The 111212-nt window shown below is 60.9% G+C and carries 106 protein-coding genes and 2 pseudogenes (1 of these 108 only partly in view); 58 read left to right on the top strand and 50 right to left on the bottom strand.

Annotated elements, in window-relative coordinates; all coding sequences use genetic code 11:
• Positions 1-249: 249 nt before the first annotated feature.
• A complete protein-coding gene (locus tag ACM6HV_RS20840) occupies positions 250-1140 on the bottom strand; it encodes a LysR family transcriptional regulator (protein WP_041073375.1) in 891 nt (296 codons plus the stop codon).
• Between the two features lie 133 nt (positions 1141-1273).
• On the opposite strand from ACM6HV_RS20840, the gene ACM6HV_RS20835 reads away from it, so the two are divergent.
• Positions 1274-2935 (top strand): GMC family oxidoreductase, encoded by a 1662-nt coding sequence (locus ACM6HV_RS20835; RefSeq protein WP_414905190.1) that lies wholly within the window; start codon positions 1274-1276, stop codon positions 2933-2935.
• Positions 2936-3069: 134 nt separating this feature from the next.
• Positions 3070-4692 carry an MFS transporter gene (locus ACM6HV_RS20830; protein WP_047293563.1) on the top strand — a complete coding sequence of 541 codons (1623 nt, stop codon included), beginning with the start codon at positions 3070-3072 and terminating at the stop codon, positions 4690-4692.
• Positions 4693-4840: 148 nt separating this feature from the next.
• Here the strand turns inward: ACM6HV_RS20830 and ACM6HV_RS20825 are convergent, their stop codons facing one another.
• Positions 4841-5209, bottom strand: coding sequence for a DUF427 domain-containing protein (locus ACM6HV_RS20825; protein WP_121186046.1), 369 nt, complete (start codon positions 5207-5209; stop codon positions 4841-4843).
• Positions 5210-5493: 284 nt separating this feature from the next.
• On the bottom strand, positions 5494-6900 hold the full coding sequence (locus ACM6HV_RS20820; protein WP_414905189.1) for a serralysin family metalloprotease: 1407 nt from the start codon (positions 6898-6900) through the stop codon (positions 5494-5496).
• Between the two features lie 279 nt (positions 6901-7179).
• On the opposite strand from ACM6HV_RS20820, the gene ACM6HV_RS20815 reads away from it, so the two are divergent.
• The 3 genes from ACM6HV_RS20815 to ACM6HV_RS20805 all read left to right on the top strand — a co-directional run bounded on the left by ACM6HV_RS20815 (position 7180) and on the right by ACM6HV_RS20805 (position 10634).
• A complete protein-coding gene (locus ACM6HV_RS20815; protein WP_414905188.1) occupies positions 7180-9111 on the top strand; it encodes a DNA topoisomerase III in 1932 nt (643 codons plus the stop codon).
• Between the two features lie 178 nt (positions 9112-9289).
• Complete coding sequence (locus ACM6HV_RS20810) at positions 9290-9793, top strand: GNAT family N-acetyltransferase (protein WP_145595406.1); 504 nt, start codon at positions 9290-9292, stop codon at positions 9791-9793.
• 511 nt (positions 9794-10304) lie between these two features.
• Positions 10305-10634, top strand: coding sequence for a hypothetical protein (locus tag ACM6HV_RS20805; protein ID WP_047293552.1), 330 nt, complete (start codon positions 10305-10307; stop codon positions 10632-10634).
• 155 nt (positions 10635-10789) lie between these two features.
• On the opposite strand, the gene cynR is transcribed toward ACM6HV_RS20805, so the two are convergent.
• Positions 10790-11674, bottom strand: coding sequence for a transcriptional regulator CynR (gene cynR, locus ACM6HV_RS20800; RefSeq protein ID WP_145595403.1), 885 nt, complete (start codon positions 11672-11674; stop codon positions 10790-10792).
• A 120-nt stretch (positions 11675-11794) separates the two neighbouring features.
• Here cynR and cynS point away from each other — a divergent pair, with 120 nt between their 5' ends.
• The 3 genes from cynS (at position 11795) to ACM6HV_RS20785 (ending at position 13244) form a co-directional block, all read left to right on the top strand.
• Positions 11795-12262 carry a cyanase gene (cynS, locus tag ACM6HV_RS20795; protein ID WP_041073392.1) on the top strand — a complete coding sequence of 156 codons (468 nt, stop codon included), beginning with the start codon at positions 11795-11797 and terminating at the stop codon, positions 12260-12262.
• An 82-nt stretch (positions 12263-12344) separates the two neighbouring features.
• Positions 12345-12581 carry a DUF2790 domain-containing protein gene (locus ACM6HV_RS20790; RefSeq protein ID WP_047293546.1) on the top strand — a complete coding sequence of 79 codons (237 nt, stop codon included), beginning with the start codon at positions 12345-12347 and terminating at the stop codon, positions 12579-12581.
• A gap of 12 nt (positions 12582-12593) precedes the next feature.
• Positions 12594-13244, top strand: a complete 651-nt coding sequence (locus ACM6HV_RS20785; RefSeq protein WP_414905187.1) for a carbonic anhydrase — start codon at positions 12594-12596, stop codon at positions 13242-13244.
• 121 nt (positions 13245-13365) lie between these two features.
• On the opposite strand, the gene ACM6HV_RS20780 is transcribed toward ACM6HV_RS20785, so the two are convergent.
• The 3 genes from ACM6HV_RS20780 to ACM6HV_RS20770 form a co-directional block, all read right to left on the bottom strand.
• Entirely contained in the window at positions 13366-14868 is a 1503-nt protein-coding gene (locus tag ACM6HV_RS20780) for an aldehyde dehydrogenase family protein (protein ID WP_414905186.1), read from the bottom strand.
• A gap of 190 nt (positions 14869-15058) precedes the next feature.
• Complete coding sequence (glsB, locus tag ACM6HV_RS20775; RefSeq protein ID WP_027611723.1) at positions 15059-15967, bottom strand: glutaminase B; 909 nt, start codon at positions 15965-15967, stop codon at positions 15059-15061.
• 177 nt (positions 15968-16144) lie between these two features.
• Positions 16145-17761 (bottom strand): L,D-transpeptidase family protein, encoded by a 1617-nt coding sequence (locus tag ACM6HV_RS20770; protein ID WP_414905185.1) that lies wholly within the window; start codon positions 17759-17761, stop codon positions 16145-16147.
• Positions 17762-17911: 150 nt separating this feature from the next.
• Between ACM6HV_RS20770 and ACM6HV_RS20765 the strand changes: the two genes are divergently transcribed.
• Entirely contained in the window at positions 17912-18625 is a 714-nt protein-coding gene (locus tag ACM6HV_RS20765; protein WP_145595391.1) for a murein L,D-transpeptidase catalytic domain family protein, read from the top strand.
• Here the strand turns inward: ACM6HV_RS20765 and ACM6HV_RS20760 are convergent.
• On the bottom strand, positions 18573-19961 hold the full coding sequence (locus tag ACM6HV_RS20760) for an MFS transporter (protein ID WP_414905184.1): 1389 nt from the start codon (positions 19959-19961) through the stop codon (positions 18573-18575). The two genes, ACM6HV_RS20765 and ACM6HV_RS20760, sit on opposite strands and share 53 nt — an antisense overlap.
• A gap of 103 nt (positions 19962-20064) precedes the next feature.
• Between ACM6HV_RS20760 and ACM6HV_RS20755 the strand changes: the two genes are divergently transcribed.
• Positions 20065-20952, top strand: a complete 888-nt coding sequence (locus ACM6HV_RS20755; RefSeq protein ID WP_414905183.1) for a LysR family transcriptional regulator — start codon at positions 20065-20067, stop codon at positions 20950-20952.
• Here ACM6HV_RS20755 and ACM6HV_RS20750 read toward each other — a convergent pair.
• A complete protein-coding gene (locus tag ACM6HV_RS20750; protein WP_414905182.1) occupies positions 20949-21569 on the bottom strand; it encodes a cell wall hydrolase in 621 nt (206 codons plus the stop codon). The two genes, ACM6HV_RS20755 and ACM6HV_RS20750, sit on opposite strands and share 4 nt — an antisense overlap.
• 199 nt (positions 21570-21768) lie before the next feature.
• On the opposite strand from ACM6HV_RS20750, the gene ACM6HV_RS20745 reads away from it, so the two are divergent.
• Entirely contained in the window at positions 21769-22620 is an 852-nt protein-coding gene (locus tag ACM6HV_RS20745) for a CAP domain-containing protein (RefSeq protein WP_414905181.1), read from the top strand.
• Positions 22621-23192: 572 nt separating this feature from the next.
• Here the strand turns inward: ACM6HV_RS20745 and ACM6HV_RS20740 are convergent.
• The 5 genes from ACM6HV_RS20740 to ACM6HV_RS20720 form a co-directional block, all read right to left on the bottom strand.
• Entirely contained in the window at positions 23193-23651 is a 459-nt protein-coding gene (locus ACM6HV_RS20740) for an REP-associated tyrosine transposase (protein ID WP_145595383.1), read from the bottom strand.
• A 308-nt stretch (positions 23652-23959) separates the two neighbouring features.
• Complete coding sequence (locus ACM6HV_RS20735; protein WP_081730198.1) at positions 23960-24115, bottom strand: DUF2474 family protein; 156 nt, start codon at positions 24113-24115, stop codon at positions 23960-23962.
• Positions 24102-25118 (bottom strand): cytochrome d ubiquinol oxidase subunit II, encoded by a 1017-nt coding sequence (gene cydB, locus ACM6HV_RS20730; RefSeq protein ID WP_145595381.1) that lies wholly within the window; start codon positions 25116-25118, stop codon positions 24102-24104. Before cydB ends, ACM6HV_RS20735 begins: the two co-directional genes overlap by 14 nt.
• A 3-nt stretch (positions 25119-25121) precedes the next feature.
• Entirely contained in the window at positions 25122-26525 is a 1404-nt protein-coding gene (locus ACM6HV_RS20725; RefSeq protein ID WP_097090370.1) for a cytochrome ubiquinol oxidase subunit I, read from the bottom strand.
• Positions 26526-26631: 106 nt separating this feature from the next.
• Positions 26632-28956, bottom strand: coding sequence for an FdhF/YdeP family oxidoreductase (locus ACM6HV_RS20720; protein WP_145595378.1), 2325 nt, complete (start codon positions 28954-28956; stop codon positions 26632-26634).
• 357 nt (positions 28957-29313) lie between these two features.
• On the opposite strand from ACM6HV_RS20720, the gene moaA reads away from it, so the two are divergent.
• Both moaA and ACM6HV_RS20710 read left to right on the top strand, forming a co-directional pair.
• Entirely contained in the window at positions 29314-30312 is a 999-nt protein-coding gene (moaA, locus tag ACM6HV_RS20715; protein WP_145595375.1) for a GTP 3',8-cyclase MoaA, read from the top strand.
• 35 nt (positions 30313-30347) lie between these two features.
• Entirely contained in the window at positions 30348-31247 is a 900-nt protein-coding gene (locus tag ACM6HV_RS20710; RefSeq protein WP_145595373.1) for a bestrophin family protein, read from the top strand.
• 168 nt (positions 31248-31415) lie between these two features.
• On the opposite strand, the gene glp is transcribed toward ACM6HV_RS20710, so the two are convergent.
• Complete coding sequence (gene glp / locus ACM6HV_RS20705; RefSeq protein ID WP_145595371.1) at positions 31416-32621, bottom strand: gephyrin-like molybdotransferase Glp; 1206 nt, start codon at positions 32619-32621, stop codon at positions 31416-31418.
• Positions 32618-33157: a molybdenum cofactor biosynthesis protein B gene (gene moaB, locus ACM6HV_RS20700; protein WP_145595369.1), complete on the bottom strand. Its 540-nt coding sequence runs from the start codon at positions 33155-33157 to the stop codon at positions 32618-32620. The genes glp and moaB overlap by 4 nt, the downstream gene beginning before the upstream one ends.
• Positions 33158-33442: 285 nt before the next feature.
• On the opposite strand from moaB, the gene ACM6HV_RS20695 reads away from it, so the two are divergent.
• The 8 genes from ACM6HV_RS20695 to ACM6HV_RS20660 all read left to right on the top strand — a co-directional run bounded on the left by ACM6HV_RS20695 (position 33443) and on the right by ACM6HV_RS20660 (position 41431).
• A complete protein-coding gene (locus ACM6HV_RS20695; RefSeq protein ID WP_095136550.1) occupies positions 33443-34342 on the top strand; it encodes a LysR family transcriptional regulator in 900 nt (299 codons plus the stop codon).
• A 245-nt stretch (positions 34343-34587) separates the two neighbouring features.
• Complete coding sequence (gene fdhD, locus ACM6HV_RS20690; protein ID WP_145595367.1) at positions 34588-35433, top strand: formate dehydrogenase accessory sulfurtransferase FdhD; 846 nt, start codon at positions 34588-34590, stop codon at positions 35431-35433.
• Positions 35430-35915, top strand: coding sequence for a cyclic pyranopterin monophosphate synthase MoaC (gene moaC, locus ACM6HV_RS20685; protein ID WP_145595365.1), 486 nt, complete (start codon positions 35430-35432; stop codon positions 35913-35915). The genes fdhD and moaC overlap by 4 nt, the downstream gene beginning before the upstream one ends.
• Positions 35912-36163 carry a MoaD/ThiS family protein gene (locus tag ACM6HV_RS20680; RefSeq protein WP_095136553.1) on the top strand — a complete coding sequence of 84 codons (252 nt, stop codon included), beginning with the start codon at positions 35912-35914 and terminating at the stop codon, positions 36161-36163. Before moaC ends, ACM6HV_RS20680 begins: the two co-directional genes overlap by 4 nt.
• A gap of 2 nt (positions 36164-36165) precedes the next feature.
• Entirely contained in the window at positions 36166-36627 is a 462-nt protein-coding gene (gene moaE, locus ACM6HV_RS20675) for a molybdopterin synthase catalytic subunit MoaE (RefSeq protein ID WP_414905180.1), read from the top strand.
• A 189-nt stretch (positions 36628-36816) separates the two neighbouring features.
• Positions 36817-38160: a chromate efflux transporter gene (gene chrA, locus ACM6HV_RS20670; RefSeq protein WP_145595361.1), complete on the top strand. Its 1344-nt coding sequence runs from the start codon at positions 36817-36819 to the stop codon at positions 38158-38160.
• Positions 38161-38638: 478 nt separating this feature from the next.
• Positions 38639-40003, top strand: a complete 1365-nt coding sequence (locus tag ACM6HV_RS20665) for a glutamine synthetase family protein (RefSeq protein ID WP_414905179.1) — start codon at positions 38639-38641, stop codon at positions 40001-40003.
• A gap of 144 nt (positions 40004-40147) precedes the next feature.
• Positions 40148-41431: an NAD(P)/FAD-dependent oxidoreductase gene (locus ACM6HV_RS20660; RefSeq protein WP_414905178.1), complete on the top strand. Its 1284-nt coding sequence runs from the start codon at positions 40148-40150 to the stop codon at positions 41429-41431.
• A 188-nt stretch (positions 41432-41619) separates the two neighbouring features.
• On the opposite strand, the gene ACM6HV_RS20655 is transcribed toward ACM6HV_RS20660, so the two are convergent.
• Entirely contained in the window at positions 41620-42405 is a 786-nt protein-coding gene (locus ACM6HV_RS20655; RefSeq protein WP_414905177.1) for a DeoR/GlpR family DNA-binding transcription regulator, read from the bottom strand.
• A gap of 252 nt (positions 42406-42657) precedes the next feature.
• Positions 42658-43551, bottom strand: coding sequence for a LysR family transcriptional regulator (locus ACM6HV_RS20650; RefSeq protein WP_414905176.1), 894 nt, complete (start codon positions 43549-43551; stop codon positions 42658-42660).
• Between the two features lie 84 nt (positions 43552-43635).
• Between ACM6HV_RS20650 and ACM6HV_RS20645 the strand changes: the two genes are divergently transcribed.
• The gene (locus ACM6HV_RS20645; protein ID WP_401275053.1) at positions 43636-44412 is read left to right on the top strand and encodes an NAD(P)H-dependent oxidoreductase; all 777 of its coding nucleotides are present in this window, start codon (positions 43636-43638) and stop codon (positions 44410-44412) included.
• 131 nt (positions 44413-44543) lie between these two features.
• Here ACM6HV_RS20645 and ACM6HV_RS20640 read toward each other — a convergent pair whose 3' ends face one another.
• The 3 genes from ACM6HV_RS20640 to ACM6HV_RS20630 all read right to left on the bottom strand — a co-directional run bounded on the left by ACM6HV_RS20640 (position 44544) and on the right by ACM6HV_RS20630 (position 46525).
• Positions 44544-45563, bottom strand: coding sequence for an AbrB family transcriptional regulator (locus ACM6HV_RS20640; RefSeq protein WP_414905175.1), 1020 nt, complete (start codon positions 45561-45563; stop codon positions 44544-44546).
• A gap of 144 nt (positions 45564-45707) precedes the next feature.
• Entirely contained in the window at positions 45708-46130 is a 423-nt protein-coding gene (locus tag ACM6HV_RS20635; protein ID WP_145595347.1) for an HD domain-containing protein, read from the bottom strand.
• A gap of 14 nt (positions 46131-46144) precedes the next feature.
• Positions 46145-46525 (bottom strand): hypothetical protein, encoded by a 381-nt coding sequence (locus ACM6HV_RS20630; RefSeq protein ID WP_145595346.1) that lies wholly within the window; start codon positions 46523-46525, stop codon positions 46145-46147.
• A 264-nt stretch (positions 46526-46789) separates the two neighbouring features.
• Here ACM6HV_RS20630 and ACM6HV_RS20625 point away from each other — a divergent pair, with 264 nt between their 5' ends.
• Positions 46790-47410, top strand: coding sequence for a hypothetical protein (locus tag ACM6HV_RS20625; RefSeq protein ID WP_414905174.1), 621 nt, complete (start codon positions 46790-46792; stop codon positions 47408-47410).
• A 125-nt stretch (positions 47411-47535) separates the two neighbouring features.
• The gene (locus ACM6HV_RS20620) at positions 47536-47967 is read left to right on the top strand and encodes a hypothetical protein (protein WP_414905173.1); all 432 of its coding nucleotides are present in this window, start codon (positions 47536-47538) and stop codon (positions 47965-47967) included.
• Between the two features lie 69 nt (positions 47968-48036).
• On the opposite strand, the gene ACM6HV_RS20615 is transcribed toward ACM6HV_RS20620, so the two are convergent.
• Entirely contained in the window at positions 48037-48450 is a 414-nt protein-coding gene (locus ACM6HV_RS20615; RefSeq protein ID WP_086792617.1) for a hypothetical protein, read from the bottom strand.
• Positions 48451-48552: 102 nt separating this feature from the next.
• Here ACM6HV_RS20615 and ACM6HV_RS20610 point away from each other — a divergent pair.
• A pseudogene (locus ACM6HV_RS20610) lies at positions 48553-48639 on the top strand (fructose-bisphosphate aldolase); the annotation flags it as partial.
• A 62-nt stretch (positions 48640-48701) separates the two neighbouring features.
• Here the strand turns inward: ACM6HV_RS20610 and ACM6HV_RS20605 are convergent.
• From ACM6HV_RS20605 to ACM6HV_RS20585, 5 genes are all read right to left on the bottom strand, one after another.
• Positions 48702-49259: a hypothetical protein gene (locus ACM6HV_RS20605; RefSeq protein ID WP_414905172.1), complete on the bottom strand. Its 558-nt coding sequence runs from the start codon at positions 49257-49259 to the stop codon at positions 48702-48704.
• A 41-nt stretch (positions 49260-49300) separates the two neighbouring features.
• Positions 49301-49849, bottom strand: a complete 549-nt coding sequence (locus ACM6HV_RS20600; RefSeq protein ID WP_011333561.1) for a cupin domain-containing protein — start codon at positions 49847-49849, stop codon at positions 49301-49303.
• Between the two features lie 486 nt (positions 49850-50335).
• A complete protein-coding gene (locus tag ACM6HV_RS20595; protein WP_414905171.1) occupies positions 50336-51619 on the bottom strand; it encodes an NAD(P)/FAD-dependent oxidoreductase in 1284 nt (427 codons plus the stop codon).
• Between the two features lie 51 nt (positions 51620-51670).
• Positions 51671-53161 carry an aldehyde dehydrogenase gene (locus ACM6HV_RS20590; RefSeq protein ID WP_414905170.1) on the bottom strand — a complete coding sequence of 497 codons (1491 nt, stop codon included), beginning with the start codon at positions 53159-53161 and terminating at the stop codon, positions 51671-51673.
• A 194-nt stretch (positions 53162-53355) separates the two neighbouring features.
• Complete coding sequence (locus ACM6HV_RS20585; RefSeq protein WP_041073455.1) at positions 53356-54732, bottom strand: glutamine synthetase family protein; 1377 nt, start codon at positions 54730-54732, stop codon at positions 53356-53358.
• A 282-nt stretch (positions 54733-55014) separates the two neighbouring features.
• On the opposite strand from ACM6HV_RS20585, the gene ACM6HV_RS20580 reads away from it, so the two are divergent.
• From ACM6HV_RS20580 to ACM6HV_RS20560, 5 genes are all read left to right on the top strand, one after another.
• Positions 55015-55776, top strand: coding sequence for a gamma-glutamyl-gamma-aminobutyrate hydrolase family protein (locus tag ACM6HV_RS20580; RefSeq protein WP_414905169.1), 762 nt, complete (start codon positions 55015-55017; stop codon positions 55774-55776).
• A gap of 370 nt (positions 55777-56146) precedes the next feature.
• Positions 56147-57289 (top strand): polyamine ABC transporter ATP-binding protein, encoded by a 1143-nt coding sequence (potA, locus tag ACM6HV_RS20575; protein ID WP_041073459.1) that lies wholly within the window; start codon positions 56147-56149, stop codon positions 57287-57289.
• 29 nt (positions 57290-57318) lie between these two features.
• On the top strand, positions 57319-58200 hold the full coding sequence (locus ACM6HV_RS20570; RefSeq protein ID WP_371260449.1) for an ABC transporter permease subunit: 882 nt from the start codon (positions 57319-57321) through the stop codon (positions 58198-58200).
• Positions 58197-59075 carry an ABC transporter permease subunit gene (locus tag ACM6HV_RS20565; protein ID WP_047293492.1) on the top strand — a complete coding sequence of 293 codons (879 nt, stop codon included), beginning with the start codon at positions 58197-58199 and terminating at the stop codon, positions 59073-59075. The genes ACM6HV_RS20570 and ACM6HV_RS20565 overlap by 4 nt, the downstream gene beginning before the upstream one ends.
• 153 nt (positions 59076-59228) lie before the next feature.
• Positions 59229-60326, top strand: a complete 1098-nt coding sequence (locus ACM6HV_RS20560) for a polyamine ABC transporter substrate-binding protein (RefSeq protein WP_041073464.1) — start codon at positions 59229-59231, stop codon at positions 60324-60326.
• 228 nt (positions 60327-60554) lie between these two features.
• On the opposite strand, the gene thpR is transcribed toward ACM6HV_RS20560, so the two are convergent.
• Positions 60555-61094 (bottom strand): RNA 2',3'-cyclic phosphodiesterase, encoded by a 540-nt coding sequence (gene thpR, locus ACM6HV_RS20555; RefSeq protein ID WP_145595332.1) that lies wholly within the window; start codon positions 61092-61094, stop codon positions 60555-60557.
• A 105-nt stretch (positions 61095-61199) separates the two neighbouring features.
• On the opposite strand from thpR, the gene ACM6HV_RS20550 reads away from it, so the two are divergent.
• Positions 61200-61394 carry a hypothetical protein gene (locus ACM6HV_RS20550; protein ID WP_247268818.1) on the top strand — a complete coding sequence of 65 codons (195 nt, stop codon included), beginning with the start codon at positions 61200-61202 and terminating at the stop codon, positions 61392-61394.
• Between the two features lie 118 nt (positions 61395-61512).
• Here the strand turns inward: ACM6HV_RS20550 and ACM6HV_RS20545 are convergent, their stop codons facing one another.
• Together ACM6HV_RS20545 and ACM6HV_RS20540 are read right to left on the bottom strand one after the other, a co-directional pair.
• Positions 61513-61866 carry a DUF1428 domain-containing protein gene (locus ACM6HV_RS20545; RefSeq protein WP_414905168.1) on the bottom strand — a complete coding sequence of 118 codons (354 nt, stop codon included), beginning with the start codon at positions 61864-61866 and terminating at the stop codon, positions 61513-61515.
• Between the two features lie 2 nt (positions 61867-61868).
• Positions 61869-62948: a hypothetical protein gene (locus tag ACM6HV_RS20540; RefSeq protein WP_414905167.1), complete on the bottom strand. Its 1080-nt coding sequence runs from the start codon at positions 62946-62948 to the stop codon at positions 61869-61871.
• 333 nt (positions 62949-63281) lie between these two features.
• Here ACM6HV_RS20540 and ACM6HV_RS20535 point away from each other — a divergent pair, with 333 nt between their 5' ends.
• On the top strand, positions 63282-63554 hold the full coding sequence (locus tag ACM6HV_RS20535; protein WP_414905166.1) for a hypothetical protein: 273 nt from the start codon (positions 63282-63284) through the stop codon (positions 63552-63554).
• Between the two features lie 45 nt (positions 63555-63599).
• Here ACM6HV_RS20535 and ACM6HV_RS20530 read toward each other — a convergent pair whose 3' ends face one another.
• Entirely contained in the window at positions 63600-63806 is a 207-nt protein-coding gene (locus ACM6HV_RS20530; protein ID WP_041073476.1) for a hypothetical protein, read from the bottom strand.
• Positions 63807-64050: 244 nt separating this feature from the next.
• Here ACM6HV_RS20530 and ACM6HV_RS20525 point away from each other — a divergent pair, with 244 nt between their 5' ends.
• The 4 genes from ACM6HV_RS20525 (at position 64051) to paoC (ending at position 69919) form a co-directional block, all read left to right on the top strand.
• Positions 64051-65805, top strand: coding sequence for an L-lactate permease (locus ACM6HV_RS20525; protein WP_414905165.1), 1755 nt, complete (start codon positions 64051-64053; stop codon positions 65803-65805).
• Positions 65806-66150: 345 nt separating this feature from the next.
• The gene (gene paoA / locus ACM6HV_RS20520; RefSeq protein ID WP_095668892.1) at positions 66151-66774 is read left to right on the top strand and encodes an aldehyde dehydrogenase iron-sulfur subunit PaoA; all 624 of its coding nucleotides are present in this window, start codon (positions 66151-66153) and stop codon (positions 66772-66774) included.
• A complete protein-coding gene (locus ACM6HV_RS20515; protein WP_414905164.1) occupies positions 66771-67727 on the top strand; it encodes an FAD binding domain-containing protein in 957 nt (318 codons plus the stop codon). The genes paoA and ACM6HV_RS20515 overlap by 4 nt, the downstream gene beginning before the upstream one ends.
• Positions 67724-69919, top strand: a complete 2196-nt coding sequence (gene paoC / locus ACM6HV_RS20510) for an aldehyde oxidoreductase molybdenum-binding subunit PaoC (protein WP_414905163.1) — start codon at positions 67724-67726, stop codon at positions 69917-69919. The genes ACM6HV_RS20515 and paoC overlap by 4 nt, the downstream gene beginning before the upstream one ends.
• Positions 69920-69999: 80 nt before the next feature.
• On the opposite strand, the gene ACM6HV_RS20505 is transcribed toward paoC, so the two are convergent.
• Positions 70000-70416 (bottom strand): cupin domain-containing protein, encoded by a 417-nt coding sequence (locus ACM6HV_RS20505; RefSeq protein ID WP_414905162.1) that lies wholly within the window; start codon positions 70414-70416, stop codon positions 70000-70002.
• A gap of 199 nt (positions 70417-70615) precedes the next feature.
• On the opposite strand from ACM6HV_RS20505, the gene ACM6HV_RS20500 reads away from it, so the two are divergent.
• Positions 70616-71557, top strand: coding sequence for a LysR family transcriptional regulator (locus tag ACM6HV_RS20500; RefSeq protein ID WP_222018999.1), 942 nt, complete (start codon positions 70616-70618; stop codon positions 71555-71557).
• On the opposite strand, the gene ACM6HV_RS20495 is transcribed toward ACM6HV_RS20500, so the two are convergent.
• Positions 71514-72473, bottom strand: coding sequence for an aldo/keto reductase (locus ACM6HV_RS20495; RefSeq protein ID WP_414905161.1), 960 nt, complete (start codon positions 72471-72473; stop codon positions 71514-71516). The genes ACM6HV_RS20500 and ACM6HV_RS20495 overlap by 44 nt on opposite strands.
• A gap of 112 nt (positions 72474-72585) precedes the next feature.
• On the opposite strand from ACM6HV_RS20495, the gene ACM6HV_RS20490 reads away from it, so the two are divergent.
• Positions 72586-73359, top strand: coding sequence for an alpha/beta hydrolase (locus ACM6HV_RS20490; protein WP_414905160.1), 774 nt, complete (start codon positions 72586-72588; stop codon positions 73357-73359).
• A 251-nt stretch (positions 73360-73610) separates the two neighbouring features.
• Positions 73611-74477 (top strand): CAP domain-containing protein, encoded by an 867-nt coding sequence (locus ACM6HV_RS20485; protein ID WP_041073492.1) that lies wholly within the window; start codon positions 73611-73613, stop codon positions 74475-74477.
• A gap of 125 nt (positions 74478-74602) precedes the next feature.
• Here the strand turns inward: ACM6HV_RS20485 and ACM6HV_RS20480 are convergent, their stop codons facing one another.
• Positions 74603-75235 (bottom strand): PQQ-binding-like beta-propeller repeat protein, encoded by a 633-nt coding sequence (locus ACM6HV_RS20480; RefSeq protein ID WP_414905159.1) that lies wholly within the window; start codon positions 75233-75235, stop codon positions 74603-74605.
• Positions 75236-75266: 31 nt separating this feature from the next.
• Positions 75267-76478: a helix-turn-helix domain-containing protein gene (locus ACM6HV_RS20475; RefSeq protein ID WP_414905158.1), complete on the bottom strand. Its 1212-nt coding sequence runs from the start codon at positions 76476-76478 to the stop codon at positions 75267-75269.
• Positions 76479-76995: 517 nt separating this feature from the next.
• Between ACM6HV_RS20475 and ACM6HV_RS20470 the strand changes: the two genes are divergently transcribed.
• Positions 76996-77427 carry a nuclear transport factor 2 family protein gene (locus ACM6HV_RS20470; protein WP_198760140.1) on the top strand — a complete coding sequence of 144 codons (432 nt, stop codon included), beginning with the start codon at positions 76996-76998 and terminating at the stop codon, positions 77425-77427.
• A 70-nt stretch (positions 77428-77497) separates the two neighbouring features.
• On the opposite strand, the gene mqo is transcribed toward ACM6HV_RS20470, so the two are convergent.
• A complete protein-coding gene (mqo, locus tag ACM6HV_RS20465) occupies positions 77498-79141 on the bottom strand; it encodes a malate dehydrogenase (quinone) (RefSeq protein ID WP_041073501.1) in 1644 nt (547 codons plus the stop codon).
• A 430-nt stretch (positions 79142-79571) separates the two neighbouring features.
• Here mqo and ACM6HV_RS20460 point away from each other — a divergent pair, with 430 nt between their 5' ends.
• The 3 genes from ACM6HV_RS20460 to ACM6HV_RS20450 all read left to right on the top strand — a co-directional run bounded on the left by ACM6HV_RS20460 (position 79572) and on the right by ACM6HV_RS20450 (position 81897).
• Entirely contained in the window at positions 79572-79997 is a 426-nt protein-coding gene (locus ACM6HV_RS20460; protein ID WP_414905157.1) for a nuclear transport factor 2 family protein, read from the top strand.
• Between the two features lie 158 nt (positions 79998-80155).
• Positions 80156-81394 (top strand): AAA family ATPase, encoded by a 1239-nt coding sequence (locus ACM6HV_RS20455; RefSeq protein WP_414905156.1) that lies wholly within the window; start codon positions 80156-80158, stop codon positions 81392-81394.
• Positions 81395-81567: 173 nt separating this feature from the next.
• A complete protein-coding gene (locus ACM6HV_RS20450; RefSeq protein WP_414905155.1) occupies positions 81568-81897 on the top strand; it encodes a hypothetical protein in 330 nt (109 codons plus the stop codon).
• Between the two features lie 42 nt (positions 81898-81939).
• Here ACM6HV_RS20450 and ACM6HV_RS20445 read toward each other — a convergent pair whose 3' ends face one another.
• Positions 81940-82665, bottom strand: coding sequence for a methyl-accepting chemotaxis protein (locus ACM6HV_RS20445; protein WP_371917806.1), 726 nt, complete (start codon positions 82663-82665; stop codon positions 81940-81942).
• Between the two features lie 129 nt (positions 82666-82794).
• Positions 82795-83553: pseudogene (locus ACM6HV_RS20440) on the bottom strand (MCP four helix bundle domain-containing protein); the annotation flags it as partial.
• Between the two features lie 186 nt (positions 83554-83739).
• Here ACM6HV_RS20440 and ACM6HV_RS20435 point away from each other — a divergent pair.
• Positions 83740-84054: a DUF2388 domain-containing protein gene (locus ACM6HV_RS20435; RefSeq protein WP_025111286.1), complete on the top strand. Its 315-nt coding sequence runs from the start codon at positions 83740-83742 to the stop codon at positions 84052-84054.
• 68 nt (positions 84055-84122) lie between these two features.
• Entirely contained in the window at positions 84123-84545 is a 423-nt protein-coding gene (locus ACM6HV_RS20430; RefSeq protein ID WP_041073505.1) for a hypothetical protein, read from the top strand.
• On the opposite strand, the gene ligD is transcribed toward ACM6HV_RS20430, so the two are convergent.
• From ligD to ACM6HV_RS20415, 3 genes are read right to left on the bottom strand one after another with little or no spacing between them, the layout of a single operon-like run.
• The gene (gene ligD, locus ACM6HV_RS20425; protein WP_414905154.1) at positions 84546-87131 is read right to left on the bottom strand and encodes a DNA ligase D; all 2586 of its coding nucleotides are present in this window, start codon (positions 87129-87131) and stop codon (positions 84546-84548) included.
• Positions 87132-87148: 17 nt separating this feature from the next.
• On the bottom strand, positions 87149-88102 hold the full coding sequence (locus ACM6HV_RS20420) for a methyltransferase (RefSeq protein ID WP_414905153.1): 954 nt from the start codon (positions 88100-88102) through the stop codon (positions 87149-87151).
• Between the two features lie 10 nt (positions 88103-88112).
• Positions 88113-89492, bottom strand: a complete 1380-nt coding sequence (locus ACM6HV_RS20415; protein ID WP_414905152.1) for an iron-containing redox enzyme family protein — start codon at positions 89490-89492, stop codon at positions 88113-88115.
• A 336-nt stretch (positions 89493-89828) separates the two neighbouring features.
• Here ACM6HV_RS20415 and ACM6HV_RS20410 point away from each other — a divergent pair, with 336 nt between their 5' ends.
• Positions 89829-90287, top strand: a complete 459-nt coding sequence (locus ACM6HV_RS20410; RefSeq protein WP_414905151.1) for an REP-associated tyrosine transposase — start codon at positions 89829-89831, stop codon at positions 90285-90287.
• A gap of 93 nt (positions 90288-90380) precedes the next feature.
• Here the strand turns inward: ACM6HV_RS20410 and ACM6HV_RS20405 are convergent, their stop codons facing one another.
• Complete coding sequence (locus ACM6HV_RS20405; RefSeq protein WP_414905150.1) at positions 90381-91139, bottom strand: tellurite resistance TerB family protein; 759 nt, start codon at positions 91137-91139, stop codon at positions 90381-90383.
• A gap of 250 nt (positions 91140-91389) precedes the next feature.
• On the opposite strand from ACM6HV_RS20405, the gene pcsA reads away from it, so the two are divergent.
• Positions 91390-92112: a phosphatidylcholine synthase gene (gene pcsA, locus ACM6HV_RS20400; RefSeq protein WP_041073513.1), complete on the top strand. Its 723-nt coding sequence runs from the start codon at positions 91390-91392 to the stop codon at positions 92110-92112.
• 111 nt (positions 92113-92223) lie between these two features.
• Here the strand turns inward: pcsA and ACM6HV_RS20395 are convergent, their stop codons facing one another.
• From ACM6HV_RS20395 to ACM6HV_RS20385, 3 genes are all read right to left on the bottom strand, one after another.
• On the bottom strand, positions 92224-93036 hold the full coding sequence (locus ACM6HV_RS20395) for a class I SAM-dependent methyltransferase (protein ID WP_414905149.1): 813 nt from the start codon (positions 93034-93036) through the stop codon (positions 92224-92226).
• Between the two features lie 30 nt (positions 93037-93066).
• Entirely contained in the window at positions 93067-93339 is a 273-nt protein-coding gene (locus ACM6HV_RS20390; RefSeq protein WP_041073516.1) for a DUF4242 domain-containing protein, read from the bottom strand.
• Positions 93340-93530: 191 nt separating this feature from the next.
• The gene (locus ACM6HV_RS20385; protein ID WP_041073518.1) at positions 93531-93794 is read right to left on the bottom strand and encodes a DUF2790 domain-containing protein; all 264 of its coding nucleotides are present in this window, start codon (positions 93792-93794) and stop codon (positions 93531-93533) included.
• Between the two features lie 296 nt (positions 93795-94090).
• Here ACM6HV_RS20385 and ACM6HV_RS20380 point away from each other — a divergent pair, with 296 nt between their 5' ends.
• The 6 genes from ACM6HV_RS20380 (at position 94091) to ACM6HV_RS20355 (ending at position 101897) form a co-directional block, all read left to right on the top strand.
• Complete coding sequence (locus ACM6HV_RS20380; RefSeq protein WP_047293435.1) at positions 94091-94831, top strand: response regulator; 741 nt, start codon at positions 94091-94093, stop codon at positions 94829-94831.
• Positions 94828-96141: a sensor histidine kinase gene (locus tag ACM6HV_RS20375; protein ID WP_414905148.1), complete on the top strand. Its 1314-nt coding sequence runs from the start codon at positions 94828-94830 to the stop codon at positions 96139-96141. The genes ACM6HV_RS20380 and ACM6HV_RS20375 overlap by 4 nt, the downstream gene beginning before the upstream one ends.
• A gap of 241 nt (positions 96142-96382) precedes the next feature.
• Positions 96383-98563: a hypothetical protein gene (locus tag ACM6HV_RS20370; RefSeq protein WP_414905147.1), complete on the top strand. Its 2181-nt coding sequence runs from the start codon at positions 96383-96385 to the stop codon at positions 98561-98563.
• A complete protein-coding gene (locus ACM6HV_RS20365; RefSeq protein WP_414905146.1) occupies positions 98550-99578 on the top strand; it encodes an NAD(P)/FAD-dependent oxidoreductase in 1029 nt (342 codons plus the stop codon). Before ACM6HV_RS20370 ends, ACM6HV_RS20365 begins: the two co-directional genes overlap by 14 nt.
• A gap of 276 nt (positions 99579-99854) precedes the next feature.
• Complete coding sequence (locus ACM6HV_RS20360) at positions 99855-100901, top strand: class I SAM-dependent methyltransferase (protein ID WP_414905145.1); 1047 nt, start codon at positions 99855-99857, stop codon at positions 100899-100901.
• A 153-nt stretch (positions 100902-101054) separates the two neighbouring features.
• Entirely contained in the window at positions 101055-101897 is an 843-nt protein-coding gene (locus tag ACM6HV_RS20355) for an NAD-dependent protein deacetylase (protein ID WP_414905144.1), read from the top strand.
• 118 nt (positions 101898-102015) lie between these two features.
• Here the strand turns inward: ACM6HV_RS20355 and ACM6HV_RS20350 are convergent, their stop codons facing one another.
• Positions 102016-102891: a LysR family transcriptional regulator gene (locus tag ACM6HV_RS20350; RefSeq protein ID WP_041073532.1), complete on the bottom strand. Its 876-nt coding sequence runs from the start codon at positions 102889-102891 to the stop codon at positions 102016-102018.
• A 266-nt stretch (positions 102892-103157) separates the two neighbouring features.
• Between ACM6HV_RS20350 and ACM6HV_RS20345 the strand changes: the two genes are divergently transcribed.
• From ACM6HV_RS20345 to ACM6HV_RS20335, 3 genes are read left to right on the top strand one after another with little or no spacing between them, the layout of a single operon-like run.
• Positions 103158-103856 carry a CoA transferase subunit A gene (locus ACM6HV_RS20345; protein ID WP_047293425.1) on the top strand — a complete coding sequence of 233 codons (699 nt, stop codon included), beginning with the start codon at positions 103158-103160 and terminating at the stop codon, positions 103854-103856.
• A 24-nt stretch (positions 103857-103880) separates the two neighbouring features.
• Positions 103881-104546: a CoA transferase subunit B gene (locus ACM6HV_RS20340; RefSeq protein ID WP_041073534.1), complete on the top strand. Its 666-nt coding sequence runs from the start codon at positions 103881-103883 to the stop codon at positions 104544-104546.
• An 11-nt stretch (positions 104547-104557) separates the two neighbouring features.
• Complete coding sequence (locus ACM6HV_RS20335; protein ID WP_041073536.1) at positions 104558-105739, top strand: acetyl-CoA C-acetyltransferase; 1182 nt, start codon at positions 104558-104560, stop codon at positions 105737-105739.
• Between the two features lie 195 nt (positions 105740-105934).
• Here ACM6HV_RS20335 and ACM6HV_RS20330 read toward each other — a convergent pair whose 3' ends face one another.
• Both ACM6HV_RS20330 and ACM6HV_RS20325 read right to left on the bottom strand, forming a co-directional pair.
• Positions 105935-107254, bottom strand: coding sequence for an Nramp family divalent metal transporter (locus tag ACM6HV_RS20330; protein WP_414905143.1), 1320 nt, complete (start codon positions 107252-107254; stop codon positions 105935-105937).
• 144 nt (positions 107255-107398) lie between these two features.
• Positions 107399-107935: a chalcone isomerase family protein gene (locus ACM6HV_RS20325; protein ID WP_041073562.1), complete on the bottom strand. Its 537-nt coding sequence runs from the start codon at positions 107933-107935 to the stop codon at positions 107399-107401.
• Between the two features lie 132 nt (positions 107936-108067).
• Between ACM6HV_RS20325 and ACM6HV_RS20320 the strand changes: the two genes are divergently transcribed.
• Both ACM6HV_RS20320 and ACM6HV_RS20315 read left to right on the top strand, forming a co-directional pair.
• A complete protein-coding gene (locus ACM6HV_RS20320; RefSeq protein WP_414905142.1) occupies positions 108068-108862 on the top strand; it encodes a hypothetical protein in 795 nt (264 codons plus the stop codon).
• Between the two features lie 75 nt (positions 108863-108937).
• Positions 108938-109504 carry a hypothetical protein gene (locus ACM6HV_RS20315; RefSeq protein WP_108183098.1) on the top strand — a complete coding sequence of 189 codons (567 nt, stop codon included), beginning with the start codon at positions 108938-108940 and terminating at the stop codon, positions 109502-109504.
• A 3-nt stretch (positions 109505-109507) separates the two neighbouring features.
• Here ACM6HV_RS20315 and ACM6HV_RS20310 read toward each other — a convergent pair whose 3' ends face one another.
• Positions 109508-110224 (bottom strand): alpha/beta hydrolase, encoded by a 717-nt coding sequence (locus ACM6HV_RS20310; protein ID WP_414905141.1) that lies wholly within the window; start codon positions 110222-110224, stop codon positions 109508-109510.
• A gap of 179 nt (positions 110225-110403) precedes the next feature.
• Positions 110404-111212 carry the 3' portion of a M14 family metallopeptidase gene (locus ACM6HV_RS20305; protein WP_414905140.1) on the bottom strand. It continues 304 nt past the right edge of the window, so 809 of the gene's 1113 nt are visible here — the last part of the coding sequence; its start codon lies beyond the right edge, outside the window — the gene reads right to left on this strand; it ends in the stop codon at positions 110404-110406.

Below are 111212 nucleotides of genomic sequence, written 5' to 3'. Positions count from 1 at the left end.
ACGATGTTCATCCGTGAAAAGTTTCAGGGGGAGTTCTACGTCAGCTCCTTGCTGCACTCTGCCTGGCGACCCGTTGTGGTTATTGGTGGGGGCTGCCGGGCTACTCCATGAGCGCAGCAAATTGCGCACCGGAGCACTGTAGTCGATACCGCAACAAGGGCCTGGATCTTTTAAGTTAGGTGATATTTCAAGGGGAAATATTGATCCAGATCGGTGAAATCTCGAGCCGGGTGAAAAACCGTTGAGGTATCAGTGTTTACCGCTGAGCAGCCCCTGCTCCGCCTCGCACAGCCCCACCACATAATCCCAGACCACCCGCAGCCGCACCGATTTGTGCAGCTCGCGCCGGGTGCTGATCCAGTAACTGCGCTCAATACGCTCCTCCGGCAGCAACAGGCGCAGATCCGGATCCGACGCCGCCATATAGCAGGGCAACACAGCAATCCCCAGGCCCGAGCGCGCCGCCTCCTGCTGGGCGATCACGCTGGTGCTGTGGAATACAACGCGCGGGCTGCGACAGAAACTGTTGAGAAACATCAGTTCCTGGCTGAACAGCAGATCATCCACGTAGCCGATCCACGCATGCCGGGCGAGGTCTTCGCGACTCTGGAGCGGCGGTGCCTTGTCGAGGTAGGCCTGACTGGCGTAGAGCGCCAACCGATAGTCCGTGAGCTTGCGCGTGACCAGCATGTCGGCGGCCGGGCGTTCGAGGTGGATGCTGATTTCCGCCTCGCGGTTGAGGATGCTGACGAACCGCGGCACAGCCACCAGCTCCACCTCCAGGCCGGGATAGCGTTCGAACAGGCCGATCATGCGGCTGGCGAGAAATTTGATACCCAGCCCTTCCGTGACACCGACGCGGATCTTGCCCAGCGGCGCGGTGGATTGGGTGATCTCTTCCTGGGCCAGCAGCGCGACGTTTTCCATGGCCTCGGCGTGCTTGAGCAGCGCCTCCCCCGCCGGGGTCATTTCGTAGCCTTGGGCATGCTGGACGAACAGTGCGGTGCCGAGGCTCCTTTCGATGGCCTCGATGTGCCTGGCGACGGTGGCGTGAGTGGTGTTCAGGCGTCGGGCGGCCGTGAGCAGGCGGCCGCTGCGTTGCAACTCCAGAAAAAACCGCAGGTCGTTCCAGTCGAACATGGGGTGTCCTTGTCAGCCAGGGTCAAGCCAGGCTGTTCGAAAACGCACAGCGGCTGGGTAAAAACTAACATTCTTTTAACGAAAGCTAACAACTAGAGTGTCGGACAATCAAAACAAAAAGCGAGGTCAGGGAATGCAGACTTCCCTTGATGAATACGACTACATCGTGGTCGGTGCCGGACCTGCCGGCTGCCTGCTGGCCAATCGATTGTCGGCAGACAAGCAGCAGCGGGTGTTGCTGCTCGAAGCCGGCGGACGCGACAACTATGCGTGGATTCACATCCCGGTCGGCTATCTGTTCTGCATTGGCAACCCACGCACCGACTGGTGCTTCAAGACCGAAGCCCAACCCGGCCTGCAGGGACGCAGCCTGAGTTACCCGCGCGGCAAAGTGCTCGGTGGCTGCTCCTCCATCAACGGCATGATCTACATGCGCGGCCAGGCCGGCGACTATGACGGCTGGGCGGCCGAGGGTAATCCGGGCTGGGCCTGGAACGACGTGCTGCCACTGTTCAAACAGAGCGAAAACCACTTTGCCGGCGCCGCTGAATTTCACGGCGCCACGGGTGAATGGCGGGTTGAGCAACAGCGGTTGTCATGGCCGATTCTCGACGCGTTTCGCAGCGCCGCCGATCAGAGCGGCATCGCCAGCATCGACGACTTCAACCAGGGCGACAACGAGGGTTGCGGCTACTTCCAGGTCAACCAGAAGGCCGGGGTGCGCTGGAACGCGGCAAAGGCATTTCTCAAACCGATTCGCGAGCGGCCCAATCTGACGGTGCTGACCGGGGTTGAAGTGGATCGGGTGCTGCTGGAAAACGGCCGTGCTTGCAAAGTCAGCGCGCGTCACGAAGGCCAGGTGAAAAGCTTCAAGGCGCGCAAGGAAATCATCCTCTGCGCCGGTGCCGTCGGTTCCCCGAGCATTCTGCAGCGCTCCGGAATCGGCCCGCGGCCGTTGCTGAAACACCTCGGCATCGGCGTGATTCATGAGCTGCCGGGGGTCGGCGGCAACCTGCAGGATCACCTGCAATTGCGCCTGATCTACAAACTGCAAAACGCCCGCACGTTGAATCAGATCGCCGGCAGCCTGTGGGGCAAGATGGGCATGGGCCTGCGTTACCTGTATGACCGCAGCGGGCCGCTGTCGATGGCGCCGAGTCAGTTGGGCGCATTTGCCCGCTCCGGGCCGGAGCAGACTTCAGCGAACCTTGAATACCACGTGCAACCGCTGTCGCTGGAGCGCTTTGGCGAGCCGCTGCACGGTTTCCCGGCGTTCACCGCGTCGGTCTGTGATCTGCGTCCGCAGAGCCGTGGGCGGATCGACATCCGTTCGACGAATCCTCAGGACGCGCCGCTGATTCAACCGAACTACCTCAGCCATCCGGAAGATTTGCGCGTGGCCGCCGATGCGATCCGCCTGACCCGCCGCATCGTCAGCGCCCCGGCCCTGCAAGCGTTCAAACCGGTGGAGTATCTGCCCGGCGACAGCCTGCAAAGCGAGGCGCAACTGCACGAAGCGGCGGCGCGCATCGGCACGACGATTTTCCACCCGGTCGGCACCTGCCGCATGGGCAATGACGCTGACGCGGTGGTTGATGCACAACTGCGCGTGCATGGCGTGCCCGGCCTGCGCATCGCCGACGCCTCGATCATGCCGCGCATCACCTCGGGCAATACCTGTTCGCCTACGCTGATGATTGCCGAGAAGGCGGCACAACTTATCCTGGCTGGACCTGTACAGATTCCCAATGTGGGAGCGAGCCTGCTCGCGAATGCGGTAGCCCATTCAACATAAAAGTTGACTGACCCATCGCTTTCGCGAGCAGGCTCGCTCCCACAGGAATCAACCGCCGATTCAAGGCATCGCGCTTCATCCGGACACGCAACACCAGTGGAACAACAAAAACAATCACTGTGAGGGATACCGATATGTCAGAACACGCTCAGCCGCTGGATGCCGCGAGCGGCGCCAGCACCAGCAATGCCACACAGAAAGTCATCTTCGCCTCGTCGCTGGGGACGGTGTTCGAGTGGTATGACTTCTTCCTCTACGGCGCCCTGGCGGCGGTGATCAGCAAGCAGTTCTTCGCCGGCGTCAACGACACCACCGCGTTCATCTTCGCGCTGATGGCCTTCGCCGCCGGGTTTATCGTGCGGCCGTTCGGAGCGCTGGTGTTCGGTCGGTTGGGGGACATGATCGGGCGCAAATACACCTTCCTCGCGACCATCGTCCTGATGGGCATCGCCACGTTCTGCGTCGGCCTGCTGCCGAACTACGCCAGCATCGGCATCGCCGCGCCGATCATTCTGGTGGTGCTGCGCATGCTCCAGGGCCTGGCGCTGGGCGGTGAGTACGGCGGCGCCGCGACCTACGTGGCGGAACACGCGCCCATCGGCAAGCGCGGTTTCCACACCAGCTGGATTCAGTCCACCGCGACCCTCGGCCTGCTGCTGTCGCTGCTGGTGGTGCTCGGTTGCCGGTACTTCACCGGTGACCAGTTCGAAGTCTGGGGCTGGCGCATTCCGTTTCTGCTGTCGATCGTGCTGCTGGGCATTTCCACCTGGATCCGCCTGAGCCTGCACGAGTCGCCGGCCTACCTGAAAATGAAAGAGCAAGGCAAAGCGTCGAAGGCGCCGATCCGCGAATCGTTCGGCCAATGGGAGAACCTCAAAGTCGTGCTGATTGCGCTGTTCAGCATCAACGCCGGGCAAGCGGTGACCTTTTACGCCGCGCAGTTCTACGTGCTGTTTTTCCTGACCCAGTTCCTGAAAATGGATCCGGCGGTGGCCAACAGCCTGCTGATCATCAGCGTGGTCATCGGTGCGCCGTTCTTCATCATTTTCGGCTGGCTGTCGGACAAGGTCGGACGCAAACCGGTGCTGATGCTCGGTTTGCTGCTGGCGACGGCGCTGTACTTCCCGATTTTCAAATCCCTCGCCCACTACGCCAATCCGGCAATCGATCAGGCCAGCCGTCAGGCGCCGATCACCGTGCTGGCGGATCCAGCAACCTGCACCTTTCAGTTCGACCCGGTGGGCAAGGCCAAATTCGACAGCCCGTGCGACAAGGTCAAGACCTTCCTGGTCAAGCAAGGCCTGCCCTACACCAGCGCCGCGGCGCCGGCCGGCAGCGGCGTGCAGGTGAGCATCGGCGACGTGAAGATCGACGGCTATGACGAATCGGCCCTGCGCGGCGCCGTCACCCTCGCCGGCTACCCGCAACAGGCCGACCTGCAGCAGATCAACAAACCGATGATCGTGGCATTGATCGTCGCACTGATCATCATCTCGGCCATGTGCTACGGCCCGCTGGCCGCGCTGATGGTCGAGCTGTTCCCGACGCGCATCCGCTACACCTCGATGTCCCTGCCGTATCACATCGGCAACGGCTGGTTCGGCGGTTTCCTGCCGACCGTGTCGTTCGCGCTGGTGGTGTACACCGGGGATATTTTCTATGGGCTGTGGTACCCGGTGCTGATTACCGGGGTGAGCCTGGTGGTGGGGATGATTTGTCTGCGTGAGACGAAGAATATCGATCTCGATAAGAACTGAATCTGAAACATGATCCTTTGGTAAAAAACCTGTGGCGAGGGGATTTATCCCCGATGGGGTGCGTAGCGCCCCCCGTGAAAAATGGGACTACTGCGTAGTCCATCGGGGATAAATCCCCTCGCCACAATTGAATCTCTTCATCCAGGAACTAAGCATCCGCCTTGATCACCTCGAACTTCACCTGATCCGGATAAAACGCCACATAGTCCTTGATCTGCTCGACCGAGATCTTCGGTTTCTCATACGTCCACACGGCATTCGCCGCCTCATGCCCCGGTATTTGCAGGCTGAAGTAATTGGCGTCGCCCTTGTACGGGCAATAACTGGTGTGGTCGGTGCGGGCGAAGTATTTTTCGTCGATGTCCTCGCGGGGCACGTAGTACACCGGCGGGTAGTTGGCCTCATGGAGCACCAGCACATGCGAGGACGCCGCGACCTGGATGCCGTGGAATTTCACCAGCAGGCAACCGGGAAGTTCTTCGAGGGTGATGACGGGGTTGAGGCCGGTGGTGCTCATTGGGGTTACTCCTGAATACGGCGCAGAGAGACCGGTTCAGGTATAGCTCATAGGTTCAGACCAGGGTGATTTTGCAGCCGAACGGCCAAAGCCCCCCGGCCCCAGCCCTCTCCCGGAGGGAGAAGGAGCCTGTCGAGGTGTCTTTCGTTCTACACCGACCTGAAAGTGCTTTATCGATTGTGGATTCAGCGAAGTGCAATCAGGTCGACGTATGTTTTCAGCATCCCCCGATCGGTTCCCTCTCCCACTGGGAGAGGGTTAGGGTGAGGGCTACTCTTCTGGCATCAAACCACGATATCAGTCGCCACCGCCTGCCCCACCACACCCACGGCAAAGTCAACCTGCCCCTGCCCAGTCAGATCGACCAGCAGCCCGGTCTGACCGTTCTGCGCGTAGTAAGTCAGGATCGCATCGCCCGCGTGGCCGGTGAAACTGCTGACGAAGTTCAGTGACGCCGCCCCCGTGGCAAACGCGGCGATGCCCGAGAGGTCGATCTTGTCCACGCCGCTTTTGAAATCCATGATCCAGTCCGGCTGGTTGTTGGTCGAATCACTGGCCGCACCGAACACGAAGGTGTCCGCACCCTCGCCGCCCCACAGCACATCCGCGCCACCACCGCCGTAAAGGATGTCGTTGCCGGCTCCGCCGAACAGATGGTTGACGGCCGAGTTACCGATCAGCAGGTCATTGCCCGAACCGCCAGCGGCGTTTTCCACGGTCACGCCATAGGCGATCGACACGTTACCGACCAGCCCGCCGACATCGGAGAACGAACCTTCATTGAGGTTGATCTTCTGGTTCTGGGTGAAGCCAGAGAAGTTCAGCGTGTCATCGCCGCCACCGTCCCACACCGAGAACACCAGCTTCGACGACGCCGAGGTGGCGCTGTAGTAATCGCGCCCGGTATTGGAGCCGAAACCGTAGGTGGTGTTATCGGCGCGAGTTTCATAGTTGGCGCCGTAGAGTTTTTGCACGGCGACGATATCGTCCAGCAGCGGTGCCGAGGCGTAGGCGCCGCTGCCGTCCTTGCTGAAGTTCTGGTCGGTGTTGGCTTCGCTCCAGTAGCTCATCAGGCTGTAGCCACGGGTGTCTTCGGCATATTTGGCGTCATTGTAGGTCGGGTTGCCGTTGCCGGCGTTGTAGGCGCCCGGGTGCGACAGGCCAAGGGTATGGCCGATCTCGTGGGTCAGGGTCTGACGCCCGTAGTTGTTGGTGTCCGGGGTCTTGTTGACCTGATACTGGTTGTTGATCAAATACCACGACTGGCCATCGTAGCTGCCACCGCTCGGCAGGTAAGCGAACGCCGCACCGCCAGTGCTGACGTCGTAGTTGCCGAAGGTCATGTGGCCGTCGCCGCCCTTGCCCTCGGTGAAGGTCACCTTGGCCACGTCGGCCCAGGATTGCATCGACAGCACGGCCTGAGCCTTTTGCTGAGCGCTGAACTGGCTGAAATTGCCGAGGTTGGGGTTATAGTTCGCCGGTTTTTCGGTCAGGAAGGTGTAGGTCAGGGAGATTTTGCCGTCGCCGTTCTTGTCGTGCCACGACAGGTTTTTGCGCAGGATTTCGTCAGCCGCCTGGTCGGCAGTGAACGATGGTTTGCCGTTCACCAGGCCGACGCCACGGTCGTACAGGTGGCTGAAGGCGTTCACTTCGTCATAGGCGCTGCTGGATTTTGCTTTGGCTTGAGCCATGGTGCGACTTCCTTGTTTCAGAGTAGTCAGTGCGTTCGGACGTTGGCGATCATCTGGCGGGATCGTCCTGTCTCTCGCGTTTCTTGAAGGCCCGACGAACCTGACATGCCCGGCAAGCGCGGCACCATTCGATTTCTCGATAGTGGTGCGCGACGTCCCGGTAATACCGGTCATTCCCGGCAACGTTTTGATCTGTATATCCATACAGATAAAAGTTGCCCCCGACGCCAACTGCGGCCATCCTGTGCACCTCCAGTGAATTGATTGACGATGGTGGTTATGCGGCTGTACCTCTGTGAAAAACCTTCCCAGGCCAAAGACATTGCGGCCGTGCTCGGCGCCAGGCGTCGGGGCGACGGCTGCTGGCTGGGAACGGACGTCACAGTGACCTGGTGCATCGGCCATCTGCTGGAAACCGCACCGCCGGATGCCTACGACGCGCGCTACAAACGCTGGGTACTGGCGGATCTGCCGATCATCCCGGACAAGTGGAAAATGACCATCAAGCCGCGCACCGCCAGCCAGTACAAGGCGGTCAAGCGCCTGCTCGGCGAGGCCAGCGAGCTGATCATCGCCACCGACGCCGACCGTGAGGGCGAGATGATTGCCCGGGAACTGGTCGAGCACTGCCGCTATCGCGGGCCGATCCGGCGCTTGTGGCTGTCGGCGCTGGACGAGGCGTCGATCCGCAAGGCCCTGGCCGCGCTGAAGCCGGGAGCGGAAACCTTCAGCCTGTATCACTCGGCGCTGGGGCGCTCGCGGGCGGACTGGCTGATCGGCATGAACATGAGCCGCCTGTTCACTCTATTGGGCCGGCAGTCCGGCTATCAGGGCGTGCTGCCGGTCGGTCGGGTCCAAACGCCGACGCTGCGACTGGTGGTGGATCGCGACCGCAGCATCGCCGATTTCGTCCCGGTGCCGTATTGGGCGATCGATGTGCAACTGCTGCACGACGGCACGCGGTTCACTGCGCAATGGCGTGCGCCCAGCGACGTTTGCGACGATCAGGATCGCTGCCTTAATCAGCCGCTTGCGCAACAAGCGGCGGCGGCAATCAGCAATGCCGCCACTGCGCGGGTGATGAAGCTGCGCACCGAACGCATGCGTGAAGTGGCACCGCTGCCTTTCGATCTGGGTACCCTGCAGGAAGTCTGCTCGAAGAAACTCGGTCTCGGCGCCCAGGAAACCCTCGACATCGCCCAGGCGCTCTACGAAACCTACAAGGTCATCACCTACCCGCGTAGCGATTGCGGCTTTCTGCCGCTGAGCCAGCACAGCGAAGCGCCGGGGATACTAGCGGCACTGCGTCAGGCCGACCCAAGCCTTGACGCGCTGAACGGTCACCTCGACCCGCAGCGCCGCTCCCGGGCATGGAACGACGCCAAGGTCAGCGCCCACCACGGCATCATCCCCACAGCGGCGGCAAAAAATCTCGAACGCCTGAGCGGCAAACACCGGGCGGTCTATACCCTGATTCGCGCGCGTTATCTGGCGCAATTCCTGCCCAACCACGAATACGATCGCACCCAGGCCGATTTCGATTGCGCCGGTGAAGCGTTGCGCGCCATCGGCAAGCAGATCATCGAACCGGGCTGGAAACGTGCCCTGCCTGAAGCCCTCGCCCCGGCCAGGGGCCGTGAAGCGCCAGCGCCGCAAACGCTTCCGGCGCTAAGCCAGGGTATCGATTGCGCCGTGGCCGGCGTGAACCTCAAGGATCTGTGGACGCAGCCGCCGAAGCCCTACAACGAGGGCGATCTGATCAAGGCGATGAAGAACGTCGCCAGACTGGTGGAGGATCCGCTGCTCAAACAGAAACTCAAGGACACCACCGGCATCGGCACCGAAGCGACCCGCGCTTCGATCATTCAGGGTCTGCTGGATCGTGGTTATCTGGTGAAGAACGGCAAGGCGCTGGCCGCGACCCCGGCGGCCTTCAGCCTGATCGACGCCGTACCCCGGGCGATTGCCGATCCCGGCACCACCGCCATCTGGGAGCAGGCGCTGGACATGGTGCAGAACGGCGAGATGAGTCTGGAAGAGTTCGTCACCAAACAGGCGGCGTGGATGAGCAAGCAGGTCAGCCGCTGTTCTTCCCTGAACCTGACCATCAGCGGCCCGCCACCGGCCGGCAAGGCTGCCGCGCCGTGGAAGAAAAAGCGTAAATCGACGCGCGGTAAAACCGCCGGGGCAGCCAAACGCACAGCGAAGTAATGATCAGTCCTGTGGTGAGGGACTCTGTGGTGAGGGGATTTATCCCCGATGGGCTGCGAAGCGGCCCCAGCTTTTACTTAAACTAGAGGACTGCTGCGCAGTCCATCGGGGATAAATCCCCTCACCACAAGGTATGAGTCGACAATACTGAAGCCGCAATCTTCAGGAGTTCCCCCCAATGCCCACCATCGAACTGCTAGCCGCCCACCGCGACGAACTGCAAACCATCGAAAACCTCATGCAGTTCTACATGTACGACTTCAGCCAATGGCTACCACTGAAACTCGGCGAACATGGCTTCTTCAGCATTCAGCAGAAAGACGATTACTGGCGCAATTCCGCTACTCAACCGTTCCTGATCCGCATCGACGGCGAACTGGCCGGGTTCGTGATCGTCGACAATGACACCCACATCGACGGCGCCGAATACAACATCGGCTACTTCTTCCTCACTCGACGCTTCCGTGGCCAAGGCGTCGCGCAGTTTGTCGTCTCTGCCCTCTTGAGCCGTTTGCCCGGTCAGTGGCAGATTTTCCATATCGACGCCAACCTGCCTGCACGGCACTTCTGGGCCAGGTTGATCCCCAAATTGAGCGGTGGTGAGTTCGTCCGCCAGCAGCGTTCGGTCGACGGTTATCCCTGTACCTTCTATGTCTTTCACAGCCCCGCTTCCGTTGCCTGAACGGAACTTTTCTCATTCCAAAACAGCTTTGTCCGACAATATGTAGTGATCAAAAATAATCACTACAAAACCGTTGACGGCGTCGTTTTGCTTTTGCATGATGAAGACGTTCCCCGATCGGGAACATCGGTAACACGCTTGAGCAAACTCGTCTGACCGCCGAGTTGTTTTTTCCGGATACACGCTGCCCACAAGGCAGATTGAAGAAGCTGACCTGGCCTGAACGTCCAGTACAAGGACGAGAAGCGCTGGCGAAAATTCTCAAGACGCTTGTGGTCGACCCTGAAAACGTCGTCAAGGAGCCTCCCGGTTTTCGCTGCTTCTCCTCGTTGTGACGCTATTGCGTAGCAGTTATTCAACACGACTACATGCAACAGACGCATGACCCCGTACTTCTCACGGGCGACCGCTGACGTCCTGGTTTCGGTGCCAGGGATCAACTAACCGATGGGCTACCTGTATTAGCGAATCAACTTTGAAAGATCACCAGACTGGTCAAGGGGCAAACATCATGAATCTGAACAATCAACCTACTATCGAAGAACTGGCTCGTATGTTCGCGGCGCAAAAAGACAGCCACGACAGCCACATTCTCTGGATCAGCAAGTCGGGTCAGGTGCATATCGACTGCCTGTCGCCCCACGCTGGTGAAGAAGAATTCGACCGCAACAACCAGAACCTGCTGGCCCGCCTGAAGATGTACCGCCGTGGCCACGGTTATGTCGGCAAGAAAGCTGCGGCCGATAAAGACTTCATCGGCAATGTGCTGCAGACGCTGAAACAGGCGTGGGATTCGATGCAGAACAAGAATGAAGTTCGGGTGATTGACCGGTTTTGCTGAGTTACAACTTCAATAAATAAAAAGGGCCTGCTTCCAAAAGAAGCAGGCCCTTTTTATTGCTCCCAAAAACAGCCCTGTAGGAGCTGCCGAAGGCTGCGATCTTTTGATCTTGTTTTTTAAGATCAAGATCAAAAGATCGCAGCCTTCGGCAGCTCCTACAGGGGGATATTGAGCTCCAGCACCATATTCATGAACGCCACTGCCGCCGCACTGTGATAATTATTGCGCCGTCGCAACAACGCCGCTCCACGCTGCGGCGCTTCGTTCTCGACGCTCAAGCGACGCAACGCGCGATCTTCGGTCGCAATCGCCTCGGGCAACATCGTCGCCATCGGCGCATGTCGCACCACCTCCAGCAACGTGCTCACCGAGTTCACCTCGATCCGCACCCGGGGCGTGATCCCCAACTGACGGAAATATTCATCGATTGATAACCGGGTAATGAAGTCCGGTGCCAGCAAGGCGAAATCCAGCTGTGCAAGGTCACTCGACGTCAGTACCCCGCTGCTGTCGTACAGCGGATGCTCGCGCCCGACCATGATCCCCAGGGTTTCGGTAAACGCCGGAATGCACTCGAGATCGGGGTGGCGCACCGGGGTAAAGGCAATCGCGATATCCAGCGAATCGTCCGCCAGACCCGCTTCGATATCGTCCATCGACAGCTCGAAAATCTGCAGATGGATACCCGGGTAGCGCGCCGCGAAATCACGCACCAACGGCCCGACCAGATACGCCATGAAGGTCGGGGTCATGGCCAGACGCAGGTTGCCACGGGACAGATCCTTCACGTCATGCAACGCCCGCTTGCCCGCCTCCAGCTCCACCAGCACCCGCCGCGCACACTCAATGTAAGCCTCGCCGGCATCGGTGGCCTTGACCGTGCGCGAAGTGCGATCGAACAGGGCCACCCCCAGAGTTTCCTCAAGTTGACGGATCTGTTGCGACAGGGTCGGCTGCGACACGTGCAACGCCTCCGCCGCCCGGGTGAATCCGCCGTGGTCGGCCACGGCCAGCAGATAACGCAAATGTCGCAACAGCATCGGGCTCACCATCTATAGGCAGGACTTATGCGAAGCATTGTATATCGGTCTTGGACGCTATGGATCAACCGGCAGAAGATGGCTCCCACACAGCAAGCCAACCTTGAAAGGAGTGACACCATGCAACAGTCCCACGCTTACAACGATGCCAGCCTGGCCCTGACCACCCGCATTCTCGACATCAAGGCCCGCAAAAATCTGTCGTGGCAGGATCTGGCCGACGACACCGGCCTGAGCCTGGCCTACGTCACCGCGGCCCTGCTCGGCCAGCACCCTTTGCCGCAAGACGCCGCGCAAGTGGTCGGCGCCAAGCTTGAACTGGACGCCGACGCCGTTGCCGCCCTGCAGATCATCCCGTTGCGCGGCAGCCTCAGCGGCGTGCCGACCGACCCGACCATCTACCGCTTCCACGAGATGATTCAGATCTACGGCACCACCCTCAAAGCCCTGGTCCACGAGCAGTTCGGTGACGGCATCATCAGCGCGATCAACTTCAAGCTCGACATCAAGAAAGTCGAAGACCCGGAAGGCGGCTCCCGCGCCGTGGTCACCCTCGACGGCAAGTTCCTGCCGCTGCGTCCGTTCTGATCCTCCCGGCCCGCACCTGAGGTGCGGGCCCATCCAAAACTTGATTGCCAAGTCGTCACCCCATCTGCCTGGAGGCTGCCCCATGCACAAAATTCTGTTGACCCTGGCCCTGCTCGCCGGCCTCGCCGCCCAGGCCCAGGCTGATGAAGAGGCCATTGCCTACCGCTACGGCATGGCGCTGGATATTGCTGAAGTCGTGAGCATCACCCCGGTCGCCGACGTCTGCGGCGTTGTACCGGTCGAGATGACCTACCTCGACAGCCACGGCGCAAAACACATTCTTCAATACAGCGAATTCGGCACCGGCTGTTCGAACTGAGAGGACAACACCATGAAAAACCTGATCGAAGGCTTCCTGAAGTTCCAGAACGAGGCGTTTCCGCAACGCACCGAACTGTTCAAACACCTGGCGACCACTCAACAACCAGGCACCTTGTTCATCACCTGTTCCGACAGCCGCGTGGTGCCGGAGCTGCTGACCCAGCAAGAACCCGGTGAACTGTTCGTGATCCGCAACGCGGGCAATATCGTGCCGTCCTACAGCCCGCATCCGGGCGGGGTGTCGGCGACGGTGGAATATGCGGTGGCGGTGCTTGGGGTGACTGACATCGTGATCTGCGGCCACTCCGATTGCGGCGCGATGACCGCGATTGCCCAGTGCAAATGCATGGATCACCTGCCCGCCGTCAGCGGCTGGCTGCAACATGCCGAGTCGGCGAAAGTGGTGAACGAGGCACGACCGCACGCCAATGACGCGGCGAAATTGAGTTCGATGGTGCGGGAAAATGTGATCGCGCAACTGGCGAACATTCAGACCCACCCGAGCGTGCGCCTGGCTCAGGAGAAAGGCCTGCTGAACCTGCATGGCTGGGTGTATGACATCAAGACCGGGTCAATCGATGCGCTGGCGGCGGATCGCCGTACGTTTGTGCCGCTGGCTGAGCACCCGGCGGCGTGTGCCATAGCCGCTAAAGCAGCCTGAAACCAGCCTGCTGTAGGAGCTGCCGAAGGCTGCGATCTTTTGATCTTGTTTTAAAGGCAAAATCAAAAGATCGCAGCCTTCGGCAGCTCCTACAAGGACAGGGTCAAGTTCAGGATCAGCGTCAGCGTTTTACACTGAGATCAACCTGCGTCATACGGCTACGCACCGTAAACACCCCATCCCCCGAAAGAATCGCACTGCGCGCAAACAAGCGCCCGCTCTCCCAGTTCGAAAGCCCCAGCTCCGGCTTGTTCAGCGCGTACTGCCCATCGACCCAACGGGTAATCCCGTTACCCACAAATGGCGCGTTCACCGCGTTGTAGAAACGCTCCTGGGCCGCCGCATCCTCGCTGATCAGCGACACCGTGAACTGCGGGCTGTAGCGATTGAACAGCGCGATCGCCTGATCGAGATCATCGACGATCATCAGACTGACTTCCGGGGTTTCTTCCCATTCCCACTCGCGGCCCAAATCGGATTCCGCCAGCGCTTCGGCCAAGGTCTCGGTCTGATACCCCTCGGCGCGATAGACCTCGACCGTCGCGTTCTGCCACTCGGCCGGCAGGTAGCTTTCACTGCCGGCGACGATGTGCAGTTTGCAGCCCTGCCCGCGTGCCGTGCCCGCTTGTTTGAGCGCATCGAGGAACAACGGCAGCAGTTCGGCGACACGGTCGCGTTGAATCAGGCAAACGTTCAGCGTGTTGCAGACTTTGCGATCCAGCGAGTTGCGCACCACGGCGGCGAAGCGTGTGGCATCGGCATCACGATCGGCAATCAGCCATGCGCCGCCAGTGCCATGCAGGCTGACCGCCGTGCCCGCCTGCTGGGCGATGCTGCCCAATTGGCTGACGGCACGCCCCGAACCCCGGGCCACCGCCAGCGACAGACGCCGGTCGGCGAACATCGCCCAACCGGCGGCGTGATTGACGCTTTCCACCAGCGACACCGCCCCCGCCGGCAGACCGGCATCGGCCAGCGCCGGGTTCAGCGCGTGAGTGACGATCGCTTGCGCGGTGCCCAATGCATCGCTGCCGATGCGCAGCACCGCGGTGTTGCCGGTGCGCAGTACGCCGGCGGCATCGGCGAACACGTTCGGCCGTCCTTCAAACACGAATGCCACAATGCCCAGCGGCGACACCACTTGTTCGACTTTCCAGCCGTCGTGTTCGACGCTGCTGATGACCTTGCCGCGCGTGGCCGGCGCATCCCGCCAGGCGCGCAGACCGGCGATCATGTCTCGGCGCATGCGCTCATCGGCGAGCAGCCGGGTGGTGGAGCGGCCACGGGCCTTGGCGCGTTCGATGTCGGCCAGGTTCGCCGCCTCGATCAGGCTCCAGCATTCCGGGGTTTCCAGACGTTGGGCGAACAGATCGAAGAAACGACTGATGGCTTGGTCGGTCACCGCCGACAAGGCAGTGAAAGCCGCTTCAGCGCGTTCGATGGCCACCGCAGCGGCCTGTTGATCGACCACCGGAATCAGCAACAGTTCGCCACTCACCTGCTCGACCAAAAGGTGGTCACCGGGCTGAAACCGCGCCGCCAGTTCGGGGCTGACCACGGTCACGCGGTTACCAGCGAAAGGGATCGGCGTGCCGGCGACTAGACGTTCGAGCGCAAGAGACATGAAGCGGATTCACCATATGAGGGGCGGCCGGAAAATGTATAGGAACAGCGCTCTCCCAGGCAACACAAAACCCTTGTGGGAGCGAGCCTGCTCGCGAATGCGGTGGGTCAGCGAGAGATGCATCGACCGGCACGACGCTTTCGCGAGCAGGCTCGCTCCCACAGGGTTTTGCAGTGTTTGAAAGATCGGGTCAGAAGACTGACCAGCCGATCCGCGAGCTGAGCATCTCCAGCGCCGCCATCCCCGCCAGCGAGTTGCCGGCAGCGTTGAGTTCCGGCGACCACACGCACACGCTGAATTGCCCCGGCACCACCGCGACAATCCCGCCGCCGACCCCGCTCTTGCCCGGCAGACCGACGCGATAGGCGAAATTGCCGGCCTCGTCGTACAAACCGCTGGTGGCCATGATCGAGTTGACCTGCTGAGTCTGGCGACGGGTGAGGATCTGTTCGCCGCTGTGTTTGCAGAACCCGTCGTTGGCGAGGAAGCAGAACGCCCGCGCCAGGTCGATACAGTTCATGCGCAACGCGCAGTGGCTGAAGTAGCTGCGCAGCACCGCTTCGACGTCGTTGTGGAAGTTGCCGAACGATTGCATCAGGTACGCCATGGCCGCGTTGCGGGCGCGGTGCTGGTATTCGGATTCGGCGACCTTGCCGTCGACGATCACCTGTGGATTGCCCGACAGGCGCCGCACGAAGTCACGCATCGACAGGGCCGGCGCGGCGAATCGCGACTGGTTGATGTCGCAGATCACCAGCGCCCCGGCGTTGATGAACGGATTGCGCGGACGCCCGCGTTCGAACTCCAGCTGCACCAGCGAGTTGAACGGCTGGCCGGACGGCTCGTGCCCCAGGCGCTCCCAAATCGCCTCGCCGGAATGCTCGATGGCCTGCACCAGGCTGAACACCTTGGAAATACTCTGCACCGAGAACGGCGTCTCGGCATCGCCGGCGCAATACATTTCGCCGTCGTTGCCGTACACGGCGATGCCCAGTTGATTGGCCGGCACAGTGCCGAGGGCGGGAATGTAGTCAGCCACTTTGCCCTGCCCGATCAGGGGCCGGACAGCGTCAAGAATCTCGTTCAACAGCGCTTGCATGCCGGGTTCCGAAGTCTCGCCCCATGGGATTGCGGGGACACTGGGGCTAGACGCTGCGCAAGCTTGCGGAATCACACAAACCCTGTAGGAGCTGCCGCAGGCTGCGATCTTTTGATCTTGATTTTGAAAGGCAAAATTAAAAGATCGCAGCCTTCGGCAGCTCCTACAGGGGGGCGGTCAGTGTGCGCCGTCGAGGCCGGCGAGCAGCGCACTGTCGCGGCTGTAGATATCCGGCGCATAACGCACTTGCCCATCCTTGCCGACCTGCGCCGTCCAGTAGGTCATCAGGATCGGCACCGGGGCCGACAGGCGGAATTCGTGGGTGCTGCCGGTGGCGAGCAAGCTGTCGGTGCGCGTACGTTCCGCCGGGGTCAACAGCAGGTCACGCAGCTGCATCGGGTGCTCGACCCGCACACAACCGGAGCTGAAGGCGCGCGGGCCTTTGTCGAACAGGGCCTTGCTCGGCGTATCGTGCAAGTACACGGCGAACGGATTGGGGAAGCGGATCACCAGTTGCCCCAGCGGATTCCGCGGCCCGGCCTCCTGGCGCAGCATGATGTTGCCGGGGTTGTCCCAGTCGATATCCGCCGCGGCCAACGGCTGGCCATGGGCGTCGAGGACTTGCAGGTTCTGCCGGCTGAGGAAGGTCTGATCCTTGCGGATCGCCGGCAGTTTGTCTTCTTTCCAGATGGTCGGCGGCACGGTCCAGGTCGGGTTCAGGGTCAGGCGCGTGACCCGTGATTTGAGCAGCGGGGTCTGCCGTTCGGCGCGACCGACCTGGGTACGGGTCTGCCAGACCGGCACACCGCCCTGATACAGGGTCAGCTCGGCGGCGGCGACGTTGACCAGCAAACCGTCGGGCTCCATGTCCTGGGCCAGCCAGCGGAAACGCTCGAGGTTGACCCGCAACTGCTCGCGGCGCGTCAGTGGGCTGATGTTGAGTTCGGCAATCGTTCCCGGCCCGACCACCCCGTCGGCCTGCAGTGAATGGTTGGCCTGAAAGCTTTTCACCGCGTCCACCAGCACGCCTTCATAGGCATTGCCGGGCGTGCCGGTGACGTGGGTCAGATAGCCTTCGTTGAACAGCCGCTGGGCCAGTTCCGGCACGCGTTTGTCCTCCATCGCCGGGCGCAGCAGCGGGCCGTTGCCCACCGACTGCCAGTGCGGCAAGGCCTGCAGCCGTTGGCTGGCGTAGAGATGACGCAGGCTTTGATACTGCGCCAGACGCGGACGCGCCAGATCGAACGCGGCTTTGATGTCGTGCAGGCCGGGTACCGCGATCGCCAGCAATTCCGCCTGACGATCACGCGGGGTGTCATCGGCATGCCACAGCGGCTCGAAATGCGACTGCAACAGACGCCCGAAATGCAGGTCTTGCAGCGCTTGCAGATAAAAGCGGCTGATGTCGATATCGGCGCACAACTCTCCGTCCTGCGGCGGATTGACGGCCACCGGATAGCGCTTGGGATTGAGGCCATCGTCGGCCAACAGCTGCAACTGCGCGCGCAACGCTGGCAAACGCCCGGACTCACTGGCCCACACCGGCAGCCAGTCCTGCTGCTGGTAGAACGCTTGCAGTTGCGCCAGCGCCGGGCCACTCAACTGTGCGGCAATCGCCGGGCATGCCTGAGGCAAACCGATCAGCACCGCTTGCAGCGGACTTTGTGGTTCGACCGGCATTTGCGCCGGCGGCGTCGGCAGGGTCTGCAACGGCGGCAAGGGTTCATCGGCACAAGCGACAAACGGCGCAGCGAGCAAACAAATGCTCAAGTAGCATGCGTACTTTTTGAACAACTGCTTTACTCCAATCCGTGGCCGTCTCATTGACGGTCAACCTTACATCAGGTGCGCTGAACAGTCAGGCTCGAAACAGGGGTCTGTCGGGTATGACTGGGAGTCAGGAGCCAAAGTGCCAAATAAGTAGCCAGTGAGGACACTGTATAAATGTTGACGTTTTTGCGCCGACTTCTGCTGACCAGCGCGACCCTCGTCGCCGTGAGCAGCCCAGCTTTCGCCGCCGGCAAGCCATCGCCGGTTCTCTTCACCAGCCTCGCGCACGCCGCGCCGGAACTCAATCCCCAAGCGCTCAAAGGCGCCTTGAACGCCATGCAATGCGCGGTCAACAATGGCGCGAGACCCTCACGCCATCTGGCGATCATCGATTATTCGCAACCCTCCACCGCGCGCCGGCTGTGGATCTTCGACCTGAGCAGACAGAAACTGGTGCTGCGCGATTTGGTCGCCCATGGTTCGAATTCCGGGGAAAACTTCGCCACTCAGTTCTCCAACCGCGAAGGCAGTTACCAGTCCAGCCTCGGGCTGTTCCGCACCCAGGAAAGCTACGAGGGGACCCATGGTTATTCGCTGCGCATGGACGGTCTGGAGCCGGGCTTCAATGATCTGGCCCGCGACCGCGCCATCGTGATCCACGCCGCCGACTACGTGAATCCGCTGTGGAGCAAGCGCCAGGGCCGTATCGGTCGCAGCCAGGGTTGCCCGGCGGTGCGTCCGCAAGTGGCAAGGCAGGTGATCGACAAACTCAAGGACGGCCAGTTCATGTTCTCCTGGTACCCGGATCAGCGCTGGCTGAAGTCCTCGCCGTACCTCAACTGCCAGCCACAACAGGTGGCGAGTATCTTGAGTAGCCACGCCAGCTGACGATCAGGGCCATGACCATCAGCGCCGCCGCAACCCCGAACGTACTGTGCAAGCCGCTGCCGATGACGTCGGCCGGGGCTTGCGTCGGGTTGCCAGTAGCGAAGGCAAACACCGCGCCCATGACCGCCGCGCCGGTGATCAGTCCGAGATTGCGCGACAGCCCGAGCAAGGCCGACACCACGCCGCGCTGATCCTGACTGACCGTCGCCATCAACCCGGTATTGTTCGCCGCCTGAAACAACGCGTAACTGCTGGCAATCACCGCCATCGGCAACAGATACCCCGGCAGGCCGAGACGCATCGGCAACAACGCCAACAAGCTGCAACCCCCGACCATCCCGAGCAACGCCCCCGGCACCACACGCCGTGCACCGAAGCGATCCACCAGACGCCCGGCCGGCACCCCGCCGCACGCGGCCAGCAGCGGCCCGACTGACAACGCCAGGCCGACCACGGTGCTGCCCAGTCCCAGGCCTCGGCTCAGGTAAAACGGCCCGACCACCAGCGTGGTCATCATCACCGTCGTCACCAGCAATGTCAGCGCAAGGCTGCTGCTCAGACGCGCATCGCTGAAGAGAGACAAACGAATCAGCGGCGCTCTGGCTTTGATCTCGACCGCAATAAACAGCCCCGCCCCGCCTACGCTCGACAGCAGCAATACCAGGGTGAATCCATCCAGCGTCATCGCCAGCGCATAGGCCGCCAGCGTCAATACCAACACTGCGCTGCCGAGATAATCAAACGCAACACCCGCCCGCACCGGCCGATCCGCCGGCAGATAACGATAAACCAGCCACGCGTTGAGCAGGCCCAAGGGCACGTTGAGGACAAAGATCGACGGCCAGCCAACATGCGCGATCAGCAGGCCACCCAGTGACGGCCCGAGGCTGGTGCCGGTGGCCGACATCGTCGCGAGCAGGCCCATCGCACTGCCCGCCCGCGCTTTGGGCACCGCATCCGCCACCAGCGCCACGGTCAAGGCGAACATGATTGCCGCGCCCAGGCCCTGCACGGCCCGGGCGCCGATCAACCAGCCCAACCCCGGCGCCAGTGCGCAACACAACGACGCACTGGTAAAAATGCCAATGCCGATCAACAGCAATCGCCGCCGCCCGAACACATCGCCCAGACGCCCGACGCTGACAATCAACGTGGTGACCGCCAGCAGATACGCCAGCACGATCCATTGCACCTGTTGAAACGTCGCATCGAACACTGCGGCCAGGGTGGGTAATCCGGCGTTGGCGATGCTGGTGTCCAGTGACGGCATCAACATCGACAGCGCCAGGCTGGTCAGCGCCCAACGGGCTTGAGGGGGCAAGGGGGATCCGGACATCGGGCGCTCCTGGTGCAAGGGTCAGACGGCATAGCCTGAGTCTCGACAAGGCAAGGCGCAAGACGCATGCTTTGCACTTGATACCTGCATGGAACGCCATGTCATGAGCGCACCGGACCTTAACCTGTTGATCACCCTTGACGTACTGTTGCGCGAAGGCAGCGTCGCCCGCGCCGCGCAAATTCTGCAGCTGAGCCCGTCGGCCATGAGCCGTGCGCTGGCCCGGCTGCGCGAGACCACCGGCGACCCGTTGCTGGTGCGTGCCGGACGTGGCCTGGTGCCGACCCCGCGTGCGCTGGAGTTACGTGAGCGAGTCAGCACGCTGGTGCAGGAAGCCGAGGCCGCTTTGCGCCCCGCCGAGATTCTCGACCCCGGCCAGCTGCAGCGCACCTTCACCCTGCGCAACACCGACGGTTTTGTTGAAACCTTCGCCGCCGCCCTGCTCGCGCGCATCGCCGAAGAAGCACCCGGCGTGCGCCTGCGGTTTGTGCAGAAGGCCGACAAGGACAGCACCCTGCTACGCGAAGGCCGGGTGGATCTGGAGACCGGTGTGATCGATGACAGCACCGACCCGACGCTGCACAGCCGTATCCTGTTTCAGGATCACTGGATTGGTGTAGTCCGTGAGGGCCATCCGTTGAGTGCGGGCAAGATCAGCAGCAAACGCTTCGCTGGCGGCCAGCACATTCTCATCTCACGTCGCGGGCGCAGCAGCGGCCCGGTGGACGAAGCGTTGCTGGCTGCAGGTCTGACGCGGGATATCGTCACTTCATTCGGCGGATTTTCGGCGGCGCTGACGCTGGTCCGCGAATCAGACCTGATCGCCACGGTTCCGGAGCGTCACACCAGCAAGCTGCGCATGGGCCTGCACAGCTTCGCCCTGCCCTTCAGGATGCCGCCGATCAGCGTGTCGATGCTCTGGCACCCGCGCATGGACGCCGACCCGGCGCACCGCTGGTTGCGCAACTGCGTACGGGACGTCTGCGTCTAACGCGCATCGCCGCCGGCCGGTTTATAGAACAGGAATTTGCCGACCGCGGCGGTCTTTTTGTACTCCTTGGCCCAGCTCGGGTGCACCTTGCGATCATGAAAGTACAGCGCGCCATGAGTGCGATCCGGCAACTGGCGGTTGAGCGCCTTGCCGGCGATTTCTTTGGCCAGGGTGTATTCGGCGTCTTCCTTGACCTGATCGGCCTTGCCATCGCACCACCAGGAAAACTGGCAGCTCTTGGTTTCCGACCCTTGTTTGACCACTGCACACACGGTGTCGGGAAAGCCATCATGGCCGAGGCGGTTCATCACCACGCTGGCCACGGCCTGCATTTCCGCAGTGTCACGACCCTTGGCTTCCCAGTAGATACTGCGTGCCAGGCAGGTGATCGGATCGTCCAGCGGCGCGGTGCCGGCGGGGTCCACGGCTTGTACTTCAGTAGGTGTGATCGCTTCGGATTTGGGTGCCGGCGCCGCGCTGACTTTGTCAGCGGCTTTCTCTTCCAGCACCTGGGCTTTTTCTTCGGCCTTGGCCTTGATCGGGGCCTGATCGGTGGCCATCACCACACCGGCCATCAGGGTTACTGCGAAACAGCCAGCCAACCATTTCAATCCCATGTCAGTTCTTCCGGCAGCGCCCGTTCCGGGCAAGGTGTTTCGTGGGGGAGACGCCCGGTTCCCGGGGCCTTCGGAGAGTGTAGACGGCAAAGGCCGGCGTAACGTTCCGCAGAAAAATCGGCTCGATGAAGAAAAAAGACATTGCACGGACCGGGGGCCTTTCGCGCATCATGAGCGCATTCCGCTCAAGGAGATTTCCATGCGTTTCATGCCATCCGTTTTGCGCTTTGCCGCGCTGTCCTTTGGGCTGGCCGTGACCGTCTCGGCCATGGCTGCCGACGAGTCGCAACTGATCGAGTCGATCAATGCCTACCGCAGCCAACCGCAGCGTTGCGGCAGCCAGGCGTCCAATGAACTGCCACCGCTGTCGGCCGACCCACGGCTGAGACTGCCGGCCGCCGGTGCGGTCGATCTGCAACAGGCCATGGCCAGCCCCAGCTACCCGATGGTCAACGTGCAGGCGATCACCCTCAACGGCCCACGGGATGCGGCGTCGGCGATGAAGGCGATTCAGGAGAGCTTCTGTCAGGTGGTGCTGGATCCGCAGTTCGTCGATGTCGGTGTCAGCCGCGCCGATCGTGACTGGCGAATTGTGCTGGCGCGACCGTTGCTCTCGGCGAAGCTCGGCGATGCGCAGAGCGAAGGCCAGAAGTTGCTCGAACAACTCAACGCGGCCCGCGCCCAGCCACGTCAATGCGGCGGCCAGCCCTTCGCCGCCGCCGGACCTCTGACCTGGAACGCCACATTGGGCAGCATTTCCCAGGATCACAGCCGCGACATGGCCAACAACAACTACTTGGACCACAAGGACCGCGACGGCCGCACCCCCGGTGACCGCGCCGAACTGGCCGGCTACAGCGGGCAACTGGTCGGCGAAAACATCGCCGCCGGCCAAGACACCGTGCGCAAGGTCGTCGACGGCTGGCTCGCCAGTCCCGGCCACTGCGCCAACCTGATGAACCCGCAATACAAAGAACTCGGCGCCGCCTACGCGACCGATCCAAAGAGCAGCGCCGGGATTTACTGGACCGCGATGTTTGGGGCGCAGTAATTCCCCTTCAGAAAACACCGCAGATCCAATGTGGGGATTGCTGCTGGATGAAGAATTCAGGGCTGGCCGCGATCAAGGGTGGGAGTGGGCTTGCTCACGAAGAGGCCGGCACATTCAGCATCGATGTCGACTGAGCTGACGCTTTCGCGAGCAAGCCCGCTCCCACTGGGGTAGTCAGTGCATCAGGGATTTACGGCTGGCCGAAATCACAGGGGATAGGTGGTGGATGAAGGATTTGCGGCTGGTCGAAATCAAGAGTGGGAGTGGGCTTGCTCACGAAGAGGCCGGCACATTCAACATCGATGTCAGCTGACCTGACGCCTTCGCGAGCAAGCCCGCTCCCACAGGGGGAGTCAGTGCATCAGGGATTTACGGCTGGCCGAAATCACAGGGGATAGGTGGTGGATGAAGGATTCGGGGCTGGTCGAAATCCAAGGTGGGAGTGGGCTTGCTCACGAAGGGGCCGACACATTGAATATCGATGGCGACTGAGCGGACGCCTTCGCGAGCAAGCCCGGTCCCACAGTAATCGCGTTTATTCTGATGTAACGCGGTGAATGCGCATCCTGAGTTCAAACCCAGACCGCGTCCCATAGCGGGTAGTCACCGAGTTTTTCCACCAGTCCGGCCCGCAGTGGATTAGCCACTACATAGCGGGCCAGTTTCACCAGATCCTCCTCTCGACGTAACGTATGGTCATGAAAACCTTGCTGCCAAAGGCCTCCGGATCTACCGCTCGCTGTGTTGACTGAACGAGTACTCAGGGATTTGACCTGGCACATCAATTGGCCAAGTGTTCCTTTTTGCAATTGGATCAGCCAATGAAAATGATCGGGCATAACCACCCATGCCAATGTGTCGGCAAATCCCTCTTCCTGCGCCTGCCTGAACTGATGCACAACCAATCGACCGAGCCTGTAATCCGTGAACACTGGTTCTCGCCCCAAGGTATTGGCGGTTAGCAGGTAGATCTGATTTTCTTCGCAATGACGGCCGGTTCGCAGGCGATGTGATGAATAACGTTTGGGCATTCCTTTGCCTTGTCCAGGGTTGAATTCAGAAAAAGGCTAGATCAGCCATCACAGTGCGCCGAACATGTTTGTTGGCAGGATGTGTCTGTGCACCAGATCGAGGGTGGGATTGGTGGTGGATGAAGGATTGGGGGCTGGCCGCAATCCAGGGTGGGAGTGGGCTTGCTCACGAAGAGGCCGGCACATTCAGCATCGATGTCGACTGAGCGGACGCCTTCGCGAGCAAGCCCGCTCCCACAGGGGACATCAGTGATGTTCAGAATTGCGGGCACAAAAAAACCGGAGTCATGGCTCCGGTTTTTCTGTTGTCAGTGGGTTCTCATCCCCGCTGCATACATCGCCAGTTTCAGCACACTCGCCACCACGGCGAGTGACACGACACTGCCGAACCAGATCAGCAGCAACCAGCCCAGGCGCTTGTACCAGCGGCTGGTTTTGACCTCGCGCGAATCAATGGTAGCCATCGCCAATCCTCACTTTGCCGCGGAATACGTAGTAGCTCCAGAAGGTGTACATCAGGATTACCGGCAGGATGAACAGTGCGCCGATCAGGGCGAACAACTGGCTCGAGGGCGGTGATGCCGCTGCCCACAGGCTCACCGAGGGCGGGATGATGTTCGGCCAGATGCTCAGCGCCAGGCCGATGTAACCGAGCAGCATCAGCACCAGAGTGAACACGAACGGCCAGTGGGTATGACGCTGACGCAAGGTGCGCAGCAGCCCGAACAACGCCAGCAGCGCCAACACTATCAACCCGGCGAATACCATCAGGTGTCCGCTGGTCGACCAGCGAGTGGCCAGCTCCGGGTGCAACTTCAGTGTCCACGCACCAATCACCACCACCATCGCCGTCAGCAACCAGGCCAGCGGACGGGTGAACAGACGCATCCGCGACTCAAGCATGCCTTCGGTCTTGACCAGCAACCAGGTGCTGCCCAGCAGCGCATAAGCCACCACCAGACCGACGCCGCACACCAGCGGGAACGGCGCCAGCCAGTCCAGGCCGCCACCGGCAAACTGCCGATCCACCACGGGAATGCCCGATACGTACGCGCCGATCACCACACCCTGAGAGAACGTCGCCAGCAGCGAACCGCCGATGAACGCCTTGTCCCACCAGTGGCGCTTTTGCGGCGACGACTTGAAGCGAAACTCGAACGCCACGCCACGGAAAATCAGCCCGCAGAGCATCAGGATCAGCGGCAGGTACAGCGCCTCCAGAATCACCCCGTAGGCCAGTGGAAACGCGCCATACAACGCCGCACCACCGAGCACCAGCCAGGTTTCATTGCCGTCCCAGACCGGGGCGACAGTGTTCATCATCACGTCGCGCTCCTGCTCATCCGGGATCAGCGGGAACAGGATCCCCAGACCCAGATCGAAGCCGTCCATGATCACGTACATCATCACCCCGAAGGCGATGATCACACCCCAGATCAACGAGAGATCGATACCTTGAATACCCATGACTCAATGCTCCTTCATCGGCGCGGTAGCCGCCGAAATAGGCCGGCGCGGGGTCTGCAACTGATCGCCCTCCGGCGGATGTTCGTGATGGGGCTGCGGGCCCTTCTTCACCAGTTTCATCATGTAGCCGATGCCCACGGTGAACACCGAGCAGTAGATCACCACGAACAGCAACAGCGAGGTACTCATCTGCGCCACCGAGTGGTGCGACGCGGCGTCATGGGTGCGCATCAAGCCGTAAACCACCCACGGCTGACGTCCGACTTCGGTGGTGATCCAGCCGGCCAGCAACGCGATCAACCCGCTCGGCCCCATCAGCAACACCAGACGCTGGAAGCCGCGATGCTGATAGAGCCTGCCGCCACGGCGCAGGGCCAGACCGAGCACACCGACGAGGATCATCAACATGCCCAGCCCGGCCATCACGCGAAAGCTCCAGAAGATGATGGTCGAGTTCGGCCGGTCCTCTTTCGGGAAGCTCTTGAGCGCCGGAATCTGCTTGTCGAGGCTGTGGGTCAGGATCAGGCTGCCGAGGTACGGGATCTCCAGCGCGTACTTGGTCTTCTCCGCCTGCATGTCGGGGATGCCGAACAGCACCAGCGGCGTCGGACCGTTGTCGGCGTTTTCCCAGTGGCCTTCGATGGCGGCGATTTTTGCCGGTTGATGCTCCAGGGTGTTCAAACCATGGGCGTCACCGACCACTGCCTGAATCGGTGCCACGATCAGCGCCATCCACAACGCCATGGAAAACATCCTGCGCACCGGCGCGGTATTGTTGCCGCGCAGCAAATGCCACGCCGCCGACGAGCCCACGAAGAAGGCCGTGGCGACGAATGCGGCGATTGCCATGTGCGCCAGACGGAACGGAAACGACGGGTTGAACACGATCGCCAGCCAGTCCAGCGGCATCACCCGCCCGTCGACAATTTCAAAGCCCTGTGGCGTCTGCATCCAGCTGTTGGAGGCGAGAATCCAGAAGGTTGAAATCAACGTGCCGATAGCGACCATCACCGTGGCAAAGAAGTGCAAGCCACGGCCGACGCGGTTCCAGCCGAACAGCATGACCCCGAGGAAACCGGCCTCAAGGAAAAATGCGGTCAGCACCTCATAGGTCAGCAACGGCCCGGTGATGCTCCCGGCAAAGTCGGAAAACCCGCTCCAGTTGGTGCCGAACTGGTACGCCATGACCAGCCCCGAGACCACGCCCATGCCGAAGTTGACGGCGAAGATCTTCGACCAGAAGTGGTAGAGATCGCGGTAGGTGTCGTCACGGGTTTTCAGCCACAGGCCTTCGAGTACCGCGAGGAAACTCGCCAGGCCGATGGTGATCGCCGGGAAGATAATGTGGAACGAAACCGTGAACGCGAATTGAATTCGCGCCAGGTCCAGTGCCTCCATGTTAAGCATGATGATGTCCTCATCCAGGCTGAAAAGCGGCAGCACGTTGCCGGGCCACCGCCAGGCGCGAACGCCTGCAGCCAGTGAAATTGCCAGTGTTTTTATAAGTTGCGGGTCAGGCCAGCGATGACGGGATCAGGTTGCTGACCTTGGCCGCTTCGAGGCGGATCGCGACGAATTTCGAGGTCGGCGTGTAGGTCCGGTCGCCGTAGCTTTCCAGCGGAACCAGCGGATTGGTTTCCGGGTAGTACGCCGCAGCCTGACCGGGCGGAATGTCGTAGGCGATCAGGGTGAAACCGCTGACCCGCCGTTCACGGTCGTCATCCCACAGCGCCACCAGATCGACCTTCTGCCCCGGTTCGAAACCGAGGCGCTGGATGTCCTGCTCGTTGGCGAAGATCACGTCGCGCATGCCGTAGACCCCGCGATAACGGTCGTCGAGGCCGTACAGCGTGGTGTTGTACTGATCGTGGGAACGCATGGTCTGCAGGATCAGATCCGGTTTGACCGGCAGGTTGCGCACGCCTTCGCTGATCAGGTGTTCCGGCAGCACGCACGGGGTGAACTGGGCTTTGCCCGACTCGGTGTTCCAGACCCGATCCGAGGCGTCGTTGCCAAGGTGGAAGCCACCCGGGGTCAGCAGTTTTTCGTTGAAGTTCTCGAAACCCGGAATCACGTCGCCGATCAGGTTGCGGATGCGCCCGTAGTCGCCCACGACCCACTCCCAGTCGATTGGATGCTTGCCCAACGTGGCCGCAGCAATCCCGGCAATGATCGCCGGCTCGGACTTCAAATGCGCCGACTTCGGCTTCAGTTGACCGAACGACAAGTGCACCATGCTGAAGGTGTCTTCCACGGTCACGCCTTGCGGGCCTTCGGCCTGGATGTCGATGTCGGTGCGACCGAGGCACGGCAGGATCAACGCGTCGCGTCCGGTGACCAGATGGCTGCGGTTGAGCTTGGTCGAGATGTGCACGGTCAGGTCGAGTTTGCGCATCGCGTCGTGAGTGCGCGGGGTGTCCGGCGTGGCTTGGGCGAAGTTGCCACCCAGACCGATAAACACCTTGGCCTCGCCCCGCTCCATCGCACCGATCGCCATCACCGTGTTGTGGCCGTGCATGCGCGGCACTTTGAAGTTGAAGCGTTTTTCCAGGGCGTCCATCAGCTCCTTCGGCGCCAGTTCATTGATGCCCATGGTGCGGTCGCCCTGCACGTTACTGTGCCCGCGCACCGGCGACAGGCCGGCGCCCGGACGGCCAACGTTGCCGCGCAACAGTTGCAGGTTGATGACTTCCTGCAGGGTCGGCACCGAGTGCACGTGTTGGGTCAGGCCCATGGCCCAGCACATGATCACGCTTTTGGCGCGGCCATACATGCGCGCGGCCAGTTCGATATCGTGCAGCGGCACGCCGGACTGCTCGAGGATGTGCTCCCAGCTCGTGGCGTCGACCTCCGCCAGGTAGCTGTCCAGACCCGAAGTGTGCTCGGCAATGAACGCATGGTCGAACACCGGTTCGCCACCGCTGGCCTGGGCTTCACGCTCCCACCGCAGAAGGAATTTGACCATGCCGCGAATCATCGCCATGTCGCCACCCAGCGCCGGGCGGAAGTACGCGGTGTTGGTCGCTTCCCAGCCGTTGCTGAGCATCTCGATCGGGTTCTGCGGGTTCTGGAAACGTTCCAGGCCACGCTCTTTCAGCGGGTTGATGCACACCACTTGCGCGCCGCGTTTCACCGCTTCACGCAGTGGTTCGAGCATGCGTGGGTGGTTGGTACCGGGGTTCTGGCCGATGACGAAAATCGCGTCGGCGTGGTGCAGATCCTCGTAGACCACGGTGCCCTTGCCCACACCCAGCGTCTCGCCCATGCTCACCGCACTGGCTTCGTGGCACATGTTCGAACAGTCGGGGAAGTTGTTGGTGCCATAGGCGCGGACGAACAACTGATAGAGAAACGCCGCTTCATTGCTGGCCCGGCCCGAGGTGTAAAACTCGGCCTCGTGTGGCGATTTCAGGCCCTTGAGGTGTTCGGCGATCAGCGCGAACGCATCTTCCCAGGTGGTTTCCACATAGCGGTCGACCCGCGCGTCGTAACGCATCGGGTGGGTCAGGCGGCCCTGATATTCCAGCCAGTAGTCGCTCTGCTCGGCCAGGCTCGATACCGTGTACTTGTTGAAGAACGCCGGGTCGACCAAACGCCCGGTGGCCTCCCAGTTCACCGCTTTGGCGCCGTTCTCGCAGAACTTGAGCATGCTCGCACCGGGCGCTTCCCCCCACGCACAGCCCGGGCAGTCGAAACCGCCGTTCTGGTTGGTCTTGAGCATGGCGCGGATGTTTTTCAGGGCGTTTTCACTGCCCAGCCAGCTTTTGGTCAGGCTGATCACAGCCCCCCAACCGGCAGCGGCACCCTTGTAAGGTTTGTAACGGTCGACTTGTGACATGGGACATCTCCATGACGATGCACACAGGCATGAACCTGATCTTGGTTAAACAGCGACGGCCGACTTTGCACAGCAATAAAGCGGTCGTTTCAGTTGCCGGAGCAAGGATATGAACCGTTACAAAACATTGTCTAATCGCTATTTATGACCACACTATCGAAACCCTCTATCACGATGAAAAACCCTTTATTTACGGGGCGTTGCGAAACTAAAGCGGTAACTTTCGAGCGAAAATAATTGATCATCGACGCGCTCAATCAAGCGTTCATAAACAGTGATTGGACGAGATCTGAAGTTGCCCATAATCTGCGCTAACCGGTTCCGTTAATGCGGACTTCCCACTCCTGCGAGGCTGTCATGTCAGAGCGTGTCTTGATCGATGGTTACAACCGCCGCGTCGACTATCTGCGCATGTCGGTCACCGACCGCTGCGACTTCCGCTGCGTGTATTGCATGGCCGAGGACATGCAGTTTCTGCCGCGCCAACGGGTGCTGACCCTGGAAGAGATCTATCAACTGGCGCAGAGCTTCGTGGCACTGGGCACGCGCAAGATTCGTCTTACTGGCGGTGAGCCGCTGATCCGCCCGGGCGTGGTCAAGCTGTGCGAGCAGATCGCCGCTCTGCCCGGCCTGCGTGAGCTGTGCATGACCACCAACGGCTCGCAACTGGGCAAACTCGCCGCGCCGCTGTTCGACGCCGGGGTCAAGCGCCTGAACATCAGCCTCGACAGCCTCGACCCGGATCGCTTCAAGCAAATGACCCGTACCGGTGATCTGGCACAAGTGATCAACGGCATCGATTCCGCGCGCAAAGCCGGTTTCACCCGAACCAAACTCAACGTGGTGGTGATGCAGGGGCGCAACGATCAGGAGATCAACGATCTGGTGAGCTTCGCCATCGACCGCCAGCTCGACGTTTCCTTCATCGAGGAAATGCCGCTGGGGATCATCAGCGAACACAGCCGTGCCGAGTCGTTTTTCTCCAGCGCCCAGGTGCGCGAAAAAATCGCCGAGCGCTACACCCTGATCGACTCCGCCGAGTCGACCCAGGGCCCGTCGCGCTACTGGCGGCTGGCCGAGGCGCCGGACATTCGTCTGGGCTTTATCTCGCCGCACAGCCACAATTTCTGTGGTACTTGCAACCGAGTGCGGCTGACTGTCGAGGGGCGCCTGCTACTGTGTCTGGGTAACGAGCATTCGATGGATCTCAAAGCCGTGCTGCGCGCTCATCCGGGGCAACCAGAGCGGCTGGAGAAGGCCATTATCGAGGCGATGAAACTCAAGCCGTATCGACACAATTTCGAAGTGAACGACGACGTTCAGGTCGTGCGCTTCATGAACATGACCGGCGGTTGAGCCGCCCTCACCCTGCGTAACCGGGATCGCCCAGCATGATCATCAGACCCAAGGTCAACCAATTCGCCATCCTCTTCACCCTCAAGGGTTCGATCGCCAAACGTATCGCCCTGCGCACCTTGATGGTCACCCTGCTGGCTTCTGCCATCGTGCTGATTGAAATGCTCCATCCGAGCAACTTCACCAAGGTCAACGCCACGCCGTTTACCTTGCTCGGGCTGTCGCTGTCGATCTTCATGAATTTTCGCAACAACGCCTGTTACGACCGCTGGTATGAGGCGCGCAAGGCTTGGGGCGATGTGCTGGTACACATTCGTTCGGTGATTCGCGAAACCCATGTCATCCGTGAATCGGCGCAGCGCAAGCCGTTGCTGCTCAACCTCTGCGGGTTCGCCCATGCGCTGAACGCGCGGTTGCGCCGGGAAAGCGAAGCGGCGGCCAGCAGCAAGTGGATCACCCCGCAACACGATGCGCAGGTGCCGGACTACAGCGGACGGATTCTGCAGCAGGTCGGCCAGCAGTGTTCAGACCTGCATCAAAGCGGTGAACTGACTGAGTGGCGCTACATGCTCTTGGCCAATCACCTGACCAGCCTGACCCAGGCACAAGCGGTGTGCGAGCGGATCAAGAACACCCCGCTGCCGTTCCCCTACACCTTGCTGCTGCACCGCACGATCTACCTGTTCTGCATTCTGCTGCCGTTCGCCATGGCCGAACCGCTGGGCTGGCTGACGCCGTTGTTCACGGCGATTGTCAGCTACACGTTTTTTGGCCTGGATGCGATTGCCGATGAGCTTGAAGACCCGTTCGGCCGCGACGAAAACGATTTGGCGACCGATTCATTGGTGCGCACCATCGAGCGTGACATTCTCAGCGAACTGGGCGAAACCGACCTGCCGCCGATGTTGCTGCCGGTGGACTTTGTGCTGAGCTGAGCTCGCTCTCCTCACCACACAAATACCCTCTGTAGGAGTGAGCCTGCTCGCGATAGCGGTCTTCCAGTCAATGAAGATGTTGACTGTGCCGCCGTCATCGCGAGCAGGCTCACTCCTACAGGTTTGAGGTACACCCGCAGAATGGATAAACATCACGGGTTTGATTTGTCAGAACAGTTCGCTGAAGGGAATGAAACGCAGCGGATCGCCAATGCCGTGGGTGCTGTTTTCCGACACCTCCACCAGCCCATCGGCCCAGGTCGCACCGAGCAAAACGCCGGAACTCTGGTTCGGATACAACACCGCACTGCCCGCCTCCAGCCGCACCCGCAGATACTCTCGACGGCTGCCCGCCTTGCTCCAGGCGAACCCGGCACTCACCGTAAAGCTCAACGGCATGACCTCTTCCACACCTTGAATGCGCAGCAGATACGGCCGCGCCAGCAGGCCGAAAGTCACCAGCGCCGAGGTCGGATTGCCCGGCAGGCCAATCACCGGCACGCTGCCGAAATGCCCCACGGTCAGCGGTTTGCCAGGCTTGATCGCCAGTTTCCACAGCAGCGGTTTGCCGTCCTCGCGCAGCACCTGCCCGAGGCAATCGGCATCGCCGGCAGACACCCCACCGGTGGTGAGAATCAAGTCAGCCGCCACTTGCAGCTGCTCAAGTTTGAGCCGCGTCTGCGCCGGACGATCCGGGAGGATCCCGGCGTCGATCACCTCGCAGCCCAGCTCGCGCAGCCAATGGCCGAGCAACACGCGGTTGCTGTTGTAGATGCTGCCGGGACGCAGCGGCAGGCCCGGCTCGACCAGTTCGTCACCGGTCGACAGCAGCGCCACGCGCGGGCGTCGCACCACATGCAACTTTGCCAGACCCTGCCCGGCGGCGACCGCCAGTTCGAACGGCCCGAGACGTTTGCCGGCGCGCAGCAGGATGTCGCCGACGCGATTTTCCTGCCCCTGCGCACGAATGTTCTGCCCCGCCTTCAACGGCTGTAAAAAGCGTACGCGGCCGTCCTCCAGCACTTCGACGTTCTCCTGCATCTCGACGCAGGTAGCGCCGGGCGGCAGCGGTGCGCCGGTAAAAATCCGCGCGCAGGTGCCGGGCAACAGCGCGTCCGGTGCCAGACCGGCGTAGACCTTCTGCGACACCTTCAACGGCTGACGATGCAGATCGGCCAGGTTCAACGCATAACCGTCCATGGCACTGTTCGGCCATGGCGGCAGGTCGAGTGTCGCCACCAGATCACTGGCCAGCACCCGCCCGCGCGCCTCGTCCAGCGGCAGAGTTTCGCTGTCGGCCAGACGTTGCTCATCGGCCATACCCACCAATTGGTCGAGGGCGTCCTCGACCGGCATCAACGCTGCCTTACTCATCCGCGCGGCCCACAGGCGGCGACTGGTTTGAGGTGCGGTACGAAGTTGCACGGGCGATGACGATTATCCAGTTGCTCGGCGAGGATGCCTTCCCACGCGGTGCGGCAGGCACCGGTGGAGCCCGGCAGGCAGCACACCAGCGTGCCGTTGGACAGCCCGGCCAGCGCGCGGCTTTGCACGGTCGAGGTGCCGATATCGAGAATCGAAATCGCGCGGAACAATTCGCCAAACCCGTCGATCTGCTTGTCGAGCAGACAGGCCACCGCTTCCGGCGTGCTGTCGCGTCCGGTGAAGCCGGTGCCGCCGGTGATCAGCACCACCTGAATGCTGTCGTCGGCAATCCACTGCGCGACCTGGGCGCGGATCTTGTACAGGTCATCCTTGAGCAGGTTGCGCTCGCTCAGGGTATGACCGGCCTCCAGCAAGCGGCTGACCAGCAATTGGCCAGACGTGTCGCTCGCGTAATCGCGAGTATCGCTGACGGTCAGTACGGCAATGTTCAGGGGAACAAACAGGGCATCCGCTTTCGCACTCATGAGAATCTCCGGCAGTAGTCAATCAGATTGCCGAGCAGCCTAAGTGCCACTTATGAGTACTGTCTAATCACTCTGGCCAACCACATTATCGAGCTGCTCTATCGGTGACGTTGACCTCGGCCAACGCCTTTGAAACCATGGGCGATAGAGCTGATCGATAGGCTTTTCAATTCTTCCGATTGGACGCAGATACAGGCAGGTGAGATCGTCGCACCTCGCGTTTTTCGTGCGCTGCGCGCATCTGCGTCAATACTCAATCCAATTTCCCAACGAGCAGGTGCCTGCGTGGACATCAAACAACTCAAGTTCCTGATCGCACTGGACGAAACCCGACATTTCGGCCAGGCCGCCGCCCGGTGCCACATCACCCAGCCGACCCTGTCGATGCGCCTGCGCAACCTGGAAGATGAACTGGATCTGGTGCTGGTCAATCGCGGTCAGCGCTTTGAGGGTTTCACCCAGGCCGGCGAACGGGTACTGGCCTGGGCGCGCACCCTGCTGGCCGCGCATGACGGTCTGTTCGCCGAAGCGGCGGCGTGCCGCGGGCAACTGGTCGGTAGCTTGCGCCTGGGGCTGGTGCCGCTGAGCAATTTCAACCCGGTCAATTACATTCAGAGTTTGTCCGGGACTTATCCGGAGCTGAAATTCAGCCTGTCGTCGGGGAGTTCCGACGAGATCATCGCTGGCCTGGGCAACAATCAACTGGACCTTGGCGTGTGTTATCTGGACCACGTCAACCCGAACTATTTCGACTTTTTCGAGATCGGCGAAACCCGCGTCGGCCTGCTTTACGACAACCGCCACTTCCATTTCGAAGGCTCGGAAATGAGCTGGGAAGACGCCGCCGAGTTGCCGCTGGGGATGATCACCACCGGCATGCATTACCGCAAATCCATCGACCTGAGCTTCCGCAGTCGCGGGCTCAATCCGCAGCCGATCCTGGAAAGCGATTCGACGTATCAATTGCTGCAGGCGATTCACCAGGGTTTCTGCTGCTCGATCATGCCACTGGACAGCGGGCTGGAAGAGCCGATCGAACACCTGTCGTTCATGCAATTGCCGGATGCCAGCGTGCTGGCGCCGCTGGGGCTGGTGATGCGCAAGACCGAGCCGCGTTCGGCGATTGCCGAAAAGTGTTTTGCCGAGGCGCGCAAGTTGTTTGGGGTTGAGTTGCCGGTTGCTTGAGTGATCTCTCCAGACATTGATGCTGGCTGTCAGACCGTCTTCGCGAGCAAGCCCGCTCCCACAGGTTGAATGCATTTCAAAGGTGGGAGCGGGCTTGCTCGCGAAGAGGCCCGCCCGGCGAATACACATTTCGGATATGACAGCGGTGATCGACCCACCCAATCACCAGATCAGAACAAGCGATTGGACGCACTTTTAACACCCCCGTAGCCTGAACCCACTTCAGCGCTTCGGGACTTTTCAAGATGCTCTGCCACGTCGAATCCAACACCGAACCAAGCACCGAACCCAACGCCCCCGCACCGCAACCGTCACAGGTCGCGTTTCGCGAATACCTGCCGCACGCCCCGCTCTCGCACGTCGCCCTGGCCGCGGAAATTGCCCTGGCGATCACCTTCAACGGCCTGAGCCAGGCGGTGATGATGGTCTCGCCCGGCAACCTTGAAGATTTCATCCGGGGCTTCAGCCTGAGCAACGCGATCATCGACAGCGTCGACGAGATCTACGACATCCGCCTGAGCCATTTCGATCAGGCCTGTCAGGCTGACGTGCAGATTTCCAGCCGTGCGTTCTGGGCACTGAAAGATCATCGTCGGCAGATGGCCGGCACCAGCGGCTGCGGCATCTGTGGCGTCGAGGCGCTGGAGCAGGCGTTGCCGCAACTGGACATTCTGCAACCCTGCGCCCTGCCGCCGGCCGCGCATTTCGACGGCATCCGCCAACGCATCGAACAGGCCCAGCAACTGGCCCGCAGCAGCGGCGCCCTGCACGCGGCGCTGTACTTCGATGCCAGCGGTGAGGCGCTGTTGTGCCGCGAAGACATTGGCCGGCACAACGCCCTCGACAAGCTGATCGGCGCGATGCAAATCGCTGACGTCGATGCGCGCCAGGGCTTCGTGGTGGTCACCAGCCGTTGCAGCCTGGAGCTGATCCACAAAGCCGTGCGCGCCCGCCTCGGCACCCTTGTCAGCCTGTCCGCCCCCACCGCGTTGACCGTGCGCTGGGCGCTCAGGCATCGGCTCAATCTGATCCACGTGCCGCACCGCAACGCCCCCCGAATCTACAGCCCGATCCAGGAGCTTATGCCATGAGCAACACCCTTACCCACCTCGACGATCAGGGCCGCGCCAACATGGTCGACGTCAGCGACAAAGCCGCGACTCGCCGCGAAGCCACGGCGCAAGCCTGGGTGCAGATGCGCCCGGAAACGCTGCAGATGATCCAGGCCAACGGTCACCCCAAGGGCGACGTCTTCGCCGTGGCGCGCATCGCCGGAATCCAGGCGGCCAAACGCACCCACGAACTGATCCCGTTGTGCCACGCGCTGTTGCTCAGCTCGATTCACGTTGAACTCAAGGCCTGTGAACCGGACCGCGTGCAGATCACCAGCACCTGCCGCCTCACCGGCCAGACCGGCGTCGAACTTGAAGCCCTGACCGCCGCCAGCGTCGCGGCGCTGACCATTTACGACATGTGCAAAGCCGTGGACCGGGCCATGGTCATCGGCGACATCCGCCTGCTCAGCAAACAGGGCGGCCGCTCCGGACACTTTCACTGGGAGGACGCGCAATGATCCTGATCAACTACTTCGCCAGCTACCGTGATCGCCTCAATCTGGGCGGGGAAAAAATCCCCCTGAGCGACGATCTGACCTGTATCGAGGACGTGCGGCAGATGCTCATGGCCCGTGGTGAGGAATGGCGCGAAGTGCTTGGCGCCGGCAACCTGATGTGTGCGTTGAACCAAGAGCTGTGCCAACCGAGCGCGGCGATCGAAGACTTCGACGAGATCGCGTTTTTCCCACCGGTCACCGGGGGCTGAGCATGACGGTTCGAGTCCAGTACAAAAGCTTCGACGTCGGCCAGTTGACCGCCGACCTGCATGCGCGCAATCCAAGGGTCGGCGCGGTGGTGAATTTCATCGGCTATGTGCGCGATCTGAACATCGGGCCGAGCGTGAACGAGTTGTTCCTCGAACATTATCCGGGCATGACCGAAAAGGCCCTCGAACAGATCGCCGACGAGGCGCGCCAGCGCTGGCCGCTGCTAGGTGTGCAGATTGTGCATCGGGTCGGCGCACTGGCGGTCAGCGAGCCGATCGTGTTTGTTGGCGTCAGCAGCAAGCACCGGCACATGGCGTTCGAAGCCTGTGCGTTCATCATGGATGTGCTCAAGACTCGTGCACCGTTCTGGAAGCGTGAGACCACGGCGCAGGGTTCGCGCTGGGTCGAGGCGCGGGAGAGTGACCAGAACGCGGCGCTGCGCTGGAGTCTGGCGCATGCCTGATCCTGCGAGGGAGCCTGGCGAATCGTCGCACCGTCCCGCTGGGGCGCTAAGCGGCCTAAAAAAAGCGGGACTGCTTCGCAGCCCGGCGGGAGCAAGCTCCCTCGCCACAGGTTCAGCTTACCGATAGCACTTTTTCATAAAAGCCTGATTAGATAGCGGCTCCGACAGCATCCACCGCAGGAGCCGCGTTTGAACCCCTCATCTGAAGACCTGCCCAAACCCGATCCCGTCACGCTGCGCCAGGCCTGGCGCTTCTGGTTCAAGCTCGGCTGCATCGGTTTCGGCGGCCCCGCCGGGCAGATCGCGATCATGCATCAGGAACTGGTCGAGCGCCGGCGCTGGATCTCCGAGCGGCGCTTTCTGCACGCGCTCAACTACTGCATGTTGCTGCCCGGCCCCGAGGCCCAGCAACTGGCGACCTACATTGGCTGGCTGCTGCATCGCACCTGGGGCGGGGTGATTGCCGGGGCGCTGTTCGTGCTGCCGTCGCTGTTCATCCTGATTGCGCTGTCGTGGCTGTACATCGCGTTCGGCGATGTGCCGGTGGTCGCCGGGATCTTCTACGGAATCAAACCGGCGGTGACCGCGATCGTCTTGCACGCGGCGCATCGCATCGGCTCGCGGGCGCTGAAAAACAGTTGGCTGTGGGCGATCGCCGGAGCGTCATTCGTGGCGATTTTTGCCTTCAATCTGCCGTTCCCGCTGATCGTCCTCGGCGCGGCATTGCTCGGCTATTTCGGCGGACGCCTGGCGCCGCAGCGCTTCGACAATGGCGGGCAGCGCGGCAGTGCCAAATCCTTCGGCCCGGCGCTGATCGACGACGACACGCCGACACCCGACCATGCGCGATTCAGCTTGCCGAAGCTCTGGCGTTTGCTGTTGGTTGGCGCGGCGCTGTGGTGTTTGCCGATGGGCCTGCTGACCGCGTTGTTCGGCTGGGACGGCACGTTCACGCAGATGGGCTGGTTCTTCACCAAGGCCGCGTTGCTGACCTTCGGCGGCGCTTACGCGGTGTTGCCCTATGTCTATCAGGGCGCGGTCGGGCACTATGGCTGGCTGACGCCGACGCAGATGATCGACGGCCTCGCCCTCGGCGAAACCACGCCCGGGCCGCTGATCATGGTGGTGGCGTTTGTCGGTTTCATCGGCGGTTATGTGCAGCCGGCGTTCGGTGCGGAACATGCATTCGCCGCCGGTGCACTGGCGGCGACGCTGGTGACCTGGTTCACCTTCCTGCCCTCGTTCCTGTTCATCCTCGCCGGCGGGCCGCTGGTGGAATCAACGCACAACGAACTGAAGTTCACCGCACCGTTGACCGCGATCACCGCAGCGGTGGTCGGGGTGATTCTCAACCTGGCGTGTTTCTTCGCTTATCACGTGTTCTGGCCAAACGGTTTTGCCGGGCACGCGGATCTGTTTTCCATCGGGCTGGCACTGCTGGCCGCACTGGCGCTGTTCATTTTCAAGCGTGGAGTGATCGAAGTGTTGATCGTTTGCGCCCTTGCCGGGCTGGGCTTCCACCTGCTGCGCTGAGCGTCGGTCAAAGAAGCAGGCGCGCAATCAGCGGTTTACACGCCCGCGGATTGCCCCTTACTATCCGGGCACACCGGTCGGCGGGCCTGCCCCGCCACCGACGTTTTCCGCCAACGGAAACACGCGTTATGAGTACGTCACCACAACAACCAGAAAGGTTGAACGTCTCCGCTGTGTGCGCCCTCTGTCACAGGGGCCGCGCATGAATCGCATCGTCAATCTCCCCATGGCCCTGCGCCGTTCCAAGCTGCGTCACTCCGCACGCCCGCCGGATATCGCCTGCTGACTCTCTCAGTCAACAAAAACTTTGGATGCATGACCTGTAGTGAGGGGATTTATCCCCGATGGACTGCGCAGCAGTCCTCACAGGTTCTGTGTCACGTCTGACTGATCTCCATTTGATATCCCTGCCGGGACGCCTTCAATGCGCCCGGCCCGAATCTGCGCGCCTGTGCGGCGCCATCGTGAGTGATTGACCATGAAATTCGCAGCCATCGAAGACGCACGCCTGTTCCTTGAACAGAACCCCGATATCGACATGATCGAGCTGTTCATCCTCGACGCCAACGGCGTGCCGCGTGGCAAGCTGTTGCACCGCGAGGAACTGCTCGCTGTATACGAAAGCGGTCGCCCGCTACCCAGCACCATCCTTGGCCTCACCGTGCAGGGCGATGACGTGGAAAACTCGGGGCTGGTGTGGGACGTCGGCGACATCGACTGCCGCGCCTACCCGCTCGAAGGCAGTCTGGTGCGCCTGCCGTGGCGGCAGATTCCGACCGCAGCGGTGCAGGTCAGCATGCACCCGAGCGAGGGCCTGCCGGCGAGCATCGCCGACCCGCGTCACCTGTTGATCAAAGTGATCGACGGCCTCAAGGCCGAGGGTTATCACCCGGTGATGGCGTGCGAGCTGGAGTTCTATCTGCTCGACGCCAAACGCGATCACCACGGCCGTCCGCAACCGGCGCTGGACGCCGACGGGGGCCGACCGCGACACACTCAGGTCTACGGTTTGCGTGAACTGGAGCAGATCGAACCGTTCCTCGCCGACCTCTACGGCGCCTGCAAACTGCACGGCATTCCGGCGCGCACGGCGATCTCGGAATATGCGCCAGGCCAAGTGGAAATCACCCTTGAACACGGCGACGCACTGGTCGCGATGGATCAGGCGGTGCGCTACAAACGTCTGGTCAAAGCGGTGGCGCACAAGCACGGCATGCAAGCGACGTTCATGGCCAAGCCGTTCGATGATCTGGCCGGTACCGGAATGCACATGCACGTCAGCCTTGCTGATGGCGAGGGGCGCAATCTGTTCGCCGCCGAGGATCCGGCCGGCACTCCGCTGCTGCGCACCGCGATTGGCGGCATGCTCGCCTCGCTGCTCGATACGCTGCTGCTGTTCTGCCCCAATGCCAACTCCTATCGGCGCTTTCAGGCCAACAGCTATGCGCCATTGGCGCCGACCTGGGGCGTCGACAACCGCACCGTCAGCCTGCGCGTGCCGGGCGGTCCGGCCAATACCCGGCATATCGAACACCGCATCTGCGGCGCCGACGCCAACCCGTATCTGGCGGCGGCAGCGATCCTTGCCGGGATCCATCGCGGGATTCGTGAAAACCTCGATCCGGGTGCGCCGGTCGAGGGCAACGGCTACGCGCAAGCCAAGGAACTGCTGCCGACCGATTGGCTGACGTCGCTGCAGGCGCTGGAAAATTCTGCGTGGGCGCGGGATGCCCTGGGCCAGGAATTTCTTGGCGTGTACCTGGCGGTAAAGCGTGCCGAGTACCGGCAATTCATGGCCGAGGTGGGTGAGCAGGATTGGCGTTGGTATCTGACCGAAGCCTGAAGCCTCCCCCCTAATCTCCTGTGGGAGCGAGCCTGCTCGCGAAAGCGGTGTGTCAGTCACTTAATAGGTTGAATGTGACGACGCCTTCGCGAGCAGGCTCGCTCCCACAAGTCGCCGCGTACAACTTTTTGTGTGGACACCAACATGACCCAACGCTGCAATTCCTACTACACCGCCACCCTTCAACAGGACACCGACTACCCGACCCTGCAAGGCCGACATCAAGTCGATGTGGTGATCATCGGCGGCGGTTTCACTGGCGTTGCCACCGCCGTCGAACTCGCCGAAAAAGGCATGAAAGTTGCCATCGTCGAGAGCCACAAGATCGGCTGGGGCGCCACCGGGCGCAATGGCGGACAAGTCACCGGCAGCCTCTCCGGCGACGGCGCCATGCGCAAACAGATGCGCCCGAAACTCGGTGATGAAGTCGACGATTTCATCTGGCACCTGCGCTGGCGCGGGCATCAAATCATCCGGCAGCGGGTCGAGAAGTACGGCATTCAGTGCGACCTCAAACACGGTCATCTGCACGCGGCTTACAAGCCGAGCCACATGGACGGTTTGCGCAATGATTACGAGGAAGCCGTGCGTCGTGGCCTCGGCGACGAGGTCAGCCTGCTCGACCGCAGTCAGGTGCGCGACCTGCTGCAAAGCGACCTCTACCACGGCGCGATCAAGAACACCCGCAATATGCACCTGCACCCGCTCAACCTGTGCATTGGCGAAGCGCGGGCGGCGGAAAGTCTCGGCGCCTTGATCTTCGAAAACAGTGAAGTGCTGGAGATCATTCACGGCAAGAGCCCGGGCGTACGCACCGCCCACGGCCAGATCGACGCCAATCAGGTCATGCTCGCCGGCGACGTCTATCACAAGCTCGAACCGGGGCAGCTCAAGGGCAAGATTTTCCCGGCCATGGGCGGCATCGTCACCACCGCGCCGCTGGGTGATCTGGCGCGGCAGATCAACCCCGAAGACCTCGCGGTGTACGACTGCCGTTTCGTCCTCGACTACTACCGCCTCACGGCCGACGGGCGCCTGCTGTTCGGTGGCGGCGCGAACTACAGCGGCAAGGATTCACGGGACATCGCCGCCGAGCTGCGCCCGTGCATCGAGCAGACCTTCCCGGCGCTCAAAGGGGTGCAGATCGACTATCAGTGGAGCTGCGCGATGGGCATCGTGATCAACCGCATCCCGCAACTGGGCAAGCTCTCGGACAACGTCTGGTATTGCCAGGGCTACTCGGGACACGGCATCGCGACGACACACATCATGGGCGAAATCATGAGCCGCGCGATCACCGGGCAGATGGAGCAGTTCGACACGTTTGCGCAGTGCCAGCACATTCGGGTGCCGATGGGGGATTTGCTGGGCAATCCGTTGCTGGCGGCGGGGATGTGGTATTACCAGATGCTTGAACGCCTGCGCTGACACCCCCGATCCCTGTAGGAGCTGCCGAAGGCTGCGATCTTTTGACTTTGTTTTTAAGATCAAGATCAAAAGATCGCAGCCTGCGGCAGCTCCTACAGTGTCCGTGTCGTACTCAACATCATGTACACCACCAAAACCTGTGGGAGCTGGCTTGCCAGCGATGAGGCCATCAGCCTCAGCACAAAACCTCAGTCCGGCAACTGCTCCACCACAATCCCCAATCGCCGATAATCCTCGACACTCCCCGACGCCACATGCCGCTCGGTAATCAGCGTATGCAGGCGCGTGCACGGCGCCACCACAAACGGCTCCACCGCCCCCAGCTTGTCCGCCGTGGTCACCGCAATCACCCGCGTCGCGCTGTCGAGCAGCGCCTGTTTCACCGGCACTTCATCGAAGTGCAGCGAGGTGATGCCCACTTCCGGGTGAATCGCACAAACGCCGGTAAAGGCCAGATCCGCCTTGATCCCGGTCAGCATGCGCACCGCCTCGTGCCCACCGGCCGACATCGTGCGTGGGTTCAGTTGCCCTCCGGCGAGAATCACTTTCACGCCCTTGTACTCAGACAACGCGATGGCCGTCATCGGCGCGGCGGTCACCGCGGTGATCTGGATATCCGCCCGTAGCGAGCGTGCCACCTGCAACGCGGTCGAGCCGGAATCGAACAACACAATCTGCCCGTCCTCGACCTCTCGCGCCGCCCGTTGCGCCAACTGCACTTTGACCTCATCGGTCTCATCCAGCCGGGTGAAGTAATCCTTGCCGCTGTCCTTGGGCCTTGGCAGCGCCCCGCCGTGCACGCGCTGCACCAGTCCGGCGTTGTCCAGTTCGGCGAGGTCGCGGCGGATAGTGTCTTCGGACACGGCGAAGTGCTGGCTCAACTCGGAGGCCATGACCTTGCCGTCGCGTTCGAGAATCAGGAGGATTTTCTGCCGACGCAGGGAGGGCAGTTCGGTGACCGAATGATCGTGCATGGTTTTGCCTGTTTGTGCTTGTAGTTGCAGGTTTTGCCGAGACTAGCGAAAGCCTCGGGCAAACACAAACCGGCGGGTATCAATTGTTTCGATCATTGGAATCAACAGGCCGAATTTTTTCTTTGCATGGCGCCTGTTCAGAATGGCCTCACTTTAAAAAGGCTCAGGATGAACAGCTGATGAATCTCAATTTTGCGTTTGCGTGCATGATCGTGGTGTCTTTTGCGATTGCCCTGGGCCACGCCTGATACGTCATACCGACGCCGCCAGATGCTCGCGAAGCCATTTGTGTGCCGGGTCGCGATGCGCGCGCTCGCCCCAGAACATCGCCATTTCGTAGCCCGGCACCTGCAGCGGTGCGTCCACCACCTGCAACGCCGGATTGCCGCGCACCAGCCGTGACGGCAGCATCGCCACCAGATCGGTACTGGCCAGCACCGCCATCACCATCAGAAAATGCGGCACCGACAGCACCACTTTGCGCGCCAGGCCGACCTCGGCCAGCGCCTTGTCGGTGACCCCGAAAAAGCCGCCGCCCTCGCGCGACACCATCACGTGTTCCAGCGCGCAGAACTGTTCGCGAGTCAGTTTACGCTTCAACCCCGGATGCCCGACGCGACCGGCCAACACGTAATGCTCGGTGAATAGCACCCGCTGATGCAGATCCAGCGGCGCCTCTTCGGTGATGTGCAGCGCCAGGTCAAACACGCCCTGCTCCGCCTGCCTGGCCAACTGCGCCGGCACCAGATCAAGCACCGCCAGTCGCGTGCCCGGCGCCTGAAGGCGCAAACCGCTGAGGGCTGGCAGCACCACCGTCGACTCGCCGTAGTCGGTCGCCGCAACTTTCCAGATGTGCCTGGCCTGCGCCGGATCGAACGCGCTGGCTGGCGCCACTGCCCGTTCCAGTGCCTGCAGCGCTTCACGCAACGGCTCGCGCAGTTCATCGGCCCGCGCGGTCGGGCGCATGCCCCGAGGGCCGGGCAACAACAGCGGGTCGCCGAAGATCTCGCGCAGTTTGGCCAGGTGCACGCTCACCGACGGCTGCGACAGGTTCAACCGCTCTGCGGCGCGGGTTACGTTGTGCTCCGCCAATAACACGTCTAGGGTCAACAGCAAGTTGATATCCAGACGTCGTAAATTATTCATGGCTATACCTGACATATCAGACATTCATTTCCAATATACCGATCAAGGATTGATCCTGCCTGCATCCAACCAAGGAGTTGCCACATGAATGTGCTACTGGTCTACGCCCACCCCGAACCCACTTCGCTCAACGGCTCGCTCAAGGACTTCACCGTCCAGCGCCTGCAAGCCGCCGGCCACACCGTGCAGGTCTCCGACCTGTATGCGATGAACTGGAAGACCACGATCGACGCCGATGACGCTCCCGGTCGCGATGAAAGCCGGCCATTTCACGCTTCGATCGATTCGAAACTGGCTTACCAACAGGGCCGGCAGTCCGCCGACATCGCCCGCGAGCAGGAAAAACTGCTGTGGGCCGACGCACTGATCCTGCAGTTCCCGTTGTGGTGGTTCACCATGCCGGCCATCCTCAAGGGCTGGGTCGAGCGCGTGTACGCTTACGGATTTGCCTACGGTGTGGGCGAGCATTCCGATGCCCGCTGGGGTGAGCGTTACGGCGAAGGCAAGATGAAAGGCAAACGCGCGATGCTGCTGGTCACCACCGGGGGCTGGGATTCGCATTACAGCCCGCGCGGAATCAACGGGCCGATTGATGATTTGCTGTTTCCGATTCAGCACGGCGTGCTGTTCTACCCTGGTTTCGACGTGGTGCCGCCCTTCCTGGTGTACCGCGCCAGCCGCATGGATGAGGCGCGGTTTGCCGAGACCTGCGAAGCACTGGGTACGCGTCTGGATGAATTGTGGAGCACGCGGCCGATTGCGTATCGGCAGCAGAATGCCGGGGATTATGAGATTCCGGCGTTGACGCTCAAGGACGATGTCGCCCCCGGTGAGGAAGGCTTCGCCGCGCATCTGCGTTGACCCGAAAAAAAAGATCGCAGCCTTCGGCAGCTCCTACAGGGAAAACGTAATTCCTGTGTAGGAGCTGCCGAAGGCTGCGATCTTTTGCTTCTAATGTGCTGTAGGCGCACCGGCCCGACGTCCAGGCCGGATCAGCTTTGTTCCCGCACTCGTCGCACCTGCACCAACAACGCCGGCGCAAAGTGCAGCAACACCATCCGCGCCAGATGGTGAGTGAGGATAAACACCACATTCAGCCCACCGGCAAACGCGACAATCGCAATCGTCTCGATCGCCCCCGGCATATACGCCAGCCACAGCGACAGCGGATCACTGCCCAGCCAGCGCGCGGCGACTTCGGCAAACGCCGCCGCCACCACAATCATTAGCCCCACCGACACCAATGCCGTCCGACCATGCCGCCCCAGCTCCGCAAGACCGAGCCCCTGAAAACGCGAGCCGATCCGCACGCCGAGAATCAGCGCCGCCAGATTCAGGCTCCAGTCCGGCATGTGGAAGCCGTGCAGCCATCCCGATTTCACAAACGCCGCCGTCAGCAGAATCGCCGTCAGCATGAACGGCGCCGGCACGCCGATTGCCAGCAGCATGCGCCCAAGCACCACACTCATACCGATCAGTGCGAATACGATCAACGCCATGCCTGTGCTCAACGGAGGGCTTTCAACCACCGCCACCGAGCCCTGTCCGGGAATCAAAAAGCTCACCAGTACCGTGATCAACAGCAACCGCATCAGGTGCACGATGATGACCTTGCTTGAGGCCTTTTCCGACTCCAGCAAATCGAACACCGCCGCCAGTGCTCCGGGGTACACCGCGAGTAGCGCATCGGTGCGATTCCATCCCGCGCCGCGAGTCAGCCACCATCCGGCGAGGGCAATCTGCACGGTCAGGCATATCAGCAGAACGCCGAGGCTTGGCAACATCGCCGAAGCCGTCGCACTGTCCCACGCCTCGAACATCAGCCCTGTGGCAATGCCCAGCGTGACCTGGATGTAGCCCAGGCCATAGGGGGTTGCCGGGGCAAAACCGCTGCGCGTGGTGACCAATGCGGTGACAAGAATGGCCCCCAGCAACAGGCCATGAGGCACACCGCTAACCTGCAACGCAGCGCCAACGGCGGCCGCGATCAACAAACACAGAATCGATTTCATATTCTTCGCCTTCCTGGCTATTTCCCTAAGGTATTCCACTCCCCTGTAGGAGCTGCCGAAGGCTGCGATCTTTTGACTTTGATTTTTAGAAGCAAGATCAAAAGATCGCAGCCTTCGGCAGCTCCTACAGGGTGGGATTCGTTCTTACGTGCGCAACCGCCCAATCGCCCGCCGATACTTCTCGACCCGCTCCAGATCCTCCCAACCTGGCGAGGCGATCCGCGACAGGTCGCTGTTCTCTTCCAGATCCGCCAGTTTCACCACCCGGCCAATCGGGTTCTGCGCCGCGCGCTCGACGAAATCCTCGTAAGACTCGCCCGGCACTTTGGTCACTGATTCAATCGCACTCAGCACTGCTTCGCTGAAGCCTTCCTTGCGCAGGTCATCGAAGCTGATACCGCAATCCTCGACCACGTCGTGCAGCACCGCGACGATGCGTTCTTCCAGCGAGTTCATACGCAACATGACTTTCAGCGGATGCAGAATGTACGGTGCACCGCCCTTGTCCACCTGCCCGGCGTGCGCGGCGGCAGCGATGGCGATAGCGCGTTCGAGTGTCTGGGTCATGGAGATTCCTCGGGTTAGAGGCCATAACGGCCACCGACGTGGATATTGCGTTTAAGCCAGTTGCCGATTGTTTTCAAACGCCCCACTGGCTGGGCATGTTGCTCAAGCAGCATGGACACCAATGTCGCTTGGTCCACCTCCCGATGCGCATCGATCACCTGCGCAACCCACGCACAATCGGCCTTCTTCAAATGCTCACGCCATTCGCCGGGCCAGCCATCCAGCTCATCCAGCGCCAACCACCGCGCGCCGCCCTGCTCGCCATGCCCGCCGCCAATCGATTGCTCGAAGCAGAACGGTGTCGCCGGTCGGGACTGGTCGATGCTGAAGATGTAGATGTCTTGAGTGGGGTGCTGCGGCGTGGGCGCGTTGTTGCGGCTGCCGATTTCGATCATGCGCGGTTCCGTCCGTGGGTGAGGCGTTACAACTTGTTTCGCAGTCTACGACGTGGTGCCGATGGGGGGAACCTTTGGCGATGAGATGTAGACGGACAACTGAAATGGTTCAACCCATCCTCTTTTGTGTAACATTTCCAAACCAGCGTATTTACAAGGATGTTCACCGTGTCAGGAAAACCTGCTGCTCGAGTTACTGATCTAACCTCCTCCTAATGCTTGGTGCGCCTTAGCTAACTGAATGTATGCAAGAGTGAGAGCCGCATGAGGTTTATCAAAAAAATAATGGCACTGGTAAAGCCAGAACCTAGGCAAGAGCAAATTGCCGGGTATACCAAACAGGAGCTTAAAAGCTTATTTTCTCGGCCGTTAGATCATACCAACCTACCCGCTCAGCCTCCCACTACTTCATTGGAAAGCGCTGATATCTGCGCATGTTTTTCGAACTTCCTAATCGAACCTAAAGATCTTATTAAAATTGAATCACTCGTTGACTCTAACTTCAGAAAAAAAACTGAAAGAACCTTCAATGATCTTCCGGTATTTGAATACGAAAGCGCATTGAGCGGAGACCGACTGATATACTTCGCATCTACTAGAGAATTCAACTCCGTCACGATCCGCTTGATAACTAATAGCCTTGAATTTTTAACGATGCTTAACCGCAAAAAATTTGCGGTTCCTCCACCTTGGTTTGCTTTTGAAGGCTACGAGCCTGCTTGGTGGGGAGGCAGCATGCAAGGTGCTCAAGAATATTACGACAACAATTACTTTTTCAGTTTTTTCACTCAATTGAGCGACATTGAAAAGCAATCTTATTATTCGAGGTTTCGCGCAACTGATGAGTGGATCGAAAGGTTAGAGTTAATGTACGACACAGAGTGATTTAAACAGGAGCACCTTCGCGTACTCTCACCGGAATGGTTGATGGAACCTTCCGAGACGAACCTATCTCGAAACCATAAGCGCCCCGCTCACGATCAAACACGGGGCCATGGGAGAGTTCCGCGATGAACATCCGAATGTTGCTCCTGATCGCCACCTTTGCCGTCATCCCCACCTGCGTCATGGCCGAAGGCTGCGATGTTCAGACCCAATCCTCCAGCGCTTCTGTGCCAGCCGTGGAAACCCACAGCTGCTACGAATACGAAGGCATGCCCGTCAACTCGATCGACTGGTCGTGCAGCAATGAAAGCAAAGACATGCTCAACAGTAAGAAAACCAAGGTCGACCACTGTGCCGACCACTATCAGGCCACGTGTATCGCCACGATCACCCAGGAATTCCTGGCCTACCCTCACTCCACCAGCAAAGACAAAAATGCCAAGGCGCTGAACATCCCCGACAACGCCCAAGTAACCACGTATTACTACGACGTGGAGCATTTGGCCCAGGCGCGAATTGATTGTGAGAACGGGGGTGGGCATTGGAAGGCGAAATAGCGGCGTTTAGCGCGCATGAAAAAGGGACACCGATGGGTATCCCTTTTTGGTTCTAAATGGCGGGTGGATTCAGCGTTTCATGGCCTCACACTGACTGCGCAGATCATGATCGCCGATTGACGAACAGCTACTGCCCTTCTTCGCTTCACAAAACGCCCGCTGGTCATGATCACCAATGCTTGAACACGAACTGCCCATCTCCGCTTCGCAGGCCGCACGCAGGTCGTGATCACCGATGGAGGAACAACTACTGCCCTTTTTGGCTTCGCAATAAGCGCGCTCGTCATGATCGCTAATGCTTGAGCACGAACCACCTTTCTCCGCTTCGCAGGCCGCACGCATGTCGTGGTCGCCGATGGAAGAACAGCTGCTGCCTTCCTGCCGGGCCTGGCAATAACTGCGTTTGTCGTGATCACTGATGCCGGAACAACTGGCGGAAACATAACCGCTGAACAGCAACAACATCGCAAGAATCAGTTTCATCTCACACTTCCTTGGGCTTGCCGGGAAACAGCCTGGCATTGGGTGATTCGTTCGAAATGAGCGTCGCGACACGCCATCAAGTTGACATCAGCCTTAAGGAAAGTTCCGACCATCGCCAGAATCATGGTGCAAGACGTGAGTGATGTGTTTCGAGTTATAGAGCAACGAGGATTTGATGTCGTAGGCTAGAAAATTTGAAGGTGACAGACTCATATAAATAGGTCCGTCACCTTTTCTGCATGTCACTGCAATCACTCCCTACCATTCAGCTCTTTCAACAACACCGTCATAGTGGCAAGTTTCTTATCAACATCAACGATGCTGAAAGTAAACGACCGCGCCCCCACTTCAAAGTTTCGACTCCACCCCTTGGTTACTTTTACCGTATACAAAGGAGACTCCGGCGTCTGAACGTCTATAAGAAAACTCGAATACCCTTCACCGCCCGATGCTGACTTTACATATACACTAAACGGCAAAGTACTTTCTTTCAGGCCCTGCCCTACATTCAAGATACGGGTCTTGTTTATAGGCTTTGTCACAGTATTTTCCGGCGACTTGACTTCCAATTGTTGCTTTGCTTTTTCAAGTTCGGAAATACGCTTTTCAAGGGAAATTATTTTCTCGCCAAACACACCGTCAACATTAGGCGTATTTTTTACAGCACTAAAATCTTGGCCCCAGATCCGAAAAACAACACCATTTGATTCGGAATACCAGAGCATGCCTGCCACCGTTGCGATACTCAGGAACAGAAAAAACAGAGCAACAGGCAAGGTTAATTGTTTCCAGAAGGCACCATTTTCCATTTCGTCTTCCCTTACAAAAAATACAAATTTTCAGACGACGATCAAAAATTCGCCGGCGTATTCGCACTGATGATTTCCGCCTCATCCGCCCCGATATTCCGGAACTTGTGCGGCAGCGTCGTCGGAAAGTAATACCCGTCCCCCGCACTCAACACGCTCACCTGCCCGTCCACCGTCAACTCGACCGTGCCGCGCGTCACCAACCCACACTCCTCGCCTTCCGCGTGAACAATCGGCTCTTCGCCGGAACTCGCACCCGGGGCGTATTGCTCGCGCAACAAACGCATCTGGCGGCTTGGGACGGAGGCGCCGATCAGCAGCAGGCGCAGGCCGTGGCGGCCGAGGTCGGGTTGTTCGTTGGCGCGGAACACGTATTGGTGTTCGCGCGGGGGCTGGTCGAACGTGAAGAAGTCGGCCAGGGACATCGGGATGCCTTCGAGCAGCTTTTTCAGGGAGCTGACGGAAGGACTGACGCGATTCTGTTCGATCAGGGAGATGGTGGCATTGGTCACGCCGCTACGCCGGGCCAGCTCGCGCTGGGAGAGTTTGTAGCTTTCGCGTACTAGTTTGAGTCGAGAACCCGTATCCATGACAGCCTTATGTGAGTAGTACTTAAGGGTAATGGGGGTGGGTGGCGGGTGCCGCGCAAGGCGCGGATCACGTTGCTCCCGTGTCCCGGAACCGTGAAAGGCGGCTATTAAATCACGTTTGCCGGTGTTGCTCAGCAGGTTCGATGGACGGTGCGGTAAAAGTCCTTCTGGCCTTGGTAATACAGTCACTGTGGGAGCGAGCCTGCTCGCGAAAGCGGTGTGTCAGTCGACAACGATGTTGGCTGATATGGCCTCTTCGCGAGCAGGCTCGCTCCCACAGTTGGATCTCTTTTGTGTCAGTTAACTTGATAGCGGTTGTCAGGCCGCTATCGCTGGCAAGCCAGCTCCCACAGGTTTTGTGGTGTTTGTGAGACTGAGGGTGCTAGTGCTGGCCTCATCGCTGGCAGGCCAGCGCCCACATTTTGAGCATTGGTGTTTCAGGTAAAAAACCGGCGGGGTCTTGGGGGCCGCCGCCGGGGAGGTAACTTAGATGCCGAAGCGGTCGCGCAGCGAGTAATACACGGCGCCGAGGGCGGTCAAGGGGGCGGAGAAGGTGCGGCCGCCGATCATTGGCATGTGTGGCAGGGAGGCGAAGGCGTCGAAGCGTTCGGCGTCGCCGCGGATCATTTCCGAGATCAGTTTGCCGGCCAGGTGCGAACAGGTGACGCCGTGACCGCTGTAGCCCTGCATGTAGTAGGCGTTTTTCTCGATGCGGCCGAATTGCGGCATGCGTGACATGGTCAGCAGGAAGTTGCCGGTCCAGCGGTAGTCGATTTTCACGTCCTTGAGCTGCGGGAAGGTCTTGAGGATCTTCGGGCGGATCAGTTGTTCGATGTCGTCCGGTTCACGGGCGCCGTAGACCACGCCGCCGCCGTACAGCAGACGGTTGTCAGCGGTGAGACGGTAGTAATCCAGCAGGTAGTTGCAGTCTTCGACGCAGTAGTTGTTGGTGATCAGGCTGCGCGCCTGCTTTTCGGTCAACGGTTCGGTGACGCAGATCTGCGAACCGCACGGCATGCTCTTGGCGGTCACGCGGTTGTCCAGACCCTGCGGCAGGTAGGCGTTGCCGGCGATCAGCAGGTACTTGGCGCGGACCTGGCCTTTGGCAGTGCGCACGACGTTGGGCTCGCCGTATTTGATTTCGACGGCGGCGGACTGCTCGTAGATCTTGCCGCCCAGGCGCACGATGGCCGCGGCTTCACCGAGGGCCAGGTTCAGCGGATGCACGTGGCCGCCCTGCATGTCCAGCAGGCCGCCAACGTAGGCGTCAGAGCCGACTTCGCGACGAATGTCGGCAGCGTCGAGCATCTTCAGGTTTTTGTTGCCGTAACGTTCCCAGCTGCGCTTCTGCTCGGCCAGGCCGTTGAGTTGTTTCTTGTTCATCGCTGCAAAAATGCCGCCCGGGCGATAGTCGCACTTGATGTCGTAGTCCTTGATCCGCGAACGGATGATGTCGGCGCCTTCGAAGATCATGCTGCCGAGGATTTCTGCGGTCTTGTCACCGTAGCGCTCTTCGATCACATCGACGTCGCGACTGTAGGAGTTGACCAGTTGCCCGCCATTGCGGCCACTGGCGCCGTAGCCGACTTTCGCCGCTTCGAGCACCGTGACTTTGTAGCCGGCCTCGGTGAGGAACAGCGCCGAGGACAGGCCGGTGTAACCGGCGCCGATGATGCAGACGTCGCACTCGACCGACTCTTCAAGGGTCGGGAAGTCGATGACTTCGTTGCGGGTGGCGGCGTAGTAGCTGTTGACGTGTTGTTGCTTCATTTTATTGTTCTCCGAGGGTCGCTCATCAGGAGCGACCGCCGCTGTAGAAAATCAGAGCTTGATCCAGGTCGCTTTCAGCTCGGTGTACTTGTCGAACGCGTGCAGCGATTTGTCGCGACCGTTGCCCGACTGTTTGAAGCCACCGAACGGGGCGGTCATGTCGCCGCCGTCGTACTGGTTGACCCAAACGCTGCCGGCGCGCAGGCCACGGGCGAAGGTGTGCGCTTTGCTCAGGTTGCTGGTCCACACGCCGGCGGCGAGGCCGAAGATGCTGTCGTTGGCGATCTGCAGCGCTTCTTCAACGGTGTCGAAGGTGATCAGCGACAGCACCGGGCCGAAGATTTCTTCCTTGGCGATGGTCATGGCGTTGGTCACGCCGTCGAAAATCGTCGGCTCGATGTAAGTGCCGCCGGTTTCTTCGAGGGTGCGCTGGCCGCCGGCGATCAGTTCGGCGCCCTGCTCGCGGCCGAGGCTGATGTAGCGCAGCACGTTGTCCAGTTGACGCTGATCGACCACGGCGCCGACGGTAGTGGCCGGGTCAAGCGAATGCCCCGGTTTCCACGCTTGCAGCGCTTCCACCAACAGCGGAATGAATTGCTCGCGGATCGAACGTTCGACCAGCAAACGCGAACCGGCGGTGCACACTTCGCCCTGATTGAAAGCAATGGCACCGGCCGCAGCCTGGGCTGCCGCGCGCAAGTCAGGGGCGTCGGCAAACACCACGTTCGGGCTCTTGCCCCCGGCTTCGAGCCAGACGCGTTTCATGTTGCTTTGGCCGGCATAAATCATCAGTTGTTTGGCAATCGCCGTGGAGCCGGTGAAGGCCAGCACGTCGACGTCCATGTGCAGCGCCAGCGCCTTGCCGACGGTGTGGCCGAAGCCCGGCAGCACGTTAAACACGCCTTTCGGAATGCCCGCGTCCAGCGCCAGTTGCGCGATGCGGATCGCGGTCAGCGGCGATTTTTCCGATGGCTTGAGGATGAACGAGTTACCCGCTGCCAACGCCGGGGCGAATTTCCAGCTGGCCATGATCAGCGGGAAGTTCCACGGCACGATCGCGGCGACTACGCCAGATGGCTCGCGGGTGATGAGGCCGAGTTGGTCGTGTGGGGTGGCGGCGACTTCGTCGTAGATCTTGTCGATGGCTTCGGCACTCCAGCGGATCGCGTTGGCGGTCGCCGGAATGTCGATGCTCATCGAGTCGCTGATCGGTTTGCCCATGTCGAGGGTTTCCAGCAGCGCCAGTTCTTCCTGGTGTTGCAGGATCAGATCAGCGAAGCGGATCAAAATGCGTTTGCGCTCGGCCGGGGCCTTGTGCGCCCACACACCGGAGTTGAACGACTGACGGGCGACTTCGACGGCGAGGTTGGCATCGGCTTCATCGGTGCTGGCCACGGAGGCGAGAAAACGGCCGTCGACGGGGCTCAGGCATTCGAAGGTGGCACCGCTGATCGCGGGGCGATATTCACCGTTGATGAACGCGCGGGATTCGATGGTCAGGGACTGGAAGCGTTGTTCCCAGTCGTTGCGGGTGGTGGTCATGGTTGTGGCTCGACAAGGGGGATTGATGACTGGCGGGAGAACTCAGCCAATCAGAATTTGGTAATCCGATCCCCTGTAGGAGCTGCCGAAGGCTGCGATCTTTTGATCTTGATTTTGCAAAAACAAAGTCAAAAGATCGCAGCCTTCGGCAGCTCCTACAGGGAAGGGTGGTGAGTCAGTTACCACCCATTACGTCACACCGTGTGCAGATACCAGTTGTACTCAAGGTCGGAGATCGAGTTCTCGAACTCGGCCAGCTCGCTTTCCTTGCACGCGACGAACACGTCGATGTACATCGGGTCGATGTAGCGGGCCATGACTTCGCTGTCGTCCAGCTCGCGCAATGCATCGCGCAGGTTGTTCGGCAGGCTCTGTTCGTTCTGCTCGTAACTGTTGCCTTCAACCGGCGCGCCTGGCTCGATCTGGTGGGTCAGGCCGTGGTGAATACCGGCCAGTACCGAAGCCATCAGCAGGTACGGGTTGGCGTCGGCACCGGCCACGCGGTGCTCGATGCGCACGGCGTCGGCCGAACCGGTCGGCACACGTACCGCGACGGTGCGGTTGTCGATGCCCCAGCTCGGCGAGTTCGGCACGTAGAACTGCGCGCCGAAGCGGCGGTACGAGTTGACGTTCGGGCAGAGAAACGCCATTTGCGCAGGCAGGGTCTCGAGCACACCGCCGATCGCGTGGCGCAGCGCGGCGTTCTGCTCGGGATCCTCGCTGGCGAAGATGTTGTTGCCTTCTTTGTCCAGGATCGAAATGTGTACGTGCAGACCGTTGCCCGCCTGGCCCGGATACGGCTTGGCCATGAAGGTGGTGTCCATCTCGTGGTCATAGGCAATGTTTTTCACCAGACGCTTGAGCAGAACGGCGTAGTCGCAGGCCTTGATCGGGTCGGAGACGTGATGCAGGTTGACTTCGAACTGCGCCGGGGCGCTTTCCTTGACGATGGCGTCCGCCGGGATGCCCTGCTCTTTCGCGCCTTCGAGGATGTCTTGCAGGCAGTCGACGTACTCGTCGAGATCGTCGATCAGGTAGACCTGAGTCGATACCGGACGCTTGCCGGAGACCGGCGAACGCGGCGACTGCGGACGGCCGTTCACGTTGTCCTGGTCGATCAGGTAGAACTCCAGTTCGAACGCGGCGCAAATGGTCAGGCCCAGTTCGTCGAACTTGCGCACTACGTTGGCCAACACTTCACGCGGGTCGGCGAAGAACGGCTCGCCTTCCAGTTCGTGCATGGTCATCAACAGTTGGGCGGTTGGGCGCTTCTGCCACGGCTCGATGCTCAGGGTGCCGGGGATCGGGTAGCAGATGCGGTCGGCGTCACCGATGTCCAGGCCCAGACCGGTGCTTTCCACGGTGGAGCCATTGATGTCGAGGGCGAAGAGCGAGGCCGGCAGGTTGATGCCTTTCTCGTAAACCTTGTGAAGACTGGTGCGCTCGATGCGCTTGCCGCGCACCACACCGTTCATGTCTGCAATCAGAAGGTCGACGTACAAAACCTCAGGATGCTTCTTAAGGAATGCGTTTGCTTCGTTGAGTTGAACGGCACGCAGAGGGACCGACATGATGCACCTATTTAGCTGTTAATTATTATGTTCACTGCTGTTTCGCCGAGCCAGTCAATCCGAAAGGCAAAGTGAAGTCAATAGCGAACACCCGGCCGTTCAGCGTTTATTTTTCGGGCTTTTTTTAACACTCACGTGCCAATGCAGGCGCCGCAAGGCTTGGAATCATGAAGATTGGATGAACGGCGTTTAGAATTTTTTACATGGCAGTTGTTAATTAAAATCAACGAGGCTAAGCTCCGGAAAAGCTCGTTCAAGTGTCAAACTTCGAGGTGAATAAAAATGGCATTCAAGCCATTGATCGGCGTTACTGCGTGCGTCAAACAGATTGGCCTGCACCCCTATCACATCAGCGGCGACAAGTACGTTCGCGCTGTCAGCGTTGCGGCGCTGGGGTTGCCGGTGGTCATTCCTTCCCTTGGCAAACTGACTGAAATCGAAGACCTGCTGGGTCAACTCGACGGTCTACTGCTGACCGGCTCACCCTCGAACGTGGAGCCCTTCCACTATCAAGGCCCGGACAGCGAACCCGGCACGGATCACGATCCGGCGCGGGACGCCACCACCCTTCCTTTATTGCGTGCAGCCATTGCGGCGGGCGTTCCGGTACTCGGCATCTGCCGTGGCTTCCAGGAAATGAACGTGGCTTTCGGCGGCAGCCTGCACCAGAAAGTGCACGAGCTGCCGGGCATGCTCGATCACCGTGAAGCCGACAGCCCGGACGTGGCCGTGCAATACGCACCCGCGCATGCCGTGAGCGTGCTGGCCGGTGGTGTGTTCGAGGCGCTCGAGTTGCCGGGCGAATTCCAGGTCAACTCGATTCACAGTCAGGGCATCGACCGCCTCGCGCCCGGCCTGCGTGCCGAAGCGGTGGCGCCGGATGGCCTGATCGAGGCGATCTCGGTCGAGCACAGCCCGACCTTCGCCCTTGGCGTGCAATGGCACCCGGAATGGCAAGTGCTGGACAACCCGAACTACCTGAAGATTTTCCAGGCGTTCGGTGAGGCTTGCCGGCAACGGGCGGCGCGACGCAACCAGCGCTGACACCACCCAGGATTTCAAAACTGTTTACTGCCCCCACGGGGTCGGCGGCGGCGCGTGTGCGCATCCGTCATCCGTGAAAACAACAAACCGTAATAACAACAAGTACGACCCAGGCAGCCAGGACGGCGGCGCCGACCAAGCCGGATCGGTACGGGTAATGCCAGTCAGTAAACGCATTTCCCCTGTGGGAGCGAGCCTGCTCGCGAAAGCGGTGTATCAGCAAACAATGATGTCGACTGACACTCCGTATTCGCGAGCAGGCTCGCTCCCACAGGTTCTGCGTCCTGGCTGACTGACATCCGTACAGGCTTGCAATCCACTTAAGCCCGGCCACGTTGGCCGAGCGAACGAAACCTGTTGGGAGTTTCACATGGCAAACGCCTCCAGCACTTACCGGAAGGCACTTGAAGGCCACCAGCAACCGAAAAAGGTTCTGGTGAAAGTCGATCGTGTCACCAAGAAGTTCGACGAAACCACGGCCGTGGACGATGTGTCCCTGGAGATCCATCAGGGCGAAATCTTCGCCCTGCTCGGTGGCTCCGGTTCGGGCAAATCGACCCTGCTGCGCATGCTCGCCGGTTTCGAGCGGCCGACTGAAGGGCGGATTCTGCTCGACGGTGTAGACATCACTGACATGCCGCCCTACGAGCGGCCGATCAACATGATGTTCCAGTCCTACGCGCTGTTCCCGCACATGACCGTGGCACAGAACATTGCCTTCGGCCTCAAGCAGGACCGTTTGCCCGCCAGCGAAATCGACGCCCGCGTCGAAGAGATGCTGCGCCTGGTGCACATGACCCAATACGCCAAACGCAAACCCCATCAGTTGTCCGGCGGTCAGCGCCAGCGCGTCGCCCTCGCCCGCTCCCTGGCCAAGCGTCCGAAGCTGTTGCTGCTCGACGAACCGATGGGCGCACTGGATAAAAAGCTGCGCTCGCAAATGCAGCTGGAACTGGTGGAAATCATCGAGCGCGTCGGCGTGACCTGCGTAATGGTGACCCACGACCAGGAAGAGGCCATGACCATGGCCGAGCGTATCGCGATCATGCACCTGGGCTGGATTGCCCAGATCGGCAGCCCGGTCGATATCTATGAAGCGCCGGTCAGCCGCATGGTCTGCGAATTCATCGGCAACGTGAACGCCTTCGACGGCACCGTGGTGGAAGACCTTGAAGGTCACGCGATCATCCACAGCCCGGACTTGCAGCAGAAGATCTACGTCGGTCACGGCGTCAGCACCTCGGTGCAGGACAAGTCGATCACCTACGCGATCCGTCCGGAAAAAATGCTCGTCAGCACCCTCAAGCCAGAGACCCGCTACAACTGGTCCGAAGGCAAGGTGCATGACATCGCCTACCTCGGCGGCCACTCGGTGTTCTACGTCGAACTGCCGGGCGGCAAGATCGTCCAGTCGTTCATGGCCAACGCCGAACGTCGTGGCGCGCGTCCGACCTGGGACGACAAGGTCTACGTCTGGTGGGAAGACGACAGCGGCGTGGTGCTGCGCTCATGAGAACCTTCAATCAGCAATGCCTGCGCCTGGTGCCCAGCGGGCGAAAGTTCGTCATCGGCATCCCGTTCATCTGGCTGTTCCTGTTCTTCATGCTGCCGTTCTTCCTGGTGATGAAGATCAGCTTCTCGGAAGCCGCGCTGTCGATCCCGCCGTACTCGGAGATCTACACCTACGCCGAACAGAAATTCCAGCTGATGCTCAACATCGGCAACTACACCATGCTCGGCGAGGACGAGTTGTACCTGTCGGCCTACCTCGGTTCGCTGAAGGTCGCGGCGCTGAGCACGATGATGTGCCTGGTGATCGGTTTCCCGATGGCCTATGCGATCACCAAAGCGAGCAAGGAAGCGCAAAACGTCCTGCTGCTGTTGATCATGATGCCGACCTGGACCGCGATCCTGATCCGCGTTTATGCGTGGATGGGCATCCTCAGCAACAACGGCCTGCTCAACGCGTTTCTGATGTGGACAGGGCTGACCGATCACCCGATCGAGATCCTCAACACCAACACGGCCGTGTATATCGGCGTGGTCTACGCGTATCTGCCATTTATGGTGCTGCCGCTGTACGCCAACCTGGTCAAGCACGATGGCAGCCTGTTGGAAGCCGCGTCGGACCTGGGTTCGAGCAACTTCAACAACTTCTGGAAAATCACCGTGCCGCTGGCCAAGAACGGCATCATCGCCGGTTGCATGCTGGTGTTTATTCCGGTGGTCGGCGAGTTCGTGATTCCGGAACTGCTGGGTGGCCCGGAGACGCTGATGATCGGTCGCGTGTTGTGGCAAGAGTTCTTCAATAACCGCGACTGGCCGGTGGCGTCCGCGCTGGCGGTGGTGATGCTGTTGATCCTGATTGTGCCGATTCTGCTGTTCAACCGCAGCCAGGCCAAAGAGATGGAGGCACGGGGATGAAACGCTTCGGTTTTTCCAAGTTCATGTTGATCTTCGGCCTGATGTTCATTTATCTGCCGATGCTGATTCTGGTGATCTACTCGTTCAACGCCTCGAAACTGGTGACGGTGTGGGGCGGCTGGTCGGTGAAGTGGTACGTCGGCCTGCTCGACAACACGCAACTGATGGGCTCGGTGGTACGCTCGCTGGAAATCGCCTGCTACACCGCGATTGCCGCAGTGGCGTTGGGCACCCTCGCCGCGTTCGTCCTGACGCGGGTGACGCGCTTCAAGGGTCGTACGCTGTTCGGCGGTCTGGTGACGGCGCCGCTGGTCATGCCTGAGGTGATCACCGGTCTGTCGCTGTTGCTGCTGTTCGTGGCGATGGCGCAGTTGATCGGCTGGCCACAGGAGCGTGGCATCGTCACCATCTGGATCGCCCACACCACGTTTTGTGCAGCCTACGTGGCGGTGGTAGTCTCCGCCCGCCTGCGGGAGCTGGATCTGTCGATCGAAGAAGCCGCGATGGATCTGGGGGCCAAGCCGTTCAAGGTGTTTTTCCTGATCACCATTCCAATGATCGCGCCGTCGCTGGCGGCGGGCGGCATGATGTCGTTCGCCCTGTCGCTGGACGATCTGGTGCTGGCGAGCTTCGTTTCCGGCCCGGGTTCGACCACCCTGCCGATGGAAGTGTTCTCGGCGGTGCGTCTGGGCGTGAAGCCTGAGATCAACGCTGTTGCGAGCCTGATTCTGCTGGCGGTGTCGCTGGTGACCTTCCTCGTCTGGTACTTCGGTCGCAAGGCAGAAGCCAGCCGCAAGAAAGCGATTCAGGAAGCGATGGATCAGACGGCGAATGAGGCGTGGCAGCAGCCGCAACGCGCCGCCACCACGGCTTGACCTGTAGGAGCTGCGGCACGCTGCGATCTTTTGACTTTGTTTTTTAAGATCAAAAGATCGCAGCCTCGTTTCACTCGACAGCTCCTACAGAAAGGCGCTTGTCGATCAAGTTTCAGATGTGTGTTTTTGAATAAGAAGAATGGAGTTTCACCGATGAAAATGTTTGGCAGGACTCTGCTGACACTGTCCTTAATGGGCGCAATCGCCACGGGCGTCCAGGCCAACGACAAGGTGCTGCGTGTTTACAACTGGTCCGATTACATCGCGCCGGACACCGTCAAGAAGTTCGAAGACGAGACCGGCATCCAGGTGACCTACGACGTGTTCGACAGCAACGAAACCCTTGAGGCGCGTTTGCTGGCCGGCAAATCCGGTTACGACATTGTCGTGCCGTCCAACAGTTTCCTGGCCAAGCAAATCAAGGCCGGGGTCTATCAGCCGCTGGACAAATCGAAGCTGTCGAACTGGAAGAATCTCAACCCGGTGCTGCTGAAAAACGCCTCCGCCAGTGATCCGGACAACGCTCACGCGTTCCCGTACATGTGGGGCTCGATCGGCATCGGCTATAACCCCGACAAGGTCAAGGAAGTGCTCGGCGCCAACGCCCCGACCAACTCCTGGGACCTGCTGTTCAAACCGGAAAACGCCGAGAAGCTGAAAGCCTGCGGTATCAGCTTCCTCGACTCGCCGACCGAAATGATCCCGGCGGCCCTGCACTACCTGGGCTACCCGGTGAACGACAAGGACAAGGCGCACATCCTCGAAGCCGAAGCGCTGTTCATGAAGATCCGCCCATACGTGGCGTACTTCCATTCCTCGAAGTACATCTCGGACCTGGCCAACGGCAACATCTGCGTGGCGGTCGGTTACTCCGGTGACGTGCTGCAGGCCAAGGCCCGCGCGGTGGAAGCCGGCAACAAGGTGCAGATCGATTACAGCATTCCCAAGGAAGGCGCCGGCAGTTTCTACGACATGGTCGCCATCCCGCGCGATGCCGCCAACGTCGATAACGCCTACCTGTTCATGAACTTCCTGATGCGCCCGGACATCATCGCCGAGATCACCAACAGCAACGGCTACAGCAACGCCAACTCGGCGGCGACGCCTCTGGTGGACGAAGCAATCCGCAACGACCCGGGTTCGTACCCGTCGCAGGCGGTGATGGCGACGTTGTACGCGGTGCCGGATCAGCCGATTGCCACCCAGCGGATCATGACCCGCGGTTGGACGCGGGTGAAGCTCGGTAAATAACTGACACCGCCCCCTGTAGGAGCTGCCGCAGGCTGCGATCTTTTGATCTTGCGTCTAAAAAACAAAGTCAAAAGATCGCAGCCTGCGGCAGCTCCTACACAGGGATGTGGCGTAGCTTTTCCGTTCACGCAGCGCCTTACCACCGCTGCACCCTGCAATGAACGGCCTCACCTGGCTCCCTCGGCTCAGGTGAATTTCAGGCGCCCTCGGGCGCCTTTTTTTGTGGGTTCAATTCAGTGGCCAATCCTGCAGGATCCGGTAGCGGCCCTTGTGCGATTCGAACAAGGCAAAACGCTCGGCACGCAGGAGGAACTCCGGTGGCGTGACGGCTTCCGGCTCCGTTGCACGGTAGTCTCGGGCCAGGGTCAGGTGCGGGCGGAACTCGCGCGGTGATTCTTCGAAACCGAATGGCAGCATCGCCTGTTCCAACGCATACACCAGACGCAACAACGCCGGCGGCGCCTGCTCCGGTGCCAAAGACAAGATCCCCGCGCGATGCCAGACCTGCAGACGATCCAGCGCAAGCTTCAATGGCTCACCCGGCGTGCGTACCTTGCCGGCGGCCTCGCAGACTTCATGGATCTGAGCCAACGGCACCGCGCCGAGGAACAGCAGCGTCAGGTGAAAGTTATCCGCCGGCACCGGTTTGCCGGCTCTCAAGCGCAGATCGGCGCGCCACTGAGCGATGGCCTTGCGTTGTGGTGGTGGGCAGTCGAGGGCGAAAAACAGTCGCTTGAACGGTTCATCCCTGCGCGCATCATCGGTCATGGCCCTGCTCCTTCGCTGGTCGATCGGCCGATTCTACATGGCCTTCTCTGACGACTCGCGACAGCCGGCTATAGTTCAAGGATTGCCATCCAACTGGAGGTCGCCATGCGCGAGATCCTCAGCAAAGAACCCTGGTGGGCTCGACCACCCAGCCCAGGGCAGGATGAAACCGAGCTGGAATGGGGCTGGCTGGTGCATTACAGCGAAGGTGAACCACGTTTCGAATTCGTCCGCGAACGGCCCACGGACGAGCAGATTCGCAACCGCAAAGGCTGCCGGATCACCCCCTCTCCAGAGTGACCACATTCCATTGCGGGAGCGAGCCTGCTCGCGAAAGCGGTGGGTCAGCCATGAAGCTATTGGCTGTGCCGGCCTCTTCGCGGGCAAGCCCGCTCCCACAATGGATTTGCGCTGGTCTTCAGGATTCAAGAAGGTTCTTGAAGCCACCAAAGATCATCCGTTGCCCATCAAACCCCATCGGGTTGACGTCCGGTTGCATGCGCGGGTCTTCCATCATCTTGGCCATGCCGGCATCGCGGGTGGCCTTGTCGGGCCAGATCAGCCAGCCGGACGACACCGTCTCGTCTTCCTTGAGTTTTACCGCCATCGGGAATGACGTGACTTTGCCGTCCGGCACGTCATCGCCCCAGCCCTGAACCACCTCCTTCGCTCCGTATTCCTTGAACAGTTTCGCGGCGATCGCACAGTGTTTTTTGTACTGCTCGCGGTTGGCATTCGGCACGGGTGCTACAAAAATATCGATGTAAGCCATGATCACTCTCCTTGCACGTTGGGTTCGATCTGCTGATTGGTCGATTCGGGAGGTCGCCATTCGACACGATTCAGCCCCTGCCCGACCGACGGTTGTTCGCCCCCGCCAAGGCTGCCCTCGACCTGCCCGGCGATATGCAGCGTTCCAGCCATGACCCCGGTGGTCGGGTTTTGCAGCAGTTTCGCCCAGGCCTTGTCGAAGGTACTGCCCAGGCTGCTGCGAATCAGCGCTTCGCTGTCGGGCCGGTCGTTGGCCTGGATGATCGCGCGGATGCCCGCCACCCCAATCGAGATCACCCCGCCAACCAACTTGCCCGCCGCAGCTGCCACCGCACTGGCCGCTCCGCGCGGAGCCATTTCCGCTTCCATCCGTTGACTGGCGCGTTTGGCCACAGGGGCCATGCCGGCGTCGGTCGAGGCAATGCCCTTGCTGCCGCCCTCGGTGTGGATCTTGTCGATCAGCGCGGCATACGCCGGCAAGGTGTTCAGCGGCTCGGTGCTGATGATCTGATACAGCGACGCATCCCGCGCCGGCGGCGGCCCGAGGGCGATGGCCGGGACCTTCTGCAGACGCCCGTTGAGTTGGGCCACCGGCATGCCATAGCGCTGGGCGATGAGCGGCATCTGCTGGGCCATCAGTTGCGCGTAGAACGCCGTGGCCTGACCGAGGATCGCGTCCGGATCGATCTCCACCGCGACCGGCGCCAGCACTCTTTCTTGATATTGCTCAAGCAGATAGCTCGCCAGACGCTTGGCCGACGCGTCCTGTTCGCCGCCAGCACTGATGGTGTACCAACTGACCTTCATCGACAGCCATTCCTGAGTCCAGTAGCTGCTGAACCACGGAATGAAATTTTCTTCAGTTTGCTGATAGACGCGAGTGCGCCAATGTTCCATCGAACCCCGGGCAAATACTTTGACTTGCTCGGTGGATTGCTGCGAGGCGCTGACGATGTCGCGGTCGATCTGCTGCCAGGTCGCCGGCGATACCACCACCGCTCGCGGCGCCACCGGAGCGCGGGCCGAGGTGGCGCAGCCAGCCAGCAGACACAGTGCGGCGAGGCTCAGCGCACGCAGGTTCACGGTGGTGGAGTCCTTGAATGGAGGGAGACAGATTTGAGTATAGGTGCGGGTATTGGGCCATTTGTCAGTTGTGGCCAAGCTGGCCCCATCGCGAGCAGGCTCGCTCCCACATGGGAACGCATTTCAAAGTGGGAGCGAGCCTGCTCGCGAAAGCGGTGTATCAGGCAACAACGATGCCGACTGAAACGACGTATTCGCGAGCAAGCCCACTCCCACTGGAGGGAACATTAACCATCAACGCCGTCGATATTCACCATCGCCACGATTGCCTTCCGCCCGCCGCCCGGCGAAGGCACGATTCACCCATCCGAGACGCAACGAGGAGTACCCATCATGATTCGCACCATCACCCTCTCCGTGAGCTTCCCGGTGTTCGGCAGCAACTATTACGACCAGCAGGTCGTCTCGCGCAAGACGCAAGCGCTGCTGTTCAACGAAGATTTCGACGATGTGCTGATGCCCGCTGCGAGCAATCACTTCAGCAATGAAGTGGTTGGCATCAACGATCAGTTCCGCTTTCTGAGCGACATACTCGCCACCCATTTGCTGGATCTCGAGGCCACCGCGCCTGCGCATTCCAGCGTCCTGGCGAGCGCTCATTTTTAATCGCCGAGGGCGTTCCCGTTGCGGGAACGCCCTTTTGATTTCTACTCAGTCATCGTCGCGGTCACGATAGTAACGACGCCCGTCGCGACGACCATCGTCGCGGTCATCCCAACGCCGGTCATGGTCGTAGTAACGGCCATGATCGCGGTCGTAATGCCGCCCGTGGCGGTGGTCATCATCAAAGTCCGCCACACAGCCAGCCAGTAATACGGCGGCGGTCACGGTCAGCAGCATCGTTGTAGCGCGCTTCATTCAACACTTCCCTAAAACCAAGGTCTTGACGACGGAACGGCTGTCACTGCCTACGCCTTCACAGGACGCAGTGCGCGCAGCCGCTGATACGACCGGACAAAAGGACTTTGATTCACTGCCCGGGCACGACCGTTGATCGGCCGATTTGTTGCATCCGGGCGGCGGCGAAATGCCACCTATACTGCTGCATACCGACTCCCACGCAATGGATCTGCGCCTCGATAACAATAAGCAGAGGTGAACCATGGTCTGGCAGCAAATCTACGACCCGTTCGGCAACCCGCTGATCTCCACGCTCATGGCCGCGGTGCCGGTGGTGGTGATGCTCGCGGCGCTGGCGTTCTTTCACGTCAAGGCGCACCTCGCCGCCCTGCTCGCCCTGGCTTCGGCATTATTGATTTCGATCTTCGCCTTCGGCATGCCGGCGAGCATGGCCGGTTCTGCGGCGTTGTTCGGCGCGGCCAATGGTTTACTGCCGATCGGCTGGATCGTGCTCAACATCATTTTTCTGCACCGCCTGACCACCGAGAACGGCTCGTTCAAAGTGCTGCAGGATTCCCTCGCACGCATCACCGATGACCGGCGTTTGCAGTTGCTGCTGATCGCGTTTTGCTTCGGTGCATTTTTCGAAGGCGCGGCAGGGTTCGGTACGCCGGTGGCGGTGACCGGGGCGATTCTGATCGGCCTCGGTTTTTCGCCGCTGGCGGCGTCGGGTCTGGCATTGATTGCCAACACCGCACCAGTGGCGTTCGGCGCACTCGGCACGCCGATCATCACCTTGGCCAAGGTCACCGGGCTGGATGAGATGGAGCTGTCGATGATGGTCGGTCGGCAGCTGCCGTTTTTCTCGGTGCTGGTGCCGTTCTGGCTGATCTGGGCGTTTGCCGGGTGGCGCAAGATGCTGGAGATCTGGCCGGCGATTCTGGTGGCCGGGGTCAGCTTCGCGGTGCCGCAATTCCTCGTCTCGAACTTCCACGGGCCGATGCTGGTGGACGTGATCGCCGCGCTGATTTCCATGGCCTGCCTGACCCTGTTTCTGCGAGTCTGGAAACCGGCGACGGTGTACACCTCGGCTGCCCTGTCAGGGCGAGTCGACAACTCCCGGGTCGAGGAAGAAAAAGTCACCGCCAGCGCCGCCTTCAGCGATCAGGCACGCCCGGCGGTGATGCGTGCGTGGATGCCGTGGATCATTCTCACCGTGTTCGTGTTTGCCTGGGGCACCCAGGGCTTCAAGAACATCTTCGATGTGCGCCCGGCACTGGACCCGGTAACGCACGCAGTGAAACTTGATCCACAAGGCAAACAGATGAACGAGGCCAACCCGATTTTCTCCCCGGCGCTGACCTTCACCACCCTGCACCTGCAAGTGCAGAAAGTCCCGCCGGTGGTGCCGGCGCCGAAAGCCGAGGAAGCGATCTACAAGTTCACCTGGTTCACTGCCACCGGCAGCGGCATTCTGCTGGCAGCGATTGTCGGCGGCCTGCTGATGGGCTATTCGATCCCGCAACTGATCAAGCAATACCTGCGCACGTTGTGGGTGGTACGGTTTTCGCTGATCACCATTGCCGCGATGCTCGCGCTGGGATTTCTCACACGTTATTCCGGGCTGGACGCCACCATGGGTCTGGCGTTTGCCGCCACCGGAGTGTTTTATCCGATGTTCGGCACCCTGCTCGGCTGGCTCGGCGTGGCATTGACTGGCTCGGACACAGCCTCGAACGTGCTGTTCGGCGGACTGCAACGGGTGACCTCGGAACAGCTGGGCATCAGCCCGGTGCTGATGGCGGCGGCCAACAGTTCCGGCGGGGTGATGGGCAAGATGGTGGATGCGCAGTCGATCGTGGTCGCCTCCACCGCGACCCGCTGGTATGGGCATGAGGGCGAGATTCTGCGCTACGTGTTCTTCCACTCGATTGTGCTGGCGGTGCTGGTCGGCGGGCTGGTGACGTTGCAGGCGTACGTCTCGCCGTTTACGCATATGGTGGTCGGCGGGCATTGAGTCGTTCGTAACGTCCTCTTCGCGAGCAGGCTCGCTCCCACAGTCGGAACACGTGTCCGTTGTGGGAGCGAGCCTGCTCGCGAAAGCGCCATGTCATTCAACCAGAGACGGCCTGACCCTCCGCCTTCGGGAGCCAGTCGAATCGTCGCACCGCTCCTCCCACATTTGACTCAGTGCTACTCAACAGATTGATGAGCCATGCGCATAACTCTATAGCGCAAATCCGCAAAAACCTTTTCCCCTCCGTACAGGTCATTCCAAGAACGAGACCGGTAAACATGCCGGCGCGCCCGTTTGGGCCCTTCAATCCCTGCCGTCCTGATTAAGCCAGAGAGGAATCGAAGCATGACGATTTCCCGACGAAGATTCCTGATCCTCGGCGCGGTGACCGCCACCGCGTTTGCAATGCCCCCTTTCATCAGCCTCAAGGCCTACGCGGCCAGTCTGGAGCAACCCGCCATGGCCAAACTGACGATCAACGTCAACGGTACACCCCAAGCCCTAGAGGTCGACAACCGCACCACCCTGCTCGACGCCCTGCGCGAACACCTGCACCTGACCGGCAGCAAGAAAGGCTGCGACCACGGCCAGTGCGGCGCCTGCACCGTCATCGCCGACGGCCGGCGGATCAATGCCTGCCTGACCCTGGCGGTGATGCACGAAGGCAGCGAGATCACCACCATCGAAGGCCTCGGCATGCCCGACCATCTGCACCCGATGCAGGCCGCGTTCATCAAGCACGACGGCTACCAGTGCGGCTATTGCACGCCGGGGCAAATCTGTTCGGCGGTGGCGGTGCTCAAGGAAATTCGCGAGGGCATCCCCAGCCACGTCAGCCCCAGCCTGACCGAGGCGCCACAACTGATCGCCAGCGAATTCCAGGAGCGCATGAGCGGCAACATCTGCCGCTGCGGCGCCTACTCGAACATCATCGAAGCCATCACTGAAGTTGCGCAGGTGCCAGCATGAGAGCGTTCAATTACAGCCGCGCCGACTCCCCCGCCGCAGCCGCAACGCTGGCGGCGCAGATTGAAGGCGCGAAGTTCATCGCCGGCGGCACCAACCTGCTGGACCTGATGAAACTCGACATCGAAACCCCGCTGCACCTGATCGACGTCAACCACTTGGGCCTCGATCAGATTGAAGCCATGCCTGAAGGCGGATTGCGCATCGGCGCGCTGGTGCGCAACACCGATCTGGCCGCCGACAGCCGCGTGCGCAAGGACTACGCGCTGCTCTCCCGCGCCCTGCTCGCCGGCGCTTCCGGTCAGTTGCGCAACATGGCGAGTACGGCCGGCAACCTGCTGCAACGCACTCGCTGCCCGTATTTCTATGACGTCAATCAGGCCTGCAACAAACGCCAGCCCGGCAGCGGCTGCGCGGCGATTGGCGGGGTCAGTCGGCAACTGGGGCTGATCGGCGTCAGCGACGCGTGCATAGCCACTCACCCCAGCGACATGGCAATTGCCATGCGAGCCCTCGACGCGCAGGTTGAAACGGTGAAGCCGGACGGCAGCACACGCAGCATCGCCATCGCCGATTTCCATCAACTGCCAGGCAATACGCCGAACATCGAAACCCGCCTCACGCCCGGCGAGTTCATCACGTCGGTAACCCTGCCGGCCCCGGTCGGTGGCACGCACATTTATCACAAGGTGCGCGATCGCTCGTCTTACGCCTTTGCGCTGGTATCGGTCGGTCTGATCCTGCACAAGGACGGCAGCGGCCGTGTGGCGGTCGGCGGTATTGCGCCGAAACCGTGGCGGGTGGAAGCCGCCGACGCGTTGCTGCCCAAAGGCGCAAAAGCCGTCAGCGAACGCTTGCTCGACGGTGCCACGCCAACCCACGACAACCAATTCAAACTGACCCTGGTCGAGCGCACGCTCGGCTCGGTGTTGGCGCAAGCGAGGGATGAAGCATGAAGTTCGACACGCCCGCCACCACCAACCCGATCGACCAACTGAAAGTCGTCGGCAAGCCCACCGACCGCATCGAAGGCCCGCTGAAAACCAGCGGCCAGGCGCCGTACGCTTATGAGCAGCATCAGGCCGTGGCGAATCAGGCTTACGGTTTCATGGTCGGTTCGGCCATCGCCAAGGGCCGCATCAGCCACATTGATCTCGACGCGGCCCAAGCCGCACCGGGCGTGCTGGCCATCGTCACCGCCGCCAATGCCGGCAAGCTCGGCAAGGGCCAATACAATTCGGCGCCGCTGCTCGCCGGGCCCGAGGTGCAGCACTATCACCAGGCCGTGGCGCTGGTGGTCGCCGAGACCTTCGAACAGGCCCGCGCCGCAGCGCAACTGGTCAAGGTCGACTACGTCGCGGCCAAAGGCGAGTTCGAACTGGCCAACGTGCTTGACCAAGGCGTCGAAGACGACGAGTTGCCCGACGTCACCCACGGCGATTTCGACTCGGCCTTCGCCGCCGCGCCGGTGCAGTTCGACCAGACCTACACCACCCCCGATCAATCCCACGCGATGATGGAGCCGCACGCCACACTGGCCGCATGGAAAGGTGATCATCTGACCTTGTGGACCTCCAATCAGATGATTGCCTGGAGCGTCGGCGACGTCGCCACGACCCTTGGCCTGCCCAAGGAAAACGTGCGCCTGATCTCGCCGTACATTGGTGGCGGCTTCGGCGGCAAACTGTTCATTCGTGCCGACGCGATCCTCGCCGCCCTCGGTGCGCGCCTGGCCAACCGCCCGGTGAAAGTCGCCCTCGCCCGCCCGCAAATGGCCAACAACACCACCCACCGCCCGGCCACGATTCAGCGCATTCGGATGGGCGCGACGGCGGACGGCAAGCTCAGCGCCATCGCCCACGAAGGCTGGTCGGGCAACCTCAAGGACGGCAAGGTCGAAGTCGCCGCGCAACCGAGCCAGTTGCTTTATGCCGGGGAAAACCGCCGGGTGACCATGCGCCGGGCGCCGCTGGATCTGCCCGAAGGCAATTCCATGCGCGCGCCGGGTGAGGCGCCGGGGTTGATGGCACTGGAAATCGCCATGGACGAAATGGCCGAGCAGCTCAAGCTCGATCCGATCCAGTTCCGCATCATCAACGACACCCAGGTCGATCCGGTGAAAACCGAGCGCCCGTTCTCCCAGCGGCGCCTGATCGAATGCCTGCAGACCGGCGCCGAGAAATTCGGCTGGAACCAGCGCAACGCCACACCCGGTAGCCGGCGTGAGGGTCGCTGGCTGATCGGCATGGGCGTCGCTGCGGCGTTTCGCAACAACCTGCTGCTGAAATCCGGCGCCCGGGTGCGGCTGGAGCGCGACGGCAAGGTCACGGTGGAAACCGACATGACCGACATCGGTACCGGCAGTTACACCATCATTGCCCAGACCGCCGCCGAGATGATGGGCGTGCCTCTGGCGGATGTGACGGTGCACCTGGGCGATTCGAATTTCCCGGTGTCGTCCGGTTCCGGCGGCCAGTTCGGCGGCAACTGCTCGACGGCCGGGGTCTACGCCGCGTGCATGAAACTGCGCGAAGCGATCGCCGGCAAACTGGGCATGAGCGGCAGCGACGTCGAGTTTGCCGACGGTCAGGTGCGCGCCGGCGGCAAGACCCTGCCGCTGCGCGATGCCGCAAAAGATGGCGTGGTCGAGGCCGAGGACAGCATCGAATTCGCCGACCTCGCCAAGCAGTATCAGCAATCGACTTTCGGTGCGCATTTCGTCGAAGTGGCGGTGGATGCAGCGACCGGCGAAGTCCGCGTGCGGCGCATGCTCGCCGTCTGCGCGGCGGGACGGATTCTCAACCCGAAAGCCGCACGCAGCCAAGTGATCGGGGCGATGACCATGGGCGTCGGCGCGGCGTTGATGGAAGAGCTGGCGGTGGACAAGCGGCTGGGCTTTTTCGTCAATCACGATCTGGCCGGATACGAGGTGCCGGTGCATGCTGACATCCCGCATCAGGAAGTGATTTTCCTCGACGAAACCGATCCGATTTCATCGCCGATGAAAGCCAAGGGTGTAGGTGAACTGGGGATTTGCGGCGTGAGTGCGGCGGTGGCCAATGCGATCTACAACGCCACCGGGGCGCGGGTGCGTGAGTATCCGATTACCCTCGACAAGATCCTCTCCTCCCTGCCGCCGATGATCTGACCCCTGTAGGAGCTGCAACAGGCTGCGAACTTTTGATCTTGATCTTCAAAGATCGCAGCCTGCGGCAGCTCCTACAGATATCAGTATGGATATTGCGCCGCACTCACCTGCTCCATCCACTCCACCACTTCACCGTCCAGCACCTCGGCAATCGCAATGTGCGTCATCGCCGTGGTCGGCGCGGCGCCATGCCAGTGCTTCACCTGCGGCGCGATCCACACGGTATCACCGGGGCGGATCTCACGAACCGGTTGCCCCCACTCCTGCACAAAACCTGAACCGGCGGTGACGATCAGCGTCTGACCCAACGGATGGGTATGCCACGCGGTGCGTGCGCCCGGCTCGAAAGTCACCGTAGCGCCGCTGACGCGCGCCGCATCGCTGCCTTTGAACGGTGCGTCAACGCGCACGGTGCCGGTGAACCAGTCCGTCGGGCCTTTGGCCGACGGTTGCGAGCCGTTAGGGGTGACGGTAATGCCTGAGATATGTGCATTCATCACAAGATTCCAAATCTGAAAGAGACCTCACCTGTAGGAGCTGCCGCAGGCTGCGATCTTTTGATCTTTGATTTTCAAAAACAACATCAAAAGATCGCAGCCTGCGGCAGCTCCTACAGGGAACTTGCGTCACTTTAGCAAGCCGTACTCTTCAGATAATCGACTAGAATTCGAAAAAACTTATGCAGGACATTCATCAATGCTTCGAGAAAACGCCAGTGACCTGCTCGCCTTCCTTGCCGTGGCCCGCGAGCGCAGCTTCACCAAAGCCGCAGCCAAACTGGGCGTTTCACAATCGGCGCTCAGCCATACCATTCGCGCCCTCGAAGCGCGCCTTGGCCTGCGCTTGCTGACGCGCACCACCCGCAGCGTCTCGCCCACCGAGGCTGGCGAACATCTGCTGCAAACCATCGGCCCGCGCTTCGAAGAGATCGAGCAGGAACTGGCGGCGCTGAGCAACCTGCGCGAGACGCCCGCAGGCCGGATCCGCATCAGTGCCACCGACCATTCGCTGAATTGGCTGTTGCGTCCGGTGCTCAAGGAATTCCTGCCCCAATACCCGGACATCGCCGTCGAGGTGATCTGCGACTACGGTTTCGTTGACATCGCCGGGCAAGGCTTCGATGCCGGCGTGCGACTGGGCGAAGATGTCGCGCAAGGCATGATTGCCACCCGCATCGGCCCGGACATGCGCATGGCTGTGGTTGGCGCCCCCGCTTACTTCGCCAAGCGTGAACAGCCACAAACACCGCGAGACCTGACCGCCCATGCCTGTAACAACCTGCGCCTGCCCACCAATGGCGGGCTGTACACCTGGGAGTTCGAAAAGGATGGCGAAAGCCTCAAGGTGCGGGTTTCCGGGCAAGTCACCCTCAATGGCGTGTATCCGCTGCTCGACGCTGCACTCGACGGTTTTGGCCTGAGCTACATTCCGGAAAACATCGTCGCGCCCTATCTGGCCGATGGGCGTCTGCTGCAAGTGCTGGCAGACTGGTGCCCGACGTTTGCCGGTTATCACCTGTATTACCCGAGTCGACGGCAGGCGGCGCCGGCGTTTGCGTTGCTGGTCGAGGCATTGCGTTATCGCGGGCAGGCAGCTATCCCAGCAGTGCAATCAACTGATGCCGCTGCGCATCGGTGAGCATCGGCCCAAACCCGGCGCCGGCGTTGTCGGTCATGTAGCGCGGATTGCCGGTGCCGGGAATCACGCAGGTCACCGCCGGGTGCGACAGCAAAAACTTCAGCGCCAGTTGCGGCCAACTGTTGACCTGCACGTCCGACACCCACGCCGGCAGCGGTCTGCCCTTGAGCCGCTCGAGCAACCCGCCACCGCCAAACGGCCGGTTGCAGATCACCGCGACCCCGCGCTCGCGGCACAACGGCAGAATGCGTTTTTCCACGCCACGGTCATCGAGGGCGTAATTGATTTGCAGAAAATCGAGTGGTTCAGCCTTGAGTACTGCTTCGACTTCGTCGTAAGCCGAGGGCGTGTAATGGGTGATGCCGATGTAGCGGATGCGCCCCTCGGTTTGCCACTCGCGCAGAGTCGGCAGATGACTTTGCCAGTCCAGCAGGTTGTGGATCTGCATCAGGTCGATGCGTTCGGTGCGCAGCAGACGGAAGGATTGCTCCATCTGCGCGATACCTTCCTCGCGCCCGCGCGTCCAGACCTTGGTGGCGAGAAAGGCCGGCGAACGCGGTTCGTGGATCGCCAGCAGTTCGCCAGTGGTTTGCTCGGCGCGGCCATACATCGGTGAGCTGTCGATCAGCGTGCCGCCCTTTCTGAACAGCTCGTCGAGCACTGCCGGCAGTTGTTTATAGGCGGTCTCGCCGGGCGCAACGTCGAAGCTACGATAAGTGCCCAGGCCCACCACGGGCAGTCGTTCGGCGCTGGAAGGGATGGCGCGGGTCTGCATGGTCTGGTCTCCTGCCTGGTTCGGCGAAGTGGCAGTCGGCGTAATGGCAGTGGCCAACGCCCGGTCAAAAGTCAGGACCGCCGAAACCCCGGCAGCCAGCGTGAGCAATCGGCGACGGGAGCACCCCTCAGTGTGGCTCATGCTGGTTCCCCTGCTGCGTGAATCTGTTGCACGTTGTGTGCGACGGCTGTCCCTCCACGGCGCTGGACTACACTGCGACAGCGAACACCCGCGTCCCGTTAAAGTTAGCCGAATGTCCAGAATCCTGATGTCAGTCGTCGCTTTGCTCATTGCCCTCTACTTTTTGCTGTGCGGGGCATTGTTCGTGTTCCAGCGTTCGCTGATCTATTTCCCCCAGCCTGGCAGTGCTGTGACCACGGCAGATTCACGGCTGAAACTGGCGATGCCGGATGCCGATGTCTGGGTAACCGTTCGCGAACACGCGGGTCCGAAAGCGCTGATCTACTTCGGCGGGAATGCCGAGGACGTGTCGCGCAACCTGCCTTCATTCAGCGCAGCGTTTCCCGATTACGCGGTGTATCTGCTGAACTACCGGGGCTTTGGCGGCAGCGACGGCTCACCCTCGGAGGAAGCGATTGCCGAAGATGCGCTGGCGCTGTTTGACCGGGTCTACGCCAGCCATCCGCAGATTGCCGTGGTCGGGCGCAGCCTGGGTTCCGGAGTGGCGGTGCGGCTGGCGAGTCAGCGCCCGGCGCAGACATTGATTCTGGTGACACCGTACAACAGCCTCGAAGAACTCGCCGTGCGCCAATATCCGTGGTTTCCGGTGAAATGGCTGCTGAAGGATCGCTTCGAGTCGGGCCGCTATGCCGCGCACATTCAAGTGCCGACCCTGCTGCTGGCAGCCAGCGATGACGAGGTGATTCCACGGGACAGCACGCAGCGGCTGCTGGGGCATTTCCCCAAAGGTGTGGCGACGCTGCGAGTAGTGCCGGATTCGGGGCACAACTCGATTGCCGAGCGGGCGCAGTATCTGCAGTGGATGCAGGCAGTGCTTGATCGCTGATAGCCGATTATTGCGTCGGCTGAACTGGCCCCTTCGCGAGCAGGCTCGCTCCCACCTGGCTCTGTGGGAGCGAGCCTGCTCGCGAAGGCGCCAGTGCGGGCAACACAAAATCCAGGATCACCCTCCCCTTCACACCCAGCAAAAAAGCCAGTTTGCCAGCATGAACCAAGTGCAAAAAGCCCAGTCCTAGTGGCGCCGCATTCCGCGGCTGCCCACTTCAGCACTGTCCTTTCCCCTGAGTCTGCCGTCCCATGCGCCATGTCGTTCGCTCATCACGCTTCGTTTCGCTGTGCCTGCTGATCCTTGCCCCACTGTTTACCGAGACCGCCCACGCCAGCGAAGAGCGGCAACTGGTGGCCGCCATCAACGATTATCGCGCCCATCCGCAACGTTGCGAACGTCGCCCTGCCCAGCGCCTGGCGCCACTGTCGCTGAAGTCGAATCTGGCATTGCCGATCGGCTATGGCTACGGCGGTGGTTTGCGCGAGAGATTGAAGTCTTCGGGATATTCGGCGGTGGCGGTGCGCAGCATCCGCATCGTCGGTGCCGGGGATGCCGAGGAAGCCTTCGAACAGCTGCAAGACAGCCACTGCACCGCCCTGCTCGACGCCCAGTACGCCGACATCGGCGTCAGCCGCGCCCGCGGTGAATGGCAAGTGGTGCTGGCGCAACCGGTGCTCGACAGTCGCGTCGGCGACAACCGCAGCGTCGGCAAAGCCTTGCTCGCCGAGGTCAACGCCGCCCGTGCACGCCCACGGATGTGCGGACGCCAGCGCTTCGCCGCCGCTCGCCCGCTCAGCTGGAACCCGGCGCTGGGAGCCGCCGCGCAAGGGCATAGCAAGGCCATGGCCTACGGCAACTACTTCGCCCACCGTGATCCGGACGGCGACATGCCGGCCGATCGCGCCCGGGCGGCAGGTTATCGGGGCCGGCAGATCGGCGAAAACATCGCCGCCGGCCAGAGTTCACCGGGCAAGGCGATGGCCGGATGGCTGGCCAGTCCCGGGCATTGTGCCAACCTGATGAACCCGATGTTCACCCAGGTCGGCGCGGGTTTTGCCAGTGAGGCGCGCAGTGATGAAGGGGTTTACTGGACGATGGTGTTTGGTGCGCCTTGATTCGCTGAGAGATTTTCCGTGAAGCTACTGGCCCCTTCGCGAGCGCTCCCACATTTTGTCCGGTTGAGGCTGAACCCATGTGGGAGCGAGCCTGCTCGCGAAAGGGCCAGAACAGGCACCCTCCATCACTTGGGCCGCCGCACCGCCCGCAGCCGCCCGCTCCCTCCGCCACCGCAGTAAAAGCGCTCGCCGTCATCCGCTTCCAGCCCGGAAACGCCTATCCCCGCAGGCATCTTCAAACGCTCCAGGACCTCGCCATCTTGCGGATCAACCCGGCGCAGTTCACTTTCATCGCCCTCCCAGGTGCCGTGCCATAACGCGCCGTCGACCCAGGTGACCCCGGTGACAAACCGGTCTGACGCCAGCGTGCGCAAGACCGCGCCGGTCTCAGGATCGACCTGATAGATCTTGCGTTCGCGATACTGGCCGATCCACAGCGAGCCTTCGGCCCAGGCCATCCCCGAATCGTTGCCGCCGCCCGGCGCCGGCACGGTGTTCAGCACACGGCCGGTGGTCGGGTCGATTTTCTGGATACGGCTGTCGGCGATCTGGAACAGGTACTGGCCGTCGAACGCGGTGCCAGCGTCGGCACCGACCTTGAGCGTGCGCACGGTTTTGCCGCTAGCCGGGTCCAGCGCATTGAGCTGGCCGTCACTGGCGAACCACACGTGCTGGCCGTCGAAGGTCACGCCGTGGACACGTTCGACGCCGTCGAACGGGCCGTACTCACGAAGGATTTCTGCGTTTGCCTGTTTCATGCTGCCTTCCTCGTTGGTAGGAGTGTCCAGCCTAGCCATTGCCCAACGACACCGGGAGTAACAAGATCGTCGCGAAACCCGGCACCGGCGGCGTGGTCCAGCGCCGCGCACGACCCACGCCGAACCCTTGCACTTTATCCGCCTGCGCCAGTGCTTCCAGTGAACGCTGCACTTGCCGCTGACTGCAGCCCAACGCCAACGCCAGCGCCGAACTCGACCAGGCTTCGCCATCGGCGAGCAAGGCCAGCAGCGTCGCGTACTTGTCCTCGACCGGCAAGGTGAGCAACGCCACATCATCGGCGACCAGGGCAAAACCGCGCGCCGTCGCGATGATCCGCGCCAGGGGCTGCAACGCCGAACGCAAGCGACCGATCTCCACCCGCAGGCGTGCGCGATGGGATTCGTCGCTCAGTTTCAAGCGAAACGCCTGAGCGATCAGCGCCTCTCTCGACACATCTTCCGGCCACGCCTGAGCCAGCATCCGCAGCAGACCGAACAGCACCGGCCGCGTCGCCAGGGCCACTGTCATCCCCACGCCGCGCACGCTGTAGCGACACGCATCGACCACCAGCGTCGGCGAGGCGAACAACGCTTCAACCTGCGCGAGCGTCACGGTCTGAGACCTGCCAGACACAATCAGTTGCGCCGCAGGTGCATCGAGCATGTGCAGGGCCTGTTCGGTCTCTGCGGTCAACGCTGGAATTGCCGCTTGCTGCGCCGCCCGTTGCGCAAGCTCCAGCGCCGCCCGCGCCGTTTGCGCCTGCACCTTACGCAGCGCAATACCGGCCGTCATCAATCCATGAGCGGCCCGCAACGGCGGGGGCAACGCGGTGGGATCAAGTGCGGCGAGTAACGCCTGCGCCTCATCGAGCTGGCCGATCAGCAACAGCCGGCGGATTTGCAAATAACGGGCATGTGCAGCGTTCAGGTGATCGCCGTGATCGAGCAAGAGCTGCCGCGCCGCCTCCAGCGCTTTAACCGGCCAGCCCAGATCCCGCGTCGCCAGCGCCACTTCGGCCTCGGCCACGACGCAGCGCGCTCGGGACAACGGCTCGTTGGCGCCGAACGCCTTGACCGCCCGCTGCAGCAGCGCCTTGGCTCGGGACACATCACCGAGCTGAGCCATGGCGATGCCACGCAGCGCCAGCGCAGGCGGGTCTTCACGCAGGGCGACGAGCTTCAACGCGGCCAGCGGATCACCCACCGCGAGCGCACGGCCGGCAGCGTTGATCAACGAGTCCATGACAGATCAGGCACAGTGAACATTTCCGGGACTGGATATCCCGGTTTAGTCCAGTTAGCGGACGGACACCAGTACGGTGTGATGCGAGAAATGACAACGCGGTAGAAACAGCCGCGCCCTTCGATAAAAAAGGGCGCTGGAGTCTGGTGGAGTGCTGCCGGGGTCAGACCGGGGAAATCGTCGCAAGCATTCCGATCAGAATGGTCAACGTCAGAAAACCACCGAGGAAAATCGCCATCTTGTTCATGCTGCTCTCCTTAATGTTGAGCTTGCGGTGCACCGGGCGCTTCGGGATGAAGGGCTGCCGCGGGTGACCGGATCGCCGGGCTATTCTGAGCGCCTGACTGAGCCGGTTACAGAGGCAGATCCAACAGAAAAATACGGATCAGATACCAAACTGATCTGTTCCGGACATGGCGTGATATTCAGATCGGCACACAAAGATTCGAGGGCACGCCGCTTTGAACTAGAGTGATTGCCGTCGCGCGAAAAACAACAACAATTCCAGGAGTGGTCAATGTCCGAACTGAACCTGCACCCCAACGCCGCCGAATCCTTGAAGCGTTGGCACGAGATGATCCGCACCGGCAACCTCAAGGCCTTGCCCGAGCTGCTTGATCCGAATGCGCTGTTCCGCTCGCCCATGGCCCACTCGCCCTACCCCGGCGCGCCTGTGGTGACGATGATCCTCAACACCGTGTTCAACGTGTTTGAAGATTTCAAATACCACCGTGAACTGGCGACTGCCGATGGTTTGAATGTGGTGCTGGAATTCAGTGCCAAGGTGGGGACGAAAGAGTTGAAGGGGATCGACATGATTCGCTTCGATGAGAGCGGGAAAATTATCGAGTTCGAGGTGATGGTGCGGCCGTTGAGCGGGTTGCAGGCCCTCGGCGAAGAGATGGGGCGGCGGCTTGGTGCGTATCTGGCAAGCGCGAAACCACAGTAGGATCAGGCGCCACAAAAAAAGCCCACTGACCATTACCGGTTCAGTGGGCTTTTGCGTATCTGGCGTCTAGTTACAGCGCCATGTCACGTGCAGCATTTTCCTTCGGCGCTTCAGCTTTCTCAGCTGCAGGTGCAGCCGGAGCAGCCTGACCGATCACCGGAGGCGTTGGCAGTTCGAGGATCTTGGCGGTGTACGCCCACTCTTGTGCCACTTTGGCCGGATCGTTGTTCAGCTGGGTGCCGTAGCTTGGAACGATCTGGTGCAGCTTGGCTTGCCACTCAGGGGTAGCGACTTTGTCTTTGAAGACTTTCTGCAGCACGCTCAGCATGATCGGTGCAGCAGTCGACGCGCCTGGCGATGCGCCCAGCAGACCGGCGATGGAGCCGTCTTGTGCAGCAACGATTTCGGTGCCCAGTTTCAGCACGCCGCCAGCGGCTTCATCACGCTTGATGATCTGCACGCGCTGGCCGGCTTGCCACAGGCGCCAGTCTTCGGCTTTGGCGTTCGGGAAGTATTCCTTCAGCGCGTTCAGACGGTCTTCATCCGACAGCATCAGTTGACCGGCCAGGTACTCGACCAGCGGGTATTCCTTGATGCCGACCTTGGTCATTGGCCAGATGTTGTGGGTGGTGGTGCTGGTCAGCAGGTCCAGGTACGAGCCTTCTTTGAGGAACTTGGTGCTGAAGGTCGCGAATGGGCCAAACAGGATGACGCGCTTGCCGTCCAGAACACGGGTGTCCAGGTGCGGAACCGACATCGGCGGTGCGCCAACCGAAGCTTTACCGTAGGCCTTGGCCAGGTGCTGCTCGGCGATGGCCGGGTTATCGGTCACCAGGAACGAGCCGCCTACCGGGAAGCCAGCATATTCCTTGGCTTCAGGAATGCCCGACTTCTGCAGCAGGTGCAGAGCGCCGCCACCGGCACCGATGAACACGAACTTGGCGTCGGTTTCGGTTTTGGTGCCGTCTTTCAGGTTTTTGTAGCTGACGCGCCAGGTGCCGTCGGCGTTCTTGGTGATGTCTTCGACTTCACTCGACAGCTTCAGGTCGAAGTTAGGCTTGGTCTGCAGGTAACCGGCGAACTGGCGGGTGATTTCGCCGAAGTTCATGTCGGTACCCAGCGGGCTCCAGGTGGCCGCGATTTTCTGGTTCGGGTCACGCCCTTCCATCATCAGCGGGACCCACTTCTTGATCACAGCCGGGTCTTCGGAGTACTGCATGCCGGCGAACAGCGGGCTCGCCTGCAGGGCTTCGTAGCGCTTTTTCAGGAACTTGATGTTGTCGTCACCCCACACGAAGCTCATGTGCGGCGTGGTGTTGATGAACGAGCGAGGGTTCTTCAGAACGCCTTGCTGAACCTGCCAGGCCCAGAACTGACGGGAAACCTGGAACGCTTCGTTGATCTCGACGGCTTTCGGGATCGTCACGTTGCCTTTGTCGTCTTCCGGGGTGTAGTTCAGCTCGGCGAGCGCCGAATGACCAGTACCGGCGTTGTTCCAGCCGTTGGAGCTTTCCAGGGCGACGCCATCGAGGCGCTCGACCATTTCCATCGACCAGCTAGGCTCCAGCTCATTGATCCACACACCCAGGGTGGTGCTCATGATGCCGCCGCCGATCAGCAGAACGTCGACTTTCTTTGCTTCTGCAGCATTGGCGGACGACATCCCCATCGCCAAAGCCAGCCCGAGCAAGGCTGTGTTCACTTTCTTAAACATCCGTTGCACCTATGATAAAACGCCTTCCGCCCGCCGCTGTTATCAGTATGCGATCCGCTTTGATGACGCTCAGGCTCGCGTCGCAGATTCCGGCACACTTCAATTTTGACGGGTGGGCACACAAGGCCGACGTACCGCATCGACCTCAGTTAATGTCCCTTCTGAACTGACTTTTTATCATTATTGGCTTCAGCTACTTGAGCGACAGGGATTCCGTCAGCCCGCCCAAAGGGCAGGCAAACTGAATAAGGTCAAACCAAGTTGGCGCGAAGAATATCACGTCAGGGCAAACCCGCGCGTCTGTTCGCGACCGGATAGTTTTCAATAGGTTCCTCGAGCGCTTTCTAACGTTCGTGCGTTTCTGCTACGTTGTACGACGACTGACAAATAACTCAGTCGTTTTCATGACCTACAACAACAAGGAATCCCCATGAACAGATCCAGACTGCTGCTCGGTCTCGTTTGCCTCTTCAGCGCCTACGTCGCCGCCGCCCCGGCGGAACAGGATGTCGCCCAGGCCGTCGACCACCTGACCCAGGCGATGCTGCACAAGGACGTTGCCGAACTGAACGCCTTGACCGCCGACAACCTCACCTACGGTCACTCCAGCGGCAAGATCCAGGACAAGAAAGCCTTCATTGCCGATATCGAAACCGGCAAGAGCGCGTTCAAGACCCTGGAGATGCAAAACCAGACCATCACCCTGTCCGGAGACACCGCGTTGGTCCGCCATCACTTTTCGGGGCAGGCCATCAAAGGCACCGAGATCGTGCCGACTGAAATCGAGAACTTCCAGATCTGGCAGAAGCAGGCTGGGAGGTGGTTGCTGGTGGGGCGTCAGGCGTACAAGTTCTGATTAAGTAGAAGGCTCTGGCGAGTACCTCGTCAGAGTTCTCTCCCCTGGTAAGCACCTTACCTACCTGTCCATTTCGCTCCAATTTGCTCCTCCCGTTTGTCCCCTGCCCTGATATGCTGCGTCGCTAAACCGTACAAGCTCGTCCTATGGAGTGATCAATGACCCGACTACGCGTCAAGCATTTCGGCCCTATCCGCGATGGTGTGAAGAACAATGGCTGGATAGCGTTCAAACGCGTGACGGTTTTCGTGGGTAATCAGGGCTCCGGGAAGAGCACGCTGGCCAAGCTTTACTCAACATTCTCCTGGATAGAGAAGGCGTTGGTGCGGGGTGATTACGATGAGAAATGGTTTGAACGAAAGAATAAGTTCATCAAACCGTATCTGACCTATCACAGACTGGAGCACTACCTCTCCGATGCAACAGAAATCGAATACGAGGGCGAGGCCTACTCGATTCTTTTTATGCGGGGGCAGTTGCATATCACTGAATCAAAAGGTAGTAGCTACCATCTGCCTCAGATCATGTACGTGCCTGCCGAGCGCAACTTCATCTCCTATGTCAGGCACCCTCGCGAGCTGAAACTGTCCTCGGATTCACTCAGGGAGTTCCTGACCGAATTCGATGCAGCCAAAGCCAATATGAAAGGCACTTTGCTGCTGCCTATCAATCAGGCCGAACTCGAATATGACAAGCTCAACGATATCCTCAATATTCGTGAGTCCGACTACAAACTCAGACTGGCAGACGCCTCCAGTGGCTTTCAGTCTGCCGTGCCATTGCATCTGGTGAGCCACTACCTGTCCAACGCGGTTCAAGAGCGTAGCGAAGAGCGGCAAGAGACAATGAGCGCCGATGAGCTGGATCGCTTCAGAAAAGAGGTTAAAGAGATCTTTTCCATTGATTCGCTGACAGAAGAGCAAAGGCGCATTGCTCTCTCCACGCTGTCCTCCAGATTCAACAAATCAGCGTTTATCAATATCGTCGAAGAGCCTGAGCAGAATCTTTACCCCCAGTCACAATGGGCCGTTTTGCAGAGTCTGCTGCGGTTCAATAACCAGGGGCAGGACAACCGTCTGGTGCTGACAACTCACAGCCCATACGTAGTGAATTACCTGACCATTTCGGTACAGGGCAAGCACCTGCAAGACAGCATTCTCCAGAAACAGCGCGACAAGGAACTGCTCCCTAAACTCGCCGCGGTTATTCCTTTGCATGCCTTGCTAGACGCCGAAGAGTTGGCGATATACCAAGCCGATGAAAGAACCGGATCTATCACGAAACTGCCAATGGTTGATGGCATTCCTTCCGATGACAATTTTCTGAACAGATCCTTGCAAGAAGGCAATGATTTATTTGATGCGCTCCTCGATATCGAGGAGGAGCTGAAAGGGTGAATTTTCTTGATATCCGCTGCCAGACAGGCCCGTTTACTGATGCCGAATTTGGACTACGCGACGATCAAGAGCGCCCTTTCGCTTATGTCGACTGAGACAATTCGAAAGAATGGGTAGCCACGGTATCGAACCCGCTCCAAAGAGCGATCGTATTTACCGCAATTGATAAATGCGTGATCAAAGACGGTGAGGAAAAAGGTCGGGATCGATGTGACTGCATGCTGAGCACCGATGACGCGTTGTACCTTGTTGAGTTGAAAGACCGAGATGGAGGGGGCTGGCAAGGACAAGGGATCAAACAATTGGAGTCGACAATTCAATTTTTGATTGATGCACACGGCGAGCAATTCTTGGCTAACTATCACCCCAAAATCGCCTACGTCTGCAACAAAAAGTCACCCTTCGTTAAACCAGAACTCAATGCGAAAAACCGCTTCAAGAAGTACAACTTCAGATTGAAGGTTGAGGCGACCATCAATGTACGGCGAAAAGCGGATCAATGATCCGCTGGCTCATTCCACTCTGACCAGATATCTACATTCCCCTCACAACCGAAACCGGTCCACCGACAACGCCAGCGCCCCCGCCAGACTCGACAGTTCATCAGTGGTGTTGGCCGTCTGCCCGATCACCTTGCTGTTGCCCTCGGACATCCCGGCGATCATTTCCACCTGATGGGCAATTTCGTTGCTGGCCTGGCTTTGCTCGCCGATGGTGCGGGTAATGTCATTGACCAGTTGCGTGGTGCTCAGGGTGGCGTCGAGGATCTCGCGGATCGCCCGTTCGACTTCCGCCGTGACCGCCATGCCTTTGTCCACCTGAGCCACGCCGGCCTCCATGCTGCTGACCGCTTCACGGGTACTGTTCTGGATACGCGCGACCATCGCCGCGATTTCCTGGGTTGAGGCGCTGGTCCGCGCGGCCAGACTGCGCACTTCGTCGGCGACCACGGCAAAGCCCCGGCCCTGCTCGCCAGCCCGCGCCGCCTCGATGGCGGCGTTGAGTGCCAGCAGGTTGGTCTGGTCGGCGATGCTCTTGATCACCTGAATGATGTTGAAGATGCCTTCGGATTCCTGATCCAGCGTGCGGATCACCTGTGCCGACTGCTGCGCCGAGCGGGCGATGTCGTCCATGTCGCTGACCACCTGATGGATCACCTGTCCGCCGCTCTTGGCCAGCGACTCGGCCTGATTGGCCATGCCCAGTGCGCGTTCGGCGTGGCGGGTGATTTCCTCGATGCTGGCGGTCATCTGGCTCGCGGCAGCGGCCATGGTGCCGGCGGCGGCGCTTTGCTGCTGACTGCTGTCGGCGACCTGATGGCAGCCGTGGCTCAACTGCTCGCTCATGCCGCTGACGCCGTGGGCGTTGCGGCGTACCACATCGATCATGTCGCGCAGATCACGCTGCATGGTCGCCAGACTGCGGATCAGCGTGCTGGCTTCATCCTTGCCGGCCGGTTCACTGATCGGCTCGCTGAGGTTGCCATGCGCAATGCTTTGAGCGATGTGGTTGGCGGACTTCAGCGGCCCCATGATGCTGCGGGTCACCCAACGCCCTTGCGCCAGCAATAACAACAGGCTGGCGAGCAGCACCACGCCGAGGGCGATGTTGGCATTTCGAATGGCGCTGTCGGTGGCTTTGCTGGTGTCCCGGGTATTGCTTTCAATCAGCTCACTGAGCGCGGCCATCTGCTCTTCAAGCTGAGTGAAGGCGGTGTTGAACGTACCGAGCTCCCGTTGCGCGCTGTCCGGGTTGTCCAGTGCCAGGCCGACAATGCGCTCGGCCGCCTCGATGTAGGTGTCCAGGCTCGGTTTGATCTGTTCGAGCGCGGTCTTGATTGTCGGGTTGACCGGCAGTTTGAGGTTTTCATCCAGCACTTCGCGAAAATGGCTCGCGTGCTCGTTGATCGAATCCCGCACTTCGGCGGCCGTGCCGGTGCTTTTGCCCAGGCCCACCAGCATCGCCGAGTACACGTCAGCCCGCAGTGCATCGTGCATCATGTCGGCTTCCATGTGATTGCGCAGCGCAGTCATGCTCACCGCGTTGTCGCCAACCGCCGCGGACATCCGCGTATTCCCCACATAGCTGACCAGACTCACGATCAGCGCTGTCAGCAGGCTGGTTGCTATCAGCAACAGCAAACGCAATTTGATCGACACGGTGGGTTCCTCCTGAGGCGCGCCGAATGCACCTGTCAGAAGTTCAGTTAAGCTTATTTGTGCAGATGTGCCGCTTCAGAGCGTTTCAGCAAGTATCCGCGTGTTTGAACGGAACTCCGGCAGAGGTCGCACCTCTGAGATTATGTAGTCTTCCTTTTTGCTTCGCGCTTGTGGAGGAACACCGTCATGCGCAAGTTAGTGCTCGTTTCTTCTCTCCTGCTGTGCCTCCCTGTCGGCTCGGCTCTGGCCCGTGTCGATGCCGGCGATGTCGCCACCTCGGCGGGTGTTTCCGCGTCACTTTACTCGACCTTCAAGGATCACAAAATGGTGATCCCGGCGCGCGATGACCTGTCAGCGTTCGTGGCCAGCGGCGGTGCCATACGAGGGGTTTATCTGGAGTCGGTGCTGCAACAGGTCCGGCACGACAACCCCGGTCTCAACGCCAGCGATGAAGACCTTGCCAACGCGATTCTGGTGCATTACGAAGGCCTGAATCAGTAGTTGTCACGCAGGCAGCGGCCGATGGATGGCAGCTGAAGGCACATAGGCAAAACAGTCCGACGGCCTCTATGATGGAGGCCATGACGACTCTTGCGCCGCCTGCGCCTTTGCGCTCACCCTGCCCGCCCGGCGCCTGCGATTGCGGGCGCGAATCGTTGCTGGAAAATCCCGGCAGCGATCTGCGCATCCTGCGCCTGACTCGCGAGCAGGAAAAAATTCTGCTCGCCCGCCTGGAACAACTCAAAGACCTCGCCGACCTGCGCCATCTGCAAGATCGCATGCACGAACAGTTGGGCCTGCGAGTTGAAGTTGCTCCGGGCTTTCATGAAGTGCGCACCATGCTCGGCATCGAGATTCAGATCGAAGCGCTGCCGGGGCTGTGCCGCAAGACGCGCAAAGCGATTCCGGCGGCCATTCGTCGAGGCCTGAGCAACCACCCTGAAATCGCTTTCGAACTCCTCAACGCCCACGACTTGCTGCGCGACACCTGATCATCTTTTCATGCCAACCCGCTTGCGCATCTCTGCAGTGATGCTCTGGCGGGTTTTCTTCATGTCGGCCCACGGCGCGTCGCCGACCTCGTTCAGGCGCTCATGGACATTGCTGATGTTCCACTGATTGCCACCCTTGATCTGCGCCACCTCTTCGCGAAACAGCGGCACCGACACCGGCAGCCCCTCGCGGGTGCGCGCCGCGTAGGCACAAATGGTGGTGGCACCCAGACCGTTGCGCAGGTAATCGATGAAGATTCGCCCCACCCGATTTTTCGGCCCGGACACTGCGGAAAACCGTTCCGGCAACAAATTCGCCATATGACTGACGATCGCATGGCTGAAATCCTTGACCTCGTCCCAGCCGTGCTTGCGGGTCAATGGCACCACCAGGTGAATGCCTTTGCCACCGCTGGTCTTGAGAAACGCCTTGAGCCCCAGTTCATCGAGCACAGTCAGGGTCAGCGCAGTGGCTTCGACCATGCTTTTCCATGGGAGCGCGGGATCCGGGTCAAGATCTAGGACAAAGCGGTCAGGCTTGTCCAGATCAATGGTGGTGGCGTTCCAGGTGTGCAGCTCGACCGTGCTCATCTGCACGGCGCCGATCAAGGCTTCGGCATTGTTGATCAGCATCACCGGTTGACCGGTGACCTCCTTGTCCAGCGTGGTGATGCCGGGAATCGCCAGACGCTCGGCGTTTTTCTGGAAGAACAGTTCGCCGGCGATACCGTCCGGCGCACGCACCAATGCCACTGGACGATCCTTGAGCTGCGGCAGGATCCATTCGGCGACGCTGGCGTAATACTCGGCCAGTTGCATCTTGGTGGTGCCACTGACCGCATCGATTACCCGGTCGGGGTGGGTGATGCGCACCTTGCCGCTGGCGAGGCCCAGCTGTGACGGTGCTGCTTCAGCCTTTTTCTTTGCCGGTGCAGCCTTTTTCGATGGGGTGACTTTCGCTGAAGTCTTCACGGGTTTCGCGCGCTCCTCGGTAATTGCCCTGGCCGGTTTGTCATTGCGCAGACCATGGAACACGGCATGGCGCACCGAGCCGTCCTTGGTCATTTCGGCGAATGCCACTTCCGCCAACAGATTCGGTTTGAGCCAGTGCACACCCTTGGCGTCGAAGCCGCTTGGCGGGTTGACCACGGCAGCCTTCTTCACCTGCAACGGCTTGAGTTGGGCAAGGATGCTTTTCAGGGTGGTGTCGTTGAACCCGGTGCCGACCTTGCCGGCGTAACGCAATTCGCCACTGTCGCGGTCATGCAAGCCCAGCAGCAAGGCGCCGAAGGCACTGCGCGCGCCCTTCGGATCGGTATAGCCGACAACCACGAATTCCTGACGATGCGTGCACTTGAGCTTGATCCAGTCGCTGCTGCGCCGCGATACGTAAGGCGAACCCAGGCGCTTGCCGATCAGTCCTTCCATTTGCATCTGGCAGGCGCTGTTGAGCAGCGCATCCGGGGTTTCGTCGAAGGCTTCGGAGAAGCGCAGCAAGGGCTGCTCGTGCCCTCCGAGTACCGTGGACAACGCCGCGCGGCGCTCCTCGACCGGCACCTCGCGCAGGTCGACCCCGTTGAGATACGGCATGTCGAACAGGTAGTACATGATGCTGCCGCTGCTTCCAGCTTCGAACGCATTCTGCAGTGCCTGAAAGTCCGGCACACCGTGTTCGTTGGCGACTACCATTTCGCCGTCCAGCCACGCCGATTCCAGGCCCAGCTCGGCCAGAGCCTGCGCCTGTTGCGGCAGCTTGTGCGTCCAGTCATGGCCATTGCGGGTAAACAGTTGCACCTCGCCGTGATCGATGCGCGCCATGATCCGGTAGCCGTCGAACTTGATCTCGTAGCTCCACTGCCCTTCCGGGGCGCTGTCGACCAGCGTCGCCAGTTCCGGCTTGAGTTGCGCCGGCAGTTTGGCCTTGCGCGCACCAGTGAGCGTACCGGACGCCGTTTTGCGCGGTTTGGCCGGGGCCTTCTTCACCGGTTTGGCTTGCTCGGCAGCAAGCTTGGGTTTGCCGATCAAGGTGCGTTCGCTGAGCACGCTGTGCGGCTCGGCGCTGAGTACGTCGTAATCGTCTTGCGGGCGCGCAGCGCTGTCCTGATGTTTGATCAGAAACCAGTTCTCCTTCTTGCCCGGCATGTGCGTGCGCACCAGATTCCAAAGGCCGGACAGCTTCTCGCCTTGCAGCTCGAATTTGAGTTTGCCCTTGGCGTAAGCCTTGGCCGGGTCTTCCTGCGGAATCCACACGCCACGATCCCAGACGATCACATCGCCGGCGCCGTAATGTCCTTCGGGAATGCTGCCCTCGAACGTCGCGTAATCCAGCGGGTGATCTTCGACGTGCACCGCCAGGCGTTTGACCTTGGGGTCGAGCGACGGCCCCTTGGGCACCGCCCAGCTCTTCAGCGCGCCATCGAGTTCGAGGCGAAAGTCATAATGCAGGTGCGAAGCGTCGTGCTTCTGGATGCAGAACTGCAGCGCATGGTCAGTCGCCTTGTTGCGGCCACGACGTTTGACCGCGGCAGGTTCTGACGTCGCGGAAAAGTCGCGCATGCGGTTGTAGTCATCGAGGTTCCTGGTCATGGCGCACCTGCCTTGTGTCAGCCAATGCGGGTCACGGTCAGCGCGACCACGGCGATCCGGTCTACACGCTGGTAACCGGGATTCAACAATTCTTCACCGAACACGTCGGGATCCAGTTCGCGATAGGTCCAAGCGAATCGCGCCGAATCCAGGCGTGGCACCACGGTGTCGAAAAACGGATCACGGCCATCGACCATGGCCACGCCGGTGTACAGCAGTAACGAGCCGCCGGGTGCCAGCCGATTGAGTGCCTGCTCGACAATACGCAGCGACAACCCGGCCCCGAGTGAACCTCCACCATTTCGGTAGGCGCGCCCGGCGGGATCGGCCATGTACGGCGGGTTGGCGACGATCAGATCGAAGTGGCCGTCGGTACCCTGCAACACATCGCTGGCCTGCACCTCGACGTTGGCAACCTCGGCCAATGCCGCGTTGATCGCGGTCAGGCGCAGCGCGGCGGGGTTGATGTCCACCGCCAACACTTGCGCTTCGCGCCGCGCGCGGGCAATCAGAATCGCGCCGACGCCCGCCCCGCAACCGATGTCCACCGCACGCTGGATCGGTGCAAAGCTCTGCTGCAGATGCGCGTGAATCAACTGCGCGAAACGGTAGGTGTCCGGACCGAAAAACACCGAATCGGCGGCATCGGTGGGATAGCCCGAATGCACGAACAACAGGTCATCCAGACTCGACCAGCGCACCCGGCTTTTCAAGCGGCCGTCGCAGGCGTCAATCACTTGCGCCTCTTGCAACTGCCGCTGCTCGTCGGCGGACAACAACCCCGGTTCGAACGGGCGCGACCAGCCGAAGACATCACGCAAGGTATAGGCCACCTGCCCCTCGTCCCGCTGGTTGACCCGCTGATGGGTCAAAGGCGTCGGCGTGATGAAACGATAACCGTCGGCCTGCAAGCGTCGACCGAGCTGCAGCAGCGTGAGATCGTCGGCAGACAAATGTTCTTCCTGATTCATGGAGAGTTCCTTAGCGCAGACTGGATTTGAGTTCGATGAAGCGACGCGTTGCCAACAGCCCCGCCGGGTGGGCATGGCGGGCGGGTGACAGCCATGGGATCAGCGTGGCCATTTGCGCGTGACCGTCCTGGCCTTGTAGCGAGGAGGTCAGACGCTGCACATCGGGATCGTGTTCGGGCACCGCGGCGTCCGGGGTGGCGACCTGACGGCTGCGTCTTGGCGTCGGATTCTTCTCCGAGGACGTCCAGTCGCCGGCGATCCAGTCGTGCAGCAGTTGCTTTTCATAAGGACTGAACACGCCGAACATCGCCGCACCGTCGCCGTCGATCAACTGCCAGAAACGGCTGGCCTGCGGATCCTGATTGCGCTTGATCCAGCCCTTGTCCTGCATCACCTGCAGAAACCCGGGCAGTTGCTCGGGCGTGGCCAGCCACTGATTGACGGTTTTGCCGTCGAAGCGGCAGTAGTCGGAATGCATGTGCTGACCGAACGGACGCTTGCGCTCGAGCATCGTCAGCACTTCCTGTTCCAGGTCGAAACCCTCGATGATGGCGCGGCTGCCCTGCCCTAGGTCGTTGAGTCGATAGCCCAGCGATACCCGGCGCAGAAACTCGCTGCGATCCGCTTCCAGCGGCAGCAGGTCGAGCACCGCCTGCACAGCTTTTTGCGCATGACCGGTGCTGGCGTTATCGATGGTCACATGCAGGGTGAAATAGTACGGATCGATGCCCAACTCGCTGAGCTCATAGGCACTGATCAGCAGGTGCAGCGGCAATTGCTCGTAACCGAGGTTGTAACCGATCACCTCCGGCAAACAAGCTTCACCGCAGGCACCGAGTGCCAGTTGCAATGCACCTTGCAAGTAGCGCTCATCGGCGATGGCGTTGGCATCCTGCAAACCATGTTCAGCGAGCAGTTTGCGGTAGATCACCACATGGTTTTGCGCAGGATTGCCGTCGCCGAGTTCTTCCAGATAGGTACACAGCAAGCCATCAAAACGCGGGTCGCGCCATTGCGCCAACAAGCCGTACAGCCACGCGCCATCGACCAGTTTGGTCGGTGCCACGGCTTGCAGAAAGTACAACGCGTGAGCCTTGTTGCTGAAGAACTGGCGCGGTCCGCCGGCCTGACGCTGTTGCAGGTAATCGGCGTACTGCCGGGCAACCTCGGTGCAGTGCCCGGCGACCCACTCCTGCCACGCCGACGGATCCTGCGGCAGTTCTTCAGGCAGCAGCGCGGCGCGCTGCAACTGCTCGGCGAGAAAATCCTGCGCGAGGGTCTCAGGCGCATCCTCAAGCAGCAATGCCTCATAAATACGCCGCAGGTCACCGTCGGCAGTGATGGGCTGTTGCTGCGCGCTCGGCGCCTGCAGAGGGGTCAGGGCAGTCATGTCAGTGTTCTCGTTCGGTTGGCCGGTCAGGGCGTTGTTTCACGCCTCTACATCAGCAGAGCAACCGCTACGGAGAAAAATTCAATCGACATGAAAAACGCCCTGACGGACGGCGATCAGCGCCAATTCTCTTTCACTTGGTCACTTGATCACTTGATCACTTGATCACTGTAGGAGCTGCCGAAGGCTGCGATCTTTTGATTGTGTCTTTTACGATCAAGATCAAAAGATCGCAGCCTTCGGCAGCTCCTACATTTACATCGTGTAATGGCTTGGCCGAGCGGATTGTTTCGGGAGCGCTAGTGTTCAAGGACGATGGTTACGGAGGGCAAAGGAATGCCTGAAGCTGCAAAAGCCTGCGGTCTACGCAAGGGACGCTATTCGGAGGTTGGGCGGGTTTATTTGCTGACAGCGGTGGCTGAGCAACGCCGACCGTTTTTTTCGGATTTGAGAGCAGGACGACTATTGGTAGGGCAGATGCGGGCCGCCGATCAAGCGGGAATGGTTCATTCGCTTGCCTGGGTTGTGATGCCGGACCACCTCCATTGGCTGGTCGAATTAAAACAAGGCTCTCTGGCGCAAATAATGTGCCGTGTCAAATCGCGCAGTAGTCGCTCGGTCAACCTGCTGCGAGGCAATTCGGAGCCGGTGCGGCAACGCGGCTATTACGACCGAGCTCTGCGTCGCGATGAAGATCTTAAAGCCGCTGCCCGCTACATTGTCATGAATCCATTGCGGGCCGGTCTGGTAAAGCGCTTGGGTGATTACCCGCTATGGGACGCAGTCTGGCTCTGAAGATCAAAAGATCGCAGCCTTCGGCAGCTCATACATTTGGAACGATTTCCCCCTGTAGGAGCTGCCGAAGGCTGCGATCTTTTGACTTTTGCTTCAGCCCTGCCCCTTGGCCTGCTGCTCCAGATGCACCTGCAATTGCGGGTCGATCTGCAGGGCGGCGGCCAGTTCATCCAGATAGTTGCGTTCGGCGTCTTGCTGGTCGTCCACCAGTATCACGCTGACCAGGTACATTTCGGCGGCCATGGCCGGGTCGCCGTTGGCGGCCTCGGCGACTTCGTTCGCATCCAGTGGCTTGGCGATTTCGCTTTCGAACCACTGCTGCAATTGCGGATCGTCGGTGTGCTTGCTGATTTCACTGTTGATCATCTGTTGTTCCCGGGTATCGATCTCACCGTCGGCCTTGGCTGCGGCGATCAGCGCCCGCAGTACGGCATGACTGTGTTCCTCGACTTCGGGCCCGGCCAGCAGGTTGGCGGTTGGCGGGATCTGTTGCGGTGCCGCTGAGGCCTGACTGCGTTGCCAGGCCTGATACGCCTGGAACGCCATCATCCCCAGCGACGCCAGCGCAGCATAATGGGTACCACCGGAGCGGCTTTGCGTACCGCCACCCAGCGCGCCGCCCAAACCACCACCGCTACCGCCGCCGAGCAGACCTCCGAGCAAACCGCCCAGACCGCCCAGCCCACCGGACTGCGCCGCACTGCCGCCGGGGCCTGCACCGCCACCCAACAGACCACCGAGCAAGCCGCCCAGTCCGCCGAGTCCGTCCGGATTACCGGTCGAGTCAGCACGTTGTTGTCCCGCCGAGGCCTGGCCTCGCAGCAGTTGTTCGAGCAAATCGCTGGTGTTCATGATGTCGTCCTCAGGCATTGGCATTCACTGCGTCAGGCAACGATAGACCGGCGCAGCCATCGCGCCAGCACCGTCTGGCTGACACCGGCGGTTTTCGCCGAGGTATTTTTCGAGCGGCCAGCTAAGATTCAACAGTGGTGAACCTTATCCCGGCCAGACCGGTCGATAGCTGCAACCCCGACCCGGTTTGCCGGCGCCCTTTGCTCGAGGGTGATACCCGGCTTGCTTCATTTTTCTGGAGAACGCCCCTGTGATATCGACCGTACACATCGCCAGGCTCAAAGCATGGGGCGCCCATGGTTTTACCGCGACCGGCGTGGTCACTGCCTTTCTGGCGACCCTCGCCCTGCTGGAGAACCAGCCGACCCATTGCCTGATGTGGCTGGGTGTGGCATTGATCGTCGACGGCCTCGACGGGGCGCTCGCGCGCAAGGTCAATGTGCAATCGGTGCTGCCGAGTTTTGACGGTTCGATCCTCGATCTGGTGATCGACTACCTGACCTACGTGTTCATCCCGGCGCTGTTCATCTACCGCTACATCCCCCTGCCCGACTACACCCTGCTGCTGAGTGTGTCGCTGATTCTGGTGTCGTCGCTGTTCTGCTTCTGCAACGTCAACATGAAAAGCAAGGACAACTATTTCGTCGGCTTCCCCGCCGCGTGGAACGTGGTTGCCCTGTGCCTGTACATCATTGGCCCGGGACCGTGGATCACTTTCCTGACCATCATTGGCCTGGCGCTGCTGACCGTCACCCGCATGAAGTTCCTGCACCCGTTCCGTGTGCGCCGGTTCATGCCGATCAACATCGCGGTCACGGCAATCTGGCTGTTGTGCAGCCTGTCACTGGTGCTCAATCACCCGGTGATCAATCCGCTGGTGATGGGGTTGTGGCTGCTGATGTCGGCGTACTTTCTGGGGATCTGCATCTGGCGTACAGCGCTGGAGTGGGTTGATGGGGCACATTTGAAATAAACCTGCCCTGTAGGAGCTGCCGAAGGCTGCGATCTTTTGACTTTGATTTTAAAAACCAAGATCAAAAGATCGCAGCCTTCGGCAGCTCCTACAGGGGTTTTCATTGGTGTCTCAGCGTTTGGTGATCACCACCTCCAGATACTCGCTCGGCACCACCAGCGAACCGGCTCCCGCCCGATTCGAGCGGTTGAGCAAGTCCGCCAGATCACTCTCCAGCGCCTGACCGCTTTCCGGTGGCAATGCCGCGAAGGCTTTGTGCACCGGCCCGTACCAGTGACGGAAGATGTCGATGAAATGCGCCGCCGAGCGATAACGGAAGTTGAACGTGCGGCGGGTGACCTGCAGCAGAAATTCACGTTCATCGAAGTGGCTGTGCAACCACGCTTCGGTGCCCCAGTTTGACGGTGGCTGCGCCACGGCGGGCGGCGGCACGTGGCGGCCGAGAACCTTGAACATCTGGCCGACGAAACCTTCCGGCGTCCAGTTCGCCAGACCGATGCGCCCGCCATGCCGGCAGACCCGCGCCAGTTCCGCCGCCGCAGTCGCCTGATCCGGGGCAAACATCACGCCGAAGGTCGACAGCACCGCGTCGTAACTCTCGTCAGCGAACGGCAACGCTTCGGCATCGGCGACCTGAAAAATCACCTCCAGATGTTCGGCTCGCGCCCGATCCTGCCCACGTTCGAGCAGCGCCGCGACATAGTCGGTCGAGGTCACCTGGCAGCCACGCCGCGCTGCCGCCAGGGTCGCATTGCCGTTGCCGGCGGCGACATCCAGCACCTCTTCATCGCAGCGCAGGTCGCAAGCCTCGGCGAGGTTTTCGCCGACGATCTGCAAGGTGGTACCGATCACCGCGTAATCGCCGCTGGCCCAGGCGACTTTCTGGCGCTCCTTCAGACCCGTCAGATCAATGGGCGTACTCATCAATCGTGCTCCGCAGCAGGTTGGAGAACTTCATTCAGCCGTGGTCGGGTCAATGACCGTCATCACCCTGGCCACGCTGTTGGCCGGGAAGCCGCCCAGCCTGGCGTGCTCGCGTACCTGCTCCTCGTCAGGGGCGATGTACACGCAGTAGATTTTGTCGGCCGTGACATAACTCTGCAGCCACTGCACTTGCGGCCCGAGTTCACGCAACACTTGGCAGGAGGTTTGCGACACGGCTTTGAGTGCTTGCTCCGACAGCTTTCCTGCCCCTGGAATCTCGCGTTCAATCACGAATTTCGGCATGGCAACCTCGCGTTCTTTTTATCAAGGACAGGGTCGGCAGTGGCCCTGCCTGTTCACTATCGCGCCGAGGGTCGATGGCGTCCGTGCCAATCGTCCGAAGAGCACGTAAAACAAGGGCTGGGCCGATGAATGGCGGTTTTTTGTAAAGCCTGCGAAACACCGTCGGGACTGCTCGGGATGGCGAGGAGCACTCAATTTTCGTTGTTGCAGCCATCGGCGAATTTACGGTAATCCAGCACTTGGGTTTTGCCTGCCGAATCGAGGTAGGTCATGCGCGCATCGACAATGCCGCAGGTCACCGAGGTGTCCTGGGTCATCGACAGCACTTTCTGCACGTCCAGGTGCGTGCCGTAGGTGTAGGTGTGCGGGGTGATATCGGCTTCGGCACGGGCCGACAGGGTGCAGATGTTCAGGGCGGCGAACAGGCACGCGGCGATCACGGATGTGCGGGTCATGGCGGTTACCTCAAGGCGTGGGTGGGTTGAGCCGAGGCAAGCTGGATGCGCCTCGATGGAGCCTATTTGAGGCGCCTGAGGTATCACGTCTGTGTCTGGAAATGCCCGTTATGACGCGTTGTGTATCTGCGCCACCCGGAGATACACAGCGATACAAAACCCTGAAAAAATCGCGTTTTTGCGTGTGTATGTATCCGTCATGGCGCCAGATACACTGCAATACAAACCCCGGCAGGCAAGCCGGCGCAGGCTCTATAGACTGCATGGCATTGCCCTTTGATAGAGGTTCTGCACCGATGGAACATGTCGATCACATTCTCATCGTCGACGACGACCGCGAAATCCGCGAGCTGGTTGGCAATTACCTGAAAAAGAACGGCCTGCGCACCACCGTGGTCGCCGATGGCCGACAGATGCGCAGTTTTCTCGAAGCCAACACCGTCGACCTGATCGTGCTCGACATCATGATGCCCGGCGACGATGGTCTGCAGTTGTGCCGCGAGTTGCGCGTGGGTAAACACAAGGCCACGCCGGTGCTGATGCTCACCGCGCGCAACGATGAAACCGACCGCATCATCGGCCTGGAAATGGGCGCTGACGATTACCTGACCAAACCGTTCGCTGCCCGCGAACTGCTGGCGCGGATCAACGCCGTGCTGCGGCGCACGCGGATGCTGCCGCCGAACCTGGTGGTCACCGAAAGCGGTCGTCTGTTGGGTTTCGGCCGATGGCAGCTGGACACCTCGGCCCGCCATCTACTGGACCAGGACGGCACGCTGGTCGCACTCAGCGGCGCCGAATACCGTTTGCTGCGAGTGTTCCTCGATCACCCGCAACGGGTGCTCAGCCGCGATCAGTTGCTCAACCTGACCCAGGGGCGCGAGGCCGATCTGTTTGATCGTTCCATCGATCTGCTGGTCAGCCGCCTGCGCCAGCGTCTGCTCGACGATGCGCGCGAACCGGCTTACATCAAGACCGTGCGCAGCGAGGGTTATGTGTTCTCACTGCCGGTGGAAATTTTCGGGGCTTCGGCATGAGTTTCAGGCTGCAGTGGCCGCGTACGCTGGCGTCACGCTTGTCGCTGATCTTTCTGGTCGGGCTGATCCTCGCTCAGGCGCTGTCGTTTGGCGCGCAGTACTACGAGCGTTTCCAGAGTGCCCGAAGCACCATGCTGGGCAATATGCGAAACGACGTCTCGACGTCGATCGCCATCCTCGACCGCTTGCCCGCGCAGGAACGGCCCGCCTGGCTCAAGCAACTGTCCCGCAGCAACTATGACTATCTGCTGAGTGTCGGCGAATCCGGTGCGCCGCTCGACCCCGAGGCCGACGAGGTGCCGGTGGCCGTGACCTCGATCAGCGCCGCGCTCGGCGGTGCACACCCGCTGAGCTTCACCCGGTTTGCCGGGGAGCAAAAACACTTTCAGGCCCATGTCAGACTCAGCGACGGCAGCCCGGTGACGATTGATGTGCGTCCGGCCATGCCGCCCTTGTCGCCGTGGCTGCCGGGGGTCTTGCTCGGACAACTGGCGTTGCTGATCGCCTGCACCTGGCTGGCGGTGCGCATCGCCATCCGCCCCCTCGCCCGCCTCGCCAACGCCGTGGAAACCCTCGATCCCAACGCCCATCCCGTGATGCTCGACGAGCAAGGCCCGATCGAAGTAGCCCACGCCGCGCGGGCCTTCAACGCGATGCAGACGCGCATCGCCGCGTATCTGAAGGAGCGCATGCAACTGCTGGCGGCGATTTCCCATGACCTGCAAACCCCGATCACCCGCATGAAGCTGCGTGCCGAGTTCATGGACGACTCAGTGGAAAAAGACAAACTGTGGAACGACCTCGGCGAAATGGAGCACCTGGTCCGCGAAGGCGTGGCCTACGCCCGCAGCATCCATGGTTCGACCGAAGAAAGCCGGCGCACTGACCTCGATGCCTTCCTCGACAGCCTGGTGTTCGATTACCAGGACATGGGCAAGGATGTACGCCTGATCGGCAAGAGCGCGGCGGTGATCGATACCCGCCCCCAGGCCCTGCGGCGGGTGCTGGTGAACCTGACCGACAACGCGTTGAAATTCGCCGGTGCCGCCGAAGTCTGGGTCGAAGCCCACAAGGATAGCCTCGCAATTACCGTCATGGATCGCGGCCCGGGCATCGCCGACGCCGAACTGGCGCACGTGCTGCAACCGTTCTATCGCGTGGAAAACTCGCGTAATCGTGATACCGGCGGTACCGGTCTGGGACTGGCGATCGCCCAGCAACTGGCCATGGCCCTCGGGGGTTCGCTGACCCTGAGCAATCGCGAGGGCGGTGGGCTGTGTGCCGTGCTGAAGCTGCCGCTGCACCCCTGAGCCGTTCAACGGCCTCTGTTCAATCGCTGCCGACAGGTAACGGACGGTTAACGTGCACATTGTTGCGCCATGCCTGCACCTTTGTCGCAATCCACTGACTGCGCCGCCGGGTTGTCGCACTTATTGTCGTGTTGTCCGTTTCGCGTTGGCGACCACTGGTCACCACTGTCAGATCTGACAGTGGTGAATCAGCGTCGGGATGCGGTTCCATGGCGATTGGTCCAACCTGTCGGGGCGCAACATGACTCTGCTCGAATCCGTCAGCCACGTGTGTACGCGCCTTGCCCCCGGCGGCTGGCACTCGCTGATGCTCGCCCACGGCCTGGATCTGCTCGGTGAACCGTTCGCTGCCGAACTGCAAAAGCCGCTGAACATCGACCGCTCGATACCGGGGTTTGCCGATTTCACAGTGGCCGGCAGCCGCGCGATCGAAGCCGGCGTGCCGGCGCACAGCCTGCTGTATCACGCGCTGGCCTCGCCCGATGTGCTCTGCGATGAGAACGGGCAAACATTGCAACTGTTTCCCACCGCCGCCGAGATCGAGACAGTGCTCGACTATGTCTACAGCGTCATCCCGCCCACGCTCGACAGCCTGCGCCACAAAGCCCGGGGCGCGCCGTTGGCGGTGGTCGCGTTCGCCAGTGAATATCGTTGCGCCGCCGACACCGTGCATGGCCGGCATGCCGACCTGTGCTTCTCGCGTACCGGTATCGCCCGCGTCGGCATCGCCCCCGCGCGCTATGACGCGATGCGGCGCAGTTTCCTGCCCTTTGTCGACGATGACCCGCACGGCATCCGGGTGATGCCGGTACGCTACAGCGCCTACATTGCCGTGCAACTCAAGGGTGATGCCGAACGCTTCGGGCCGATGGATTTCCAGGTGGATCTCGACCCCGGGCTGGATTTCTGGGTGCCCGTGCACAAGTTGTTCAATGGTTCGCAGTGCCTGGAGGGGCTGAACCTGACGCTGACGCTGGACAACCACCAGATCAACGAAAAACTGCGACATATTCATTTGCGCCACAGTGGCACCGGTTGGCAGGAACCGCAGATCAGCCAGCCGCCCTTCGTCGTGACGGACAATCTTGCGCATTGGGCGTCGGCTATGGATCTCGGGCCGGGTCTGCTGGTGCCGGAAACCAGAGCCCGGCTGGTCGCGCCTGTCGAGTACCAGGGCAAACCGTTGTCCTTTGTGCTGCCGGCCAACACCGGCGGCATGGTGCACGGACGTCACCGGGTCGAGGCGGATGGCAGCATCGAAGATCTGAACGACCACGAAGGTGTCGACGAGTTGGTTCGTCAGGGCGGTTATCGCGCCTTGCATTATCAGGACGGCACCGCCGATGGCTGGGTGTTGCCACGCTGTCGGATGCTGGAAAACTGCTTGCCGACGGTAGCCGCCTATTCGCTGATTGGCCCTCCGGATTTCTACCCGTTATGCACTCAACGCCGGCTGTTGCACTGGCTCCGCAATGAACCGACGCTACCAGGTGCCGGCGTCTGGCACGCCCGACTGGAAGCACTCTCTAACGTACGCTACTGCGCCAACCTGGACTTGCAGGATCAATTGTTCTCCCCGGCTGACCGCGGGGTGAGCGCGATAGTCGGCCTCGTCGATCAGCTCGGCCCGCCGCAATCCAACGGCGCACAAACGTCACCCTCGCGGCCCACCTCGCTGCCCGACGGCGCCGCCGGTGTGTTCGGGCCGGGCTGGGAGGTCGGCTGGGTTCGCCAGCGCACGGCGGACGACGAATGGATCAACGTCCTCGCTGGTTATCAGATGGCCAGCCCGTTTCCCGAGGATGCCAAGATCTGCGCCGCGCTAGGTTCTTTCTGGCCCGGGGTCGCGCCGGATTCGGCACGGGTTTTCGAACCGCGCTCGACGCTGCACAGCATCATTCCCCTGACCGATGAGGAAATCGGCATGGGCGGCGTGGCCTGGGATAATCAGCGCGCCCCGCAACTCATCACTGAAGACGAGCACCTGATCGTCCAATACCACGCGTACGCCCATGCCGATTACACACAGGTGGCCCTCGATGGCCGGTTTTCCCTGAGCCTGACCGGCCACACCGCGCAAGCCGCGTATCAGCAACGCGTGCGCTCGATGTATCGCGTGTACCGCGTGCTCGGCGCCGCCAGCGACAAGCCACTGCGCAATGCCTGGCCGCTGCTGTCGTTCGTTGAGTTGCAGCGGCCGAATGCCGAACTTGAAACCGCGCAGGAAGAGTCTGGGCGGGTTCTCGACGGCTGGGTGCAGCGCTTTTTGCTGTACAAGCGCGGTGCAGTGAAAGTTGCTGAAAGTGATTTCAGGTTACGCCACGTTGAAGTCGAAGAGCGGGTGATTCTGCTAGTCAGCGCGGATGCAATCCTGATCAAACGCGACACCCTGCCATGGCAGGTAGCCGATGAAGCCATTTGACGTCGTGATCATCGGCGCCGGGCCTGCGGGCAGTGCAACCGCGATCAGTTGCGCCCGACACGGTCTGCGTGTGGCCTTGATTGAACGGCAGGCGTTCCCGCGCTTTCGCCCCGGGGAAAGCCTGCATCCGGGCATCGAACCGCTGCTGCAGCAACTGGGGGTTGCCGAGCAACTGTGTGGCCGCACGGCCCGGCGTTTCGATGGCCACTGGGTGCACTGGGACGGCGCACCGCGCTTCAATGGTTTTGGTGCCGATGATCGCGGCGCCTGGCAGGGTTTTCATCTGGAACGAGCACAACTGGATGCGGCGTTGCTATCGAGTGCCGCCGCGTTGGGTGTAGAGGTCAATCAACCCTGCCGGGCACGACGGGTACTGACCCAAAGCAACCGAGTAATCGGCGTGGAAACCGACAGCGGCTGCTTCTACGCGACCTGCCTGATCGACGCCAGCGGCGCCGGCTGCTGGCTCGGTCGCCAACTCTGTTTGCCGGTGCGCCACTGTTCACCGCCGCTGGTGGCGCGTTACGGCTATTTGCAAGGCCACAGCGCGACCTATGCAACGGCCGCGCATTTGCTGGCCGATCCTGACGGGTGGACCTGGATCGCCCAGGTTGAGCCCCAGTTGCTGCACTGGACGCGCCTGACATTCGAAAACAACGGCCGATCGGCGAGCCTTCCCTTGGCGCTGCATGCATTCCCGGCCGTGGGGCCGGTACGAGGCGCCGATGTGACCTGGCGCATCACCACGACCGCCGCCAGTGCCGGCTATTTTCTGGTCGGCGATGCGGCCAACCGGCTCGACCCGGCGTCCTCCCACGGCGTGCTGAACGCGTTGATGAGCGGTATGCAGGCTGCGCAAGCCGTGGCGGATTGTCTGCGCAAACCGGCCTTGCAAATACCGGCGCAGGCGCAATATCGCCATTGGCTGAACGCTGGATTCGCGCGCGATATGATGCACTTGCGCAATTTCTATCGTCAGCATCCCTGCCCACCGTCCTGGCTGCCTGCCGCATGACTCACAGGAAGCTGGCGAGCACGGAGTCGTCATGAAACTGCCGCAACAACGCCGATCCGCCGACTGTATCCTTCCCACAGTGATAAAACCGCACGGGCTTTGCAGGTTCACAAAGCCTGCAGGTTGCCCAAGCCCGGCTAGACTGATTTATTACCCAGTCGAGGGGGCTGCAGGACGCATCGTCTCGCCCTGCCCGCATCCACGACCACCGCCCGGTGGTGTATGCCTCGACCTTCAACACCGCCGGACTGTGATCCTGTTTCAGGAGCACATGTGATGGACGAGGCCCGACTCAACGCATTCATGGGCAAACTGGTCAACGACATGGGCGGCGCCGCAATGCTGGCGAACGTCATCGTTGGCGAAGAACTCGGGCTGTACCGGGCAATGGCCGACAGTCAGCCGATTACCCCGCAAGCCCTCGCCGAAAAAACCACCTGCAATCCCCGACTGGTGCGCGAATGGCTCAGCGCGCACGCCGCGTCCGGCTACATGGAACATCACGATGGTGAGTTCCGTCTGCCGGAAGAACAGGCACTGGCACTCGCCGTCGAAGACTCACCAGTGTACGTCGCCGGCGGCCTCGGCGTGGTGGCCTCGTTTTTCCACGACAAGGACAAACTGGTCAAAGCCATGCGTGGCAACGGCGCCCTGCCCTGGGGCGATCACCATCCGTGCATGTTCAGCGGTACCGAGCGCTTCTTCCGCCCCGGCTATAAGGGGCACCTGATCGCGGAATGGCTGCCGGCGCTAGACGGCGTGGTGGCCAAGCTCGAAGACGGCGCCAAGGTCGCCGACATCGGCTGCGGCCACGGTGCCTCGACGGTGATCATGGCCCAGGCGTTTCCCAACTCGCGCTTCGTCGGTTTCGACTATCACGCACCGTCGATCACCGTCGCCACTCAGCGCGCGGAAGAAGGCGGCGTCAGCAGCCGGGCGAAGTTCTTCCAGAACACCGCCAAAAGCTACCCCGGTGACGACTATGACCTGATCTGCTATTTCGACTGCCTGCACGACATGGGCGACCCGGTCGGCGCTGCGCGGCATGCGTTCGAATCATTGAAGGACGACGGCACGGTGCTGCTGGTCGAGCCATTTGCCAACGATACGCTGGACGACAATATCAACCCGGTCGGACGCCTGTTTTACGCGGCCTCGACCTTTATCTGCACGCCGAATTCGCTGTCCCAGGAAGTCGGCCTGGGGCTCGGTGCGCAGGCGGGTGAAATGCGCTTGCGCAAGGTGTTTGCCGAGGCTGGGTTCAAGCATTTTCGCCGGGCGACGCAGACGCCGTTCAATCTGATTCTGGAGGCGCGTAAATAATTCGCTGCTATCACCTGTGGCGAGGGAGCTTGCTCCCGCTGGATTGCAAAGCAAGCCCAAAAACAGGCCTGCTGCGCAGTCAAGCGGGAGCAAGCTCCCTCGCCACGCGGTTAATGCTAACCTGCGAGCACCGTCCTCCCCGGAGTGCTGAGCATGCTCGACAGCCCGATCCGCGAACACTTCAACACCCTGTGCCAGGCCATGGCCGATGGCGATTTTCTGGTGCTGACCGGTGCCGGCATCAGCACGCCATCGGGCATTCCGGATTACCGCGACAGCGAAGGTGTGCGCCGGGGCCGGCAGCCGATGATGTATCAGGAATTTCTTGCTGCCCCCGAATCCCGTCGCCGCTATTGGGCGCGGGCCATGCTCGGCTGGCCCCGGGTGCGCCAGGCGCAACCCAACGCCGCGCATACAGCACTGGCGGATTTGCAGCGCCAGGGACGGATCAGCGCGTTGATCACACAGAACGTCGACACCCTGCATGATCAGGCCGGCAGTCCGGATGTGATCGAACTGCACGGCAGCCTGCACCGGGTGCTGTGCCTGGATTGCGGCCAACGCAGCGCGCGCGATGAGATTCAGCAACGCATGGTCGAGCAGAATCCGTATCTGGCCGGGGTCGATGCGGTGCAGGCGCCGGACGGCGATACCCTGCTCGATCCGGCCTTCGAGGCGCGCTTTCAGACGCCGCAATGCCCGTATTGCGACGGGGAGCGGATGAAGCCGGACGTGGTGTTCTTTGGCGAGAACGTGGCGCAGCCGACGGCGGCGCGGGCCATGGCCGCAGCGGAAAAAGCCGAGGGTTTGCTGGTGGTGGGTTCGTCGCTGATGGCGTATTCGGCGTTCCGTCTGTGCCGGGTCATCGCAGATCGTGGCAAGCCGTTGCTGGCGATCAATCTGGGCAAGACCCGCGCCGATGATCTGCTGGATCTGAAGATCGAGGCGTCATGCGAACAACTGCTGCCGTTGCTGGCGCAACACTTATCTACCTGAATCCGCACTTTTTTTGTAGGAGCTGCCGAAGGCTGCGATCTTTTGATCTTGCTTCCAAAAAACAAAGCCAAAAGATCGCAGCCTTCGGCAGCTCCTACAGGGGTTAAACGTTTGAAGATCAGTGTTCGGCTTTGAGGATGTCGAACAGTGCCTGCGCCGCCGCCGACAGTTCATTGCCTGGCTCGGTCAGCACGCCAATCGCTCGCTCCACCGAATCATTCAAGGTCAGGCAATGCGCGCCCAGTTCGAGCATCTGCTCGGCACACAACGCCGGCACTGCACTCACTCCCAGCCCACTGGCGACCATGCGTCCGACGGTTGCCAGTTGATGGCTTTCGAACTCCACCGGCAGCTTCATGCCCCGCGCCTGCAAGTGTTCTTCGAGCATCACCCGCACTGTCGACGGCCGTTGCAGGGTGATGAACGGTTCCTGCAGCAAGGTCTGCCAGTCGATTTCGCCAAGCCTGGCCAGCGCTGAATCTTGCGGCACCACCGCGACAAAGCGGTCCATGTACAGCGGGGTGAACGTCAGCGAGGTGTTCTGCATCGGCTCGAACGCGACACCCAGTTCCACGTGGCGGTCGCGAACCATTTCCAGCACTTGCTCGTTGATCACGTCGTTGACCGTGACATTGACGTTCGGATAGCGCGCGCGAAACGTCTTGAGGATCGGCGGCAACAGGTTGCCGGCAAACGACGGCATCGCCGCCAGCGTCACCCGCCCGCGTTGCAGGCTGAAACGCTGGCGCATTTCGTCTTCGGCGTTGTCCCAATCGGCGATCAGGCGCCGAGCCAGCGGCAGCAGCGATTCGCCCTCGGCGGTCAGCGCCACATTGCGCGTGTTGCGGCTGAACAGCCGCCCGCCCAGCCCCTCCTCCAGCGCCTTGATGGTCAGGCTCAGCGCCGATTGCGACAGGTGCAGGCGCTCGCAGGCCACGGCGAAACTCAGGCTCTGGGCCACGGCGAGGAAGGCGCGGATCTGTTTGATGGTCATACTGGATAACGCCCTGTTAGCGATATTGCCGGATAAACACCGTACCCACTGTAGGAGCTGCCGCAGGCTGCGATCTTTTGATCTTGATCTTGAAAAACAAAATCAAAAGATCGCAGCCTGCGGCATCTCCTACAGGGTAATAACCGACACTGTTGAGTTTTATCTATCAATCAACCTTAAAAATCAACTTAACAAATATATCCTTCAGCGAGACACTCCAGTCATTCGGCTAGCCAGCCGCCCGACAAACAATAAAAGAGGTGCATATGGCAGGTTTCGACAAGCGCGTGAGTTCCTACGAGGAGGCCATGGCGGGTCTTGAAGACGGCATGACCGTGATTGCCGGCGGCTTCGGCCTGTGTGGCATCCCGGAAAACCTGATCGCCGAGATCAAGCGCAAAGGCACCCGCGACCTCACCGTGGTCTCCAACAACTGCGGCGTCGACGGTTTCGGCCTTGGTGTGCTGCTGACCGACCGTCAGATCCGCAAAGTGATCGCCTCCTACGTCGGCGAAAACAAACTGTTCGAAGAGCAACTGCTCAAGGGCGATATCGAAGTCATCCTGACCCCGCAAGGCACCCTCGCCGAAAAAATGCGCGCAGGCGGCGCCGGTATCCCGGCCTTCTTCACCGCCACCGGCGTCGGCACTCCGGTCGCCGAAGGCAAGGAAGTACGTGAATTCAACGGGCGCAAGTACCTGATGGAAGAGTCCATCACCGGCGACTTCGCCATCGTCAAAGGCTGGAAAGCCGACCATTTCGGTAACGTCATCTACCGTCACACCGCGCAGAACTTCAACCCGCTGGCGGCCACCGCCGGCAAGATCACCGTGGTCGAAGTCGAAGAAATCGTCGAGCCCGGCGAACTGGATCCGTCGCAGATCCACACCCCCGGCATCTACGTCGACCGGGTCATTTGCGGCACGTTCGAAAAGCGCATCGAACAGCGCACCATCCGCAAATAATTCAGGCTGACGGAGAATAAAAACATGGCACTTACCCGCGAACAAATGGCTCAGCGCGTCGCCCGCGAAATGCAGGACGGCTACTACGTGAACCTCGGTATCGGCATTCCGACCCTGGTCGCCAACTACATTCCCGAGGGCATGGAAGTCATGCTGCAATCGGAAAACGGCCTGCTCGGCATGGGCCCGTTTCCGACTGAAGACACCATCGATGCCGACATGATCAACGCCGGCAAACAGACCGTCACCGCGCGCATCGGCGCATCGATCTTCAACTCCGCCGAATCCTTCGCGATGATCCGTGGCGGCCATGTCGACCTGACCGTGCTCGGCGCGTTCGAGGTCGACGTCGAAGGCAACATCGCCTCGTGGATGATTCCCGGCAAACTGGTCAAGGGCATGGGCGGCGCCATGGATCTGGTGGCCGGCGCCGACAACATCATCGTCATCATGACCCACGCCTCCAAGGACGGTGAATCCAAACTGCTGAGCAAATGCAGCCTGCCGCTGACCGGCGCCGGCTGCATCAAGCGCGTGCTGACCGACCTCGCCTACCTGGAAATCGAAAATGGCGCTTTTGTCCTCAAGGAACGCGCACCTGGCGTCAGCGTCGAGGAAATCGTCGCCAAAACCGCTGGTAAACTGATCGTCCCGGATCACGTACCGGAAATGCAGTTCGCTGCCCAGTGAGGAATTCGAAAATGCAAGACGTCGTAATTGTTGCCGCCACCCGCACCGCAATCGGCAGTTTCCAAGGGTCGCTGGCCAGCGTGTCCGCGGTGGATCTGGGCGCTGCGGTGATCCGCCAACTGCTCGAACAGACCGGTCTGGACGGTGCGCAGGTCGATGAAGTGATCATGGGCCAGGTGCTGACCGCCGGCGCTGGACAGAACCCGGCGCGTCAGGCGGCGATCAAGGCTGGCCTGCCCCACGCCGTGCCGGCCATGACCCTGAACAAGGTCTGCGGCTCGGGCCTGAAAGCCCTGCACCTGGGCGCGCAGGCGATCCGTTGCGGCGATGCCGAGGTGATCATCGCTGGCGGTCAGGAGAACATGAGCCTGTCCAACTACGTGATGCCGGGTGCTCGCACCGGTCTGCGCATGGGTCACGCGCAAATCGTCGACACCATGATCAGCGATGGCCTGTGGGATGCGTTCAACGATTACCACATGGGCATCACCGCCGAGAATCTGGTCGATAAATATGAGATCAGCCGCGAACAGCAGGACGCCTTCGCCGCCGCTTCTCAGCGCAAGGCCGCCGCAGCCATCGAAGCCGGGCGTTTCGTCGATGAAATCACCCCGATCCTGATCCCGCAGCGCAAAGGTGATCCGGTCGCGTTCAAGGTCGACGAACAACCACGCGGCGACACCACCGCCGAATCGCTGGCCAAACTGCGTCCGGCGTTCAAGAAGGATGGCAGCGTCACCGCCGGCAACGCCTCCTCGCTGAACGACGGCGCCGCCGCCGTCATCCTGATGAGCGCCGAGAAAGCCAAGGCTCTGGGCCTGCCGGTGCTGGCGAAAATCGCTGCTTACGCCAATGCGGGTGTGGACCCGGCGATCATGGGCATCGGTCCGGTCTCGGCCACCCGTCGCTGCCTGGACAAGGCAGGCTGGAACATCGGCCAACTGGACCTGATCGAAGCCAACGAAGCCTTCGCCGCACAATCGCTGGCGGTGGCCAAGGATCTGCAATGGGATCTGGACAAGGTCAACGTCAACGGCGGCGCCATCGCCCTCGGTCACCCGATCGGTGCGTCGGGCTGCCGGGTGCTGGTGACTTTGCTGCACGAGATGCTCAAGCGTGATGCGAAAAAAGGTCTGGCGACCTTGTGCATCGGCGGCGGTCAGGGTGTGGCGCTGGCGCTGGAACGCGGTTAACCCAAAGGAGCAATACAGGCGGCGGACGGATCCACGACATCCGCCCGCTGTCTGGTTTCATCGCTTTTGTGGCGAGGGGATTTATCCCCGATGGGATGCGCAGCAGCCCCAGAATTTTTCGCCTCGACACACGTCTTTGCCAGCGCTTCGCACTGGATCGGGGATAAATCCCCTCGCCACAAGGTGCTTTGAAAGTCACACCACCATCTGCAGAATCAACCAGGCATTCGCCCCACTGATCACCACAAACAATCCCCACGCCAGCACCCGGGTCGGCAGCCGATTCACAAACGGCCCCATCAGTTGTTTGTCGCTGGTCATGCGAATCAACGGGTACAGCGCAAATGGCAGTTGCAGGCTCAACACCACCTGACTCAACACCAGCAATTTGCCCACCGCGTTATCGCCCATCAGCCACACGCCAATGAATGCCGGGATCAACGCCAGCCCGCGTGTGATCAAACGCCGCTGCCAGCAGGGAATCCGCAGGTTCAGGTAACCCTCCATGATCACCTGCCCGGCGATGGTTCCGGTGAACGTCGAGCTTTGCCCCGACGCCAGTAACGCGACGCCGAACAGCACACTGGCCAGCGCGCCACCGACCAGCGGGTCGAGCAGGTGGTAGGCGTCCTGAATGTCGACCACGTCGGTATGCCCCGACTGATGAAAAGCAGCCGCCGCCAGAATCAGGATCGCCGCGTTGACCAGCAGCGCCAGCGCCAGCGAGCCAATGGTGTCGATGCGCGCCAGGTTCACCGCGTCCTGCTTGCTCGCCAGGTCCTTGCCGATCATCCGCGTCTGCACGATCGAAGTGTGCAGGTAGAGGTTATGCGGCATCACCGTGGCGCCGAGGATACCGATCGCCAGGTACAGCGGCGCGGCATCGCTGATCGCCGAGAGCGACGGTTTGAATCCGGCGAACACCTGCGGCCAGTAAGGTTTGATCAGCACCAGCTCAACGAAGAAACACACGCCGATGGTCGCCACCAGCACCAGCATGATCGCCTCCAGCCGACGGAAGCCACGGTTCTGCAGGGCCAGCACCAGCAACGTGTCGAAGGCAGTCAGGGCAATGCCGAAGGTCAGTGAGCAACCGAGCAACAAGTGAAACGCCAAGGCACAGCCGAGCACTTCGGCCAGATCAGTGGCGATGATCGAGATTTCCGCCAGCACCCATTGCAGGCGCGCGGTCGGGGTGCTGTAGCGCTCGCGGGACAATTGCGCGAGATCGCGACCGGTGGCGATGCCCAGGCGCGAGCACAGGCATTGCACGACCATTCCCGCCAGACTCGCCAGCAACACCACGAACAGCAGGCTGTAACCAAAACGCGAACCGGCCTCGATCGCGGTCGCCCAGTTGCCCGGGTCCATGTAGCCGATCGACACCAGCAAACCGGGACCGGCAAAACGCAGCACGCGTTTGAAGAACGAAGCGCTCGGATCGACCGCGACACTGCCGGCCACTTCCGGCGGGCAGAACGGCGCAGTGGCGATTTTGGGTAAGCTGAATTTCACACACACATCCAGAAACAAGTTCGAAAGACGCAGCTTAGAGGTTTCAGTTGAACCCTTGAAGAGCAAAAAGATCGCAGCCTTCGGCAGCTCCTGCATTGGAATGCATATCCTGTAGGAGCTGCCGAAGGCTGCGATCTTTTGATCTTAACGACTCACACCCAGTAACTGCTCGCGCAATTCGGGATTACGAGTACGCGGATCCAGCCAGATATCGAAAAACGCCCGGGCAAATTGCGGATCATCGATTTCGTGCTGCAACTGCTGCCCGACAAAGAACCGCGCGCCCTGCCCCGGCAGGTACACGCCGGTAATCCGAGTGCCCGCCTGCACATCGACGAACGATTGCTGCATTTGTCCTTGCCACTTGGCCAGTTGCGCGGGGCTGACGCCGGAGCCTGCCAGCCGTTTGATTTCATCGACACTGGCCTGCACCAGATCATCGCGCGAGATCTTGCGCCGGTAGATCAGCTCCAGGGCAAAGGGCTGTTCGGTCGACAACGGGCGTGCCGCGCTCCACAACCGGGCGTTGTAGACGTCGAAGCCGAACACACTGAAATCACCGGTGCCGATGATTTGCGCGCCGGGCACCGCGTCCTGCCAATTGGCCCAGGTCGGCGTCAGCAATAGCGCCCACAAGCCAATGCCACAGCACCCACGCAGCAACTTCGATGGTTTGCTCATCGCGTCATCGACTCCAGTAAACCCTGATCTTCAGAGCATAGCGGATAACACTCGCGCACTTTGTATACAAAAATTGTCGATCAATGCAGCAATCGGTTACCGTGGCCTTTCCATCTCCCGGAGGCCTCCCGCGTGCTGATCCTCAAATTACTGCTGATCCCCGGTTTCCTGCTGCTGATTTCCCTTGCCGGCAAGCGCTGGGGACCGAGCGTCGCCGGTTGGCTATCGGGGCTGCCAGTGGTGGTCGGGCCGATTCTGTTTTTCCTCGCCATCGAACAGGGGCTGTCGTTTGCTGCGCAATCGGCGGTCGCGGCGCTGTCGGCGATGTTCGCCATGATCGCCTTCTGCATCACCTACGCGCAGGTGGCGCAGCGGGCGAACTGGCCATGGGCGCTGACGATTTCCTTGTCGGTGTGGGCGGTGCTGGCGCTGGTGTTGTCGCTGATTCCGTCGTCACTGACGTTCTCGGTCGCGGCGGCAGCCACTGCCCTGCTCGCCGCGCCGTATCTGTTCCCTAACTTGCAACCGGTGCTGAACGGTCCGGCACCGAAGTCGGACAAACTGCTCTGGCGAATGATTGCCGGGGCGGCGCTGACGCTGCTGGTGACGATGCTCGCCAGTACCGTGGGCGAGCGCTGGAGCGGTCTGCTCGCGGTGTTCCCGGTGCTCGGCAGCGTGATGGCGGTGTTTTCTCAGCAGACTCGTGGCCCGGCATTTACCGCGGCATTGCTACGGGCGACGGCGACGGGCATGTACTCGTTTTCGGCGTTTTGTCTGGTGTCGGCGCTGACCCTGCCAAGCCTCGGCCTCAGCGGTTTCATCGTCGGTGTCGCGGTTTCGGTGGCGATGCTCGGGGTCACCCGCAAACTGCTGGCCCGACCTGTTCCGGAAAAAAACCGTATTCCCGAGGCGGATGCGAACACCTGACAAACCGCGCTGGAATGCCGGGCATGCTCCGTGGGATCATCGCCGCCCTGGCGCGACCATCCCTCGGAGATTCACATGTCATTGCTCAGCAAGAAAGCCGTCGTCCTGTTGCTGGCGGCGGTCGCCGGTCTCGGCGCCCTCAACGCCCAGGCAGCCAAGCCCAAGGAAAAGGCCTCGACCAACAACGTGTCGATGCTCGACGGCAAGTTCACCTTCGTCCTGCCCAAAGGCTTCACCGCCGACCCGTTGCCAGCCGGGCCGACCGGTGCCAAGGGCACGATGTACACCAATCAGGCGACCAAGACCGTGGTCATCGCCGCGGAAAACCAGATCGCCGGTGGCGCCAGCGTGAAGGACAACGACAACGAATTTCTCGACGGCAGCCTGGCGAGTTTCATCGATGACCAGCGCAAGGCGCTGCCGGACTTCAACAAGCTCACAGAAAAGAGTCTGACCCAGAAAAGCAGCGGCCTCGGCGTGCGTCAGGTCGACAGCACTGCTACCCAAGGCGGCGGCCAGACACTCAATACCACCCTGCTCGCCGCCTCCGGCAAGCGCATGGCGCTGGTCCAGGTGATTTCCCGAGCCAGCGACAAAAGCGGTCACGATGCGCTGGTGAAAACCATCCTCAAGGACAAGTGATCCCTACGGATTGAGCTGCTGCAGCCAGGCGTTCAAGTCGCGCAGTTCGGCGGAACTGATGCTGTGGCCGACACCGGGATAAGCGTGAAACTCGGGGCTGTAGCCGAGTTTTTGCAGCAGCGCATTGGCTTCGGTGCCGTCGCGATACGGCACTCGATCATCGGCGGTGCCATGGCCGATGAAGACCTTCAGCGGCAACGGCGGCTGCTCGGTCTTTAGCTCGGTTTTCAACACCGGCAACAGCCGTCCGCTCAACGCCGCAATCCCGCCGACCGCCACCGGCGGACGCAGGCCCACTTCGTAGGTCATCATCGCGCCCTGACTGAAACCGATCAGGTACACCTTGTCCGGGCTGGCGTGATATTTCTGCGCCGCCTGCGCGACAAACTTCCGCAACTTCTGGCCGCTGGCCTGCAGATCATCGGTCTCGCCGTTGTAAGCCCCTTCGCCTTTCTTGCGAAACCACTGGAAACGTCCTTCGCCCAACGCCAGCGGCGCCTGCACCGAGAGGTAGTTGTACTGCGCCGGCAGCTGAAATTTCATACCGATCAGATCGGCTTCGTTACTGCCGTAGCCGTGCAGGAAAATCACCAGTGGTCGAGTGTTCGCGTCCGGGTGGACCTGTTCGATGTATTTCAGTGGCAAGTCGCTTTGCAGCGTGGTTTGCGCATGCACGGCGCTGGACGCCAGGAGGGTTAACAGGGCAAACGCCTTCAACATAGAGCCTTCCTTCACAGAGTGTCGGGTTCCGGGAGAGCCTAACAGCCTTGATCCACCACACCCACCCCTGTAGGAGCTGCCGCAGGCTGCGATCTTTTGACTTTGACTTTGACTTTTAAAAGCAAGATCAAAAGATCGCAGCCTGCGGCAGCTCCTACAGGGGTGGGTGAAATCTGGACTCAGTCGTTGATCAGCTTGCCCACCCGAATCGGCTCACGCCCCGCCACCTTGGCCTGCCAGATCCCCGGCTGGGTATAACGCCCACGATCAATCGCAAACAGCACGCCACTGGTACCGGCGCGGACAGTGGTGAGGCGGTCATTCAACGGATCCACCACTTCGAACAGCGCATCGCCCTGCTCGACCCACTCCCCGGCATTACGCAGGAAACTGACCACGCCATGGTGCGGCGCGAACAGGTATTCGGTGCCTTCGAACGGCATGCCTTCGCAGCACTCGCTCGGTGCCGCCGGCCATTCACCGCTGATGAACCCCTGCTCGGCGAGAAAGCCGAGTATCGCTTCGCAATTGGCCTGCGCCTGATCGACCCGGGTGTCGCCCATGCTGCCCAGTTCCAGGGTGGTGGCAAGATTCGCAGGGGGAATCGCCGCGTTCGGAAACGCCCGCGCCAGACGCAACCAAGGCGATGAGCACGACTCGTCGAACGAACTGCCGCCGGAGTCTTCACACAACAGCGCAACGCCGGCCTGCAGTCGCGCCGCCAGCGATCGCCAGCGCGGCCAGTGTTGCGGCAGCGCGTAGAGGTGAATCGCCGCCTCAAAATCGCAATGCAGATCCAGAGTGATGTCGGCGTCGCAGGCATGGCGCAGCAGCAAGCGGTGCAGAGCTTCCAGCTGCGAGGCTGGGGCCGGCAGTTCATCGAACACCTGGCCCATGGTTTGCCGGATCAACGCTATGTTGGCCTCGGCATCGCTGCCCAGCCGCTCGCCGATGCGCGCCGCCACTGGCGCGCTGAGTTCGACAAACG

This window comes from Pseudomonas sp. IT-P260 (assembly GCF_949768395.1).
GTDB lineage: Bacteria > Pseudomonadota > Gammaproteobacteria > Pseudomonadales > Pseudomonadaceae > Aquipseudomonas > Aquipseudomonas parakoreensis.
The sequence above is the reverse complement of the archived record's forward strand: the minus strand, read 5'-3'. Positions and strand labels throughout refer to the sequence as shown.

Excerpts from the sequence above, each read along its gene's own strand:
- ACM6HV_RS20470 (WP_198760140.1), top strand. The coding sequence starts at position 76,996 with ATGTCCGAACTGAACCTGCACCCCAACGCCGCCGAATCCTTGAAGCGT.
- ACM6HV_RS20595 (WP_414905171.1), bottom strand. The coding sequence starts at position 51,619 with ATGAAGCAACAACACGTCAACAGCTACTACGCCGCCACCCGCAACGAA.
- ACM6HV_RS20535 (WP_414905166.1), top strand. The coding sequence starts at position 63,282 with ATGATTCGCACCATCACCCTCTCCGTGAGCTTCCCGGTGTTCGGCAGC.
- moaC (WP_145595365.1), top strand. The coding sequence starts at position 35,430 with ATGAGCAACACCCTTACCCACCTCGACGATCAGGGCCGCGCCAACATG.
- ACM6HV_RS20785 (WP_414905187.1), top strand. The coding sequence starts at position 12,594 with ATGAAAAACCTGATCGAAGGCTTCCTGAAGTTCCAGAACGAGGCGTTT.
- ACM6HV_RS20620 (WP_414905173.1), top strand. The coding sequence starts at position 47,536 with ATGAACATCCGAATGTTGCTCCTGATCGCCACCTTTGCCGTCATCCCC.
- ACM6HV_RS20605 (WP_414905172.1), bottom strand. The coding sequence starts at position 49,259 with ATGGAAAATGGTGCCTTCTGGAAACAATTAACCTTGCCTGTTGCTCTG.
- ACM6HV_RS20515 (WP_414905164.1), top strand. The coding sequence starts at position 66,771 with ATGAGAGCGTTCAATTACAGCCGCGCCGACTCCCCCGCCGCAGCCGCA.
- ACM6HV_RS20830 (WP_047293563.1), top strand. The coding sequence starts at position 3,070 with ATGTCAGAACACGCTCAGCCGCTGGATGCCGCGAGCGGCGCCAGCACC.
- ACM6HV_RS20405 (WP_414905150.1), bottom strand. The coding sequence starts at position 91,139 with ATGAACACCAGCGATTTGCTCGAACAACTGCTGCGAGGCCAGGCCTCG.
- ACM6HV_RS20500 (WP_222018999.1), top strand. The coding sequence starts at position 70,616 with ATGCTTCGAGAAAACGCCAGTGACCTGCTCGCCTTCCTTGCCGTGGCC.
- ACM6HV_RS20720 (WP_145595378.1), bottom strand. The coding sequence starts at position 28,956 with ATGTCACAAGTCGACCGTTACAAACCTTACAAGGGTGCCGCTGCCGGT.
- ligD (WP_414905154.1), bottom strand. The coding sequence starts at position 87,131 with ATGACCAGGAACCTCGATGACTACAACCGCATGCGCGACTTTTCCGCG.
- ACM6HV_RS20530 (WP_041073476.1), bottom strand. The coding sequence starts at position 63,806 with ATGAAGCGCGCTACAACGATGCTGCTGACCGTGACCGCCGCCGTATTA.
- ACM6HV_RS20355 (WP_414905144.1), top strand. The coding sequence starts at position 101,055 with ATGCTCGACAGCCCGATCCGCGAACACTTCAACACCCTGTGCCAGGCC.
- ACM6HV_RS20395 (WP_414905149.1), bottom strand. The coding sequence starts at position 93,036 with ATGAGTACGCCCATTGATCTGACGGGTCTGAAGGAGCGCCAGAAAGTC.
- ACM6HV_RS20625 (WP_414905174.1), top strand. The coding sequence starts at position 46,790 with ATGAGGTTTATCAAAAAAATAATGGCACTGGTAAAGCCAGAACCTAGG.
- ACM6HV_RS20460 (WP_414905157.1), top strand. The coding sequence starts at position 79,572 with ATGAACAGATCCAGACTGCTGCTCGGTCTCGTTTGCCTCTTCAGCGCC.
- ACM6HV_RS20375 (WP_414905148.1), top strand. The coding sequence starts at position 94,828 with ATGAGTTTCAGGCTGCAGTGGCCGCGTACGCTGGCGTCACGCTTGTCG.
- cynS (WP_041073392.1), top strand. The coding sequence starts at position 11,795 with ATGCAACAGTCCCACGCTTACAACGATGCCAGCCTGGCCCTGACCACC.
- ACM6HV_RS20565 (WP_047293492.1), top strand. The coding sequence starts at position 58,197 with ATGAAACGCTTCGGTTTTTCCAAGTTCATGTTGATCTTCGGCCTGATG.
- ACM6HV_RS20430 (WP_041073505.1), top strand. The coding sequence starts at position 84,123 with ATGATGGAGGCCATGACGACTCTTGCGCCGCCTGCGCCTTTGCGCTCA.
- ACM6HV_RS20480 (WP_414905159.1), bottom strand. The coding sequence starts at position 75,235 with ATGAAACAGGCAAACGCAGAAATCCTTCGTGAGTACGGCCCGTTCGAC.
- ACM6HV_RS20635 (WP_145595347.1), bottom strand. The coding sequence starts at position 46,130 with ATGACCCAGACACTCGAACGCGCTATCGCCATCGCTGCCGCCGCGCAC.
- ACM6HV_RS20370 (WP_414905147.1), top strand. The coding sequence starts at position 96,383 with ATGACTCTGCTCGAATCCGTCAGCCACGTGTGTACGCGCCTTGCCCCC.
- ACM6HV_RS20820 (WP_414905189.1), bottom strand. The coding sequence starts at position 6,900 with ATGGCTCAAGCCAAAGCAAAATCCAGCAGCGCCTATGACGAAGTGAAC.
- ACM6HV_RS20640 (WP_414905175.1), bottom strand. The coding sequence starts at position 45,563 with ATGAAATCGATTCTGTGTTTGTTGATCGCGGCCGCCGTTGGCGCTGCG.
- ACM6HV_RS20735 (WP_081730198.1), bottom strand. The coding sequence starts at position 24,115 with ATGGCTACCATTGATTCGCGCGAGGTCAAAACCAGCCGCTGGTACAAG.
- ACM6HV_RS20445 (WP_371917806.1), bottom strand. The coding sequence starts at position 82,665 with ATGGCCGCTGCCGCGAGCCAGATGACCGCCAGCATCGAGGAAATCACC.
- ACM6HV_RS20630 (WP_145595346.1), bottom strand. The coding sequence starts at position 46,525 with ATGATCGAAATCGGCAGCCGCAACAACGCGCCCACGCCGCAGCACCCC.
- ACM6HV_RS20650 (WP_414905176.1), bottom strand. The coding sequence starts at position 43,551 with ATGAATAATTTACGACGTCTGGATATCAACTTGCTGTTGACCCTAGAC.
- ACM6HV_RS20490 (WP_414905160.1), top strand. The coding sequence starts at position 72,586 with ATGTCCAGAATCCTGATGTCAGTCGTCGCTTTGCTCATTGCCCTCTAC.
- ACM6HV_RS20360 (WP_414905145.1), top strand. The coding sequence starts at position 99,855 with ATGGACGAGGCCCGACTCAACGCATTCATGGGCAAACTGGTCAACGAC.
- cynR (WP_145595403.1), bottom strand. The coding sequence starts at position 11,674 with ATGCTGTTGCGACATTTGCGTTATCTGCTGGCCGTGGCCGACCACGGC.
- ACM6HV_RS20340 (WP_041073534.1), top strand. The coding sequence starts at position 103,881 with ATGGCACTTACCCGCGAACAAATGGCTCAGCGCGTCGCCCGCGAAATG.
- ACM6HV_RS20455 (WP_414905156.1), top strand. The coding sequence starts at position 80,156 with ATGACCCGACTACGCGTCAAGCATTTCGGCCCTATCCGCGATGGTGTG.
- ACM6HV_RS20495 (WP_414905161.1), bottom strand. The coding sequence starts at position 72,473 with ATGAGCCACACTGAGGGGTGCTCCCGTCGCCGATTGCTCACGCTGGCT.
- ACM6HV_RS20600 (WP_011333561.1), bottom strand. The coding sequence starts at position 49,849 with ATGGATACGGGTTCTCGACTCAAACTAGTACGCGAAAGCTACAAACTC.
- ACM6HV_RS20585 (WP_041073455.1), bottom strand. The coding sequence starts at position 54,732 with ATGTCGGTCCCTCTGCGTGCCGTTCAACTCAACGAAGCAAACGCATTC.
- ACM6HV_RS20825 (WP_121186046.1), bottom strand. The coding sequence starts at position 5,209 with ATGAGCACCACCGGCCTCAACCCCGTCATCACCCTCGAAGAACTTCCC.
- thpR (WP_145595332.1), bottom strand. The coding sequence starts at position 61,094 with ATGACCGATGATGCGCGCAGGGATGAACCGTTCAAGCGACTGTTTTTC.
- ACM6HV_RS20335 (WP_041073536.1), top strand. The coding sequence starts at position 104,558 with ATGCAAGACGTCGTAATTGTTGCCGCCACCCGCACCGCAATCGGCAGT.
- ACM6HV_RS20580 (WP_414905169.1), top strand. The coding sequence starts at position 55,015 with ATGGCATTCAAGCCATTGATCGGCGTTACTGCGTGCGTCAAACAGATT.
- ACM6HV_RS20790 (WP_047293546.1), top strand. The coding sequence starts at position 12,345 with ATGCACAAAATTCTGTTGACCCTGGCCCTGCTCGCCGGCCTCGCCGCC.
- ACM6HV_RS20645 (WP_401275053.1), top strand. The coding sequence starts at position 43,636 with ATGAATGTGCTACTGGTCTACGCCCACCCCGAACCCACTTCGCTCAAC.
- ACM6HV_RS20765 (WP_145595391.1), top strand. The coding sequence starts at position 17,912 with ATGTTGACGTTTTTGCGCCGACTTCTGCTGACCAGCGCGACCCTCGTC.
- cydB (WP_145595381.1), bottom strand. The coding sequence starts at position 25,118 with ATGGGTATTCAAGGTATCGATCTCTCGTTGATCTGGGGTGTGATCATC.
- ACM6HV_RS20655 (WP_414905177.1), bottom strand. The coding sequence starts at position 42,405 with ATGCACGATCATTCGGTCACCGAACTGCCCTCCCTGCGTCGGCAGAAA.
- ACM6HV_RS20435 (WP_025111286.1), top strand. The coding sequence starts at position 83,740 with ATGCGCAAGTTAGTGCTCGTTTCTTCTCTCCTGCTGTGCCTCCCTGTC.
- glp (WP_145595371.1), bottom strand. The coding sequence starts at position 32,621 with ATGAGTAAGGCAGCGTTGATGCCGGTCGAGGACGCCCTCGACCAATTG.
- fdhD (WP_145595367.1), top strand. The coding sequence starts at position 34,588 with ATGCTCTGCCACGTCGAATCCAACACCGAACCAAGCACCGAACCCAAC.
- ACM6HV_RS20325 (WP_041073562.1), bottom strand. The coding sequence starts at position 107,935 with ATGAGCAAACCATCGAAGTTGCTGCGTGGGTGCTGTGGCATTGGCTTG.
- ACM6HV_RS20415 (WP_414905152.1), bottom strand. The coding sequence starts at position 89,492 with ATGACTGCCCTGACCCCTCTGCAGGCGCCGAGCGCGCAGCAACAGCCC.
- ACM6HV_RS20485 (WP_041073492.1), top strand. The coding sequence starts at position 73,611 with ATGCGCCATGTCGTTCGCTCATCACGCTTCGTTTCGCTGTGCCTGCTG.
- ACM6HV_RS20420 (WP_414905153.1), bottom strand. The coding sequence starts at position 88,102 with ATGAATCAGGAAGAACATTTGTCTGCCGACGATCTCACGCTGCTGCAG.
- ACM6HV_RS20760 (WP_414905184.1), bottom strand. The coding sequence starts at position 19,961 with ATGTCCGGATCCCCCTTGCCCCCTCAAGCCCGTTGGGCGCTGACCAGC.
- ACM6HV_RS20545 (WP_414905168.1), bottom strand. The coding sequence starts at position 61,866 with ATGGCTTACATCGATATTTTTGTAGCACCCGTGCCGAATGCCAACCGC.
- ACM6HV_RS20385 (WP_041073518.1), bottom strand. The coding sequence starts at position 93,794 with ATGACCCGCACATCCGTGATCGCCGCGTGCCTGTTCGCCGCCCTGAAC.
- ACM6HV_RS20840 (WP_041073375.1), bottom strand. The coding sequence starts at position 1,140 with ATGTTCGACTGGAACGACCTGCGGTTTTTTCTGGAGTTGCAACGCAGC.
- ACM6HV_RS20750 (WP_414905182.1), bottom strand. The coding sequence starts at position 21,569 with ATGGGATTGAAATGGTTGGCTGGCTGTTTCGCAGTAACCCTGATGGCC.
- ACM6HV_RS20525 (WP_414905165.1), top strand. The coding sequence starts at position 64,051 with ATGGTCTGGCAGCAAATCTACGACCCGTTCGGCAACCCGCTGATCTCC.
- ACM6HV_RS20615 (WP_086792617.1), bottom strand. The coding sequence starts at position 48,450 with ATGAAACTGATTCTTGCGATGTTGTTGCTGTTCAGCGGTTATGTTTCC.
- ACM6HV_RS20315 (WP_108183098.1), top strand. The coding sequence starts at position 108,938 with ATGTCATTGCTCAGCAAGAAAGCCGTCGTCCTGTTGCTGGCGGCGGTC.
- ACM6HV_RS20505 (WP_414905162.1), bottom strand. The coding sequence starts at position 70,416 with ATGAATGCACATATCTCAGGCATTACCGTCACCCCTAACGGCTCGCAA.
- glsB (WP_027611723.1), bottom strand. The coding sequence starts at position 15,967 with ATGCAAGCGCTGTTGAACGAGATTCTTGACGCTGTCCGGCCCCTGATC.
- ACM6HV_RS20815 (WP_414905188.1), top strand. The coding sequence starts at position 7,180 with ATGCGGCTGTACCTCTGTGAAAAACCTTCCCAGGCCAAAGACATTGCG.
- ACM6HV_RS20390 (WP_041073516.1), bottom strand. The coding sequence starts at position 93,339 with ATGCCGAAATTCGTGATTGAACGCGAGATTCCAGGGGCAGGAAAGCTG.
- ACM6HV_RS20805 (WP_047293552.1), top strand. The coding sequence starts at position 10,305 with ATGAATCTGAACAATCAACCTACTATCGAAGAACTGGCTCGTATGTTC.
- ACM6HV_RS20410 (WP_414905151.1), top strand. The coding sequence starts at position 89,829 with ATGCCTGAAGCTGCAAAAGCCTGCGGTCTACGCAAGGGACGCTATTCG.
- ACM6HV_RS20365 (WP_414905146.1), top strand. The coding sequence starts at position 98,550 with ATGAAGCCATTTGACGTCGTGATCATCGGCGCCGGGCCTGCGGGCAGT.
- mqo (WP_041073501.1), bottom strand. The coding sequence starts at position 79,141 with ATGTTTAAGAAAGTGAACACAGCCTTGCTCGGGCTGGCTTTGGCGATG.
- ACM6HV_RS20780 (WP_414905186.1), bottom strand. The coding sequence starts at position 14,868 with ATGTCTCTTGCGCTCGAACGTCTAGTCGCCGGCACGCCGATCCCTTTC.
- ACM6HV_RS20755 (WP_414905183.1), top strand. The coding sequence starts at position 20,065 with ATGAGCGCACCGGACCTTAACCTGTTGATCACCCTTGACGTACTGTTG.
- ACM6HV_RS20745 (WP_414905181.1), top strand. The coding sequence starts at position 21,769 with ATGCGTTTCATGCCATCCGTTTTGCGCTTTGCCGCGCTGTCCTTTGGG.
- ACM6HV_RS20380 (WP_047293435.1), top strand. The coding sequence starts at position 94,091 with ATGGAACATGTCGATCACATTCTCATCGTCGACGACGACCGCGAAATC.
- ACM6HV_RS20680 (WP_095136553.1), top strand. The coding sequence starts at position 35,912 with ATGATCCTGATCAACTACTTCGCCAGCTACCGTGATCGCCTCAATCTG.
- moaB (WP_145595369.1), bottom strand. The coding sequence starts at position 33,157 with ATGAGTGCGAAAGCGGATGCCCTGTTTGTTCCCCTGAACATTGCCGTA.
- moaE (WP_414905180.1), top strand. The coding sequence starts at position 36,166 with ATGACGGTTCGAGTCCAGTACAAAAGCTTCGACGTCGGCCAGTTGACC.
- ACM6HV_RS20345 (WP_047293425.1), top strand. The coding sequence starts at position 103,158 with ATGGCAGGTTTCGACAAGCGCGTGAGTTCCTACGAGGAGGCCATGGCG.
- ACM6HV_RS20350 (WP_041073532.1), bottom strand. The coding sequence starts at position 102,891 with ATGACCATCAAACAGATCCGCGCCTTCCTCGCCGTGGCCCAGAGCCTG.
- paoC (WP_414905163.1), top strand. The coding sequence starts at position 67,724 with ATGAAGTTCGACACGCCCGCCACCACCAACCCGATCGACCAACTGAAA.
- paoA (WP_095668892.1), top strand. The coding sequence starts at position 66,151 with ATGACGATTTCCCGACGAAGATTCCTGATCCTCGGCGCGGTGACCGCC.
- potA (WP_041073459.1), top strand. The coding sequence starts at position 56,147 with ATGGCAAACGCCTCCAGCACTTACCGGAAGGCACTTGAAGGCCACCAG.
- ACM6HV_RS20475 (WP_414905158.1), bottom strand. The coding sequence starts at position 76,478 with ATGGACTCGTTGATCAACGCTGCCGGCCGTGCGCTCGCGGTGGGTGAT.
- ACM6HV_RS20660 (WP_414905178.1), top strand. The coding sequence starts at position 40,148 with ATGACCCAACGCTGCAATTCCTACTACACCGCCACCCTTCAACAGGAC.
- ACM6HV_RS20810 (WP_145595406.1), top strand. The coding sequence starts at position 9,290 with ATGCCCACCATCGAACTGCTAGCCGCCCACCGCGACGAACTGCAAACC.
- ACM6HV_RS20560 (WP_041073464.1), top strand. The coding sequence starts at position 59,229 with ATGAAAATGTTTGGCAGGACTCTGCTGACACTGTCCTTAATGGGCGCA.
- ACM6HV_RS20550 (WP_247268818.1), top strand. The coding sequence starts at position 61,200 with ATGCGCGAGATCCTCAGCAAAGAACCCTGGTGGGCTCGACCACCCAGC.
- ACM6HV_RS20665 (WP_414905179.1), top strand. The coding sequence starts at position 38,639 with ATGAAATTCGCAGCCATCGAAGACGCACGCCTGTTCCTTGAACAGAAC.
- ACM6HV_RS20835 (WP_414905190.1), top strand. The coding sequence starts at position 1,274 with ATGCAGACTTCCCTTGATGAATACGACTACATCGTGGTCGGTGCCGGA.
- ACM6HV_RS20310 (WP_414905141.1), bottom strand. The coding sequence starts at position 110,224 with ATGTTGAAGGCGTTTGCCCTGTTAACCCTCCTGGCGTCCAGCGCCGTG.
- ACM6HV_RS20740 (WP_145595383.1), bottom strand. The coding sequence starts at position 23,651 with ATGCCCAAACGTTATTCATCACATCGCCTGCGAACCGGCCGTCATTGC.
- ACM6HV_RS20710 (WP_145595373.1), top strand. The coding sequence starts at position 30,348 with ATGATCATCAGACCCAAGGTCAACCAATTCGCCATCCTCTTCACCCTC.
- ACM6HV_RS20590 (WP_414905170.1), bottom strand. The coding sequence starts at position 53,161 with ATGACCACCACCCGCAACGACTGGGAACAACGCTTCCAGTCCCTGACC.
- ACM6HV_RS20725 (WP_097090370.1), bottom strand. The coding sequence starts at position 26,525 with ATGCTTAACATGGAGGCACTGGACCTGGCGCGAATTCAATTCGCGTTC.
- moaA (WP_145595375.1), top strand. The coding sequence starts at position 29,314 with ATGTCAGAGCGTGTCTTGATCGATGGTTACAACCGCCGCGTCGACTAT.